Annotated in this window: 98 protein-coding genes, 2 tRNA genes, 3 pseudogenes and 2 riboswitches (2 of these 105 cut by a window edge); of the genes and pseudogenes, 64 read left to right on the forward strand and 39 right to left on the reverse strand. The window is 58.4% G+C overall.

Annotation, left to right across the window (positions count from 1 at the left end):
• On the forward strand, nucleotides 1-120 hold the 3' portion of the coding sequence (locus IEI95_RS26730) for a DUF1737 domain-containing protein (protein ID WP_156538256.1). The gene continues 87 nt to the left of window position 1, outside the view; only the last 120 of its 207 coding nucleotides appear in the window; its start codon lies beyond the left edge, outside the window; it ends in the stop codon at nucleotides 118-120.
• A 160-nt stretch (nucleotides 121-280) separates the two neighbouring features.
• Nucleotides 281-2,008 (forward strand): methyl-accepting chemotaxis protein, encoded by a 1,728-nt coding sequence (locus IEI95_RS26735; protein ID WP_015917570.1) that lies wholly within the window; start codon nucleotides 281-283, stop codon nucleotides 2,006-2,008.
• A 236-nt stretch (nucleotides 2,009-2,244) separates the two neighbouring features.
• Here the strand turns inward: IEI95_RS26735 and IEI95_RS26740 are convergent, their stop codons facing one another.
• From IEI95_RS26740 to IEI95_RS26755, 4 genes are all read right to left on the reverse strand, one after another.
• Nucleotides 2,245-2,814 carry a CarD family transcriptional regulator gene (locus tag IEI95_RS26740; protein WP_041697279.1) on the reverse strand — a complete coding sequence of 190 codons (570 nt, stop codon included), beginning with the start codon at nucleotides 2,812-2,814 and terminating at the stop codon, nucleotides 2,245-2,247.
• Between the two features lie 704 nt (nucleotides 2,815-3,518).
• Nucleotides 3,519-3,857 (reverse strand): ferredoxin FdxA, encoded by a 339-nt coding sequence (gene fdxA / locus IEI95_RS26745; RefSeq protein WP_041697276.1) that lies wholly within the window; start codon nucleotides 3,855-3,857, stop codon nucleotides 3,519-3,521.
• A gap of 352 nt (nucleotides 3,858-4,209) precedes the next feature.
• Nucleotides 4,210-4,611 (reverse strand): Hsp15 family ribosome-associated heat shock protein, encoded by a 402-nt coding sequence (gene hslR, locus IEI95_RS26750; protein WP_156531688.1) that lies wholly within the window; start codon nucleotides 4,609-4,611, stop codon nucleotides 4,210-4,212.
• Between the two features lie 3 nt (nucleotides 4,612-4,614).
• Nucleotides 4,615-7,758 (reverse strand): helicase-related protein, encoded by a 3,144-nt coding sequence (locus tag IEI95_RS26755; RefSeq protein ID WP_156531875.1) that lies wholly within the window; start codon nucleotides 7,756-7,758, stop codon nucleotides 4,615-4,617.
• A 463-nt stretch (nucleotides 7,759-8,221) separates the two neighbouring features.
• Here IEI95_RS26755 and IEI95_RS26760 point away from each other — a divergent pair, with 463 nt between their 5' ends.
• Nucleotides 8,222-8,377, forward strand: coding sequence for a DUF3309 family protein (locus tag IEI95_RS26760; RefSeq protein WP_015917565.1), 156 nt, complete (start codon nucleotides 8,222-8,224; stop codon nucleotides 8,375-8,377).
• A 34-nt stretch (nucleotides 8,378-8,411) separates the two neighbouring features.
• Nucleotides 8,412-8,669, forward strand: a complete 258-nt coding sequence (locus IEI95_RS26765) for a YMGG-like glycine zipper-containing protein (RefSeq protein ID WP_041697274.1) — start codon at nucleotides 8,412-8,414, stop codon at nucleotides 8,667-8,669.
• Between the two features lie 95 nt (nucleotides 8,670-8,764).
• Here IEI95_RS26765 and IEI95_RS26770 read toward each other — a convergent pair whose 3' ends face one another.
• Nucleotides 8,765-9,490, reverse strand: coding sequence for a beta-ketoacyl-ACP reductase (locus IEI95_RS26770; protein WP_156531689.1), 726 nt, complete (start codon nucleotides 9,488-9,490; stop codon nucleotides 8,765-8,767).
• A gap of 347 nt (nucleotides 9,491-9,837) precedes the next feature.
• Nucleotides 9,838-11,019, reverse strand: coding sequence for an acetyl-CoA C-acetyltransferase (locus IEI95_RS26775; protein ID WP_041697271.1), 1,182 nt, complete (start codon nucleotides 11,017-11,019; stop codon nucleotides 9,838-9,840).
• 239 nt (nucleotides 11,020-11,258) lie between these two features.
• On the opposite strand from IEI95_RS26775, the gene phaR reads away from it, so the two are divergent.
• Complete coding sequence (gene phaR / locus IEI95_RS26780) at nucleotides 11,259-11,834, forward strand: polyhydroxyalkanoate synthesis repressor PhaR (RefSeq protein WP_015917562.1); 576 nt, start codon at nucleotides 11,259-11,261, stop codon at nucleotides 11,832-11,834.
• 159 nt (nucleotides 11,835-11,993) lie between these two features.
• On the opposite strand, the gene rpmF is transcribed toward phaR, so the two are convergent.
• The 3 genes from rpmF to mtgA all read right to left on the reverse strand — a co-directional run bounded on the left by rpmF (nucleotide 11,994) and on the right by mtgA (nucleotide 13,778).
• A complete protein-coding gene (rpmF, locus tag IEI95_RS26785; protein ID WP_007604390.1) occupies nucleotides 11,994-12,179 on the reverse strand; it encodes a 50S ribosomal protein L32 in 186 nt (61 codons plus the stop codon).
• Between the two features lie 198 nt (nucleotides 12,180-12,377).
• Entirely contained in the window at nucleotides 12,378-13,037 is a 660-nt protein-coding gene (locus IEI95_RS26790) for a glutathione S-transferase family protein (RefSeq protein WP_156531690.1), read from the reverse strand.
• A gap of 72 nt (nucleotides 13,038-13,109) precedes the next feature.
• Nucleotides 13,110-13,778: a monofunctional biosynthetic peptidoglycan transglycosylase gene (mtgA, locus tag IEI95_RS26795; protein ID WP_156531876.1), complete on the reverse strand. Its 669-nt coding sequence runs from the start codon at nucleotides 13,776-13,778 to the stop codon at nucleotides 13,110-13,112.
• 286 nt (nucleotides 13,779-14,064) lie between these two features.
• On the opposite strand from mtgA, the gene IEI95_RS26800 reads away from it, so the two are divergent.
• On the forward strand, nucleotides 14,065-14,961 hold the full coding sequence (locus IEI95_RS26800; RefSeq protein ID WP_156538255.1) for a polyprenyl synthetase family protein: 897 nt from the start codon (nucleotides 14,065-14,067) through the stop codon (nucleotides 14,959-14,961).
• An 88-nt stretch (nucleotides 14,962-15,049) separates the two neighbouring features.
• Entirely contained in the window at nucleotides 15,050-15,688 is a 639-nt protein-coding gene (locus IEI95_RS26805; RefSeq protein WP_156531692.1) for a LysE family translocator, read from the forward strand.
• A 90-nt stretch (nucleotides 15,689-15,778) separates the two neighbouring features.
• On the opposite strand, the gene IEI95_RS26810 is transcribed toward IEI95_RS26805, so the two are convergent.
• From IEI95_RS26810 to IEI95_RS26820, 3 genes are all read right to left on the reverse strand, one after another.
• Nucleotides 15,779-16,444, reverse strand: coding sequence for a YiaD family glycine zipper/OmpA-like lipoprotein (locus IEI95_RS26810; protein ID WP_156531693.1), 666 nt, complete (start codon nucleotides 16,442-16,444; stop codon nucleotides 15,779-15,781).
• Nucleotides 16,445-16,550: 106 nt separating this feature from the next.
• Nucleotides 16,551-17,801 (reverse strand): flavodoxin-dependent (E)-4-hydroxy-3-methylbut-2-enyl-diphosphate synthase, encoded by a 1,251-nt coding sequence (gene ispG / locus IEI95_RS26815; RefSeq protein WP_156531694.1) that lies wholly within the window; start codon nucleotides 17,799-17,801, stop codon nucleotides 16,551-16,553.
• A gap of 87 nt (nucleotides 17,802-17,888) precedes the next feature.
• Nucleotides 17,889-19,043, reverse strand: a complete 1,155-nt coding sequence (locus IEI95_RS26820; protein ID WP_156531695.1) for an MFS transporter — start codon at nucleotides 19,041-19,043, stop codon at nucleotides 17,889-17,891.
• 528 nt (nucleotides 19,044-19,571) lie between these two features.
• Here IEI95_RS26820 and IEI95_RS26825 point away from each other — a divergent pair.
• The 3 genes from IEI95_RS26825 to IEI95_RS26835 all read left to right on the forward strand — a co-directional run bounded on the left by IEI95_RS26825 (nucleotide 19,572) and on the right by IEI95_RS26835 (nucleotide 29,449).
• Entirely contained in the window at nucleotides 19,572-27,167 is a 7,596-nt protein-coding gene (locus tag IEI95_RS26825; protein ID WP_194417217.1) for a type I polyketide synthase, read from the forward strand.
• A gap of 114 nt (nucleotides 27,168-27,281) precedes the next feature.
• On the forward strand, nucleotides 27,282-28,649 hold the full coding sequence (locus IEI95_RS26830) for an aminotransferase class I/II-fold pyridoxal phosphate-dependent enzyme (RefSeq protein ID WP_156531697.1): 1,368 nt from the start codon (nucleotides 27,282-27,284) through the stop codon (nucleotides 28,647-28,649).
• Between the two features lie 11 nt (nucleotides 28,650-28,660).
• On the forward strand, nucleotides 28,661-29,449 hold the full coding sequence (locus tag IEI95_RS26835; protein WP_194417218.1) for an SDR family NAD(P)-dependent oxidoreductase: 789 nt from the start codon (nucleotides 28,661-28,663) through the stop codon (nucleotides 29,447-29,449).
• Nucleotides 29,450-29,459: 10 nt separating this feature from the next.
• On the opposite strand, the gene IEI95_RS26840 is transcribed toward IEI95_RS26835, so the two are convergent.
• Nucleotides 29,460-30,059 (reverse strand): IMPACT family protein, encoded by a 600-nt coding sequence (locus IEI95_RS26840; protein WP_156531699.1) that lies wholly within the window; start codon nucleotides 30,057-30,059, stop codon nucleotides 29,460-29,462.
• Between the two features lie 298 nt (nucleotides 30,060-30,357).
• Here IEI95_RS26840 and IEI95_RS26845 point away from each other — a divergent pair, with 298 nt between their 5' ends.
• Entirely contained in the window at nucleotides 30,358-30,522 is a 165-nt protein-coding gene (locus IEI95_RS26845; RefSeq protein WP_156531700.1) for a hypothetical protein, read from the forward strand.
• A 27-nt stretch (nucleotides 30,523-30,549) separates the two neighbouring features.
• Here the strand turns inward: IEI95_RS26845 and IEI95_RS26850 are convergent, their stop codons facing one another.
• Complete coding sequence (locus IEI95_RS26850; protein ID WP_409065464.1) at nucleotides 30,550-31,011, reverse strand: Lrp/AsnC family transcriptional regulator; 462 nt, start codon at nucleotides 31,009-31,011, stop codon at nucleotides 30,550-30,552.
• A 142-nt stretch (nucleotides 31,012-31,153) separates the two neighbouring features.
• On the opposite strand from IEI95_RS26850, the gene putA reads away from it, so the two are divergent.
• The 14 genes and pseudogenes from putA to cheB all read left to right on the forward strand — a co-directional run bounded on the left by putA (nucleotide 31,154) and on the right by cheB (nucleotide 49,133).
• Entirely contained in the window at nucleotides 31,154-34,873 is a 3,720-nt protein-coding gene (putA, locus tag IEI95_RS26855; RefSeq protein ID WP_194417219.1) for a trifunctional transcriptional regulator/proline dehydrogenase/L-glutamate gamma-semialdehyde dehydrogenase, read from the forward strand.
• A 67-nt stretch (nucleotides 34,874-34,940) separates the two neighbouring features.
• A complete protein-coding gene (locus IEI95_RS26860) occupies nucleotides 34,941-36,161 on the forward strand; it encodes a TIGR03862 family flavoprotein (RefSeq protein ID WP_156538251.1) in 1,221 nt (406 codons plus the stop codon).
• A gap of 429 nt (nucleotides 36,162-36,590) precedes the next feature.
• Nucleotides 36,591-37,739, forward strand: coding sequence for an HD domain-containing phosphohydrolase (locus IEI95_RS26865; protein ID WP_156538250.1), 1,149 nt, complete (start codon nucleotides 36,591-36,593; stop codon nucleotides 37,737-37,739).
• A gap of 2 nt (nucleotides 37,740-37,741) precedes the next feature.
• Nucleotides 37,742-38,062 carry an STAS domain-containing protein gene (locus tag IEI95_RS26870; RefSeq protein WP_071205377.1) on the forward strand — a complete coding sequence of 107 codons (321 nt, stop codon included), beginning with the start codon at nucleotides 37,742-37,744 and terminating at the stop codon, nucleotides 38,060-38,062.
• A gap of 4 nt (nucleotides 38,063-38,066) precedes the next feature.
• Nucleotides 38,067-38,435, forward strand: coding sequence for a response regulator (locus IEI95_RS26875; protein ID WP_015917544.1), 369 nt, complete (start codon nucleotides 38,067-38,069; stop codon nucleotides 38,433-38,435).
• Nucleotides 38,432-40,489: a chemotaxis protein CheA gene (locus IEI95_RS26880; protein WP_156538249.1), complete on the forward strand. Its 2,058-nt coding sequence runs from the start codon at nucleotides 38,432-38,434 to the stop codon at nucleotides 40,487-40,489. The genes IEI95_RS26875 and IEI95_RS26880 overlap by 4 nt, the downstream gene beginning before the upstream one ends.
• Nucleotides 40,486-41,013, forward strand: coding sequence for a chemotaxis protein CheW (locus IEI95_RS26885; RefSeq protein WP_060718778.1), 528 nt, complete (start codon nucleotides 40,486-40,488; stop codon nucleotides 41,011-41,013). The genes IEI95_RS26880 and IEI95_RS26885 overlap by 4 nt, the downstream gene beginning before the upstream one ends.
• 8 nt (nucleotides 41,014-41,021) lie before the next feature.
• On the forward strand, nucleotides 41,022-42,716 hold the full coding sequence (locus IEI95_RS26890) for a methyl-accepting chemotaxis protein (protein WP_194417220.1): 1,695 nt from the start codon (nucleotides 41,022-41,024) through the stop codon (nucleotides 42,714-42,716).
• Nucleotides 42,717-42,813: 97 nt separating this feature from the next.
• Nucleotides 42,814-43,329, forward strand: a pseudogene (locus tag IEI95_RS29845) (MCP four helix bundle domain-containing protein); the annotation flags it as partial.
• Nucleotides 43,330-43,425: 96 nt separating this feature from the next.
• Nucleotides 43,426-44,751: pseudogene (locus IEI95_RS26895) on the forward strand (methyl-accepting chemotaxis protein); the annotation flags it as partial.
• 85 nt (nucleotides 44,752-44,836) lie between these two features.
• Nucleotides 44,837-46,657: a methyl-accepting chemotaxis protein gene (locus IEI95_RS26900; protein ID WP_194417221.1), complete on the forward strand. Its 1,821-nt coding sequence runs from the start codon at nucleotides 44,837-44,839 to the stop codon at nucleotides 46,655-46,657.
• Between the two features lies 1 nt (nucleotide 46,658).
• Nucleotides 46,659-47,153 carry a chemotaxis protein CheW gene (locus IEI95_RS26905; RefSeq protein ID WP_015917538.1) on the forward strand — a complete coding sequence of 165 codons (495 nt, stop codon included), beginning with the start codon at nucleotides 46,659-46,661 and terminating at the stop codon, nucleotides 47,151-47,153.
• A gap of 26 nt (nucleotides 47,154-47,179) precedes the next feature.
• Nucleotides 47,180-48,031, forward strand: a complete 852-nt coding sequence (locus IEI95_RS26910) for a CheR family methyltransferase (RefSeq protein WP_194417222.1) — start codon at nucleotides 47,180-47,182, stop codon at nucleotides 48,029-48,031.
• Nucleotides 48,032-48,038: 7 nt separating this feature from the next.
• On the forward strand, nucleotides 48,039-49,133 hold the full coding sequence (gene cheB / locus IEI95_RS26915) for a protein-glutamate methylesterase/protein-glutamine glutaminase (RefSeq protein WP_156531710.1): 1,095 nt from the start codon (nucleotides 48,039-48,041) through the stop codon (nucleotides 49,131-49,133).
• Nucleotides 49,134-49,507: 374 nt separating this feature from the next.
• Here cheB and IEI95_RS26920 read toward each other — a convergent pair whose 3' ends face one another.
• From IEI95_RS26920 to IEI95_RS26935, 4 genes are all read right to left on the reverse strand, one after another.
• Nucleotides 49,508-50,080 carry a hypothetical protein gene (locus IEI95_RS26920; RefSeq protein ID WP_156531711.1) on the reverse strand — a complete coding sequence of 191 codons (573 nt, stop codon included), beginning with the start codon at nucleotides 50,078-50,080 and terminating at the stop codon, nucleotides 49,508-49,510.
• 385 nt (nucleotides 50,081-50,465) lie between these two features.
• Nucleotides 50,466-51,173 carry a GIN domain-containing protein gene (locus IEI95_RS26925; RefSeq protein WP_156538245.1) on the reverse strand — a complete coding sequence of 236 codons (708 nt, stop codon included), beginning with the start codon at nucleotides 51,171-51,173 and terminating at the stop codon, nucleotides 50,466-50,468.
• A gap of 33 nt (nucleotides 51,174-51,206) precedes the next feature.
• Nucleotides 51,207-51,779, reverse strand: a complete 573-nt coding sequence (locus IEI95_RS26930; RefSeq protein ID WP_156531713.1) for a DUF1700 domain-containing protein — start codon at nucleotides 51,777-51,779, stop codon at nucleotides 51,207-51,209.
• Nucleotides 51,776-52,102, reverse strand: a complete 327-nt coding sequence (locus IEI95_RS26935; protein ID WP_060718769.1) for a PadR family transcriptional regulator — start codon at nucleotides 52,100-52,102, stop codon at nucleotides 51,776-51,778. The genes IEI95_RS26930 and IEI95_RS26935 overlap by 4 nt, the downstream gene beginning before the upstream one ends.
• Nucleotides 52,103-52,382: 280 nt before the next feature.
• Between IEI95_RS26935 and IEI95_RS26940 the strand changes: the two genes are divergently transcribed.
• On the forward strand, nucleotides 52,383-53,141 hold the full coding sequence (locus tag IEI95_RS26940; protein WP_156531714.1) for an AAA family ATPase: 759 nt from the start codon (nucleotides 52,383-52,385) through the stop codon (nucleotides 53,139-53,141).
• Between the two features lie 149 nt (nucleotides 53,142-53,290).
• Here IEI95_RS26940 and IEI95_RS26945 read toward each other — a convergent pair whose 3' ends face one another.
• The 6 genes from IEI95_RS26945 to IEI95_RS26970 all read right to left on the reverse strand — a co-directional run bounded on the left by IEI95_RS26945 (nucleotide 53,291) and on the right by IEI95_RS26970 (nucleotide 58,964).
• Nucleotides 53,291-53,818: an RNA pyrophosphohydrolase gene (locus tag IEI95_RS26945; RefSeq protein WP_156531715.1), complete on the reverse strand. Its 528-nt coding sequence runs from the start codon at nucleotides 53,816-53,818 to the stop codon at nucleotides 53,291-53,293.
• A gap of 36 nt (nucleotides 53,819-53,854) precedes the next feature.
• Nucleotides 53,855-55,045 (reverse strand): divergent polysaccharide deacetylase family protein, encoded by a 1,191-nt coding sequence (locus IEI95_RS26950; RefSeq protein ID WP_420481806.1) that lies wholly within the window; start codon nucleotides 55,043-55,045, stop codon nucleotides 53,855-53,857.
• 183 nt (nucleotides 55,046-55,228) lie between these two features.
• The gene (gene ctpA, locus IEI95_RS26955; RefSeq protein ID WP_070166261.1) at nucleotides 55,229-56,563 is read right to left on the reverse strand and encodes a carboxyl-terminal processing protease CtpA; all 1,335 of its coding nucleotides are present in this window, start codon (nucleotides 56,561-56,563) and stop codon (nucleotides 55,229-55,231) included.
• Complete coding sequence (locus IEI95_RS26960) at nucleotides 56,553-58,028, reverse strand: murein hydrolase activator EnvC family protein (RefSeq protein ID WP_156531716.1); 1,476 nt, start codon at nucleotides 58,026-58,028, stop codon at nucleotides 56,553-56,555. Before IEI95_RS26960 ends, ctpA begins: the two co-directional genes overlap by 11 nt.
• 283 nt (nucleotides 58,029-58,311) lie before the next feature.
• Nucleotides 58,312-58,539, reverse strand: a complete 228-nt coding sequence (locus IEI95_RS26965; protein WP_015917526.1) for a hypothetical protein — start codon at nucleotides 58,537-58,539, stop codon at nucleotides 58,312-58,314.
• A 194-nt stretch (nucleotides 58,540-58,733) separates the two neighbouring features.
• Nucleotides 58,734-58,964 carry a DUF1674 domain-containing protein gene (locus tag IEI95_RS26970; protein WP_156531717.1) on the reverse strand — a complete coding sequence of 77 codons (231 nt, stop codon included), beginning with the start codon at nucleotides 58,962-58,964 and terminating at the stop codon, nucleotides 58,734-58,736.
• A gap of 109 nt (nucleotides 58,965-59,073) precedes the next feature.
• On the opposite strand from IEI95_RS26970, the gene htpX reads away from it, so the two are divergent.
• The 4 genes from htpX (at nucleotide 59,074) to purH (ending at nucleotide 65,134) form a co-directional block, all read left to right on the forward strand.
• Nucleotides 59,074-60,102, forward strand: a complete 1,029-nt coding sequence (gene htpX / locus IEI95_RS26975; RefSeq protein ID WP_194417223.1) for a zinc metalloprotease HtpX — start codon at nucleotides 59,074-59,076, stop codon at nucleotides 60,100-60,102.
• On the forward strand, nucleotides 60,093-61,574 hold the full coding sequence (locus IEI95_RS26980) for an RsmB/NOP family class I SAM-dependent RNA methyltransferase (RefSeq protein ID WP_156531719.1): 1,482 nt from the start codon (nucleotides 60,093-60,095) through the stop codon (nucleotides 61,572-61,574). The genes htpX and IEI95_RS26980 overlap by 10 nt, the downstream gene beginning before the upstream one ends.
• Before the next feature lie 114 nt (nucleotides 61,575-61,688).
• Entirely contained in the window at nucleotides 61,689-63,365 is a 1,677-nt protein-coding gene (locus tag IEI95_RS26985) for a heparinase II/III family protein (RefSeq protein WP_234934272.1), read from the forward strand.
• A 152-nt stretch (nucleotides 63,366-63,517) separates the two neighbouring features.
• A complete protein-coding gene (purH, locus tag IEI95_RS26990; protein WP_156538240.1) occupies nucleotides 63,518-65,134 on the forward strand; it encodes a bifunctional phosphoribosylaminoimidazolecarboxamide formyltransferase/IMP cyclohydrolase in 1,617 nt (538 codons plus the stop codon).
• A gap of 180 nt (nucleotides 65,135-65,314) precedes the next feature.
• On the opposite strand, the gene IEI95_RS26995 is transcribed toward purH, so the two are convergent.
• Entirely contained in the window at nucleotides 65,315-66,667 is a 1,353-nt protein-coding gene (locus IEI95_RS26995; protein WP_156538239.1) for a capsular biosynthesis protein, read from the reverse strand.
• Between the two features lie 366 nt (nucleotides 66,668-67,033).
• Between IEI95_RS26995 and IEI95_RS27000 the strand changes: the two genes are divergently transcribed.
• Nucleotides 67,034-68,107 carry a capsular biosynthesis protein gene (locus IEI95_RS27000; protein ID WP_234934273.1) on the forward strand — a complete coding sequence of 358 codons (1,074 nt, stop codon included), beginning with the start codon at nucleotides 67,034-67,036 and terminating at the stop codon, nucleotides 68,105-68,107.
• A gap of 4 nt (nucleotides 68,108-68,111) precedes the next feature.
• Here the strand turns inward: IEI95_RS27000 and IEI95_RS27005 are convergent.
• Nucleotides 68,112-68,201, reverse strand: a tRNA-Ser gene (locus IEI95_RS27005).
• A gap of 429 nt (nucleotides 68,202-68,630) precedes the next feature.
• Between IEI95_RS27005 and rplU the strand changes: the two genes are divergently transcribed.
• The 4 genes from rplU (at nucleotide 68,631) to IEI95_RS27025 (ending at nucleotide 70,602) form a co-directional block, all read left to right on the forward strand.
• A complete protein-coding gene (rplU, locus tag IEI95_RS27010) occupies nucleotides 68,631-68,945 on the forward strand; it encodes a 50S ribosomal protein L21 (protein ID WP_015917518.1) in 315 nt (104 codons plus the stop codon).
• 38 nt (nucleotides 68,946-68,983) lie between these two features.
• Nucleotides 68,984-69,256: a 50S ribosomal protein L27 gene (rpmA, locus tag IEI95_RS27015; protein WP_015917517.1), complete on the forward strand. Its 273-nt coding sequence runs from the start codon at nucleotides 68,984-68,986 to the stop codon at nucleotides 69,254-69,256.
• Nucleotides 69,257-69,382: 126 nt separating this feature from the next.
• On the forward strand, nucleotides 69,383-70,015 hold the full coding sequence (locus IEI95_RS27020; protein ID WP_060718758.1) for a GNAT family N-acetyltransferase: 633 nt from the start codon (nucleotides 69,383-69,385) through the stop codon (nucleotides 70,013-70,015).
• Nucleotides 70,015-70,602 carry a GNAT family N-acetyltransferase gene (locus tag IEI95_RS27025; RefSeq protein WP_070166302.1) on the forward strand — a complete coding sequence of 196 codons (588 nt, stop codon included), beginning with the start codon at nucleotides 70,015-70,017 and terminating at the stop codon, nucleotides 70,600-70,602. The genes IEI95_RS27020 and IEI95_RS27025 overlap by 1 nt, the downstream gene beginning before the upstream one ends.
• A gap of 36 nt (nucleotides 70,603-70,638) precedes the next feature.
• On the opposite strand, the gene IEI95_RS27030 is transcribed toward IEI95_RS27025, so the two are convergent.
• Nucleotides 70,639-71,499 (reverse strand): endonuclease/exonuclease/phosphatase family protein, encoded by an 861-nt coding sequence (locus tag IEI95_RS27030; protein ID WP_194417225.1) that lies wholly within the window; start codon nucleotides 71,497-71,499, stop codon nucleotides 70,639-70,641.
• Nucleotides 71,500-71,586: 87 nt separating this feature from the next.
• On the opposite strand from IEI95_RS27030, the gene obgE reads away from it, so the two are divergent.
• From obgE to bfr, 8 genes are all read left to right on the forward strand, one after another.
• Nucleotides 71,587-72,687 (forward strand): GTPase ObgE, encoded by a 1,101-nt coding sequence (gene obgE, locus IEI95_RS27035; RefSeq protein WP_156531725.1) that lies wholly within the window; start codon nucleotides 71,587-71,589, stop codon nucleotides 72,685-72,687.
• Nucleotides 72,684-73,862: a glutamate 5-kinase gene (gene proB, locus IEI95_RS27040; protein ID WP_194417226.1), complete on the forward strand. Its 1,179-nt coding sequence runs from the start codon at nucleotides 72,684-72,686 to the stop codon at nucleotides 73,860-73,862. Before obgE ends, proB begins: the two co-directional genes overlap by 4 nt.
• Entirely contained in the window at nucleotides 73,855-75,138 is a 1,284-nt protein-coding gene (locus IEI95_RS27045) for a glutamate-5-semialdehyde dehydrogenase (protein ID WP_194417227.1), read from the forward strand. Before proB ends, IEI95_RS27045 begins: the two co-directional genes overlap by 8 nt.
• Entirely contained in the window at nucleotides 75,113-75,769 is a 657-nt protein-coding gene (locus IEI95_RS27050) for a nicotinate-nucleotide adenylyltransferase (RefSeq protein ID WP_156538233.1), read from the forward strand. Before IEI95_RS27045 ends, IEI95_RS27050 begins: the two co-directional genes overlap by 26 nt.
• A 35-nt stretch (nucleotides 75,770-75,804) precedes the next feature.
• Entirely contained in the window at nucleotides 75,805-76,269 is a 465-nt protein-coding gene (rsfS, locus tag IEI95_RS27055; RefSeq protein ID WP_041697243.1) for a ribosome silencing factor, read from the forward strand.
• A gap of 163 nt (nucleotides 76,270-76,432) precedes the next feature.
• On the forward strand, nucleotides 76,433-76,915 hold the full coding sequence (gene rlmH, locus IEI95_RS27060) for a 23S rRNA (pseudouridine(1915)-N(3))-methyltransferase RlmH (RefSeq protein WP_156538232.1): 483 nt from the start codon (nucleotides 76,433-76,435) through the stop codon (nucleotides 76,913-76,915).
• 121 nt (nucleotides 76,916-77,036) lie between these two features.
• Nucleotides 77,037-77,348, forward strand: coding sequence for a (2Fe-2S)-binding protein (locus IEI95_RS27065; protein ID WP_041698275.1), 312 nt, complete (start codon nucleotides 77,037-77,039; stop codon nucleotides 77,346-77,348).
• A gap of 445 nt (nucleotides 77,349-77,793) precedes the next feature.
• Entirely contained in the window at nucleotides 77,794-78,279 is a 486-nt protein-coding gene (gene bfr / locus IEI95_RS27070) for a bacterioferritin (RefSeq protein ID WP_015917506.1), read from the forward strand.
• A 68-nt stretch (nucleotides 78,280-78,347) separates the two neighbouring features.
• Here the strand turns inward: bfr and htpG are convergent, their stop codons facing one another.
• A complete protein-coding gene (gene htpG, locus IEI95_RS27075; RefSeq protein ID WP_156538231.1) occupies nucleotides 78,348-80,279 on the reverse strand; it encodes a molecular chaperone HtpG in 1,932 nt (643 codons plus the stop codon).
• 485 nt (nucleotides 80,280-80,764) lie between these two features.
• Between htpG and IEI95_RS27080 the strand changes: the two genes are divergently transcribed.
• Entirely contained in the window at nucleotides 80,765-81,622 is an 858-nt protein-coding gene (locus tag IEI95_RS27080; RefSeq protein ID WP_015917504.1) for an RNA polymerase factor sigma-32, read from the forward strand.
• A gap of 135 nt (nucleotides 81,623-81,757) precedes the next feature.
• Here IEI95_RS27080 and IEI95_RS27085 read toward each other — a convergent pair.
• From IEI95_RS27085 to thiB, 4 genes and pseudogenes are all read right to left on the reverse strand, one after another.
• Nucleotides 81,758-83,225: pseudogene (locus IEI95_RS27085) on the reverse strand (M48 family metalloprotease).
• A 435-nt stretch (nucleotides 83,226-83,660) separates the two neighbouring features.
• The gene (locus IEI95_RS27090; RefSeq protein WP_156538230.1) at nucleotides 83,661-84,410 is read right to left on the reverse strand and encodes a thiamine ABC transporter ATP-binding protein; all 750 of its coding nucleotides are present in this window, start codon (nucleotides 84,408-84,410) and stop codon (nucleotides 83,661-83,663) included.
• Nucleotides 84,407-86,035: a thiamine/thiamine pyrophosphate ABC transporter permease ThiP gene (gene thiP / locus IEI95_RS27095; RefSeq protein ID WP_156538229.1), complete on the reverse strand. Its 1,629-nt coding sequence runs from the start codon at nucleotides 86,033-86,035 to the stop codon at nucleotides 84,407-84,409. Before thiP ends, IEI95_RS27090 begins: the two co-directional genes overlap by 4 nt.
• 8 nt (nucleotides 86,036-86,043) lie before the next feature.
• Nucleotides 86,044-87,054 (reverse strand): thiamine ABC transporter substrate binding subunit, encoded by a 1,011-nt coding sequence (gene thiB / locus IEI95_RS27100; RefSeq protein ID WP_156538270.1) that lies wholly within the window; start codon nucleotides 87,052-87,054, stop codon nucleotides 86,044-86,046.
• Between the two features lie 69 nt (nucleotides 87,055-87,123).
• Nucleotides 87,124-87,232, reverse strand: a riboswitch (TPP riboswitch).
• A 345-nt stretch (nucleotides 87,233-87,577) separates the two neighbouring features.
• On the opposite strand from thiB, the gene IEI95_RS27105 reads away from it, so the two are divergent.
• The 3 genes from IEI95_RS27105 (at nucleotide 87,578) to IEI95_RS27115 (ending at nucleotide 90,822) form a co-directional block, all read left to right on the forward strand.
• Nucleotides 87,578-88,219, forward strand: a complete 642-nt coding sequence (locus IEI95_RS27105; RefSeq protein ID WP_194417228.1) for a hypothetical protein — start codon at nucleotides 87,578-87,580, stop codon at nucleotides 88,217-88,219.
• A 120-nt stretch (nucleotides 88,220-88,339) separates the two neighbouring features.
• On the forward strand, nucleotides 88,340-90,112 hold the full coding sequence (locus tag IEI95_RS27110; protein ID WP_194417229.1) for an ABC transporter ATP-binding protein/permease: 1,773 nt from the start codon (nucleotides 88,340-88,342) through the stop codon (nucleotides 90,110-90,112).
• Nucleotides 90,113-90,534: 422 nt separating this feature from the next.
• The gene (locus tag IEI95_RS27115) at nucleotides 90,535-90,822 is read left to right on the forward strand and encodes a hypothetical protein (RefSeq protein ID WP_194417230.1); all 288 of its coding nucleotides are present in this window, start codon (nucleotides 90,535-90,537) and stop codon (nucleotides 90,820-90,822) included.
• 558 nt (nucleotides 90,823-91,380) lie between these two features.
• Here the strand turns inward: IEI95_RS27115 and IEI95_RS27120 are convergent.
• The 4 genes from IEI95_RS27120 to IEI95_RS27135 form a co-directional block, all read right to left on the reverse strand.
• Nucleotides 91,381-93,210, reverse strand: coding sequence for an ABC-F family ATP-binding cassette domain-containing protein (locus tag IEI95_RS27120; protein ID WP_156538226.1), 1,830 nt, complete (start codon nucleotides 93,208-93,210; stop codon nucleotides 91,381-91,383).
• A 3-nt stretch (nucleotides 93,211-93,213) separates the two neighbouring features.
• Nucleotides 93,214-93,873, reverse strand: a complete 660-nt coding sequence (locus IEI95_RS27125) for a thiamine diphosphokinase (RefSeq protein WP_194417231.1) — start codon at nucleotides 93,871-93,873, stop codon at nucleotides 93,214-93,216.
• Between the two features lie 194 nt (nucleotides 93,874-94,067).
• Complete coding sequence (gene rpsU / locus IEI95_RS27130) at nucleotides 94,068-94,316, reverse strand: 30S ribosomal protein S21 (protein ID WP_015917494.1); 249 nt, start codon at nucleotides 94,314-94,316, stop codon at nucleotides 94,068-94,070.
• Between the two features lie 35 nt (nucleotides 94,317-94,351).
• Nucleotides 94,352-94,621 carry a hypothetical protein gene (locus IEI95_RS27135; RefSeq protein ID WP_060718741.1) on the reverse strand — a complete coding sequence of 90 codons (270 nt, stop codon included), beginning with the start codon at nucleotides 94,619-94,621 and terminating at the stop codon, nucleotides 94,352-94,354.
• Nucleotides 94,622-95,102: 481 nt separating this feature from the next.
• Here IEI95_RS27135 and IEI95_RS27140 point away from each other — a divergent pair, with 481 nt between their 5' ends.
• The 6 genes from IEI95_RS27140 (at nucleotide 95,103) to IEI95_RS27165 (ending at nucleotide 101,387) form a co-directional block, all read left to right on the forward strand.
• Nucleotides 95,103-95,969 carry an AAA family ATPase gene (locus IEI95_RS27140; RefSeq protein WP_194417232.1) on the forward strand — a complete coding sequence of 289 codons (867 nt, stop codon included), beginning with the start codon at nucleotides 95,103-95,105 and terminating at the stop codon, nucleotides 95,967-95,969.
• Between the two features lie 60 nt (nucleotides 95,970-96,029).
• Nucleotides 96,030-96,107: riboswitch (SAM riboswitch) on the forward strand.
• A 69-nt stretch (nucleotides 96,108-96,176) separates the two neighbouring features.
• Entirely contained in the window at nucleotides 96,177-97,106 is a 930-nt protein-coding gene (metA, locus tag IEI95_RS27145) for a homoserine O-acetyltransferase MetA (protein WP_156531739.1), read from the forward strand.
• Nucleotides 97,103-97,555: a GNAT family N-acetyltransferase gene (locus IEI95_RS27150; RefSeq protein WP_156531740.1), complete on the forward strand. Its 453-nt coding sequence runs from the start codon at nucleotides 97,103-97,105 to the stop codon at nucleotides 97,553-97,555. Before metA ends, IEI95_RS27150 begins: the two co-directional genes overlap by 4 nt.
• A gap of 6 nt (nucleotides 97,556-97,561) precedes the next feature.
• On the forward strand, nucleotides 97,562-98,749 hold the full coding sequence (locus IEI95_RS27155; protein ID WP_156538223.1) for a vWA domain-containing protein: 1,188 nt from the start codon (nucleotides 97,562-97,564) through the stop codon (nucleotides 98,747-98,749).
• Nucleotides 98,750-98,926: 177 nt separating this feature from the next.
• Entirely contained in the window at nucleotides 98,927-99,937 is a 1,011-nt protein-coding gene (locus IEI95_RS27160; RefSeq protein WP_194417374.1) for an aldose epimerase family protein, read from the forward strand.
• 169 nt (nucleotides 99,938-100,106) lie between these two features.
• Nucleotides 100,107-101,387 (forward strand): MFS transporter, encoded by a 1,281-nt coding sequence (locus IEI95_RS27165; protein WP_156531743.1) that lies wholly within the window; start codon nucleotides 100,107-100,109, stop codon nucleotides 101,385-101,387.
• 185 nt (nucleotides 101,388-101,572) lie between these two features.
• Here the strand turns inward: IEI95_RS27165 and IEI95_RS27170 are convergent.
• Nucleotides 101,573-101,647 (reverse strand) — tRNA-Gly (locus IEI95_RS27170).
• A gap of 305 nt (nucleotides 101,648-101,952) precedes the next feature.
• On the opposite strand from IEI95_RS27170, the gene IEI95_RS27175 reads away from it, so the two are divergent.
• The 4 genes from IEI95_RS27175 (at nucleotide 101,953) to IEI95_RS27190 (ending at nucleotide 104,720) form a co-directional block, all read left to right on the forward strand.
• On the forward strand, nucleotides 101,953-102,462 hold the full coding sequence (locus IEI95_RS27175; RefSeq protein ID WP_194417375.1) for a prolyl-tRNA synthetase associated domain-containing protein: 510 nt from the start codon (nucleotides 101,953-101,955) through the stop codon (nucleotides 102,460-102,462).
• 185 nt (nucleotides 102,463-102,647) lie between these two features.
• Nucleotides 102,648-103,646, forward strand: a complete 999-nt coding sequence (gene trxA, locus IEI95_RS27180) for a thioredoxin (RefSeq protein ID WP_156531744.1) — start codon at nucleotides 102,648-102,650, stop codon at nucleotides 103,644-103,646.
• Nucleotides 103,647-103,823: 177 nt separating this feature from the next.
• Nucleotides 103,824-104,498, forward strand: a complete 675-nt coding sequence (locus IEI95_RS27185; protein WP_015917484.1) for an LON peptidase substrate-binding domain-containing protein — start codon at nucleotides 103,824-103,826, stop codon at nucleotides 104,496-104,498.
• Nucleotides 104,499-104,531: 33 nt separating this feature from the next.
• Complete coding sequence (locus IEI95_RS27190; protein ID WP_015917483.1) at nucleotides 104,532-104,720, forward strand: Trm112 family protein; 189 nt, start codon at nucleotides 104,532-104,534, stop codon at nucleotides 104,718-104,720.
• Nucleotides 104,721-104,770: 50 nt separating this feature from the next.
• Here the strand turns inward: IEI95_RS27190 and IEI95_RS27195 are convergent, their stop codons facing one another.
• Nucleotides 104,771-105,985, reverse strand: a complete 1,215-nt coding sequence (locus IEI95_RS27195) for a ubiquinone biosynthesis hydroxylase (protein WP_156531745.1) — start codon at nucleotides 105,983-105,985, stop codon at nucleotides 104,771-104,773.
• An 86-nt stretch (nucleotides 105,986-106,071) separates the two neighbouring features.
• On the opposite strand from IEI95_RS27195, the gene tesB reads away from it, so the two are divergent.
• The 7 genes from tesB to IEI95_RS27230 all read left to right on the forward strand — a co-directional run bounded on the left by tesB (nucleotide 106,072) and on the right by IEI95_RS27230 (nucleotide 114,490).
• Nucleotides 106,072-106,956 (forward strand): acyl-CoA thioesterase II, encoded by an 885-nt coding sequence (tesB, locus tag IEI95_RS27200; RefSeq protein ID WP_156531746.1) that lies wholly within the window; start codon nucleotides 106,072-106,074, stop codon nucleotides 106,954-106,956.
• 219 nt (nucleotides 106,957-107,175) lie between these two features.
• On the forward strand, nucleotides 107,176-107,526 hold the full coding sequence (locus IEI95_RS27205) for a P-II family nitrogen regulator (protein ID WP_015917480.1): 351 nt from the start codon (nucleotides 107,176-107,178) through the stop codon (nucleotides 107,524-107,526).
• A 28-nt stretch (nucleotides 107,527-107,554) separates the two neighbouring features.
• On the forward strand, nucleotides 107,555-108,913 hold the full coding sequence (locus IEI95_RS27210; RefSeq protein WP_015917479.1) for an ammonium transporter: 1,359 nt from the start codon (nucleotides 107,555-107,557) through the stop codon (nucleotides 108,911-108,913).
• Nucleotides 108,914-109,204: 291 nt separating this feature from the next.
• Nucleotides 109,205-111,832: a DNA translocase FtsK 4TM domain-containing protein gene (locus tag IEI95_RS27215; protein ID WP_194417233.1), complete on the forward strand. Its 2,628-nt coding sequence runs from the start codon at nucleotides 109,205-109,207 to the stop codon at nucleotides 111,830-111,832.
• 120 nt (nucleotides 111,833-111,952) lie between these two features.
• Nucleotides 111,953-112,615: an outer membrane lipoprotein carrier protein LolA gene (locus IEI95_RS27220; RefSeq protein ID WP_194417234.1), complete on the forward strand. Its 663-nt coding sequence runs from the start codon at nucleotides 111,953-111,955 to the stop codon at nucleotides 112,613-112,615.
• Between the two features lie 134 nt (nucleotides 112,616-112,749).
• Nucleotides 112,750-113,553 carry an exodeoxyribonuclease III gene (locus tag IEI95_RS27225; RefSeq protein WP_194417235.1) on the forward strand — a complete coding sequence of 268 codons (804 nt, stop codon included), beginning with the start codon at nucleotides 112,750-112,752 and terminating at the stop codon, nucleotides 113,551-113,553.
• A 28-nt stretch (nucleotides 113,554-113,581) separates the two neighbouring features.
• Complete coding sequence (locus IEI95_RS27230) at nucleotides 113,582-114,490, forward strand: HEPN domain-containing protein (protein ID WP_194417236.1); 909 nt, start codon at nucleotides 113,582-113,584, stop codon at nucleotides 114,488-114,490.
• Nucleotides 114,491-114,889: 399 nt separating this feature from the next.
• Here IEI95_RS27230 and IEI95_RS27235 read toward each other — a convergent pair whose 3' ends face one another.
• Nucleotides 114,890-115,343 carry the 3' portion of a cyclic nucleotide-binding domain-containing protein gene (locus IEI95_RS27235; RefSeq protein WP_156617531.1) on the reverse strand. Its footprint extends 2 nt past the window's final position, so 454 of the gene's 456 nt are visible here — the last part of the coding sequence; its start codon straddles the right edge of the window (only 1 of its three bases is visible, at nucleotide 115,343); its stop codon occupies nucleotides 114,890-114,892.

Consider the following 115,343-nt stretch of genomic DNA (forward strand, 5'->3'; position numbering starts at 1 on the left):
CACGGCTCGCCCAGCCTGACATTCAACCCTGCCGTCAACCAGACCTATTGCGGCCAGGCGGTGGTGAAGACCGTCGAGGGCAAGACCTATGATCCGTCCCTGAAGCTGGGTGAACAATAAGCGTTTAAGTCGCTGGCCGGGTGCGAAAATGCATCCGGCTGGAGGGCGGGCTTGAAGGATTGTCATTATCTCGAATTCGATGTGAATGTTTTGCAGAATTTACCTGTCATTCTTGAATTGGAGCTAATGTGCCGAAATATCGCTCTTGTGAGGTGTATTCGTGCGACCAGTTTTCAAGGCCCATTCGACCGGCAATTCCCACTCCGATTTTGAGGTGAAGCTTGCCTCCGCCCATTCGCGGATCGAGAAGTCCTTTCTCGATGGCGGCGCCGTACTGGTATCGGTGATGGATAATCTCGGCAGTCTGGTGGATAGCCTCGACCAGTTGACCGGCGTTCTCGATGGCAAGACGACGACGGATACTGTCCAGGGTCTTCGCAAGACGGTTTCCGATCTCGCCTTGCTGCCCGCACGGGCATCGGCGCGCCAGGACTCCTTCAGCCAGATCTCCGATCAATGTGCCTCGACCTATTCCCATGTCGAGGAAATGCGTGAGACCATTCGCTACCTGCGCACATTCGCCATCACCGTGAAGATAACCGGGGCGGGGCTTGCCGAATTTTCGGGCTTTGCCGATGAGATCCGTGAGCGTATCCAATCCGGTGCCGAGGAAATCGACCGGTTTGCCGAGCAATTGGCGGGTATGCGCGGTCAGTTGGACACGGCACGGGCGTTTTCCGATGGCATCTTGTCGGATTTCAGCAACACCATTCCCACCATTGTCAGCTCGCTGACCCTAAGCTCCGACCAGTTGGCAACCCAGCACAAGACGATGGCTGGCATTGCCAATGATGTGAAAGGGCTCACCCGCGCCATTCAGGGCAAGATCGCCAACGTGCTCTCGGCTTTGCAAATTGGTGACATTACCCGTCAGCGCATTGAGCATATCCAGAGTAGCCTGGATTATCTGGAGGAATTTTTTGCGGCTGGCGGATTGCGTGACCCGGCTGAAAAAGAGGCGCTTCGTCAGGCTGTTCTGCATCTTGCCCACGCGCAATTGCAGGAATCCCTGGATGATTTCCGGCAGAAATGCACATCGATTGCCGCCAATATGTCGAGCTTTACCAGCGATGCTGCCCGCGTTCTGGCCCTGCGTGACGAATTGAACCAATCGGGCGGTGACAATGACCGCAGCCTGCTGCGCAAGATGGAAAGCGATATCAGCCATGCCTGCGCGCTTTCGGCGCGGGTACAGGACCGCAGCCATGAATCGGATGCTGTCGTCAGTTCCGTTACCCAGTCCGCTCAGGCGCTCCAGGAAGGCATTGAGACGATCCGGTCGATCAAGACCGATATTCACTACATGGCGCTGAATTCCAATCTTCGCTGCTCCCGTCTTGGCGATGCCGGCCGGTCCGTCAATGTCGTTAGTGGCGAATTGCGCACCTTTGCCGCCAAGCTGGAAACCCCAGCCGATGCTATTGTCGAGGACATGCGCTGCGTCGAAGAGGCGACGGCGTCGCTGACCCGCGACGACAATGACGACATCAACCATATTCATGAGCCGCTGAACCTGGCGCTGGATAAGATCCGCGTTGTTGCGACGGATATGGAAAAGGGTCTTGAGGCCTTTGGGGCTGAAGGTCAGCTGGTGTTCAGTCGGATCAGCGCGGCGGTGACCAAGCTTGATTTCGATGGCGAATTGGGTGGCCTGCTGCTGGATTGCCTGGCAATCGCCGACCGCGCCCGCGGGCATATGCCGTCGCTATCGGCTATTCCCGCTGCTGCGCTGCCGCTCAGCCAGAAAATCTTCGCCATCTACACGATGGCGCAGGAGCGCGATATTCATCAGCGTTTCTTGCCCTTGCAGGCTGGCTTTGACATGGTCGTAGATCAGGCCGAGGTTTTTGAAGACGACGAACAGTTGTTTGCCGGAGCATTGTTTTAGAGTCTTCCAGAGGAAAAGTGGAACCTGGTTTTCCCGAAAAGACAAATAAAAACAAGAGAGTTTAGCGTCTGTCTGGTTCAATACGAACCAGACAGACGCTAAAGTATCGCATCGGGATCTGGACATCGATTTTCGGAAAATCTGCTGTAAAAACCAAAGCCAAAGCATCCATGGATGTGCAGAAGACATAAAAAAACCCGGCAATGCCGGGCTTTTTTATGTTGGAGTAAACAAGCTTACGCTGCTTCTTCCTGAGTTTCGTCTTCTTCCACGGACTTGCCGCGCTTCGGGCCTTTGGCAAGATTGACTTCCACCAGCCGGACGGCTTCGGTTTCAGACATCTTGTTGACGGCGGCGATTTCACGCGCCATGCGATCCAGTGCAGCTTCATAGAGCTGTCGCTCGGAATAGGACTGTTCCGGCTGGTGTTCGGCACGGAAAAGGTCGCGCACCACTTCGGCAATGGAAATCAGGTCGCCGGAATTGATTTTCGCATCATATTCCTGTGCCCGGCGTGACCACATGGTCCGCTTGACACGCGCTTTGCCCTGAACGACTTTCAAAGCCCGATCAACAAAATCGGTTTCTGAAAGCTTGCGCATTCCAATGGTGACAGCCTTGGTGACCGGCACTTTCAAACGCATTTTATCTTTATCGAAATCGATTACAAAAAGCTCAAGCTTCATGCCCGCGACTTCCTGCTCTTCAATGGCGGTAATCGTACCGACGCCATGGGCCGGATAAACGATCGCCTCACCTGTCTTGAAGCCCTGACGCGTCGAGGATTTTTTCTGCTGGGTCGTCATTCGCTCTAAAAACTCCCTGTTACTGTATCGGCGACAGCCGACCCCAGGCCGAAAGACCCGGATGAGACGGGGGAACCGTCGGGTGACTCCATGCTGATCCAGTTACGATCAAACGAATAAAAGCACATCAGCGACAGAACCGGCGAGGTTTACATGTCACAAACATAACTTTCGTGGATTTTTCGGCTTTCGCGGTAGGTTTGGGCACACAAATGCCCTCACGTGTGGATCAGTTCTATAGGCTTAACATAAAAAAGTGAGGAAATCAATATTTTGCTGCCTTGCGACCGCTTGACGGCGGAAACTGTTCTTCTTTAAGGGTGCGGTTTGACCTGTCATTGGCTAGCCTCGCCAAGGTAAAATAAAATATCTTTTAACCTATTGATTTTTTTAGAAATTCAGAAAATCGTCAAGCTGCGGTAACGATTCTTTTTGCTCGTTGACGCCGCCCTGGTCTCGTCAATTCGTTCACAATGACACGCAATTGCATGGCTGCTGTCATAAAAAACAGAAGCTGCCATGCAGTTTTATCCCAAGTCTTAAACAGGTGAAGCGGAAGGCGTGTCAAATATCTCAAATGCGGCAAGGGCTTGAGACATTTGAAAAGGAATAGGACGAGGTGATCGTCAACAGGCAGCCCATCGTCCATTGCCGCCCAATTGGCGGCATCCGGAATTGGGTGAGACCGCGTCGCAACTCGCCAATCAGTCGCCCGTGCCAGGCTTTTCCGAGAAATAAAGCTCGAACTTGCCTTCGACGCCATCCATTTCCTTGGCTTCAGGCAAAGCATCGCGCTTGGTGGTGATGTTTGGCCAGACCTGGGCAAACTCCGCATTGATTTTCAGCCACTTATCGAGACCCGGCTCCGTGTCCGGCTTGATGGCTTCCGCCGGACATTCCGGCTCGCATACACCGCAATCGATGCATTCATCGGGATTGATGGCCAGAAAATTCTCACCTTCGTAAAAACAGTCGACCGGGCATACTTCCACGCAATCGGTATATTTGCAGCGTATGCAGTTGTCAGTCACGATATACGTCATGCGGTACTCCAGAGATCTCTCGATGGCGAGTGCGACGCCGCGTCTTGCAGGAACGGATTAGGCAAGGAAAAATCGACTGTCCCATATCATGCACAGCTTTTTCCACAAGGGCAGTGAGCTACTGCTTTCCAGACCTGTTAGCAAGGATAAATCATCCCTATCTCGATGCGATAGAGGTCGATTTTCCTAGTGTCCGTCAGGCGACTCTCAAACCAGACCGGCCAGCTCTGATACCAGGCTTGAAGATACGGCGTATCCTTGCCTTCCGCAGATTTCGAATATCTCCAATGCATCAAAGGCTTGAGATATTCGAAAATGGAAGACGGCCGGCTATTTTCGGTGGCCCTTCGTGTCAATCGTCGCCATCCATCAGGCGGTCCACTTGCCGGCGCTCGCGCTTGGTCGGACGACCGGAGCCGGGAAGTCTTTGTGCCTGTTCGAAAGCGGTCATGGCGTCACGGGGCGGGCGCGGCGGTGACTGGTCTTCATAGAGAAGTTTTGCCTGCTCGTAAGGGCCGCGATGCGTGCCGGGCTGGCGAACGACAAGTTTCATGTCGTGATTTGGAAGAGTGATATCCAGCACGTCGCCGGGCCGGACAATGGCGCTGGGCTGCTTGGCCGGTTTGCCGTTGACCCGAACCCGGCCCGAGACGATCTGTTGCTGGGCCAGCGTCCGGGATTTGAAAATCCGCGCAAAAAACAGCCACTTGTCGATCCGTTGAGAGGGTCCGGCGAGTGGCTGTTGTTCGCTCATGGCTTACTTCTTCATCTGCTCCTTCAAGGCAGCCAGTTTGGCGAAAGGAGAATCCGGATCGATCGGCTTTTCCTTGCGCGGCGGCTTTGCCTCGAAACGCTGCGGCTGGGCTGACTTCGTGTCCCGGTCGCGATCCTTACGCGGACCGCGATCATCGCGGTCGCCCCGGTTTGCGTGTTTGTCACGGTTGCCGTCGCGGTCGCGGGGCTTGCCGTGATGGCCACCCTCGCGGCGCTTGTCGTCGCGGTCACGTCCACCTTCTGTACGGGCACCTTCGGTACGAGCGTCCGGCTTCTGCTCGCCCTGCTGCGGGGCGCGCTTTGCACCCTGCGGACGGCGGTCGCCCTGTTGTGGACGTCCGGCCTGGCGCTGGTTGTCGTTGCGTCCACCAGGACGCCACAGCAGAACCGGCTTGGGTTCCGTTGGTCCTTCCGGATTGGCAAGAAGGTCAGCGGATGGAGCCTCGGTCGCTGCAACTTCGGCCTCTTTGGCCTCCGCTGGTGCTTCTGGTGTTGCTTCGGCGCTGATCTCAGCACTTGGAACGATCTCGAGCGCTGCCGGTTCAGCAGCGACAGTTTCCGTCGCTGAGGCTTCGCCATGCTGATCCGCATCGTCTTCGTCGGTTTTTTCGACGCTTTCGGTTGTCTGCGTTGGTGCATTGGCAGCTGCTGCGGCAGGCTTGTCGTCCTGGGTGCCGAGATAGGCCTGGGCCTCTTCTGCCTTGACGGCATCGGCACGGTAGCCGAGGCCTTTCAGGATTTCTTCCATGTCATCGGGTGTCGCACCGAGGATGGAGAGCATGGCCGTGGTGGTGGTGAAGCGGCGGCCATCGTAAGCACCGTCCGGGCGCGGCGTGGTGCCTGGCTTCCATTGCAGCAGTGGACGGATCAGATCCGCCAACCGCTCCAGAATATCGATGCGCACGGCCCGCTTGCCCAGGAAGCGGAAGCCCGCCAGCTTATAGAAATTGCGCTCAAAGCTCGGATCAGTCACCACTGAGGTGCGGCCTGCGGCCAGAACCGGAATGAGATCGCCATAGCCGGGCTTGTCCAGGCCATCGTTCTTCAAGGCCCAGAGCAGGGTGATCAGTTCGGCCGGTGCTGGCTTCAACAGGGCCGGCATGAAGATGTGATAGGCGCCGAAGCGCACGCCGTAGCGGCGCATGGAGGCGCGTGCATCCTGGTCCAGCGACTTGACCTCTTCGGTGACATCGCGGCGGAACAGAATTCCAAGCCCTTCCACCAGCTGGAAGGCCAATCCCTTGGAGAGGCCTTGCAGGTCCTCGGCCCGCGACAGATCGTCGAGTGGCTTCAGAATGGTCGAGATATGATGATTGACGAAGCGCTCGATGCGGGCGACGACGTGCTCGCGGGCATTGCCGCTCAGCGGTTCGTCCGCCAGCAGCAGAATGCGGGGGCGCATGATGTGATCCGAGCCGGTCAGCCGGGCGACGGGATCACCCAGCCACCGGACGAGACCGTCGGAACTGAGCGCCAGATCCCCATTGCCCGAAGCATGCAATCTTGCAGCCCGCGCTTCGAATTCCAGGCCAAGCGCCTTTTGGGCAGCAGTTTGCACCGCCTTGGCGTCCGGCCCCTCGGTTCCAGAGATCGGCGTAAACCGGAATCCGGAGAGTTGGCCCACGTGATGTCCCTCAACGAAGACATCACCGTTCACACTGATTTCAGCTTCCAGCATCCCATTCTCTCTCAAGCGCTTCATAAGCACAGATGTCCTGCGATCAACAAAGCGTTTCGTCAACCTTTCATGTAACGCGTCAGACAATCGATCTTCGATTTCCCGCGTCTTTTCTTGCCAGTGTGTCGGATCGGCAAGCCAACCTGGCCGGTTCGACACATACGTCCAAGTTCGGATCTGCGCAATGCGCGCAGAAAGAGTATCTATCTCGCCGTCTGTCCGGTCGGAGCGATGCACCTGCTCTGCCATGAAATCTTCGTTCACACTACCGTGCCGGGCAAGGTCGGAATAGAGGGTAAGAATCAGATCGGCATGTTGTGCCGGGGTAATTCGCCGATAATCCGGTAATGCGCAGGCATCCCACAGCAGCGAGACCCGATTTGGTGACGAAGCAAGGTCCTGGACTTCCGGATAGCGGGCCAAATAATCCAGCGCCTGCTGATCGATTGCCGGCAGCGCCCGCACCAGTCCCGCCACCTTGGGGGCGGCATCCAGGCTGCGGCGCAGGTTGGCAATCGAGGAAAAATCGAATTGGGCGGTGCGCCATTGCAGCACCTTGACCGGATCGAAATGATGGCTTTGCAACCGTTCCACCAGTTCCGGCTCAAAGGGATCGACCCGTCCCGTCACCCCAAAAGTACCATCTTTCAGATGGCGTCCGGCGCGCCCGGCAATCTGGCCCAGTTCTCCGGGGTTGAGATTGCGAAACTGATAGCCATCGAACTTGCGGTCCTGGGCAAAGGCAACATGATCGACATCGAGGTTGAGGCCCATGCCGATCGCATCGGTTGCGACAAGATATTCGACATCGCCGGATTGATAGAGGCCGACCTGGGCATTGCGGGTGCGCGGGCTGAGTGCGCCGAGCACCACAGCCGCTCCGCCGCGCTGGCGACGGATCAATTCGGCAATGGAATAGACCTCGTCGGCGGAGAAGGCGACAATCGCCGTGCGCTGCGGCAGCCGGGTGATCTTCTTTTCGCCAGCATAAAACAGCTGCGACAGGCGTGGACGCTCAACGACAGTAATACCCGGCAGAAGATGCTGAAGGATCGGCTTCATGGTCGCCGAGCCTAGCAACAGGGTTTCCTCGCGTCCGCGCAGATGCAAAAGCCGGTCGGTAAAAATATGGCCGCGCTCGAGATCGCCCGCCAACTGGATTTCATCAATGGCGACAAAGGCGACTTTGGTTTCGCGCGGCAGCGCTTCGACGGTGCAGACAGAAAACCGTGCATTGGGCGGGGTGATCTTTTCCTCGCCCGTGATAAGGGCGACATGCGCCGCGCCGACCCGCTCGACCACCCGCGTATAAACTTCGCGCGCCAGCAACCGCAAAGGCAGGCCGATCATACCCGACCCATGGGCAACCATGCGCTCGATGGCATAATGGGTCTTGCCCGTATTGGTCGGCCCCAGCACAGCAATCACGCTGCGGCCGCTCAGGATCATGGGTTGCGAAGTCAAATCGTCGCTCCGGACTGCACTGTCAAAAGAAGATGGCAACAGCCGATCTTCCTTCGGGACCACACATGGCGATGCCTTGGAGCAAAGGCAAGAAAAGAATTACCCAGGCGCTGCTTTTCCGGCTCCAGAGGCGAATAGAAGGGAAATAACCTCCGGTTGTGGTAAATTTTGGTCTTTTTGAGCGTCAGGCTTTGATTCGGAACAGCTAAAGAACGAATCGGCGACGAATCACTGACTCCTCCTCTTTCATGTTTTGTTCCAAACCTCATCTTGTGGGTCAATGGCATTAGAGCGACAAGATAATGGAAGCCCCTCACAACCGAAAACAGTGCCGGTCTTTGAAACAGTGTCTTGTAGAGGAAAGGGCAGACCGGGTGGAACAATACAGGACCACGATCATTATAGGGTCACATGAATTAAGACATGCTGAAAAGTAAAGGGAAACACCATGCTAGGCACAATTCTCGTCATCATCCTCATATTGTTGCTGCTTGGGGCACTTCCGACTTGGGGTCATAGCCGCAACTGGGGCTATGGTCCGTCCGGCGGCTTGGGTTTGGTTGTGGTCATCATCATTATTCTGCTGCTTATGGGCCGTATCTGACGGTTATCCAGGCCAGGAAGAAGAGGAAGTTTTCATGAAAAAGACAGTGATTGCAGTCGCCATGCTCTTGCCGATGATTGCGTCTTGTACGCCGACGGAGCGCGGTGCCTCGATTGGTGCAGCATCCGGCGCGGTCATCGGTGGCGTTGCTACCAATTCGGTTGGGGGCGCTGCGGTGGGTGCCGTCGGCGGTGGTGTGATTGGCGCTTTGATTGGCCAGTCAACAGAGCGTCGTGGCTACTGCGTTTACCGTGACCGTTACGGTCGCCAATACGAGCGCCGTTGCCGCTAAGCGGCATAGATCTGAATGCTAAAAGCCGCCGGATCACTCCGGCGGCTTTTGTTTGTTGGGATAAGACAATCGCGGGTGGAGCAAAGCCGCTGCTGTCAGACGAAGAATTGGCCACCATTGGCGGAAATCGTTGAGCCGGTGATGAAACCGGCGTCATCGGAAGCGAGAAACACCACGATACGGGCAATTTCCTCCGGTTCGCCGAGGCGTCCGACCGGAATTTGCGGAATGATCCGCTCGTTCAAGACTTTTTCCGGGATCGCCCGGACCATTTCCGTGCCGATATAGCCCGGGCAAATGGCGTTGACGGTAATATTCTTCGCCGCACCTTCCTGGGCAAGCGCCTTGGTAAAGCCGAGATCGCCAGCCTTGGCGGCAGAATAATTGGCTTGGCCCATCTGGCCCTTCTGGCCGTTGATGGAGGAAATGTTGATGACGCGGCCAAAGCTGCGGTCGCGCATGCCCGTCCAGACCGGGTGGGTGACATTGAACAGACCGCTCAGATTGGTGCCGATCACATCGTTCCACTGCTCAGGCGTCATTTTATGGAACATGGCGTCGCGGGTGATCCCGGCGTTGTTGACCAGGATTTCAACCGGCCCGAGGGCCGCCTCGACGGCAGCAATGCCCTGCTTGCAAGCCTCGTAGGAGGAGACGTCCCATTTAAAGACCGGAATGCCGGTTTCGGCTTCAAATGCCTTTGCGGCCTCGTCATTGCCAGCATAATTGGCGGCAACCGTATATCCAGCTGCCTTCAATGCCGTTGAAATTGCTGCGCCGATGCCACGTGTTCCGCCGGTTACCAAAGCTACCCTGCTCATTCCAGTCTCCTCTCAATAAGTGTTTTCTTGTGTTGCGTCTCTCCGTTACCCCAGGGGGCAAGGAGTGACATCCCCCAATTCAATGGGTGTTTCTGCGAAATACACAGAGAACGCCAGTCACTACGGTTTGACGCCGGAAACATTGAACTGGAATGATGCAGGTAAAATATGGCCGGATCGGTTCCCGGCTCGTTTATTGTCTTGGCGGTGCGCATGCGGTCCGCTGCTGAAACCAGTTCCGTTGATTCCATCCGGCAAAAGGAAAGGGTGGCGATCAGGCGATACCCTCTCACCGTTTACGATATCAAAGCCCGATGGTTCCCCATCGGGCTTCTGGCTCGATAGGCTCAGAGACCTTCGATGCACATGGCAACGCCCATGCCACCACCGATGCACAGGGTCGCCAGACCCTTCTTTGCGCCGCGCCGTTTCATTTCAAACAGCAGGGTGTTGAGAATACGGGCACCAGACGCCCCGACCGGGTGGCCGATGGCAATGGCGCCGCCATTGACATTGACGATTGACGTATCCCAGCCAAGATCCTTGTTGACGGCGCAGGCCTGGGCGGCAAAGGCTTCGTTGGCCTCAACGAGATCGAGATCGTTCACGCTCCAGCCAGCCTTTTCAAGCGCCTTGCGGGATGCGGGGATCGGACCTGTGCCCATGATCTTCGGATCGACGCCAGCTGTGGCCCAGGAGGCGATGCGCGCCAAAGGCTGGATACCGCGACGGACGGCTTCAGCTTCGGTCATCAGCAGGGCGGCGGCGGCTCCGTCATTGATGCCAGATGCATTCCCGGCGGTGACGGTGCCTTCCTTGTCGAAAGCGGGACGCAGCTTGGTCATGCTGTCCAGGGTCGCACCTGCGCGGATATATTCATCGGCATCAACGATCACATCGCCCTTGCGGCCGGGCACAGTGACCGGGACGATTTCGTCCTTGAACCGTCCTGCGGCCTGGGCGGCTTCGGCCTTGTTTTGCGAGGCAACCGCAAAGGCGTCCTGCTCGTCGCGGGTCAACTGCCACTGGCGGGCAACATTTTCGGCGGTGACACCCATGTGATAGCCGTAGAAGGCATCGGTCAGGCCGTCCTTGATCATGGTGTCGATCATTTTCATGTCGCCCATCTTGGTGCCGGCGCGCAAATGGGCGCAGTGGGGGGCAAGCGACATGGATTCCTGGCCGCCAGCAATGATGATCGAGGCGTCGCCGGTGGCGATCTGCTGCATGCCGAGTGCCACGGCGCGCAAGCCGGAGCCGCAAAGCTGGTTCAGGCCCCAGGCAGTTTTTTCCTGCGGAATGCCAGCCTTCATGGCGGCCTGGCGGGCGGGGTTCTGGCCCTGGCCGGCGGTCAGGATTTGGCCGAGGATCACTTCGTCGACTTCGGCTGCCTCGATGCCGGCGCGTTCCAGCACGGCCTTGATTGCGGTCGCACCCAGATCATGCGCGGCAACGTTGGCAAATGCCCCGTTGAAAGAGCCAACTGCCGTTCGAGCCGCGCTGGCAATGACGATGGAAGGCGTAGACATGGGTATCTCCTCGATAGTGTTCTTTGCTGCGGCTGAGACTGTCAAAGCTTCCCTGAGAAGTCAAACTCAAAGCATTGGGAAATTTCAGTCTTTGGTTGCATTTCAGCGGATGGCTATCGCTGCTTTCGATAGCGCAATCCCGCGACGCACAAAGAGATTGTCACGCCCGTCGATTTGCGATTACACTTCCCTCTCAGGGAAGAGCAATAATAACGACATAAGCCGGGTTAGGAGACACAATGGCCAAGACCGATGGCGAAATCATCATTAAGAAATATGCCAATCGCCGCCTCTACAACACGGGGACCAGTACCTATGTAACGCTGGAAGATCTGGCCAAGATGGTAAAAAAGGGCGAGGAGTTCACCGTGCAGGATGCAAAATCCGGCGAGGATATTACCCATTCCGTCCTGACCCAGATTATTTTCGAGCAGGAAGCCAAGACCACCAATACGTTGCTGCCGATTTCTTTCCTGCGCCAGTTGATCAGCTATTATGGCGATCAGATGCAGATGGTGGTGCCGAGCTTTCTCGAACATTCGATGAAAGCCTTTACCGAACAGCAATCCCAGATGCGCGACCAGATGACCCGCGCTTTCGGTGAGACACCACTTGCCAAGAATTTACAGGCACCGATCCAGCTGATGGAGGAGCAGGTCAAGCGCAATACCGAGATGTTCCATCAGGCCATGCAGATGTTTTCGCCCTTCATGACGCCGACGCCAGCACGCGAGACGAAGCGGCCGGAAACCAAGGATATCGACGATCTGAAGGAGCAGTTGCGCAATCTGCAAACCAAGCTCGATAAGCTCTGACAACTGGTGCCGCAACGGCGTTGTGCAGGGGTGTTTTCCTGCACCGCGCGGTTTGTAATATCTGTAAAGGACGCTGCAAGCAGGCGGTTTAATCAAAAAATGGCAAAGAAAAAGGCCGGAAAAACCGGCCTTTTTTATATAGTCAGATAGAAAAAGCGCTTATGCGCTTTCCTTCGGCGTCAGAACCTGACGGCCGCGATACATGCCGGTCTTCAGGTCGATATGGTGCGGACGGCGCAGTTCGCCGGAATTCTTGTCTTCGACATAGGTCGGAGCCTTCAGACCGTCGGCAGAACGGCGCATACCGCGCTTGGACGGGCTTGTTTTTCTTTTTGGTACAGCCATTTCAATTACTCCACGTGACGGTCGAAAACCGATGAAACGGCCCTTTTGGAGCCGCACAATCACTCATCCGATCTTCGAATTTGGCGGCCTTATACATGCCGCCCAGGGGTTTGACCAGTCCCCGGCGGGATTTTTTTGACATCGTGCGGTCGCAAAACGTCGCCTCTGCCCGGCCTTTGCAGGCATCGAGCAATCGGTTCAGGCTTCGTCCTCCGGCACGATCCAGGGTTCGGCCAGGGCAGCATCGCGCCACTTGATCCAGGCGGGATGGGCCTGCATGCGATCCATATAGGCAAGACTAACCGGATCAGAGGTCAGTTGATAGGCTGAAAAACGGTTGACCACAGGTGCATACATGGCATCCGCAGCGCTGAAGGCACCAAACAGGAAAGGACCGCCGGAACGGGCCAATTGCTCGCGCCAGATGGTTTCGATGCGGGAGACATCCGCCATCACGGCTGCCTGTGTCTCAGGGCTGAAGGCAAGCGCCTGTGGCGGGCGACGGAAATTCATCGGGCAGGCATTGCGCAAGGCCCGGAAGCCAGCCAGCATTTCGAGCGAAATTGCTCGAGCAACAGCCCGGTCCGACTGCGCCGATGGCCAGATACCGCCATTGGGGAAAAGCTCGGCGGCATATTCAATAATGGCCAGCGATTCCCAGACCTTCACATCCCCATGCACGAGGACTGGCACCTGGCCGGTCGGCGATATGGCCTTGATGCCGGGATTGCCGGCTGGAAAGTCGAAGCGGATCAGCACCTCTTTGAAGTCGATCCCGGCTGCGGTTAGAGCGATCCAGGGCCGGAATGACCATGAGGAATAATTCTTATTGGCAATATAAAGGGTTAGGTTCGTCATCGGTTTTGTCTCCTGAAATGTCCACAATCATAACAGGCGCATACGGCTCAAAGCCAATGCCAAGTTTTGACATCACTTATCAATGCAGCTGATATATGGATCGGCACCCCGGGCGCGGCGTTCCACCATGGCAGCAAGCCGCCGTAGACCGGGGCCAGGCTTGCCAGCATTGCGGTCGATGGGATTGGGCAGGGAGACGGCGAGCAGGGCGGCCTGACGGGCTGAAAGCCGGGCGGCCGGGATTTTGAAATGGTGGAGTGCTGCGGCCTCTGCACCGTAAATGCCTGGTCCCCATTCAGCGATATTGAGGTAAATTTCCATCGTCCGGCGTTTCGACCAGACCTTATCGGCGGTGAGAGCCAGGGGGATTTCCATGCCCTTGCGGATGAAGGACCGGCTGTTCCACAAAAACAGGTTTTTCACTGTCTGCATGGTGATGGTGCTGGCGCCACGGGTTTCCTCGCCGTCCAGCGCATCGTCGATCACCGAGCGCATCTGCACCCAGTCAACGCCGCTATGGCTACAGAATTGCCCGTCCTCCGACATCATCACCGCGCGGATCAGATTGGGCGATATGCGCTCCAGCGGCACCCATTGCCGGTCATAGCCACGAAACAGAACGAGATCGGCCAGCATCAAGGTGGAAGGGGGGTGAATGAAGGGCAGCAGATAGAGCGCCATCAGTGCGAAAGGCAAAAGGGCAACAGCAAGCAGTGCCTTGGCTATTCGATGCAGCACCAGCCGCCGGTCTCCTTTTTCGCCCTCCTGGTCGAGGTGCTCGTCTTGTCCGGGCACAGTCGCGTCCAGAGGGTCGATAGCATCAGGTGCGTTGTCCGTCGTCAATCCTGTCACCTGCCCCGACGCCTGCTTGATTTGCGCATTTGTTTTCTTAGCCGTGAATAAGGCTAAGCGCCAGACCAAGGTACTTTGGCGGGCCGATACCCCACAGATAGTCCCCCATACTCATTGTATCTTGCGCCTTCTGAAGGCGCATGGCAAAGAGCAGCCGGCAAACCTGAGGCATGCGATGTTTGACGATCATCTCCGCGATACAGCCGCGCGCGTCCAGGCGCTGCTGACCGAGCTTTTGCAGCCTGAGCCTCTATCGGATGAAATCGCCAGGCCCGGTCAATTGCTGGCGGCAATGCGCCATGCCGTCCTGAACGGCGGCAAGCGGCTACGGCCATTTCTGGTGGTGGAAAGCGCCCGGCTGTTTCGCGGCCAGGACGATGCCGCCCTGCGGGTTGGGGCCGCGCTGGAATGCCTGCATTGCTACTCTCTCGTGCATGACGACTTGCCCGCCATGGATGACGACGATCTGCGTCGTGGTCAGCCAACTGTGCATATCGCCTTTGACGAGGCGACGGCCATTCTGGCCGGTGACAGCCTGCTGACTTTTGCCTTTGAAATCATTGCCGCGCCACAAACCACGCTGCCGGACGCCGCCAAGATCGCGCTGGTTCTGGCGCTGGCGCAGGCTGCCGGGCTTGGCGGCATGGCGGGCGGGCAGGCGCTGGATCTGGCTGCCGAGAAACACGCTCCAGATGAGACCGGCATCGTCACATTGCAGGCGATGAAAACCGGCGCGCTGTTGCGCTTTGCCTGCGAGGCCGGGCCAGTGATTGCCGGGGCGTCGGATCAGGACCGGCAGCGGCTGCGCCAATTTGGCGAGCTGATCGGTCGGGCGTTCCAGCTTGCTGACGATCTTCTCGACTTGACGGCTGATGCTGCGACCATGGGCAAGGCGACAGGCAAGGATGCCGGGCGCGGCAAGGGGACACTCGTCGCCCTCAAGGGCCAGGTCTGGGCGGAAGCCGAGCTGGATCGGCTGGTCGATCAGGCGGTCGCGTTGCTGTCTCCCTATGGCGAACGCGCCGCAGTGCTGATGGCTGCCGCCCGTTTTGTCGCCAATCGCAAGAATTGAATTGCCACTGTGACAGGTTTTCAGGTGCGGACTCTGGTTTGATGTTCTAGGGCTCACTGACCGTTATTCTCTCCTGAAAGCGCCTGACATGATTGCCGATCATTTTGCGCCGTTTTTCTCCGCCTATCTCGTCTATCTGGTGGCGGTGATCAGCCCCGGCCCGGCCAATATGGCGATTATCTCGACGGCCATATCGCAAGGGCGCAAGGCTGGTCTGGTGATTGCGCTTGGCATATTTGCAGGTTCTTTTACCTGGGCCATGGCTGCATCCTTTGGCCTTGCCGCGTTGCTGCATCATTACGGCCAGGCCCTCATCCTGCTGAAAATCGCCGGCGGGCTTTATCTTTTCTATCTCGCCATCAAGGCCGGAGTGTCTGCCTTGCGAAAACAACAGCCTGCCGGGGAGCAGGTCGGGGCGGTCAAGCGGGGCCGTTATGGGTCAATCTTTTTGCGCGGCTATCTCATTCACTTGACCAATCCGAAAGCGATTTTCGGCTGGCTGGCGATTATTTCGCTAGGCGTGCCAGTGGATGCCTCACTGGGGTCCGTGGTGCTCGTGGTCGGTGGATGTCTGGTGACCGGGTTTTCAGTCTTCTGCGGCTATGCTCTGGTGTTTTCGACCGCCCAGGCCGTGCATGTCTACAGGGCCAGCAGGCGCTATGTGGATGGCGTTCTGGCGCTTCTGTTCGGGGCGGCGGGTGTGAAAATGCTGACAACCAGCTTGTGACAACGCGCTTGTGACAGGCCAGCTTGTAACAAGAAAGCCGCCTTTCGGCGGCTTTCTTTATCTTTGAATGAACTGCGGCCTTGGCTGCGATCAATTGTCCTTGAGCGGTGAAATCGCCACTTCGACGCGGCGGTTCTGGGCGCGGCCTTGTGGCGTGGCATTGGTGGCAATCGGCTGGCTGGGGCCAAAGCCCATGGCAGACATGCGGCGTGGATCGACGCCCTGTGAGCCGAGATAGTCCAGCACGGATTCGGCGCGGCGCTGCGACAGATCCTGATTGTGCTGCAAGCCGCCGGTCGAGTCGGTATGACCGTTGACATCGACCAGGGTGCGGTTGAACTTCTTCAGCACGATGGCGACAGAATTCAGCGTTGGGTAGAATGGCGGCAACACCTGGTCCTGATCGGTCGGGAAGGTGATGTTGGACGGCATGTTGAGGATGATCCGGTCGCCCTGGCGGGTGACGGACACGCCGGTGCCCTGAAGCTGGGCGCGCAGTTCGGCTTCCTGATTGTCCATGTAACTGCCAATGGCGCCGCCTGCCAGCGCACCGATGCCAGCGCCGATCAGGGCGGCATTGCGCTTGCCGTGGCCGCCGCCGCCGACCGCCAGGCCGCCGAGCGCGCCCAGGCCCGCGCCAATCATCGCGCCACCGGCGGTGTTCGACATTTTCTGTTCGCCCGTATAGGGGTCTGTGGTGGTGCAGGCACTCAGATAGGTAGCAGTCAGGGCAAGAAGGATGAATTTCTTCAGCATCGGGATAGGGCTCCGTAGGTTCATTTCATCCTGAACATAGCAATTGCGGCAATATGAAGAAAACATCCCACCTGCTACAGAACTGCTTGCTGACAGAACGGCTCTCTTACTCCGCTGCCGACCGCTGACCGTAGCGTTTTTCGATATAGTCGATCACCAGAGTTTCGAAATCCTCGGCGATTTTCGGGCCACGCAACGTCAACGCCTTCTCACCGTCGATAAACACCGGTGCCGCCGGGTTTTCGCCGGTGCCGGGCAGGGAAATGCCGATATCTGCATGTTTGCTTTCCCCCGGGCCATTGACGATGCAGCCCATGACCGCGACATTCAGGCCTTCCACACCAGGGTATTTTTCCCGCCAGACCGGCATGTTCTTGCGGATATCGCTCTGGATCTTCTGCGCCAACTCCTGGAACACCGTAGACGTGGTGCGCCCGCAGCCCGGACAGGCAGCAACGACCGGGATGAACTGGCGAAAGCCCATGACCTGCAATAGTTCCTGTGCCACCTGCACTTCGCGGGTCCGGTCGCCGTTCGGCTCCGGCGTCAGCGAAACGCGGATCGTGTCGCCGATGCCCTGTTGCAGCACATAGCCCATGGCCGCTGATGAGGCGACAATGCCTTTCGAGCCCATGCCCGCTTCCGTCAGGCCCAGATGCAGCGCATGGTCGGAGCGCGAGGCCAGCATGGAGTAGACGGCGATCAGATCCTGAACCTGGCTGACCTTGGCTGACAGGATGATGCGATTGCGCGAAAGGCCGATCTCTTCGGCCAGTTCGGCAGACAGCAGCGCCGATTGGCAGATCGCTTCACGGGTCACCTGCCGGGCCGAGAGCGGAAAGCCCTTGGCCTGGTTCTCGTCCATCAACTGGGTCAGCAGTTCCTGGTCGAGCGAGCCCCAATTGACGCCGATGCGCACCGGCTTGTCATAGCGGATCGCCATCTCAATGATATCGGCAAACTGTTTGTCTTTCTTGTCCTTGAAGCCGACATTGCCCGGATTGATCCGGTATTTGGCCAGCGCCTCGGCACAGGCTGGATGATCGGCCAGAAGCTTGTGGCCGATATAGTGAAAGTCGCCGATCAAAGGGACATCAAGGCCGAGCCGCTCCAGACGGTCGCGGATTTTCGGCACGGCAGCCGCACTCTCGTCGCGGTCCACGGTGATGCGGACGATTTCCGATCCGGCTTTATGCAGGGCTGCGACCTGCGCCACCGTGCCGTCGATATCGGCGGTATCGGTATTGGTCATCGACTGGACGACGACAGGCGCGCCGCCCCCAACAATGACGCCGCCGACATCGACGGCCACGGATGCGCGGCGTGGTTTCGGGTCAAAGTCTTCGGCTGGCGCCATGGTGGTCATCCCGATCTTGCGGATAATTCGCTTTCAGGTGGATCAATCATGTTCGCTTGTCAACATCGTGACAGCGGCTTGTGTCGATCAAACTTGGGGCCGGTCGGCATGCCGGGCAAGGCCGGAGAGCAGCAAGGCAACCAGGATCAGCACTGGGAGCACGCGAAACACCAGCGCCAGCGACGTATGCTCGGCGACAAAACCGATCAGCGATGGGGCCACCAGAATACCGGAATAGCCCATGGCGCTGACCACCGACAGGCCGACGCCTGGTGCCATGCCCGGCAGGTTGCCTGCGGCAGAAAAGGCGATGGGAACCAGGTTGGAAATGCCGATGCCCATGATGGCAAAGCCGATGACGGCGGTCCATGGATCGGTAGCAAAGCCGGAAATGGCCGTGCCGATTATGGCGATCAGGGCGCAAATCCGCATGGTTGTCACCGCCCCCAGCCGGTCGCGGACGATGTCGCCGGCAAAGCGCATGATTGCCATGGTCAAGGAAAAGCCAGCATAGGCATAGCTTGAGGTGGCAATGGAGCCGCCCAGTTCATTGCGCAGATAAAACGCCCCCCAGTCGAGCACCGCACCTTCCGGGATCATGCAAAACAGTGCGACGAGGCCGAGAAGCCAGGGCAGCGGCGTCATCGGCAGACGCGCCTTGCGATGCTCGGCATCGGGATGGGGCTGGTCGTGAAGGGTGATCGGCCAGGCAGCAAACAGCATCAGGGCGGCGAGGACCGTGGCGACAAGACTATGCACCGTCGATCCGGCCATGGCCAGCAGCGGTCCGCCTATGCTGGCGCCAATCAGGCCACCGAGGCTCCAGAAGGCATGGCAGGACGACATGATCGAGCGCCCCATCTGTCTTTCTGTCTCGACCGCATTGGCATTCATCGCCACATCCATGGCACCCATGAAGCCGCCAAACAGGAAAATCGCCAGGGCCGCCAAGGGAATATTGGGCGCAACCGTCAGCAGGAGCAGCGTCGGTAGAAATATCAGCGCGCAGGCGAGCGTGACCCGGCGTGAGCCGTAGCGGGCGATCTGGGCACCAGCCACCGGCATGCAGGCGAGCGAGCCGAGCCCCAGAACGAGGATCATCAGACCAAGCTGCGCTTCGCTCAGGTCGAGATTGCGGGCAAATTCAGGCACTTTGGGCGCCCATGAGCCGATAATGAAGCCGTTCATCAGGAACAGAAGTGAAACGGCTAGACGTTCCCTGTTGAAAAATCCTTGCTGCATGTCTGCACTCCTCCGAATGCGCGAAAACTCTCTTAAATCGATTAGAGTTGCAAGCGCAGACCGGGTTTGCGCTGTCACGAATCGTATCTTCCTGTTGGGAATGTTTGTTCAGGTGGGTGTTGATACCGACATTGCAATTTGGCGGCTTCCTTTCAAAGGTCTAAAACCGCCATCCTTTTTGTCAAGAAACGACGGAACCGTCCATGAGGACAAAGGCACGAACGGTATTGGATAACCTGCTCATTTTAAGAGGAAATTCGGAGCGGGCATGTTGGTTTTCGCTCTCATATCCGGCAGCATCGAAGTGGTTTGCGGGGCGGGTTTCTCTCTGGCTGCCACGTCTCATCAGGTTAAAAAAATCGTTCTACGCCATAAGTTTCCGGCGTTTTTCTTTCATGAGGCGGAGGCCTGCCTATGTGAATCCTGATTGACGCCCCTATGTCGCTTCTCTAAGTGAAGGATAATTATATCTGAGGACATCTGAAAGGCTATCAGACCTCGCTAAACTGTTGAGATCCGTACGAATAGATGACAGTAGAGATTATAGGGCGTGCCTGCGTGGCACCGGGGGCAAGATCTCCCGAAGAGTTGTTTGATCTTTTGCGTGCCGGCGCATGCACTGTCTCGACCTTGCCCGGGGATCGTTGGGATATTGCACGCTACTGGCATCCAGAAATCGGTACGCCTGGAAAATATTACACCTTCGCTGCCGGTGTGATGGATGGAATCTATCAGTTCGATCCCGCCCTGTTTGGCATGTCGCGGCGCGAGGCGGCTTTTATGGACCCGCAGCAGCGCATCCTGCTGGAGTTGACCTGGCGGGCGCTGGAAGATGCCAATATCCCCGCCAACAGTTTGGCTGGCCAGAACGTCGCGGTCTATGTCGGCGCCTCCAGTTTCGACCATGCCAATCTGGCGGCGGAAGATCCGGCTGGTCCCGGTCCGCATTTCATGACCGGCAATACGCTATCGGTGGTCTCCAACCGTATCTCTCATGTCTTCGGCCTGAATGGTCCGAGCATGACGGTCGATACGGCCTGTTCGTCATCGCTGGTCGCACTCGATCACGCGGTACGCGCGATTGCGTCTGGCGAGGTTGACACCGCCATTGTTGCCGGTGTCAACGTGCTGGTCCATCCCCTGCCTTTCGTCGGCTTCGCGCAGGCGCGGATGCTGTCGATCGACGGTTTGTGCAAGGCCTATGCCAATGACGGTATCGGGTATGTTCGCGCCGAAGGCGGTGCCGTGCTGGTGCTGCGCTCCAGCGAGAAAGCCCGGCGCGAAGGCGACCGCAGTCACGCGACTATTGTTGCCAGCGGCACCAATGCGGCCGGGCGCACCAACGGCATTTCGCTGCCATCACGCGAAGCGCAGGCCGTTCTGCTGCGCGCCGTCTATGACGGCAATGGTCTCGACCCGGATCGGCTGGCCTTTATCGAAGGGCATGGCACCGGCACCAAGGTCGGCGATCCCGCAGAAGTCTGGTCGCTTGGCACGGTCATCGGCCAGCGCCGCAAGGAGCCGGTGTGGATCGGCTCGATTAAGACCAATATCGGCCACGCCGAACCCGCATCCGGCCTGCTTGGCGTGATGAAAGCGATGATGGCCTTGCAGCACGACCTGCTGCCAGCCTCGCTGCATTTTAATGAGCCGAATGACACGATTGATTTCGATGGGTTGAACGTCCGGGTTGCCTCGCAGGCCGTTGCACTGGCACGTGATGGTGCGCCGCGCCTTGCCGGGATCAATTCCTTTGGCTTTGGCGGCGCCAATGCGCATGTGGTGATTGCCGATCCGCAGAGACCTGATTTGGCGCAAGACGCGGCTAATCCAGCCGGTGCCGGTCGCTTGTTCATGGCCAGCGCCCATTCTCAGGAAAGCCTGAAAGCGTTGCTGGACAGTTACGACAAGGCCTTTGCGGCAGCTGGAAGCGATGGTGATCTGGAAGACCTGATCTCGGCTGCCGCTTCAAACCGTGCGCCGCTCCGGCACCGCTTCGTTGCCAGTGGCAGCGCGGATGCCATCGTCAAGGCAGTGCGGGAACGGCTTGCCACAGCGAAGACCGGCGGCGAAATCGGTGAAGCCTCGTCGCGCAACGGTAAGCTCGCGTTTGTGTTTTCTGGCAATGGCGCTCAATGGGCGGGCATGGGCCTCGATGCCTACCGGGCAAATGCCCGATTCCGCGAGAGCTATGAGCGGATCGCCGCGCTGTTTACGGCGCATTCGGACCTTGACCTCGTTGCGGCACTGACCGATCCGGATCTGGAAGCCCGATTGAAAGATACCAGGCTTGCCCAGCCCATGCTGTTTGCCATCCAGGCCTCGCTGTCGGATGCGCTGCAACTTGCCGGTCTGGTGCCGGATGCTGTTTACGGTCATTCGGTCGGTGAAGTTGCTGCCGCCTATGTATCGGGTGCGCTGTCGCTGAAGGATGCCGTCTGTGTGATCGCCAAACGGTCGCAGCATCAGGCGGTGTTGGCCGGTGAAGGCACGATGGCGGCCCTTAAGCTTGGCGAGGCCGATGCGCGCGCCATGCTGGCCGAGCTTGGCTTTGATGACCTGACGATTGCCGCGATCAATGCACCCAATTCGGTGACTGTGTCGGGTCGTGAAGACGCAGTCCGGGCGCTGAGGGAACATGCCCGCAAGCAGCGGGTTCCAGCCCAGGTGCTGGACATTGATTATCCCTTCCATCATCCGCTGATCGATAAGGCGAAGGCTGCTTTTTCGGCCGATCCGCCGCTGATTACCCCGCGCCAGACCACCCTTCCATTCATCTCCACGGTGACGGGCGAGCAACTGGAGGGCACCGCGCTAACCTCGGATTACTGGTGGAAGAATGTCCGTCAGCCTGTGCAGTTCCAAGGGGCGACGGAGGCAGCTATCGCGCTTGGTTGTAGCGTGTTCGTTGAAATTTCTCCGCGTGCGATCCTTGGCGGCTATGTGTCGGAAACGGCGCAGCATGTGTCGTCGACGGTTGCCGTCAGTGCCAGCCTTAGCCGTGAGGCTCTGGATGAGACGGTCGACCCGGTGGCGCGGGCTTTGGCGCGCGCTGTCGCCAGTGGCGCCAAGGTGGATGAGGCCAAGGTCTTCGGTCCGCGTCGCGCCGATATCGTCCTGCCGGGCGTGCCTTTCGAACGGGCGGATCTGCGACCGGAGCCGACCAGCGACCGCGTCGATCTCTATGGCCGGTTCGGCCAGACGGCCTATCGGTTAAGCGGCTGGCGAGTCGATTTGAATGGCGGGCATTGGAAAAACCATCTCGACGCGCATCTATTTCCGGATCTGGCCGAACATGTGGTCGATGGCCGCGCTATATTGCCGGGCAGTGGTTTTGTGGAAATTGCCATTTCGGCGGCGCAGGCGCATTTCGGCTCCGACCAGCTTGAGATCAGCAATGTCGAGATCATGCGACCGCTGGAATTGAGCGACAGCCGGATCGTCGAACTTTCCACGCTGATTTCCGCCGCGACCGGCGATCTCCAGATCCGCTCACGTGAGCGGCTGAGCGATGACGACTGGACGGTCAATGCGGTTGCCCGAGTTCGTAAACTCACGGCCTCCGAACTGGACGATGCAGTGGATTTCGACCTGTCCAGCCCGACATCGGAGCTGGATAAATCTGCCGCCTATCGGACGGCGCGCAATTTCGGCCTGGATTACGGGCCGCGATTCCAGTTGCTGGAAAAAGCGATCTGCCATGGCGAGCGGCTTGTCGAGGTGTTCCTGAAACCGGCAGCCGCGCCGGGCCACCCGTTGCTGCGCTATAATCTCAACCCAATGTCGGTTGATGCGATGTTCCACGGGTTGGTGGCGCTGTTTGGCCGCTTCAGCGGCGAGCAGGGCGGAGCGCCTTATATTCCCGTGCGTTTCGGACGCGTCCGCACGCGGGTTCTCGGTGTTCCCGTCCATCGGGCGGTGATCGAGATCGAGCGGATCAGTGATAGTTCGATCAAAGCCAATTTCCATCTCTATGGTGAGACGGGCGAGCGGATCGCCAGCTTGAGCGATAGCCGGTTCCGACGCACCTATCTGAAACAGCATAAGACGCTTGACGGTCTTGCCTATCATTATGAAACCATCGCGCTACCTCTGGTGAAAGATCAGGGTGTGGCCCTGGTTGCACCGTTGGGCGATGTTTTCGCCTGTCAGGAACGTGAGCTGGACAATGCCACGGTGCTGATCCAGGCCTGCGTGCTCAGCGCCTTCTATGCGCTGGCCGAGCGCCTTGCCGGTCAAGATCGGCGCGTGTCGCTGGTCGATCTGCCGGGCGATGTGCGGTTGCGGCGGTTCTTGGCCAATGCCCTGCACAGTCTGACCGATAGCGGCTTTGCCCAGTATGCGGATGGCAGCTGGACGATTGAAGATGGCAGCGATCTTCCGCCCGCTTTCGAGCTGATCGGGGAACTCTATCGGGATTTCCCGGAACGCACCGTTGAACTGGTGATGATCAATGACGTGCTGACAGCCGTCAATGAATCGCTCAATCAGCCTGCAGGTGTTGTGGACGAGGTTCTGGATTGGGACGGGGTGATCAGCGAAGCGACGCTGGACCATTTCGCCGTTCATTCCACGCTCGCCACCGAGAGTCATAGGGTGTTGTTGAAGGCGGTGGTCGACTGTCTTTCGACGCTGGATGCCGATGCGCCGCCGCTGGTGGTCGAGCTTGGCGCCAGCTCGCTTCATCTCAGCCGCAAGCTCGCCGATCTGGTTCGTGCGGCTGGCGGCAATCTGGTGATTTACGAGCCTGAGGCAGGCCTGCGCCGCAATCTGGAATTGTCTTTCGAGGCTGATCCGCGCGTCACTGTCGTGGACGCAAAGGGATTGGACCAATTTTCGCTGCTGAAAGCGCCGGTCGATCTAATTGCCAGCGCCCATGCCGATCTTTGCCGCTTGCTGGATGGTGAAATGCTGGCACGGCTCAGCCATGGGGCCTTGGCCTCGGCGCGCCGCCTTGTCGCCGTGCAACCAGCGCCCGGCCTATTGCATGATTTCGCCTTCGGTCTGCTGGATGGCTGGTTCGACAGGACGGTTTCGGAGGAATTTCCGCTCGGCCGATTTGGCGGTAGCGAAGATTGGATGAAATCCCTGCAACAGGCCGGTTTTGCTGCGGCCCATGCCCGGCAATTGCAGGTGGATGGCGGTAGCCTTATCGTGGCGGAAGCCCAGGGCCGGGCTGACGTGGCTGAGCCATATGATGCGACGCGTCAGGACGGTGGGTCGGTGGACGAGGTTGTGGCCAGCGGGCCGGTGATCATCGTTCATGAAAAAACTGCGGATCTTGCCCGGCTTTCGGCGGCAGCAAGAGCGCTTGGTGGTTCCCAGGTGTCTTTGCTGTGTCTGTCAGGCAGCTTTGAAACGGACAGGTCGATGCTGGCCGACGCACTGGGCAAGGCTGGACCAGCCTTGGGCGGAATGGTCTGGCTGATGCCGGATACCGATGCGGCTGTGGATGGATCGCTGCTGTTGCAGGACCGGGTCGGCGCTCTTAGTGCGCTGGCCATGGCGCTTGGCGACGTTGCGGTATCGGCGGCTGTTGCTGCTAGGAAGCTCCCTGTTACCCTGGTGCTGCCCGGCGGCGCGCCCGTTACCGGCATTACCGGCAAGCCCATCACCGGCCTTGCCGGCAAGGATATGGCCCGCTCCAGTCACGCCGGGCCTGTCAATTCAGGCCTTTGGGCCTTTGCCCGTGTGTTGCGCAATGAGTTCGACCTGTTCGACATGCAGGTCGTCGATACCGGACCCTCCAGCAATACGCTGGAAATCATGCTGGACTGGGGCATGCGCCTGCTGGCCGCCAAGGGCGACAACCGCGAATGGCTGGTGGAGCCGGAAACCGGGCGGATGGCTGAGATTCGTGCCGTGCCTGGTCCTGCCTCGCTGACGGCGCAGCGTACCGATGCTTTTGAGGCGGCAGTCATTCGCCAGCAGGTGCCGTCGCAGGTCGCCAGCATTCGCTGGGAAAGCTGCCCGGTCCCAGTCATCGGCCCGACCGAAGTGCTGGTGAAGACCGCAGCGACAGGCTTGAATTTCCGCGACGTGATGTGGGCCATGGGCCTGCTGCCGGAAGAAGCGCTTGAGGACGGCTTTGCCGGGGCCTCCATCGGCATGGAATTTGCCGGTGAGGTGGTCGCTGTCGGCGCCAAGGTGAGCGATCTTGCCCTCGGGGACAAGGTGATGGCAATCGCCGCTGCGGCTTTCGGCACCCATGTCAAGGTTGAGCGGGCTGGCGTGGCCAAGCTGCCGGATGGCGTGGACCCGGTATCGGCGGCGACCATTCCGGTGGTCTTCCTAACGGCTTATTATGCCATTCACGAGCTTGGGCGGGTGCGCCCGGGCGAAACCATCCTCATTCACGGTGCCGCTGGTGGCGTTGGGCTTGCAGCCTTGCAGGTCGCCCGGCATTTCGGCGCCAAGATCATTGCCACGGCAGGCACCGTCGAAAAGCGGCGCTTCCTGGAAACGCTGGGGGCGGACCATGTGTTCGATAGCCGCTCGCTCGGTTTTGTCGGCGATGTGCTTGACGTGACCGGCAGCGAAGGTGTCGATCTGGTGTTGAACTCGCTGTTTGGCGAGGCGATGGAAAAATCCCTGTCGCTGGTTAAGCCGTTCGGGCGTTTCCTGGAGCTTGGCAAGCGCGATTATTACGCCGACAGTAAGATCGGCCTGCGGCCATTCCGTCGCAATGTCAGTTATTTCGGCATTGACGCCGACCAATTGCTGGTCCTGCATCCCGATCTGTCGCGCCGCATGCTGGCCGAGATCGGCGGCCTTTTCGAGCAGGGCGTGTTCACGCCATTGCCGTTCCGCGCCTTTGAGCATGACGAGATCGGCGATGCCTTCCGGCTGATGCAGAATGCTGGCCATATCGGCAAGATCGTCGTGCTGCCGCCTGTTGCGGGTCGTGACCGCGTGGCGGTGAAGTCTGCGCGCCGGATGGTGGTCGATGCGGATGGCATGCATCTGGTGGTCGGCGGTATCGGCGGTTTCGGCCTTGCCGCAGCCGATTGGCTGGTAGAGCAGGGCGCGCGCCATATCGTCTTATCGACGCGGCGCGGGCTGGTTGATGCCGAGACGCAAACCGTGGTCGACCGTTGGGCCAAGCAGGGCGTAACGGCTTATATTCGCGGCTGTGATGTTACCAGCGAAGCGGCCTTGTCGGCGCTTTTGACTGAGCTTCGTGCCATTGCGCCGTTGAAGACCGTTATCCATGCGGCGATGGTGCTGGATGATGCCTTCGTCTCCAACCTGACGCGGGCGCGAAACCAGCCGGTCATCGACGTCAAGGCCAAGGGTGCAGCCCTTCTGGACCGGTTGACCCGGCAGGATTGCATCGACAATTTTATCCTGTTTTCGTCGATCACCACCTATGTCGGCAATCCCGGCCAGGGCAATTATGTCGCTGCCAACGGCTTCCTGGAAGGTTTGGCGCGGGCGCGCCGCGCCGAGGGGCTGGCTGGTCTTGCCGTCGGCTTCGGGGCAATCGGCGATGCCGGTTATCTGGCCCGTAATGCGCAGGTTAATGAACGGCTTGGACGCCGGATTGGCAAGACGGCGCTGGATGCCCGCGATGCGCTGTCGGCGGTCGGGCGCTATATTGCTGCCGATACTGGCTCCGTCGATGCAGCTGTGGTGATGATTTCCGAATTCGACTGGGCTGCCGCGCATTCGCTTGCCGTGGTCAACGAACCCTTGTTTTCGCTGATCATGCGCCGCAGCAACCAGCATGTTGGCAGCGGTGAGGGTGGCGAGATTGATTTGGTGGCGCTGATCGACGGCAAGGCACCGGCTGCGGCCCAGGATGTGCTGTTTTCGGTGCTTGCCGGTGAAATTGCCGATACATTGCGGGTGCCCAAGGAAAGCATCGGGCTGAACAGTGTGCTGAAGGATATCGGGCTGGACAGTTTGATGGCTGTCGAGCTGGGGATGAATTTCGAGCAGAATACCGGCTTTGACATTCCCCTCAGCAGTCTTGCCGACAATGCCACTGTCGGCGATCTGACGCGCCGCCTCTATGAGAAGGTCAGCCTGCGCGGACGGACGGGCGACAAGGACGAGGCGATACCGCAAGACAGTAAGATCATGGACGATCTGCATCGTCGCCACAGTGGGCAAGACCAGTAAAACTGGCCCAGTTTTTGCCGTCCGTTACGCCGTTGTTCATGTTTGTGTTGATAAACATCGTTCTGTTCGGCATAGGTGATAGACGATTGACTAAAATTCTAGGGTTTTCTGCGGATGAATGAGAACAAGCGTCAGGATCTGCTGGCCCGTATGCGTGGCGTACAAAAGGATGTGGACCGGAGCCGGGCCAGCCGCAGCCAGCAGAGCGTGTCGCGCAGCCAGCCTGGTTTTGCCGAACTGCCTGAATATAAGCAGGTGGTGATGCAGAAGCTTGTCAGCGAGCAGCTGAACATGCCCAATCCGTTTTACCGGGCGCATGAGAGCGCTTCCGGGGCAACGGCTGATATCGACGGGCGCGCCTATGATAATTTTGCCTCCTATGACTATCTCGGTTTGAACAGCGATCCGCGCATTCGCGACGCTGCTATGGCCGCCATCGACCAGTTTGGTATTTCGGCGTCTGCCAGCCGGCTTGTTGCCGGTGAGCGCACCATTCATGCTGAGCTGGAAAAGGCCTTTGCCAAAAATTACCAGACCGAGGACGCTATCTGTTTCGTCAGCGGCTATCTGACCAATGTCACCACCATTGGCAGCCTGATGGGGCCGAAAGACCTGGTGATCCATGACGAGTTCATTCACAACAGCGCCCTGACCGGCATCAAGCTGTCGGGCGCCAATCGCCGCTTCTTCAAGCATAATGACATGGCGGATCTGGACCGTATTCTTGCGAGCCTCGCCCCCCTGCATGAACGGATCCTGGTGATCTCGGAGGGCATTTTCTCCATGGATGGGGATGTTGCCGATCTGCCGGGCCTTCTTGCCTTGAAAAAACAGTATAATTTCTGGCTGATGATGGACGAGGCCCATTCGCTGGGCGTACTTGGACAGCGTGGCCACGGCATTTTCGAACATTTCAATCTCGATCCCGCCGATGTCGATATCTGGATGGGGACGCTGTCGAAAACCACCTGTAGCTGCGGCGGCTATGTTGCCGGCAGCGAAGCGCTGATCACGCTGTTGAAGGCGCAGGCTGGTGGTTTCGTCTATAGTGTCGGCCTGGCGCCAGCGCTCGCGGCGGCAGCCATCGCCAGCCTGTCGGTGCTGGACGAGGAGCCGGACCGGGTAGAGGCTTTGCGTCGCAACAGCCAGCTTTTCCTGGAACAGGCCAAGCTGCGGGGTCTTGATACCGGTCTGAGCGAAGGTTTCTCGGTGGTGCCAGTGATCGTTGCGGATTCGGTGCGCGCTGTGCAGCTTTCCAATGAACTGTTCGAGGCGGGCATCAATGCTTTGCCGATCATCTATCCGGCGGTGCCGGAAGGCTTAGCGCGCCTGAGGTTCTTCATCACCAGCGCCCATACGCCCGACCAGATTACCCGCAGCGTGGACAAGGTGGCGGACATTCTGGATCGGCTGAAGGCCGAGAATTTCGGCATGGGCTCGATGGATGTCCAGAAGGTCATGCTGCAATTGGCGCAGCGCTGAAGGACAAGAGCGTGAACAGCCGCAACCCGCCGCGCCATGTGATCATTACCGGCGGATCGAGCGGGATCGGGCTGGCCTTGGCGAAAGCCTATCTGTTGGCGGGGTCAAAGGTCAGTCTTGTTGCCCGCTCGCTGGTGCGGCTTGAGACGGCTCGCAGCCAGCTGCCGGAAGCCTGTTTTTCACATATTGGACTTCATGCTGCGGATGTAACGGATTATCACGCCCTGTCGGTGGCCTTGCTGGCGGCTGAAGACAGTTTCGGACCCTGCGATCTGCTGATCACCTGTGCCGGCATCGTTCATCCGGCCAGCATGGAGGCCATGGACGTGGCCGATGCGCGCCAGCAACTCGACATCAATGTCATGGGAACGATCCATGCCGTTAAAGCCTTGTGGGCTGGGATGAGCGTACGGGGCGGCACCATGTTGTTGGTTTCCTCCGGGGCCGCATTCATTGGTCTGCACGGCTATGGTCCTTACTGCGCCTCCAAGGCGGCGCTGGTCGGGCTGGCCGATTCGTTGCGCATGGAAGCGGTTGGTACCAAGCTGAGGGTGGCGATCTGTTTTCCACCCGATACCGATACGCCGCAACTGGCCGCAGAATTGCCCTTGCGCTCGCCTCAGGCACAGCGTGTGATGGGGACGGTCAAGCCCTGGAATGCCGACGCTGTGGCGGCACGCATCGTTCGTCAACTCCAAAAAGGCCGCCGGGAGATTGTCTTCGGCATGACGCTCCTGTTGCTCGCCCGCTTCGGCTCGCTGGTGCGACCGGTTTTATATTGGTGGTACAGCCGCCGTTGAAGGCTTGCAGTCACTGCGCGCCAATCTCGTCCTTGAGAACCTGAATCCGTCCGGCGCTGACGTCAACGATCATGCCAAGGGTCGCTTCCAGCCGTTCCTCCGGGATGGCGAGGGTCAGTTCGGCGCCGGTATCGGTAAAACTCTCCTTGATGACAAGCAGATCTGCGACTGTGGTCAGCCGGGCCTTGACCAGTGCCAGATCGGAAAAGCCGACGCGGATGGTCTTTGTTGCCCGCAGGATGATTTCCACCTTTTCGGCTTGCCGCAGGCATTGCGCCGCCGTGACGCCATAGGCCCGGATCAGGCCGCCGCTGCCCAGAAGAATGCCACCGAACCAGCGGGTGACGATGACCAGCACGCCATCCAGCGTCTGGCCGTCGATGGCTTGCAGGATCGGTTTTCCGGCAGTGCCGGAAGGCTCGCCATCGTCGTTGAAGCGATAGGTCTGCCCCAGCCGCCATGCCCAGCAATTGTGGTTGGCGCTAGCATCGGATTCCCCCTCCAGAAGGGGGCGGATGTCATTTTCATGGGAGATCGGAAAAGCGATGGCGCGAAACCGGCTCTTCTTGATCTCCTGTTCATAGCTGTGTAGGCCGAGAAGGGTAAACATCACCCTTTGTGACGTGATTTGAGTCGCAAGAAAAGACCGATCGTTGCCGCGATAGCGGCTCATCAGAGAAAAGGAGACGATCCAGTTCCACGCAAGCGACGGCTTCTAGGGTTATCAGGGAGAGCTTGGAGATCTGGCTCGGGTTTTGGGCTTTGATCCGGCAGTTTGACTGCCTGCCTTGGCCGGCCTGATCGAACTCCTTGGAAAATGACAGTGTTGCGGCGTCTTTTCGCGTCATGAGGACGTTGGTCGCTGCCAGCAGAAAGCCGGGATGATCCCGGGGAAACAGGATAGGCCTATGTCTGACGATTTCGAACCAGAAGCGACCATCGAAACCTCCAATCTGGCAGCTCTGGTTCTGAGCCAGGAAATCGATTCGCTCACCGATGTCCTCGTCAAGGCCCTTTACGAAGTCTACCGCATTCTCGACGACAGCCATGAGCAGCCCGGCACTGTGCACTGACGGGTAAGGTCGGCAAGACAAAACCGTTTACCGCCCATATTCCTTGACGGCCTGCATGACGACGAAGGTCGATGTGCTCGCCACATGCGGCAGGCTGGAGATCTTCTCACCCAGAACCTGCCGATAGCGACGGATATCGCCGGTGCGCACCTTCAACAGATAGTCGAAGGCGCCGGCGATCATATGGCATTCCTCAACTTCCCGGATTTTACGCACCGCCGTGTTGAATTCCGTCAATGCCGTTTCACGTGTGTCGGACAGTTTCACCTCGGCGAAGGCGATGTGGTCGAGGCCGAATTTACGGGCATCCAGCACGGCGCGGAAGCCGAGAATATAGCCCTCATCCATCAGCCGTTTCAGGCGCACCTGGCAGGGTGTTTTCGATAGTCCGACCCGTTCGGATAGGTCTGTGATCGACATCCGGCCATCCTGCGAGAGGGCCTCGACAATTTTCATGTCAAATTGGTCGATCCCACTGTCCGATTCCATTTTGGCCATCATATCTCCTGAAAAACTGCAATTTTTTAGAGAATTTACCTAGATTGTCCATGAATTCAAGTTCGCTGATCGAGCTTGCCCCATGGTATGATCCGGCTACCGCCAAAAATTCCGTCGAGCCAGGATAACAGTGATGAACCAGACCATTTCCGTCGCATCGCAGGCCGTTTCATCCTCTCCAGATCCGATCTTTGCCGCTTTCGCACCGCCTTTGCGTCAGCCAAGCCCTTTGCGTCAGGCGATCACGGCGGCCTATCGCCGCCCGGAGCCGGAATGCCTCTCACCGCTACTGGAGGCAGCCCGCTTGCCGGATGCGATGCGGCGGTCCGTTGAAGACACCGCCCGCACATTGATCGAAGCCCTGCGCGCCAAGCACAGCGGCAGCGGCGTAGAAGGGCTGGTGCATGAATATTCGCTGTCCAGCCAGGAAGGCGTGGCGCTGATGTGCCTGGCCGAAGCGCTGCTGCGCATTCCCGACCACGCCACCCGCGATGCGCTGATCCGCGACAAGATTGCCGAGGGCGATTGGAAAGCCCATCTCGGCGGTGGCCGGTCGCTGTTCGTCAATGCCGCCACCTGGGGACTGGTGGTGACCGGCAAACTGACCTCGACCGTCAATGATCGCGGTCTGTCCGCAGCTTTGACCCGGCTGATTGCCCGTTGCGGCGAGCCGGTCATTCGCCGGGGTGTCGATATGGCCATGCGGATGATGGGGGAGCAATTCGTTACCGGCGAAACCATCGAGGAGGCGCTGAAACGCGCCCGTCCGCTGGAAGTCAGGGGCTTTCGCTATTCCTACGACATGCTGGGCGAGGCGGCGACCACGGCTGGCGATGCGGCGCGGTATTTCCGGGATTACCAGCAGGCCATCCATGCCATCGGCAAGGCCTCGGCGGGACGCGGCATTTATGACGGTCCCGGCATTTCCATCAAGCTGTCGGCCCTGCATCCGCGCTACAGCCGCACCAAGGCTGAGCGGGTGATGGGTGAATTGCTGCCGCAGGTCAAGGCGCTGGCGCTGCTGGCCAAGCAGTATGATATTGGCCTCAATATCGATGCCGAAGAGGCCGACCGGCTGGAACTGTCGTTGGATCTGCTGGAAGACCTCTGCCTCGATCCCGCCTTGTCGGGCTGGGATGGCATGGGCTTCGTGGTGCAGGCCTATGGCAAGCGCTGCCCCTTCGTGTTAGATTTCATCATTGATCTTGCCCGCCGCGCAGAGCGCCGGATCATGGTGAGGCTGGTCAAGGGGGCCTATTGGGATGCCGAGATCAAGCGGGCGCAGGTCGATGGGCTGGAGGATTTTCCGGTCTATACCCGCAAGGTCCACACCGACGTTTCCTATATCGCTTGCGCCAAAAAGCTGCTGGCGGCGCGGGATGTGATTTTTCCGCAATTTGCCACCCACAATGCCCAGACGCTGGCGGCAATCTATCATCTGGCCGGCCCTGATTTCAAAACCGGCTCCTACGAGTTTCAGTGCCTGCATGGCATGGGCGAACCGCTCTATGACGAAGTGGTTGGCAAGGCGAAGCTTGGCCGGCCCTGCCGGATCTACGCGCCTGTGGGTACGCATGAGACGCTGCTGGCCTATCTGGTGCGCCGCCTGTTGGAAAATGGTGCCAATTCCTCCTTCGTCAATCGGATCGCCGATCCGGCCATATCCGTGGATGCATTGATCGCGGATCCAACCGAAACCGTGCTCGCCATGCCGCAGCCGGGGGCAAAGCATGACAGGATTGCCTTGCCCGCCGATCTTTTCGAAGGTCGCAAAAATTCCGCAGGCCTTGATCTTAGCAATGAAGCTGTGTTGCAGGCGCTTGGCGAGACCCTGCGCCAAACCGCTCGCGGGTCTTGGGACGCGGTGCCCGCTTTGATTGCCGGGACAAGTGCCGGGCCTGTCCGTCCCGTCGTCAATCCTGGCGACCACCGTGATGTGGTTGGCAGTATCAGGGAAGCAACCGAGGAAGAGGCGCGTCAGGCCGTGGCCGATGCTGCGCTTCATGCGCTGACGTGGGCGAAGACGGCACCTTTGGAGCGGGCGCGGATGCTGGACGAGGCTGCTGACCTGATGCAGGCACGGTTGCCGGTGCTACTGGGGCTGATCATGCGCGAGGCGGGCAAATCGGCGGCCAATGCCATTGCCGAAGTGCGCGAGGCCATCGACTTTCTACGCTATTACGCCGAACAGGCGCGTCGCACCTTGGGGCCGGTGCATGCGCCATTGGGGCAGATCGTCTGCATCAGTCCCTGGAATTTTCCGTTGGCGATTTTCACCGGACAGGTGGCGGCAGCGCTGGTGGCAGGCAATCCGGTTCTGGCCAAGCCCCCCGAGGAAACACCGCTGATCGCCGCTGAGGCCGTGCGCCTCCTGCATCAGGCAGGTGTCCCCGGTGCTGCCCTCCAGCTTTTGCCCGGTGACGGGCGGATCGGGGCGGCATTGGTCGCCTCGCCGCAGGTGGCAGGCGTGATGTTTACCGGCTCGACCGAGGTTGCCAAGCTGATCCAGAGGGAACTTGCCGGGCGTCTGCTGGCCAATGGCAGGCCGATCCCGCTGATTGCCGAGACCGGTGGCCAAAATGCGATGATTGTCGATTCCTCGGCGCTTGCCGAACAGGTGGTGGCGGATGTGATTGCCTCGGCCTTCGACAGCGCCGGTCAGCGTTGTTCAGCGCTCCGGGTTTTGTGCCTTCAGGACGAGGTGGCGGATCGCATTCTTGCCATGCTGAAAGGCGCGCTGCATGAACTGACCTTGGGCCGCACCGACCGGCTGTCTACCGATATCGGCCCGGTGATTACCGCCGAGGCCAAGGGCGTGATCGAGGCACATATTGCTGCCATGCGCGCCAAGGGCAAGGCGGTGGAGCAGATCGGTGCGGGTGATGGCACTGAGCACGGCACCTTCGTTGCACCGACCATCATCGAGATCGGTGCATTGTCTGATCTTAAGCGGGAAGTATTTGGCCCGGTCCTGCATGTGCTGCGCTACCGGCGCAACGATCTCGATCGCCTGATCGACCAGATCAATGCCACCGGCTATGGCCTGACCTTCGGCCTGCATACACGGCTGGATGAGACCGTTGCCCATGTGACATCAAGGGTGAAGGCGGGTAATCTTTACATCAACCGCAATGTCATTGGCGCGGTGGTCGGCGTGCAGCCGTTCGGTGGCCGTGGCCTGTCCGGCACCGGGCCGAAGGCTGGCGGGCCGCTCTATCTGGGCCGTCTGGTTGAAAAGCCGCCTGTGCCGCCGCAGCATAGTTCGGTTCATGTCGATCCGGGCCTGCTGGATTTTGCCAAATGGCTTGACGAGCAGGGTGAAACAGCAGCGGCGGAAGCAGCACGCAGCCTCGGCAGCCTTTCGGCGGTCGGTTTGGTTCAGGATCTGCCTGGGCCAGTCGGCGAGCACAATCTGTATGCCCTGCATCCGCGTGGCACCATTCTGCTGCTGCCCCGCACCAGGCAGGGGCTTTACCGGCAAGTGGCCAGCGCGCTGGCGACGGGCAATAGCATGGTTATCGATGCAAGCGCCGTTCGCCACGAAGCGCTGGCGGGTCTGCCGGATGGTGTGCTTGCCCGTGTCCATTTCGTCCAAGCGTCAGGCTGGGCTGAAGCCGGTCCTTTCGCAGGCGCATTGCTGGAAGGCGAGGGGGAGCAGATTATCGAGCAGGCAAAAGCCATTGCCGCCCTGTCCGGTCCACTGGTCCTGACCCAGGTGGCTTCCAGTGATAAGCTGGCTAAGAAAATTGGTGTTGATGATGCCTACTGCCTGAACTGGCTGGTTGAGGAAGTTTCGGTGTCCACCAATACGGCTGCTGCCGGAGGCAATGCCAGCCTGATGGCCATCGGCTGAGGGTTCCGCTTGCTTTTAACCTGTCCTTTGCCCAAAAACGCCTGATAGTCGAACGCAAGGCACGGGCATGGCAGGCAAGACGGTTGCAATCATCGGCGGGGGGCCTGCGGGGCTAATGGTGGCGGATAGTCTGTCGCGGGCTGGTCTGACCGTGACGATCTATGAGGCTATGCCGACACTGGCCCGGAAATTTCTCCTGGCCGGGAAATCGGGCCTGAATATCACCCATTCCGAAGAGTATGCGCGGTTTTCGAGCCGCTTCGGGGAGGCCGGAAGCCATTTAAAGGTAGCTCTCGATGATTTTACGCCGGACGATGTGCGCGCCTGGGCGGCGGATCTTGGAACGGAGACCTTCATCGGCTCCTCAGGCCGGGTCTTTCCAAAGGCGATGAAGGCCTCGCCACTGCTTCGGGCCTGGATCAAGGCATTGCAGGATCGGGGCGTGATGATCCGCACCCGGCATCGCTGGACCGGCTTTTCCAAAAATGGCTATCGGTTTGCAACGCCGGATGGCGATGTCACTGTTATGGCAGATGCCGTGGTGTTGGCGCTGGGTGGGGCAAGTTGGCCACGGTTAGGTTCGGATGCTTCCTGGGTGCCGTGGCTACGGGACATCGGCGTTGCAGTCACGGATTTCAAGCCTGCCAATTGCGGCTTTGACATTGCCTGGAGCGATGTGTTCCGTGAAAGGTTTGCCGGCCAGCCGATCAAATCGGTTGTCGCCACGTCTAGGTCGGGTCAGATCCAGGGCGAATTTGTCATTTCCCGGCATGGGATCGAGGGCAGCCTGATCTATGCCCATGCGGCAGCCCTGCGCGATAATCTTTGCCATCATGGCAAGGCAGAGCTTCTGCTTGATCTGGCACCCGGCAAGCGGCTTGAAAAACTGGCGGACGATCTTGCCCGTCAACCCGCAAAGGCCAGTCTCTCGACAAGGCTTCGTAAGGCAGCCTCTCTGGATGGCGTCAAGGCAGCGCTGTTGCGGGAGGTCGTACCCGATATCGCCACCCGGGATGCCACATCGCTTGCGGGTCTCATCAAGGCTTTGCCGGTGCCGTTGCTGCGGCCAAGACCGCTGGCGGAAGCGATTTCCTCGGCAGGGGGCGTCAACTGGAGTGGGATCGACAGCAATTACATGCTGGTAGACCGGCCTGGCCTGTTCGTCGCCGGAGAAATGCTGGATTGGGAAGCGCCAACCGGCGGCTATCTGTTGACCGCTTGCTTTGCCACCGGCCGGGCGGCGGCGGTTGGCGTGATTCGCTGGCTCACCGATGATGCAGGTGGTTGAGGCAAAGTATGGTATGCCACAATTGGCGGGTCTGATCCTGTCTGTTTTCGGGGCATGTGATCCGTCGACGTCAGGAAGTTTTTTACGCCCATTGGTTGTTTTTTGTCAAAAAAATATGGGATGAATCAACGAAAACAACGCGTTAATAAACCCCAAAATCCTATGGCTTATTAGAGCTATCAATTAAATATAGTTGTGGCCTAACAGTGTTAGCTCTATCTTAACTTACTAACGTGAGAATTCGATTCAGAAATCTGGAAATATTTAGGGCTCTGCCACAATGTTCCGGAATTCGCTCCCCGCATGATGCGGAATGGTCCCAAAAAATTCACAGATATTAACAGTGCTTGAGATGGCTTGTCGCATCGCATGGGAACATGCGCATGTCACCGTGCCTGCCCAAGCCGTCATGGCGGAATGGAGCTTCCCTTGCATGCCGTTGTGATAGACGACAGCCGATCCACATTGCTGGCACTGCGTCTGGAACTCCTTGAAATTACGGGTCTGGAGGTGGAAACCTTCGCTGATCCCGAGGAAGCTATTCGTGTTTGTGAGACCCGGCAATTCGATCTGGTGCTGGTGGATTACAATATGCCGAAGCGCTCGGGTATCGAGGTGATTACCGCTTTGCGTGCCATGCCGACCTATGAGCTGGTGCCAATTTTGATGATCACTTCGGAAACTGAAACGGCAGTCTGCTTGAATGCGCTGGAAGCTGGGGCGACGGATTTTCTGCGGAAATCCGCCGATCCGGTCGAGTTGAAGGCCCGTGCGCGGAACCTTTTGAGCCTGCGGCGTGCCCAGGTGGAACTGTCGTTGCGGGCTGATGGCCTTGCTGCTGCCGTGACGGCGAAATCCGCGGCACTTGTTGCCAGCGAAGAGGAACTGATCTGGCGTCTGGCCCGAGCCATGGAATATCGCGACGGGGAAACTGGTGATCATGTCTCGCGTGTGGCGCAGATCTCCAGGCTGCTGGCGCAGGATCTTGGGCTCGATGAGGACCGGCAGCGCAAGATCTATCTGGCGGCTCCGCTGCACGATGTCGGCAAGATCGGTATTCCCGATGGCGTCCTGTCCAAGCCCGGCCGGTTGACCGACAGTGAGCGGGACATGATGCGCAGGCATGTCGATATCGGCGTAAGGATTCTGGAAAACGGGACCTCCGATCTGTTGCGGGTCGCCGAGCGGATTGCTGGCGGTCATCACGAGAAATGGGATGGAACCGGATATCCCAAGGGATTGTCTGGACGGGACATTCCGCTGGAAGCGCGCATTGTCGCGCTCGCGGATGTGTTCGACGCTTTGTGTTCGCCCCGTGCCTACAAGCCAGCGTGGTCGCTGCAAGACGCGCTGGATCACATCAGGTGCGAAAAGGGTCGTCATTTCGATCCGGACTGCGTCGAAGCGTTTGAGCGGCAATGGTCAAAAATTGCCTCAGTCATGGGAGCGCGTGAGACAGATATGAGGATCCATATGAAAGGGGCGCCGTCGCTAGATGCCGCCCATCCTGAAAACGCCCTTTGCCTCCAGAAGCAGACGAAATACCGATCAACACCCCAGCCAGCAGGACGGGAATGACAATGATAACGCAAACATTGCCGCATGAGACCATTGCCTTGCCACAGGCGCTGACCATTCGCACTGTGCAGACCACCCGGGATCAGCTCCTGACAGGCCTTTCGACTGGTCAGGCCGTCGTTATCGATATCCCTGCAGACGCGGAGGTTGACCTGAGTTTTATTCAATTGATTGAAGCGGCACGTATGTCTGCGCAAACGAATGGCCAGGACCTCACGCTGCAAAGCGCTGCGGCTGGTGGTGTTCTGTCCACGCTGGAGCGTAGCGGCTTCTTGACCGACATGGATCCGTCGGCTCGATTTTTCTGGTTACATGAAAGGTAATGCCATGAGTGCCCATATTCTCACCGTTGACGATTCCGCCAGCATCCGCATGACAACGAAGATCGCCTTGACCAATGCCGGCTACAAGGTGACCGAAGCCGTCGATGGATTGGATGGTCTGAACAAGGCCAAGTCATCGCAGTTCGATCTGATCGTTACCGACCTCAACATGCCTAACATGAACGGTTTGGCGATGATCGAGGCTCTGCGCCGGTCTCCGGCCCATACGGGTATTCCGATCATCTTCCTGACAACCGAATCCGACGCCGACATGAAGAACAGGGCCAAGGCCGCTGGTGCGACCGGCTGGATCACCAAGCCGTTCGATGCCGAACAGCTGGTGAAAATTGCTAGAAAGGTTCTCGGCAAATGACCAATCTGGATCCCATTCAGGTTTTCAGGACAGAAGCAGCAGAGCTGTTCGAGCAGATCGAAAATGGCCTGCTCGACCTCTTGCATGACCTGTCCAATCAAGATCAGATCGATTCGGTGTTCCGCGGTCTCCATACCCTGAAGGGATCCGGAGCCATGTTTGGCTTCGAGGCTCTGGCCGCTTTCACCCACCATTGCGAAACCGCTTTCGACCGCGTCCGCAAGGGTGAAGTACCGGCAACCGCCGAGCTTGTTGCAGCCGTTCTAGACGCCCAGGACCATATGAAGGCTTTGGTTGCCACACCCAATGGCGATCATGAAGCCGCAGGAGAGCGGCTGCTGGCCAAGTTGCAGGACGCGGTCGGCGACCATGGTGGCAATGCGCATGCGGTGCCGGCTGCAAAGCCCGGCAATGGCGGAGCCGCCAAGCCGCAGCCGGCAGCCCAGTCGGCAACGACGACATGGCGGATGAAATTCCGCCTGCCAGCCAATTCCATGGTCAATGGCACCAATCCACTCGGCCTTCTGAATGAGCTTCGCGACCTTGGAAAATGCACCGTTAAAGCGGATTTGAGCGCTATTCCGGGTCTTGAGGAGATTTCACCTGCCGATCTTTATATCGGCTGGAGCGTGGAGCTTGTTACCGAAAAGCCGAAGTCGGATATCGAGGATGTCTTCATCTTCGTCATGGATGACATGGATCTCGAACTGACTGAGGAAGCGACCGCTGTCTCTTCCGAGACCATTGCCGCCGATGATCCAGTCGAACAGGCTGTTGCCGCGCCGGTGGCATCTGACAACAAGCAGCCGCCAAGCCAGGCTCAGGCCGCTCAACCTGCCGCTGCTCAGACTGGTTCCAATGACGCCAAGCATGGCCGTGCCGCCGAAAATGTTCGCGTTCCGGCCGAGCGGCTGGACGAATTGATGGACAGGGTCGGTGAGCTGGTGATTGCCCAGTCCCGCCTGTCGCAGTTGGCCAATACCAGCGCTGACATCATGCTGCGATCCGTTTCTGAAGATGTCGAGCGGCTCTCCGGTGAGCTGCGCGACACGATGATGGTGCTGCGCATGGTGCCGGTTGGCAGCCTTTTCACCCGCTTCCGTCGCCTTGTCCACGATCTCGCTCGCGAGACCGGCAAGGTCATCGAGCTGGAGACGGAAGGCGAAACCACGGAAGTGGACAAGACCGTTATCGAGCGGCTGGCCGATCCACTGGTGCATCTGGTGCGCAATTCCATCGACCACGGGCTCGAACCGCCGGAAGAACGTCTGGCGGCGGGCAAGAACAAAGCCGGCAAGGTGGTGCTGTCAGCCCATCAGTCCGGCGGCGAAGTGATCATCACCATCAAGGACGATGGCCGTGGCATCAACCGTGACCGGGTCCGGGCCAAGGCGGAATCCTCGGGGTTGATCCAGCCTGGCCAGCAGCTGATGGACCAGGAATTGTTGCAGCTGATCTTTCAGCCTGGCTTTTCCACCGCCCAGACGATCACCAATCTTTCCGGACGTGGCGTCGGCATGGATGTGGTGAAGAAAACCGTCGAGGCCCTGCGCGGGGTGATCGACATCCGCAGTGAAAACGGCAAGGGCTCGGAAGTCTCCCTGCGCATTCCGCTGACGCTGGCGATCATTGACGGTCTTTTGGTGCGCGTCGGTACCGGGTGCTACGTCATTCCGCTGTCGGCGGTTGAGGAATGCCTGGAACTGTCGATCGAGGACGATCTGCGCTCCAGGGGCCGCAGTTTCATTTCGCTGCGTGACAGTCTGGTTCCTTTCCTCAGGCTCAGGGATCTGTTCCGCACGGGAACGCAGCCTGATCCGTTCCAGAAGGTCGTGGTGATCTCGACCGGCGATGAGCGCGTCGGCCTGGTGGTCGACCAGATCATTGGCGATCACCAGACCGTCATCAAATCCATGTCCAAGCTTCACCACGACGTCGTGACTTTCTCGGGTGCGACCATTCTGGGTGACGGCAGTGTCGCGCTGATCCTGGATGTGACGCATCTGGTCAACGCAGGCCAACAGCAGGAGGCGCAATTGCGTGTAGCAGGATGAGCATCGTACCCGGCAAACATGATTTCCAGCATTTCTGGGCGGACCGCGACGAAGTCGCCGTGCTGACTTTCAATCTGAATGGTGAGACGTTTGCGATTGAGGCCATCACCGTGCAGGAGATTATCGATCTCCTGCCGGAAACCAAGGTGCCCGGCGCAAAGCCTTTCGTCTCCAGCGTCATCAATTTCCGCGGCAAGGTCATTCCACTGGCCGATATCCGGCTGGCCTTCGGCATGGAAGCGACGGAGCCGACCATCGACAGCCGTATCATCGTCATCGAGCTTGATCTCGATGGCGAAACCACCCTGACCGGCATTCGCACGGACCGGGTGTTCGAAGTCACGACCTTGGCGCACTCCGCCAGCGAACCGCCCCCCAGCGTCGGAATGCGATGGCGTCCCGACTTCATTGAATGCCTGGTCAAGCGGGATGGAGAGTTCATCATTCTCCCCAATCTCCAGGCAATTTTCTCCAGTACAAGTGACCGGATCGCCGCTCCCACGGCTGGTCTGGCAACAAATTGAGGTCTGTTATGCGATTTACCATCAAACTAAAGCTGGGGTTGGCTTTCGGCATTGTCGTCGCCCTGCTGGTTGGAAGCTCCATTCTGGGCATTTCAAGCCTCAACTCCTTGAATACGGCCATGGGCGATGTTCTGGCAGGTCCCGTTGATCGCCTGAAACTGGCGCAGGAGCTTGAGGTTGAACAACTTCAGCAGATCCGCCAGCAGAAAAACCTGCTGCTCTCGCAATCGGCTGATGAGGGCCGTGCGATCATCGGAAGAATCAAGGAAGCCCGTAATAATTTCGACACGGCTTTTGCCGCTGTCACTGCCAAGGCGACGGAAGAAGGTAAGGTGACCTGGAACAAGCTGGCTGCCCTGGAAGCGGATTTCCGCAAGCAGGACGACGTCATCCAATCGTTGGCTTTGAGTGGTGACACTACGGGTGCCCTGAAGGTTTCGACCGGCGAAAACCGCGTGACGACCAACAATATCGACGAGATGATCTCCAGGATCATCACGCTTGAGCAAACGCGGCTGAAGGAGGCAGATGATGCTGGCGATGCCGAATATGCCAATGCACGCCTTATCCTGGTCAGTCTGGCAATTGGCGCGACCCTTGTCGCCATTCTTGCCGCATTGTGGATCGTTATCAGTATTACCCGCGGTCTCGGCCAGGCCGTGGCGTCGGTCCGCAAGGTTGCCGATGGCGATCTCACGCAATTTGCCGATATTCGCTCACGCGATGAAATTGGCGACCTGCTGCAATATGTCAACACGATGATCGAGCGTCTTCGCGGCGTGGTTGGCGATGCGCTGTCGGCGTCCGACAATGTGTCTTCGGGTAGCCAGCAGCTGTCGTCTGCCTCCGAGCAGGTCAGCCAGGGCGCGACGGAACAGGCATCGTCTGCCGAAGAAGCCTCCGCCTCGATGGAAGAGATGGCAGCCAATATCAAGCAGAATGCCGACAATGCCGCCCAGACCGAAAAGATTGCCCGCCAGTCCTCCAAGGATGCGGAAACCTCCGGCGAAGCGGTGAACCGGGCTGTCGGTGCGATGCGTACGATTGCCGAGAAGATCTCGATCGTCCAGGAAATCGCTCGTCAGACCGACCTTCTGGCCTTGAATGCAGCGGTTGAAGCCGCCCGTGCGGGTGAGCATGGCAAGGGCTTTGCAGTGGTTGCCTCCGAAGTGCGCAAGCTTGCCGAACGCAGCCAGGCGGCAGCGGCTGAAATCAGCACGCTGTCGGGCCAGACCGTACAGGTGGCAACGGAAGCCGGTGAAATGCTGACCCGGCTGGTCCCTGATATCCGCAAGACAGCGGAACTGATTTCCGAGATCTCGGCGGCTTGCCGTGAGCAGGATATCGGCGCCAGCCAGATCAATGAGGCGATCCAGCAGCTCGACAAGGTGACGCAGCAGAATGCGGGTGCCTCGGAAGAAATGTCTGCAACCTCTGAAGAACTGGCTGCTCAGGCTGAGGAACTGCAAACCTCCATCGCCTTCTTCAAGGTCGATGGTGCGCATCAGAAGAAGCCTGCACCACAGACCCGGACTGTTGCCGCTCGCGCAGCGCCAGCCCGGACGGCCGCACCGGCAAAACCCCGCACACCGACGTCGTCTCAGACGGTTGCTGCCCAGCAGGCGAGAGCCAAGGGCTTTGCCCTCGATCTCTCCATGGGCGGGCCGGATGAGGAGGATCTGGATTTTCGCCAGACGGCATAATCGACTTAAGGTGGATGACATGGGTTCGCCGTGACATCCACCCTTACTGAAGGCGTTCACACAGATCAGCCATCCGTCTGGATGAGTGGAGATATTTATGCGGTTCACAATAAAACTAAAACTGGTGCTCGCCTTCGGACTGATCATTATCATGTCAGGTGCAATGGCAGCGCTGTCTATCGATAAGCTTTCGTCTCTCAACGATGCAATTACTGTGATTGTGAAGGGACCGGCGGAAAATCTGCGAGATGCGGGCAGCCTGTCAAATGCGGTTCTTTCTGCTATGCGCCATGAGAAAAACGCGATTATCAACACCGATCCTGTCCGCATTCTCGGCTATATCGATAGCGTGAAGAAAGAGCAGGAAAAGATCGACAAGTCATTGGCGCTGTTGAGCGATACGACCGATCAAAAGTTGCTTCTGCCGTTGTCCGAGTTCCAGAAAAGCCTCGTGACGTGGCGGCAGGTGCAAGATAGCGTGTTGAAGCTGGCGGCTGACAATACGCCGGAAAGCAATCAGAAGGCCGGTGAAATCTCGATGGCAGAGGGCGCGAGGGCCGCTGACGCCATGCTCGCCCGCGTCGATGAAGTCAACGCGTCGATTGCCAAGCAACTTGCCGAAACCGATGAAAGCACCAACCAGGAATATGCCTTTTCACGAACAGTTCTGTTGGTGGGCATCGGGTTGCTTATGGTCTTATCGGTTGCTGTCGCTCTATGGATCGCTGTGGGTATTGCCCGTGGCCTCGGCAAGGTTACGTCCGTTGCCAATGCCGTTGCTATCGGTGATCTTGACCAGACCGTTGATGTGAAAACCAATGACGAGATCAAGGATCTTGTCACGACGATTAACGGGATGACCGAAAATCTGCGGGCAACTGCCGCTTTGGCAAACCGCATCTCCGAAGGCGATTTATCACAGGATATCACACCGCTCTCGAGCAAGGATTCATTGGGCATCGCTATGCGATCCATGACCCTCAATCTGCGGGAAACGACAGCGATTGCCGACAAGATTGCCAATGGTGATTTGACGGTGACGCCGACGCCGCGCTCCAATGTCGACACGCTGGGCCTTGCCTTGCAGAGCATGGTCGAGCGTCTTCGGGGTGTTGTCGCTGATGCCTTGTCTGCGTCTGACAACGTTTCCTCCGGCAGCCAGGAACTGTCCTCAAGCTCCGAACAGCTGTCGCAGGGCGCGACTGAACAGGCGTCGTCTGCTGAAGAAGCCTCCGCCTCGATGGAAGAGATGGCGGCTAATATCAAGCAGAATGCCGACAATGCCGCCCAGACCGAAAAGATCGCCCGCCAGTCGTCCAAGGATGCGGAAGCCTCTGGCGAAGCGGTAAACCGTGCAGTCGGTGCGATGCGCACGATTGCCGAGAAGATCTCGATCGTCCAGGAAATCGCCCGTCAGACCGACCTTCTGGCCTTGAATGCGGCAGTTGAAGCCGCCCGTGCCGGTGAGCATGGCAAGGGCTTTGCAGTGGTTGCCTCTGAAGTGCGCAAGCTTGCCGAACGCAGCCAGGCGGCAGCGGCTGAAATCAGCACGCTGTCGGGCCAGACGGTGCAGGTGGCGACGGAAGCCGGTGAAATGCTCGGCCGGTTGGTTCCCGATATCCGTAAGACGGCGGAACTGATTTCCGAGATCTCGGCGGCTTGCCGTGAGCAGGATATCGGCGCCAGCCAGATCAATGAGGCGATCCAGCAGCTCGACAAGGTGACGCAGCAGAATGCGGGCGCTTCGGAAGAAATGTCGGCGACCTCTGAAGAACTGGCCGCTCAGGCCGAGGAACTCCAGGCTTCCATTGCCTTCTTCAAGGTCGATGGACTGAAGGCGCAGAAGAAGGCGGCCCAAAACTATGTGCCGCAGCCTGCAAGACCGGCCAAAATCACGACAGCGGCGGCTGTTGTGCGCAGGCCGTCAGCAGCACAGACGGTTGCCGCTCAGCAGGCGAGAGCCAAGGGTTTTGCTCTCGACCTCTCCATGGGCGGACCGGATGACGAAGATCACGATTTCCGCCAGCTCGCGTGAAATCGGCCGACGACAAAGACCGGGACAGGCAAGAGATTGGCTGTCCCACCACGCTTAAATATGCGGAAATATCTGGGGGACTACCATGCGATTCACGATCAAACTCAAACTGGCCCTTGCCTTCGGCCTTATCATCCTGATGTCAGGCGCCATGGCGACGATGGCGATCATCAATCTTTCGTCACTCAATAGCGCGATCAGTGACATCATTGCTGGTCCCGCGGCAAATTTGCGTAACTCAAGCGATTTGTCGGATGCTGTCTTGTCTTCGATCCGCGATGAGAAAAACGCCATCATCAATGTGGACCCAAACAAGATTGATGAATATGTCGGCGGCGTGAAAGAGCGCCGTGCGCTTATCAATGATCTCCTGGTGAAACTGGATGCGGACACCAATCCGTTGATCAAGGAAAAAGTCGCGCAATTTCGGACCCACTTGCCCGGTTGGATCACCATGCAGGATTCCATCCTCAAGCTTGCCATCGAGAATACGGATGCCAGCAACAAGCAGGCGGGTGAAATTTCCATGGGCGATGGTGCCAAGCTGACAGCAAGCCTGTTGCAAAGTCTGGGTGCCCTAAACGGACAGATTTCCGCGGATCTCAAGCAGACCGATGAAGCTACCAACGAGCAATATGACTTCTCCCGCAATAGTCTGATTGCCGGCTTGGTTACTTTGCTAGTTCTGTCGATTGCTATTGCTGCGTGGATTGCCATGGGCATCAATTCCGGCCTGAAAAAGATCAAGGCCGTTGCAGATGCCGTTGCCATCGGCGATCTCGGTCAGGATATCGAGATCAGGACTAATGATGAAATCCGCGATGTCGTCGATAGCGTCAAGATCATGACCGGGAATCTCAGGGAAACCGCAGCTGTCGCCAATCAGATTGCCGATGGCAATTTGACGGTGGCGCCGAAATCCCTGTCCGACAAGGACACGCTTGGCCAGTCTCTTCAGTTGATGGTTGAGCGCCTTCGCGGCGTGGTCGCTGATGCCTTGTCGGCATCCGACAATGTGTCTTCGGGTAGCCAGCAGCTGTCGTCTGCCTCTGAGCAGGTCAGCCAGGGCGCGACGGAACAGGCATCGTCTGCTGAAGAAGCCTCCGCCTCGATGGAAGAGATGGCGGCCAATATCAAGCAGAATGCCGACAATGCCGCCCAGACTGAAAAGATTGCCCGCCAGTCCTCCAAGGATGCGGAAGCCTCTGGCGAAGCGGTAAACCGTGCGGTTGGTGCGATGCGCACCATTGCCGAGAAGATCTCGATCGTCCAGGAAATCGCCCGTCAGACCGATCTTCTGGCCTTGAATGCGGCGGTTGAAGCCGCCCGTGCGGGTGAGCATGGCAAGGGCTTTGCAGTAGTTGCCTCTGAAGTGCGCAAGCTTGCCGAACGCAGCCAGGCAGCAGCGGCTGAAATCAGCACGCTATCGGGCCAGACGGTACAGGTGGCAACGGAAGCCGGTGAAATGCTGACGCGGCTGGTCCCTGATATCCGCAAGACAGCAGACCTGATTTCCGAGATCTCGGCGGCTTGCCGTGAGCAGGATATCGGCGCCAGCCAGATCAATGAGGCGATCCAGCAGCTCGACAAGGTGACGCAGCAGAATGCGGGTGCTTCGGAAGAGATGTCTGCAACCTCTGAAGAACTGGCTGCTCAGGCTGAGGAACTGCAAACCTCCATCGCCTTCTTCAAGGTCGATGGTGCGCATCAGAAGAAGCCTGCACCACAGACCCGGACTGTTGCTGCTCGCGCAGCGCCAGCCCGGACGGCTGCACCGGCAAAACCCCGTACACCGACGTCGTCTCAGACGGTTGCCGCCCAGCAGGCGAGAGCCAAGGGCTTTGCCCTCGATCTCTCCATGGGCGGGCCGGATGAGGAGGATCGTCTCTTTCAGGAAAGCGCGTAACATGAGTGGACAGTCGTCAGAATCGCAGTTTGTCACCTTCAGCCTTGGTGAAGAGGTGTTTGCCGTGCCCGTTACCGTGGTCCGGGAAATTCTCGATCACGAGGACCCGTTCAAGATCCCGCATGGACCGGACTATCTTCTGGGCCTGCGGGATGTCCGGGGCCAGGGCGTGCCGGTCATCGATCTTCGTCTGCGGCTCGGGATGTCGCGCACGGTGAAGACGCCGCATACCCGAATTCTGGTGATGGATGTGCCGCTTTCCGACCGCAGTCTTGCGGTCGGGGTGGTGGCCGACAAGGTCTTCGAGGTCATTCCCTTCCGGCATGCCGATATCGAGCAGGCGCCCGATATCGGTATCCGCTGGCGCTCAGACTATATCCAGGGCGTGGTGCGCCGTGAGGCGGGCTTTGTGGTGATCATTGATCTGGCGCGGTTGTTTTCGGGCGATGAAACCGCCCTTGCCTCTTCTTCTGCACCGGCTTTTGCCGTCGCGTGAAAAACCATTACAGGGAGGCCGCCAGCGTGAATGCATTGGCAGAAGCAGTTGTTGGAGACCACAGAATCAGCCCGAAAAATTTCAGGCGTCTGTCGAACTACATTTTTGAATATAGCGGCATCAAGATGCCGGAAACCAAGACGACGATGCTGGAAGGCCGGTTGCGCAGGCGCTTGCGCGCCACCGGCTTTACGGACTTCGACAGCTATTGCCATTATATTTTCGAAGAGGGCGGCCTTGCGACCGAATCCGTCCATCTGATCGATGCGGTTACCACCAACAAGACGGACTTTTTCCGCGAGCCCAACCATTTCGACTATTTGACGCAAAAGGCCTTGCCGGATCTGGAGGCCAGGGGCGTGCGTCGGGTTCGCATCTGGAGTTCGGCCTGTTCGATCGGTGCGGAGCCCTATACGCTTGCCATGGTGATGGCGGAATATATGGAACGCCGCAGCGGGATGGACTATCATATCCTGGCAACCGATCTGTCGACCGACGTGCTGCAGAAGGCTCGCCGGGGTGTCTACCCTGCCGAAATGCTGGAGCCGGTGCCGCGCACCATGGCGGCCCGATACGTGATGCACGCGCGTGACAAGCAGCGGAACGAGGTACGGATCGCGGCGGCACTTCGCACCCATGTCGGTTTCGCCCGGCTCAACCTGATGGACGACAGCTATCAGGTGGGGGAGCCGATGGATATTATATTCTGCCGTAATGTATTGATTTATTTTGATAAAAAGACGCAGTTCAATGTACTGCGACGCCTATGCGATTGCCTTGGCCAAGGGGGCTATATGTTCATAGGCCATTCCGAATCAATTACTGGGTTGGATCTTCCGCTCAAGCAATTGGCCAATACGGTTTTCAGGAAGGTATGATTGTCAGATGCCGAAGAAAATTCGCGTCCTTATTGTCGATGATTCAGCCAGTGTCCGGCAAATCCTGACAAATGTCCTGCAATCGGATCCGGACATCGAGGTGATCGGAGCGGCTTCCGACCCCTTCGTCGCCGCCCGGCGCATTGCCGAGGAAATTCCGGATGTGATCACGCTGGATGTGGAAATGCCGCGAATGGATGGCATCACCTTCCTGCGCAAGCTGATGTCGCAGCGCCCCATTCCAGTGGTGATGTGCTCCTCCCTGACGGAGGCTGGCAGTGAAACTCTGATGCAGGCCATGGAGGCGGGTGCCGTCGACATCATTCTCAAACCGAAAATTGCCGCGGCGGATCACCTGGCTGAGCAGGCCGAACGGATCTGCCAAGTGGTGAAAAGTGCGGCCCAGGCGCGGCTCGGGACGCGAAAGTCGATTGTCACGGATCGTGCCTCCGCCGGCGGTGAGCCAGCAAAGAAACTGACTGCGGATGCCATGCTGCCACCACCGTCAGGCCGTGCCATGGCCAAAACCACGGAAATGGTGGTCTGTGTGGGGGCATCGACCGGCGGCACCGAGGCGCTTCGGGAATTCCTGGAAAAAATGCCTGCCAACGCGCCAGGCATCGTCATCGTGCAGCATATGCCGGAAAAATTCACCGCGGCTTTTGCCAAGCGCTTGAACGGCCTGTGCGAAATGGAAATCAAGGAAGCCGAAAATGCCGATCCGGTGCTGCGCGGCCATGTGCTGATTGCGCCTGGCGATCGCCATATGATGTTGGAGCGGCAAGGGGCGCGGTATCATGTCTCGGTCAAATCAGGCCCGCTGGTGTCGCGTCATCGTCCGTCCGTGGATGTGCTGTTTCGCTCCGCGGCCCGCTCGGCAGGTGCCAATGCCATGGGTGTTATCATGACCGGCATGGGGGATGACGGCGCGCGCGGCATGCTGGAAATGCACCAAGCCGGAGCCTTCACGCTTGCGCAGGATGAGGCAAGTTGCATTGTCTTTGGCATGCCCAAGGAAGCCATCGCCCATGGCGGCGTGGATCGTACCGTGCCGCTCCATCAGATTGCGCCGGAAATTCTGGCGGAGGACCGCAGGCGCTAGAGTTGGTTTTCGGACAATTGGCGACCGGTTTTCCCGATAAGACAAACGAAAACAGAAAGATATAGCATCGGACTTTTTCAGTTTTCATAGTATACGACGCAACTTGATCAATTGGCTTCGCCCCCCTCATCCCCCTGCCGGGGACTTCTCCCCGTTGGGGAGAAGAGGTCAACACGACAACACTGAGCCTCATCTTAAGGCTGCGGACAAAGGAGTTTATCGGCCTTTGCTGCGCATAGAAGGCACAAGAGGATGCCGCAGGTTTCTTCTCCCCATCGGGGAGAAGGTGGCGGCAGAGGCAAGAGGGGGCGGCAAAGCCGAGAACCGTTTGTGTCGTGTACTCTGGAGTCCGATTTTCTTCACGATACAATCGCTCACGGTGCCGGGGCGTTCCGCTCGGTATCATGATCCAGGAAGACCTGTCGCGCACTATGCAGCGCTTCTTCCGGGGGGCGGTTGTTGCGGTATTTTTCGACAATGATCTGGTGAATTTGGCTGCGGATCTCTTCATTGTCTCTGGCTGCGGGAGGCAACGAGGGTATGAGAGCGTGTCCGCTTTTCATTGAGCCGCCCAAATTCTCACCCTCTTTGTTTTCAGGCATTTCCGAACGCAAAATCGCTTCACACTTGTCCTGGAAATGCTTCAGATCCGGGTGCTGGAGTGCTTGCTTTGCCTCCTCCAGCCGGGCTTGCAAATCCATCAGTGAATTCAGCAGGAGCATGTCGACTGTTTCAGCGGCGATGCTGTCTCCAGTCGGCTGCTCCTTCATCCACTGATAATGGCCTGACAAGGGTGGCTCTGTTTGCAACCGCGCCCGGTGGCGCAGCAGAAGCCCCAACACGCCCAATCCGAATGCAGGCGGAGTGATAATCAGCAACGCCTTGATCCAATTGGATGAGGATTGCCATGTATCGAAAAGATCAGCCCAGAGATTGTAATCGGTCATTGTCCATCCTCCCGCACCTGGAAACCGATCGACCACCGGAGGCGTGAGCCTCTGGTGGCCGGGGAGCTAGAAAAATCGCTACAAAACGACCGCCTCGACCTTTAAGCCGAAGCTCTGGACATGCGTCGAGGCCTCCCCGACCATATAGAATGGTGGGAGCGGACCATATAAACATGGCCCACCGCCTCAGCCACAAACCTATGGCTGAGGGGTGTCATTTAACGGCCGACACCGGCCGTTTGTAGAGGAGTTTTCTAGGCTCCGGGACCGGCCCCGTTCCGACCAATCCTGATGCAACCATAGGGTATTGTCGGCGGGAGGGGAACAGGGAATTTTGGGGGGTGGGCGCGAAACAATTCAGTCGAGTTTGAAGTGCTCGACGAGGTTAAGGAGCCTGCACTATGCGACCGCTGCCGTTGATTTCTGAACGCCGCAATGTCGGGTGACCGGAGAGATCAACATTGCCGCTCCCGGAAATCGACACATCCGCATCTTTCAGCGCGGTCATGTCTGCGTTCCCGCTGCCAAGGATCACGATCCGTGCGGACTGAGCCGTCAGCCTCCTGAGCTGGGCGGTACCCGACCCTGAAATGTCTACATCAACCGTGTCGGCAGCTCCCGTCGCGGATACGCTGCCGCTCCCTTTGATATCCAGTCGCAATTGAGGTTGGTTGATCTGAGATAGCGATAGATCGCCGCTTCCAAGCAGTTTCCAGTCTGTTATCGCAGGTCCCGACACGCTGATATCGAGTTTTGATTGCGACCAGCCCAGATGACAATCCAGGCTCAGCCGATGGCCATCCATTCGAACATGCCCAACAAGGGTAGGGTCGCCACTGACGATGACTTCCGCCTTATCGCCAGGCTGATAGCGGACCGAAGCCGGCAAATCGATGGTGAGACTGTCGCTGGCGGTAAAGGGCAGCGTGACCTGCTGGCTGGTGGATTGGCCCGATCCGCAGGTGGAGGATGTTGTTGCCCACAATTGCCGGGCTCCACCCCAATTTTCTCCTGAAATCCCGATACCCAATGTTAGAAAAACGACTGCACCAATCAGTCCCGTCGTTGCAACGAATGCCAATTTCCTCGTCATTGTCCGTTCCTTCAATGAGGTGTCAGGGAAAGCTCAAGCGTGATCCGGGCTTAATTGAGCCAGGCGAAAATGCAGCCGCGCATAGTGGCCGAGTATGCGGATACCGGTGCCAAGCCCCATCAACAACAACGCGCCACCGCCCAGGAACCCGCTCACAAGGCCCGCGCCGATCAGCAGTTGCGACAGTGTTTCTGTTGTTGGTCCATCAAGCTGAAACAGCATCGCGGTAATGATGATCTTCACGCCTGCCGCTCCAATGGCCGTGACCGCGATCCCAAGGCCGAATACGGTAAAGAACGCCACGGTGAGCAGGGGCAGTAAAAACAGGATGTCAACGATGGCGAGCCCCGCCAGCGCCATCATCGCCGCCAGCATATTCGACAGGCTCCAATGGGATTCGAAACGGCGCAGCCCCATTTCGGCTCTGAGTTCTCTGGCAATTCTGGCCGGATTGCCCAAGGCCGCCGCAACCTCCTGTTCACTGCGACCGGAGGCGGCTGATTCGGCAAAATGAGCCTGATAATCGGCGACGATGTCGTCCACTTCTTGAGCAGGCAAACCGGCCAGCCCCAGTCTCAGCATGCGTAAGAAGGCATCCTTGGTCATGGCAAATCCTCAAGAAGTTTATCGACGGCGCTTGCAAAGGAGCGCCAGTCGCGGCGATGAGCTTCGAAAATTGTTCGGCCCTGTTCCGTTAGCCGATAATATTTGCGCGGTGGCCCATTGCTGGACTCAACGATGCGGGTGGCCACCAGTCCGTCATTCTGCATTCGACGCATCAGCGGATAGATCGTGCCTTCTCCCATGCCGACGGCGCTGACCAATGTACTGGCGATTTCGTAGCCATAGCTTTCGCCGTGAGAAAGCACAGCCAGGACGCAGAGGTCGAGGGCACCTTTCCGCAATTGAACCTGGATCGAGTCAGTCATGGGCACCTCAGCTTTGTATTTTGAATATAACAAGCTATCTGCTTATGCAAGGTAGTGGTTTACGTTTTTTGAAAGGAGACGGGTGATTGAGGGGTGTCGGGCTTATGGTTGTGAACGAACCTGGAAAGCCCAGGGGAATTGTCGCATTTTGTCGAATAAATAACGCCTGATTAACCATGTCGCGTCACAATGGATCTGCCCGATGCGAATGGGTTGCCCGATATGTTTGGGCTCTTGGAGAGCGATGCATGGCTCCGTTATGGCTGACCGAGGTTGCTTCATGCCCATCATTACCTTCGCCAATACCAAGGGCGGTGCCGGAAAGACCACGGCGGTTCTGTTGCTTGCGACGGAACTGGTGCGCCGGGGCTACACAGTTTCGGTGATCGACACCGATCCGCAGCGCTGGATCTCCCGCTGGTTCGAGGGCGCGGACGGTCATGCGGGCAACATGCGTGTCGCCACCTATATCTCCGTCAATGCCCTGGCACGCACCATTGAGGCTTATCGTGGCAGCTCCGATTATGTGATCGTCGATCTGCCGGGCGCGCAATCACCCTTGCTGGCGACGGCGCTTGGTCTTTCCGATCATGTACTGATCCCCATTCAGGGCAGTGCCATGGATGCCCAGGGTGGCGCGCAGGTGATCGAACTGCTGCAATATCTCTACAGCAAGGGCAATATCCGCATTCCCCATTCCGTGGTTCTGTCACGGGTTAATTCGCTGGTCACCACCCGCGCGCTTCGTGCTGTCAAACTGCTTCTGGCAGAACGCTCGGTGCGGGTTCTGGCGACGCCGATCATCGAGCGCGCCGCCTATCGTGATATGTTTGAATATCGCACCAGCCTGCACCGCCTGGACCCGGAGCGGGTCAGCAATCTGGATAAGGCTATCGCCAATGCCGAGCGCTATTGCGATGAGGTGGAAATGCTGGTGCCGACCATCCGCATGCCGGTTGCCGATAACCTGACGAATAGCCGGGCCGATAACGGCAATCGCGGCTTTATGGAAATGCCACTGCTGCGGGCCGCCTACTAATAACCGTCACAGTCTATCCAACAATCGCCGCTGACGGGCTGCAAAAGGCAATTTCTGCGCTTCCAGTGCTCACGTACGTTAAGTACGCTCCGCTCCGGTTCTCGAAATCACCATTTTCGCCACGTCAACAGCAATTCTTGAACAGACTGTCAGGTCTGGTCAGGAGTCAGATGCCGGAAGGCGGCGACCACCTGTTCGTAGACGCCGCGTTTGAACGGCACGATCAGGTCCGGCAGTTCTGTCATTGGCTTCCATTGCCATTCATCAAATTCGGCATGTTGGCTGGTTGGCGGCGGATTGATCTGGATTTCGCTTTCGTCGCCGTCGAAGCGAAAGGCAAACCAGCGTTGTGTCTGGCCGCGAAATTTGCCGCGCAGACCGATGCCGATAAGGGCTGGCGGCAGGTCGTAATTGATCCAGTTCGGCGCTTCAGCCAGCAGAGTGACGGTTTTCATGCCGGTTTCTTCGTAAAGCTCGCGATAGGCTGCCTCTTTCGGATCTTCACCCGGATCAATCCCGCCCTGCGGCATCTGCCAGAGCTGCGGCGAGCCATCATATTCGGAATTGAGCAGCGGAATGCGGCGGCCAGCCCAGACCAGTCCTTGCGCATTCAGCACCATGATGCCGACGCAGGGGCGATAGGGCAGATCCTCGGCTTTGACTGTGGTCTGGGTCATGGTGTCCTCATTGGGGGTATTGTGTGACTGTAAAAATCACTGTTGCGCTTCCATGGCAAGGGCGGAAACGCCGACGATTTCGATGCCACGTGCCTTGGCGCCTTCCGCCCATTTGGCAATGGCATTGACGCTTTCATCAAACGCCGAGGCAACACCGATGGCAGAGCCATTGCGCCGGGCAATCCGCTCCAGCTCGTCCAGCCGTTTCAGGATGGCCTGTTCCTGTATCTGGTCGTCCAATTGCAGATCGGCGACGGAAAACGGCATGTTCATCGCCTTGGCGAACGTCGCTGTCAGGGATCTCGCCGAGGAGCCGTCATCGAGAAACAGCAGGCCGCGCGCCGCAATATCACGCATGACAGGGTCCATCGCGCCGCTATCGGACAGGAAGCGCCCGCCCATGTAATTCATCAATCCGGTATAATTGGTCATGCTGGCCATGGCCTTATGCAGGTCACGCAGATTGTCGGTGGCAGCGCGCCCAACCTGCAATGTGCCTCGGCCCGGATCATTTGCCGGATAACCAACCGGCTCCAACGGCACCTGCAACAGGATCTCATGGCCGCCGCGCCGCGCCTCCTGCATCCAGCGCGACAGGCTGTTTCCGCTGGCGGCAAAACCCAGTGTCACTTGTTCCGGCAGGTGCTTGATCGCCCGTTGCGTGCCGGTTTGGCTGAGGCCGAGGCCGCTGACGACGATGGCCACCCGTGTTCCATGTGCGCCGGACCAGGGCCGTGCATATTGCTCGACGGGTCGCAGTCCGTCGCGTCCCGTCATCGGGATTTGCCCTTCTGGGCTGTCTTCCAGAAGGTCCGGATTGGGCATTGCTGCAACGCGGGCGTCCTGGCCCACATGCGGAGTGGTGACCAGGGCCGGGCCGGAGCCGTCCCGGCTGGCGGGTGAATATTTGGTGACAACCGAACCGTCCGGCAGGGTCGAGCGCTCGACAGTGGCGCCAGAGGTCGGGGCGCGGGCTTCCATGCTGCGGGATGGGCCGGGCGCTTTCGCGGCTGGCTCCTCGGCAGGGACGGCAGCCGCCACCGGTGGGGTGGTGGCGAGCGGTAGCGGATTGCGCAGCGGAAGCGGCGTGAGTGTTGTGTAAACGGACAGGCCGAGAAGAGCGACCGAGCTTGACGCTGTCAGTGCCTTGAAGGGAGAAATTTTCGGACCGCCCGTGCGGTGCTTCTTGCGATTCTGGCCCAAAGCTGCGTGCAGATCAGCGCTCAATGTCATGTCCTTCGGCGCATTGGATTGGACTGTCCGTTCCATGCCGCGAATCACTTCGCCATTTCGATGACCATGCCTTTCCCTTCCATACGGTTCAAGCTTTGCCTGCGTGCAAGGGGAAGGGCGCTGTAAACGAAAAATGCCGGCCCCGAGGCCGGCATTTCGAGGACCGTCAACCGATCCTTACTTCTTCTTGGCGCTTTCCAGCACGGCCTTGCTTGGGTCCGGCGGGAAGGACGGGTCTGTCTTGGCACCGCGCAGCAGGTCGAGTGCGTAGTTGAGCTGCACGTCATCCTTCGGGTCCGGCGGCACATAGGCAACCGAGCCGGAGCCTTCTTCCGTTTCGCTCTGGCCCTGGATATGGCCCGGCAGCGAGGATTCGCCCTCGGTGCGCAGCTTGCCCTGCAGATCGGCGGGCAGCGGCTCTTCCACCTTGATATCAGGATGGATGCCAGTCCCCTGGATCGACTTGCCTGATGGCGTGTAATAGAGCGCCGTCGTCAAGCGCAGCGCGCCCTTGTCGCCCATCGGGATGATGGTCTGCACGGAACCCTTGCCGAAGCTGCGGGTGCCGACCACTGTTGCCCGCTTCAGATCCTGAAGCGCGCCAGCGACGATTTCAGATGCCGAGGCCGAACCACCATTGACCAGCACGATCAACGGCTTGCCATCGGTCAGATCGCCAGCGGTGGCATTGAAGCGGCGGGTGTCTTCCGGATCGCGCGAGCGGGTGGAGACGATTTCGCCCTTCTGCAGGAAGGCGTCGGAGACGTAAATCGCCTGATCGAGCAGACCGCCCGGATTGAGGCGCAGGTCGAGAACGAAGCCCTTCAGCTTGTCGGCTGGCACTTCCTTCTTGATCTTGTTGATCGCGGCTTCTAGGTCGTCATAGGTCTTTTCGGTGAAGGAGATCACCCTGACATAACCGACATCGCCATCGACGCGAGACTTGACAGCGCGGATCGGGATGATTTCGCGCATGACGCTGAGCTCGATCGGCTTGTCGGCTCCCTTGCGCAAAATGGTCAGCTTGATCGGGGTATTGACCGCGCCACGCATCTTTTCAACGGCGTCATTGAGCTGCATGCCGCGCACGGGGGTGCCATTGATCTCGGAGATCATGTCGCCCGCCAGAATGCCGGCCTTGGCGCCGGGTGTGTCGTCGATGGGTGTAATGACCTTGACCAGGTCGTTTTCCATCGTCACTTCGATGCCGATGCCACCGAATTCACCCTTGGTCTGGGTCTGCATGTCCGCCGCTTCCTGGGCGTTCATGTAGCTGGAATGGGGATCGAGAGAGCTCAACATGCCATTGATGGCGGCTTCGACCAGCTTTTTCTCGTCGGGAGGCGTGACATACTGAGCGCGGACACGCTCGAACACGTCTCCAAAAATCGCCAGTTCCTTGTAAGTGGAATTGCCTGCCGCCTCGGCAGGAACGCCAGCCGAATAAACAACGCTCATCGCCGTCGCGCCCATCAGCGCGCCAACCAGCATTATAGAAGCCCTACGTATCATTGCGAACCTTTCCGGCGTCCTTCGCCCACCATGGTCGGGAATCAACCGAGTTACCGTCTTTTCTGAATTCTATGTAAAGGGTTGGGCGATCTGTTTCCAGCGCGAAAGCAGCTGCGCTGACGACTCTCTTTTCACCCATAGCACCAATCGGCTCGCCGGACAGCACGAATTGACCTGCATGCACGTTGACACGGTCCATGCCGGACAAAACTATGTGATATCCGTTGCCTGTGTTGAGGATGGCCATTTTCCCGTAACTGCGGAACTGTCCCGCATACACCACCGTGCCGTCGGCGGGGGCAATCACCACGGCTGCGGGCGCTGTGGCAAGAACAATCCCTTTGGCCTCGTGACCGGTGCCGTCGGGATCGCCGAATTGCCGCAATACATCGCCCACAGCCGGAAGTTCCAGCTTCGCCTTCAACTCTTCAAAGGAAAATGCCGGGGCAATGCGGTTTTTATCGGGCGGCGTGCTCTGGGCCTCAAGGCGCGCGTGCTCCCGTTGGACATCGGTCATCTGACGGCGCTTTTCCTCTTCCAGCTTTGCCTGGTCGGTGGCTTGGCGCACAGAGGCGATCTCGTTTTCCAGGCTGCCGATCAGGCCCTGGAGCGATGAGGATTTCTGTGCAAGCTCCTGCGAGCGTGCCAGTTCTTCCTGTAGTTGGGCGTTGTTTTGCTGGCTCAGGCGGGCGTTTTCCCCCAGAAGCATGTCCATGCGGGATTCTTCTTCCTGGCGGCTTTTCAGGCTGGCAACCGTTTTTTCGCGCTCATCGATGCTGGCCTTGCGCAGGTTGGTCAGTTCCTGCAAGTCATCGGCAAGCTTTTCGGTTTCCTTGCGCATCCCAGGCACCACAGCGCCAAGCAGAATGGCGGTGCGCACCGCCCCCAAGGCATCTTCCGGCGTGACCAGCAGAGCTGGCGGCGGATTGCGGCCCATGCGCTCCAGAGCGCCCAGCACCTCGGCCAGCACGGCGCGGCGCGCCCGGAAGGATTTGTGGATGACGTCTTGCCGGACACCGTAGTCCGCCAGCTTCTTTTCGCCATCGGCGATCTTTTGCTCCAGATCCTTGCGGCGTGCGGCAGAATCGATCAGCGCCTGGCGCAGGCTGGTGCTGCTTTTGTCCAGCGCATCAATGCTCTTGCGTAGCTCCTCGGACTTTTCCGAGGAAAGCTGCATGGATTGGGACAGATCCTGCAACTGACGGGAAACGTCCTCACGCTTGGCCCGCAAAGCGCCGGCGGGATCGTCGGGGCTCGTCTGGCTCGAAGCTTCGGGACCTGCCTGGGGCCCAATATCGTTGGGGCTTGTTGGATTGATGGACGGCTGCGTCGAGACTGCATTGTCCGGGGCTGGCAATTGCTGGGCCATGGCGGAGGAAAGAGTTGTCGCACAAATAAACGCGATTGCCCCGCACGACAGTGTTCGAGTGGCTAGACGCCTGCGTGCGAAGGAGTGGGATATCATCGCTGTCTTGATCGTGCCTCTGTCTCTTTGCCTGGCTCTTTGCGGTCTATCCGGGCTTTATCTCCGGACGAGGAAATCTGTTTCAGCTTTTCCCGATAGACGTCGCTAAACCCAGACGATTACGACAAGCTAACCGATTTGCACCGAAGCGAAAAGTACAGCAGAGAAAAGTGTAGACTTCTCAATAAAGAAGTGGCCCACACGTGATGTCCACGTGCGGGCCTCAGCTTGAACAATCACTGTTGATTGCGGCAATTATAGAGCATTGGTGTGCGTCATACCATTAACGGCAGACGCGAACTCTCTTGACGATTTTTTCGCCATGGTGCCAGCGCACGACTTTGCGAACCTTGCAATGCGGCGGCGGTGGCGGCGGGCGCTGCATATGGTGAGGCGGACCACGACGATCATCGTCCGGTGGGGGCATTCTCGGCGATTGCGCCTGAGCAGGGACGATATTGGCGATAATCGTCGTCAATGCAAACGCCGTAGCAAGAACAATTTTCTTCATAGTCTACCTCTGACACTTCCTAAGTTCCGCTCGATAAACGCAGACTATGGCAAAATGTTTCATGAAATAATTGTTTCACAAAGATGTGAGTGGTGGCAGGATCGCACGCCTGGAGCAAACGCACTCGTGGAATGAATTTGACATTTGATTCCCCCTTGCTGCACCCTCGAGGATCAAATGTCGGAATCGGACCACTAGAAATCGATGGCGCGGCCGTTGATTTCCCAATCACCAAACCGGGCCGGGTCCGCGCCGCCGCGTCCACCGACTTCCGGCGCCGGTTTTTGGGCCTGCTCGGCCTTACGACGCTCCTCGGCTTCGGCCAGCGCACGGACTGCGGCAGGCGACAGCGTTTTCGGTGCGGCTTCGGTGCCGTCACTGTTTGCGGTGCCGGAATCTTGTCGGTCGTTCTGGTGCTCGTCCATTCGGCATCCATCCTGTAGCAATTGAAAATGATCGATGGTCTTTACATATGTAGGACATTGCAGCGAGCTGGAAAACCCTCTCCGCCGCCGGACCCTTTTGGAGGACCCGATGAATATCATGCGCACCGCCATGCTTCTGGCTTTCATGACCGCCCTGTTCATGGGCGTCGGCTTCCTGATCGGCGGCAAGGGCGGGATGATGATCGCGCTGGTGGTGGCCGGTGCGATGAACCTGTTTTCCTACTGGAATTCCGACCGCATGGTGCTGTCGGCCTATCACGCCCAGGAAGTCGATCCGCGCAATGCGCCGGAATTTTATGAGATCGTCCGTGGTCTCACCCAAAATGCGGGTCTGCCGATGCCCAAGGTCTATATTTTCGACAATCCGCAGCCCAATGCCTTTGCCACGGGCCGCAATCCGCAAAACGCTGCCGTTGCCGCCTCGACCGGCCTGTTGCAGGCCTTGACGCCGGAAGAAGTGGCGGGCGTGATGGCCCATGAGCTTGCCCATGTCGAGCACCGCGACACCTTGACCATGACGATCACCGCGACCCTTGCCGGGGCGATTTCGATGCTGGGCAATTTTGCCTTCTTCTTCGGCGGTCGCCGCGACGAAAACGGCAATGGCGGTGGCATTATTGGTCCGCTCGTAGCGATGATTGTCGCGCCCTTTGCCGCCATGCTGGTGCAGATGGCCATCAGCCGAACCCGCGAATATGCCGCTGACCGGCGTGGCGCGGAAATCTGCGGCAATCCGCTATGGTTGGCTTCGGCACTGGCAAAAATCGCTGGCGCTCACCAGCCCAATTATCAGGCCGAGCGCAATCCGGCCACAGCTCATATGTTCATCATCAATCCCTTGTCGGGCCAGAAGATGGACAGCCTGTTTTCCACCCATCCCGATACCGGCAACCGGATCGCGGCGCTGCAAGCTTTGGCGCAGGAGATGGGTGCGCGTCAGGCAAACGTCTATCGCCCGCAGCACAGCAAGCCTGCGGCTTCAGGCCCTTGGGGCAGCAGTGCGGAAAGATCGACGGATGATCCCTGGGGTGTTAAGGGAGGCGCAAGCACGCGCTCCGTTCCCAAAATCGGACGACGCGGCAAGGACAATGACGCCCCGAAGGGACCATGGAATTGAACGAAAGACGCGGCAAATCTCCAACCGATAAATCATCCTCCGGCCATCGGGAGTCCAGCCTTGGGACCCCTGGCAAACAGGATGGCCAATCCAGGCACAAGTCCGATAAACCGCGCAGACCAGCGCATGACGACAAGCCCGGTCTGGAAGCGCGCATGGCCGCGAGCCGTCTTCTGGCGGCGGTGATCGACCGCAAGACCTCGCTGGATGGCATGATGGATGGCGACCATGGCAATCCGGCCTATGCCGCCCTGTCGGAGGCTGATCGTGGTCTGGTGCGCGCCATTCTCAACACCTCCTTACGCTTTCTGCCCCGCATAGAGGCTATGCTGGCCCGGTTGCTGGATGCGCCTTTGCCGGAGGGGGCGCGTGCGCTTTATCATTCGCTGATCGTTGCCGCCGCGCAAATGGTCTACCTTGATGTCCCCGATCATTCCGCCGTCGATCTTGCCGTCGAGCAGGCCAATCGCGATCCGCGCAGCCGCCGGTTCGCCAAGCTGGTCAATGCCGTTTTGCGCAGGCTGGGCCGTGAAAAACAGGCACTCTTGGCGGATGTCGAAGATGTCATCTGCATGCCCGACTGGTTCTTCGAACGGTTGATCGCAGTCTATGGGGAGGAGGAAGCGCGGCGGATCGCGCAGGCCCAATTGACCCCGGCTGCCATCGACCTGACCGTCAAGGCCGACCCTGCACTTTGGGCCGAAAAGCTCAATGGCGTAGTTTTGCCGACCGGTAGCATCCGGCTGGCAAGCTTTGCCGGTGCGGTTTCAGCGCTTCCCGGTTTTGAGGAGGGCGCCTGGTGGGTTCAGGACGCGGCGGCTGCCCTTCCCGTGCGGATGTTCGGGTCCCTTGAAGGCAAGCGGGCCGTGGACCTCTGTGCCGCGCCCGGAGGCAAGACGGCGCAATTGGCAGCAGCAGGCGCGGTGGTGACGGCGGTCGAGCAATCGGCCAACCGGTTGAAGCGGCTGGATGGCAACCTGCAACGGCTGGGGTTTTCAGCAGAACTGGTTCACCGTGACCTGATGGAGTTCAATCTGGGCGACGACCGTCCGGGCTTTGATGCTGTGTTGCTGGACGCCCCCTGTTCTTCCACCGGCACGACGCGCCGGCACCCCGATGTGTTTTATACCAAGGGGCCGCAGGATATCGTCAAGCTGGCGGGTGTGCAGGAACGGTTGCTGCGCCACGCCGTGACGCTGCTGGCACCCGGCGGCTCCATCGTGTTTTCCAATTGCTCGCTTGATCCGCAGGAAGGTGAGGATGTCGTGGCCCGGGTTCTGGCCGATCATCAGGATCTGGAGCGGGTTCCTATGCAGGTCGCCGACTGGCCGGGGCTGGAAGACGCGATCACGCCGCTTGGCGAATTTCGCACCACACCTGCTATGTTACCGGGGCTGGCAATGTTACCGGGCGGCGATAGCCATGCGGGCGGGTTGGATGGCTTTTATGCCTGCCGTTTACGCCGGGTTTAAATAAATCTTTACACAATTGGCGGCTGATAAACTGACATCCTTCGATTTCGGTTTATCAGCCCCCTATTTTTATCGCGCAAGGCCAAAGCGGGATTGCGCGCAACGGAATGTCGAATGCCACAGAGACAGGGCCAGAGTTTGCCGGTGCTCTACGTCCGCGAAAGCTGGCGGCGATGGAAGCGGCGCGGCTGGTTGCCTGTGCGCGCTGCTTTTTCGCGGCTGCATCGTCGGCAGGTGCGCCTGCTGGTAGCGCCGACCGATCTGCGGGTGGTGGATTCCCATGTGGCGACAGAGATTTTCGAAGGACGCTTTCCGCTCGCAGGACGCTTGCTGGAATGCGGACGCGCCTCGCCCTTCACCCTGGAACTGCCGTCGCAGGTGTTTGCCGCCAAGCTGCATTCCTTTTCCTGGCTTCGGCATATCCGCGCCAACAAGACGCCGGAAGCATCGGCCCATGCCCGCGCCATTGTCGATAGCTGGATCAAGCTGAACGGCAAGCGGGTCGGGATCGGCTGGGAGGCTGGGATACTGGGTCAGAGGATCATTGCCTGGCTGTCCCATTCGCCGGTTGTGCTTCAGGATTGCGAGAGCGGGTTTTACCGGCGTTTCCTGAAAAGCCTCAGCCGTCAAGTTGCCTATGCCGGACTGATCGCTGACCTTGCCCCTGACGGAGTGGACCGGCTGAGACTGCGTATCGCTCTGGCCATGGCCTCGATTGCCATGTCGGCCTCGGCGCGCCAGATCCGCAAGGCGGCCCATTTCCTCGACCTGGAACTGGAGCGGCAGGTGCTGGCCGATGGCGGGCATATCTCCCGCAATCCGCAGGCAGCGCTCGATATTCTGTTTGATTTGCTGCCGCTGCGGCAAACCTATGTCAATCTCGGTCATGACGTGCCGATCAAGCTGATCTCCACCATCGACCGGATGTTTCCCGCCATAAGGTTTTTCCGTCACAGCAATGGCGATCTGGCGCTGTTTAATGGCGCCACGGCGACACTTGCCAATGATCTGATGTCGGTGCTGCGCTATGACGAGAGCGGTGGCCAGCCTTTCCGGGCCTTGCCGCACAGCCATTACCAACGGCTGGCGGCGGGCGGTGCCGTCGTTCTGGTCGATACCGGCGTGCCTGCGCAAGGCGATATCAGCCGTAGCGCCCATGCGGGTTGCCTGTCTTTCGAGCTGTCCTGTGGGCGCCATCGGTTGGTGGTCAATTCCGGCACGCCGCGGTTTGCCGGGGAGCGATACCGGCAGATGGCGCGGGCAACGGCGGCCCATTCGACCCTTGTCATCGCCGATCAATCCTCCTGCCGGATTTCGACCTCGCGGTTTCTGGGACCGGTCATTGTCGGCGGCGTCTCTTCCGTGGAGGTGATGCGCAGGGCCGGTGACGATGGCAGTGATCATCTGACAGCCCGCCATGACGGCTATCTCCAGGGTTTCGGCGTTCTTCACGAGCGGGATCTGCGCCTTAATGCGGCCGGCACAAAGCTGGTGGGCCATGACCGGTTGCTCTCGGACAAGGGCCAGCCGCTGGCCGATATGCCGAATGGCGGGGTCATCATCCGTTTTCACATTCACCCCTCGGTGCGCCTCACCCAGGAGGATGACCATAACATCCGGCTGACCGCCAATGGCGGTAGTGAGACCTGGGTGTTTTCCTCTCCCACCGGCTATCCTGTGATTGCCGAGGACGTGTTTTTCGCGGGCCTTTCCGGCATTCAGGCTTCCGAGCAGATCGAGCTTGTCCTGGAAACGCCGGAAATCTGGTGGTTTTTTTCAAAGCAGGGATAAGGCTGTTTCCTCTGGCAATATGCTGTGCTAGGCGGGCAGGCATCATGCTTGCCGCCGGTCTGCGGGCTGGATCGGCTATTTTTGTTCACGCAATTCCACCTCTGGGATGCTTTTGAAGTCCATCCAGGAATTGCTCTTTCGGAGTGAAGGCCATGGCTGTTGTCTCGAAGAAAATCCCTGTTCCGGACAGAGTGCAGGTTCGCACCGCCCTGCTGTCGGTGTTCGACAAGAGCGGCATTGTCGATCTTGCCCGGGCCTTGAATGATATGGGTGTGCGGCTGCTATCAACCGGCGGCACCTACAAGGCGCTGATCGAGGCAGGTCTGCCCGCCACTGACGTCTCCGAAGTGACAGGCTTTCCGGAAATCATGGATGGCCGGGTCAAGACCCTGCACCCTTCCGTGCATGGCGGCCTTCTTGCCATCCGTGATGATGAAGACCATGTGAAGGCCATGCAGGCGCACAAAATCGAGGCCATCGATCTCGCCGTGATCAATCTTTACCCGTTCGAGGCCGTTCTGGCGGCGGGCGGCGACTATCCGACCACGGTTGAAAATATCGATATCGGTGGCCCGGCGATGATCCGCGCCTCTGCCAAGAACCACGCCTATGTCACCGTGGTGACTGACCCCGCTGATTACGCCCAGCTTCTGGAAGCCCTGAAAGCTGATGATTGTCACACGCCTTATGCGCTGCGCCAGCAATTTGCCGCCCGCGCCTATGCCCGCACCGCCGCTTATGACGCAACGATTTCCAACTGGTTTGCTCAGGCGCTTGCCATCAAGACGCCGCACAACCGGGTGATCGGCGGCAGCCTGCGCGAGGAAATGCGCTATGGCGAAAACCCGCACCAGACGGCAGGCTTCTACGTCAATGGCGATCAGCGTCCCGGCGTCGCAACAGCCACGCTTTTGCAGGGCAAGCAGCTTTCCTACAACAATATCAACGATACCGATGCCGCCTTCGAACTGGTGTCGGAATTCCTGCCCGAAAACGGCCCGGCCTGCGCCATCATCAAACACGCCAATCCATGCGGTGTCGCGGTCGGCAAGACGCTGGCCGATGCCTATCGCCGGGCGCTGGCCTGCGACAGCGTTTCGGCTTTCGGCGGTATTATCGCGCTGAACCAGACCCTGGATGCGGAAACCGCTGAAGAAATCGTCAAGCTGTTTACCGAGGTGATCATCGCCCCTGACGTCACGGAAGAGGCAAAGGCTATCATTGCCCGCAAGGCCAATCTGCGACTGTTGACCACCGGCGGTCTGGCCGATCCACGCGCGCCTGGCCTGACCGCCAAAACGGTATCGGGTGGCCTGCTGGTGCAAAGCCGCGACAATCTGGTGGTGGAAGATCTGGACCTGAAGGTCGTCACCAAGCGCGCGCCGACCGCAGCCGAGCTGGAAGACATGAAGCTGGCCTTCAAGATCGCCAAGCATGTGAAATCCAACGCTGTCATCTATGCCAAGGACGGCCAGGCTGTCGGCATTGGCGCAGGCCAGATGAGCCGGGTGGATTCCGCCCGGATCGCCGCGATGAAAGCCGAAGATGCTGCCAAGGCCATGGGATTGGCCGAGCCGCTGACCCGTGGCTCTGCCGTCGCCTCCGAAGCCTTCTATCCCTTTGCCGATGGATTGCTGGCCGCAATCGCCGCCGGTGCGACGGCGGTGATTCAGCCGGGCGGTTCCATGCGTGATGCCGAGGTGATTGCCGCTGCCGACGAGCACAACGTCGCCATGGTCTTTACCGGCGTGCGCCATTTTCGGCATTGATTGGCTGTTAAAGCGTGTTGCGGCTTATCAGCCTCAAGCAACACGCTTTAAGTTTTTGTTTTTACGCATGTCGTTACCGCAAAACCGCTGGACACTTTTGCGCGACATGCTCCAGCCGTCAAAAAAGGGCGCGGAGTTTTTCACTCCGCGCCCTTTTTTATGAAGTCCTGACTGGCGAATTCAGCGGATTGGGCCGGACCGCGCATAGGTCATATCAGGCACCGCCGCGTCTTCTTCCCAATCGAGTTCGACGGGTCTTCCCAGAACCGTCAGGATACCCTTGGGCGAGGTAAGCCGCGGTGGCGGATCGATGAAGGCGTCGGGCATGTTGACCGTTCCCTCGATAACCCGCTGCACCATGGCGCCAATGGCCGCCTGACGGCCTGCCTTGTTGAAGAAGTCGCCCTTGATCTGAATGGTCGCGGCCATGGCCTTGACGAGATCGCGCATCAACTCAGGATCGACCGGCTCAGGCCGCTTCCAGAAATCATCCAGCCGGCCCTGATGGGTCAGCCCCGGCACGTCAAACACCGCGCAGCCTAGCACGATGGTTGGCTTTTGGGCGCGCAGGCTATGAAGGCCAACGGTGGAATTGACGATGACAACGCCCGCCGTCTTTTCCAGAATATCATGCAGGTCGCCTTCCTCGATAAAAACGACGCGGTCCTCGATCTTGAACTCGCGGGCGATATGACGAAGCACCTTGTGCCAACGCTCCAGACCGTTGTCGAGCGGATGCTGCTTAAACAGCAGCTTGCTACCCGCTGGCGCATTCTTGACGAAGGAGGCGATTACCTGCCGCATCATGTCGCGCAGATGCCGGTAGGGGGAATTGGCACGGATCTGGTAATCGCTCTGCAATTGCAGGGCGACGAGATAGAAGGGCGACTGGCCGTCCTCCAGAAATCCCTCCGGCAGGCGAGCAGGCTTGACGCCCGCTTTCAGCAGCCAAGGAAGATAGTCCACCAGAGCGGAATAATATTTGTCGGCGTTATAGAGTGGATAGAAGGGCCTGCCGAAGAAATTCAGCAGGTTATAGATCACCTCGTTGAAGGCTTCCTGGCCGAACGTATGCGGATATTTGACCGCGATATCCGGTTCTTCCACCTTGGCGGCAATGGCGCGAATAGCCTTCGGATCATTGGGAAAATGCGAGAAGCGGCCCATGCCATCACGCTCGAAGGTCAGCCAGTCCGGCCGCAGATAGCCCCATTCAACCGCATGACAGCGCACCCCGATTTCAGCGCCGATTTCAGCCGCTTTGGCGTGATAGGGCAGGCGGTCCGCATAATAGACGATATCGGTAATGCCCTTTTCGGCAATCAGCCGCCGCAGATAGGTTGGCCATTTGGAAAAGGAACCGCGGTAATTTTTGGCGCCACGTTTGCGCCAGAACAGAAAATCGCCCAGCGTAAAATTCACATGGTGTGTTTTTACACCCGCTCGTTCAAAAGCTCTTGCAAATTCCGTCCAGAGAATGGAGGGAGGCCCCTGAAGGAACAATACAGCCTTTGTCGGCTCAACTGATGTCATTGCGGACGCGACCCCTCGTCTCAATTTCCACGCAAGTTTTTCAATTCAACGGCCCTTATAGGCCATGTTATAAATTTGTCGTATGACTTAAACACCACAGAAGGCAGGGATTCGTTAGAGAATCGTTTATATCGAGTGACAAAGCGACGCACATTTCTGTTTCTCCAAGGCCCGGCCTCGCCGTTTCTCCCAGCGCTCGCAAGAGCATTGGAAACGCGCGGCGTAGCCGTGCGTAAGGTCAATTTTTGTTCAGGTGATGTCCTTTTTTGGCAAAAATGGCCTTTTGATTTTTTTCGTGGCCGGGATGATGCCTGGCCCAGCTTTCTTGAACGGCTCATTCTGCGCCACGGCATTACCGATGTGCTGATGCTGGGCGATGGCCGGCCCAAACACGCTGCCGCCGTTGCGCTATGCACCAGGCTTGGCCTGCGCGCCCATATTTTCGAACATGGCTACCTGCGGCCCGACTGGCTGACGGTGGAGCCGTTCGGCATGTCCAGCCAGTCGCGGTTTCCAGTCGATCCGCAGGCAATCGTGGCGTTGGCGCAGGGCGTCGAGGCTCCTCAGCCGCGCAGCCCCTATCCGTCCAGCTTTCTCACTTATGCGCTTTATGACCTGATCTATCATATCCCGAATGTCGCGCTCGGCTGGCTGCTGCATCCGCATTACAAGGCGCATGGTCCTGTCCATCCCGTCGTGGAATATAGTGGCTGGATCATTAAGGGCCTGACCGCACGCAGGCGAAAGGCGCAAGCAATGCGCCTGCAACAGCGCTATCTGGCGACGGACAGAGCGTTCGACTTCTATCTTTTTCCGCTGCAATTGCCGGGGGACTATCAGATCCGCCGCCATGCGCCGATGGGCGACCTGTTTCGCATCCTGCAAGCCGTGATCCGTTCCTTTGCCCGTCATGCGCCATCCGGCAGCAGATTGCTGTTCAAGACCCATCCAATCGACAATGGCCTGCGCGACTGGTCATCAGACATCGCCCACATGGCGGAGCGCTGCGGTATCACCCATCAGGTGGATGTGATCGATGGCGGTGACCTGACGGCCCTGATAGGGGCCAGCCGCGGCTTGGTGACGGTAAACTCCACGGTCGGCCTGACGGCGCTGCAACAAGCCATCCCGGTCATGGCGCTTGCTCCGGCAATCTACGACGTCCCCGGCCTCACGCACCAACAAAGCCTCGCCAGCTTCTGGCAGGCACCCGAATTGCCTGACGCCACCCTGCTCAATCACCTGATCCACGCCATGACCGCCACCATCCAACTCCCCGGCGGCTTCATCGGCAAGCAGGCTATCACCGACGGCGCCACGGCAATGGCCGACAGACTGCTGGCCGAAACAAAACCACTTGCCCACGAGCCTTCACCCGAACGCAGCCGTTTTCGGTATGAAAGTGAGCTTTTGGAATTGGAGGCAGTGGGATTGAGGTAATAAATGGCGGAGAGGGTGGGATTCGAACCCACGATACGGTTGCCCGTATGCCGCATTTCGAGTGCGGTGCTTTCGACCACTCAGCCACCTCTCCGCGGGTCTGGTCGGCGCTTGTATAGCGCGGGCTGTCTCATAGCGGCGATTAAGGAGGCTGGCAAGAGCGAAAAAGGCATAATTCCCCGCTATGTGCTGGATCGTCTTGATGGAGCGCAGCGCAGGTCTGCCGCCTGCCTGTTGCAGGAAAGACAATGGGTGACGTGATTTCATGCGCGGGTGGTTTATCGTCTGGAATTCTCCTTGTGTTTAGGGGGTTTCGCCTTGACAGCTTGGGGCTTCTCACGTATGCGACGTGCGACTTTAGATATGGGTGATCCCTATTTGTGGATTCTCAAGTCTATAATCGCTTCTCGCTTTGCCGAGAGGTTTCCACCGGCAGATCTCAAGATCTGCTCTCCGACTGACAAAAAGACGGTCGTCCGGCATTTGCCGGTCAGAACCGGTAACGAACATGGAAGGATAAAATATGTTCGCAGTCATCAAGACCGGCGGTAAGCAGTACCGCGTAGCCGCCAACGACGTGCTGACCATCGAAAAGCTGGAAGCCGAAGCTGGTGCTATCGTTGAATTCACCGAAATTCTCGTTGTTGGCGTTGGTGCCGATGCGACGATCGGTGCGCCTTTTGTTGCTGGTGCAACCGTTAAGGCTGAAGTTGTCGAGCATAACCGTGGCAAGAAGGTCATCGCGTTCAAGAAGCGCCGTCGCCAGAATTCCAAGCGGTCGCGCGGCCATCGCCAGCACCACACAGTCGTTCGCATCACCGACATCGTCGCTGCGTAATCGGTCAACGGGAAACCAGGTTTTAAAGGAGAACTCCAATGGCACATAAAAAAGCTGGCGGTTCGTCGCGCAACGGTCGCGATTCCGAGTCCAAGCGCCTTGGCGTGAAGAAGTTCGGCGGCGAAGTCGTCATTCCAGGCAATATTATCGTTCGTCAGCGCGGCACGCAGTGGCATCCGGGCGCAAACGTCGGCATGGGCAAGGACCATACGATCTTTGCACTCACCACCGGCAATGTCACCTACCGTACGAAGTCCAACGGCCGCGTATTCGTGTCCGTCATGCCGAAAACGGCGGAAGCCGCAGAATAAAGCCGGTCGCTTACCAACAGCCGGCGTCTCATCGACCCGGCTGAGCGTACAGGTTCAGTCAGACAAAAGGGAAGATGAGGCGCCACCTCTCTTCCCTTTTTTCTTACCTCCAAAGGAGACTGAGCCATGGAACGCTTATTACTGAGGGATGACCAATTCCGGTCACCCGACGATCGGCTGAGGCCGGATCGGTTAAGGCAAAGTTGCCCCGTCCTCTTATCGCAGCGGCTGGTTATGCGCGCTCCGCATGTAGAAGACATTGACGCCCTTACCCATCTCGCCAATAACGCCGCCGTTGCGACCATGGTGTCGCGTATGCCACATCCTTACACGGCAGCCGATGCCGCCGATTTTGTGCGACGTTCCAATCTCGGCGAGATCGGTAAATGCGTCTATGCGATTACGAAGGGCGAAAATGGCGAATTTCTCGGGTGCTGCGCGCTTGAGCCGCATACCGACCTGGAGACACTGGAAATCGGCTATTGGCTGGGTGAGCCCTATTGGAACAACGGCTACGCCACCGAAGCCGCCCATGCCTTGATCGACATGGCCTTCCGCACTCGCGATATCGCCTTCATCGATGCCCGTTGCCGGGTTACCAATGTGGCGGCACGGCGGGTCATCCAGAAATGCGGCTTCCAGTTCCAGGGCTCCGGCATGGTTGGCCATCTGGCTGCCCGTGGCATGGTGCCGGTGGAATGGTACCGGCTGGATCGCAAGACCTGGATGTCACTGAAGAGCTGGGGGGAGATGCGGTGATGGCTGCGCTTGAAAAGCCCCGGCTGCAAACGCGGCTTCCCTCGCTTGGGCCTTGCCCGGTGATCGAAACGCAACGATTGGTGCTGCGTCCGCATCGGCTTTCCGATGCGGATGCCATTGCCGCCTCGCTGAACGACTGGCAGGTCACCCGGATGTTGAGCCGGGTGCCGATGCCTTATGACCGGCAGGATGCTTGCGACTGGCTGAACCGCACCAGCGCCGGTGTCATGCCGGATTGGCACCTGGCTATTACGTCGGGCGATGACGTTCATATCGGCATGGTCGGCCTGGAACTGCGCCATGGGCTTTGGCATCTCGGTTATTGGCTCAATCGTTTCTACTGGGGGCGGGGGCTGATGAGCGAGGCAGCCCGGGCTGCGGTGGAACGGTTCTTCCGGCGCATGCCGGAGGCGGTGCTGCATTCCGGTGCCTTTGCCGATAATGCCGCATCCCTGAAGATCCAGGACAAGCTGGGCTTCACCCTGACGCGCTGCGCCGATCTCTACAGCCTGTCGCGCAATGCCATGGCACCGCATATTGAAACCCGCCTGACGCAGGACGGGTTTCAGAGAGCGAAAGCGTTTTAAAGACAGGTGCGGCGGCCGGACAGGGCCGCCCCACCCTCAATCCAATTCCACCCAGACCGGAAAATGGTCTGAGCCGACCGCATCGGTATCGACGCTTGCCGCTTTCAGGCGATGGGCCAGCGAACCGCTCAGGAAGCAGTAATCGAGATGCATGCGCATATCCGGCTTGCCGACCTCTTCCCAGCTGTAACTTTCGGCATTGAGTTTGCCGAGCCGGGCCAATGCGTCCAGAGGCGCGTCGGCGCGGGCGGTGCGACCGTAATAAGCGTCGATGGTTCCGACCATCTCGCGGTATTCCGGCGATTCCGGCTGCATGTTGAAATCGCCCATCAGCAGGAAATCCTCCGGCAACGGCGGTTGCGGCAGGGCAAATTCCTGTCCGCCGGTCATTGCGCCGCCTTCCTGGATGAAGTTGATGGCGCGGTCCTTCAGAAACCGGATCTGGGCGATGCGTTCGTCCGGTGCGACATGGTCGAGATGGACGGAATAGACCCGGAGCGCCCCGCCGGGCGCATCGATCACCGCTTCGGTCGCGGCGCGCTGATTGTTGAGCTTTTCGAACGTGCGGGTGCGCGGCAACAGCAGCATCCGGTTGGCCAGGATCGGCCAGCGCGACAGCACCATATTGCCGAACTGGAAGCGCTTGTCGACCCGGCGGCCTTTGATCAGCGCCGAAGAGGCGTGCAGGTCGCAGGCGGGTCCATAAACCCAATGGTATTCGGGAAAATGGTTGGCGAAAATTTCCGGCAGGTCGGCACCGCCATTGGCGGGATAACCGCGGGTGACTTCCTGGAGGGTGATGACATCGGCACCCTCGAGGTTTTTGGCGATCCTGATGGGGTCGAATTTGCCGTCCAGGCCGATCCCGTATTGAATATTGTAACTGACGAAACGCACGATACTCTTTGACCTCCGCGTCAAGCGGCGATAACGATGGCCGCATATATGATATGAGTATCCTGACACAGGAAGTATGGCAGCGACATGAAATTTCTCGACGAGGCAAAGGTCTATATTCGATCAGGTGACGGCGGCGCAGGTGCCGTCTCGTTCCGCCGCGAGAAGTTCATCGAGTTCGGCGGGCCGGATGGCGGCGATGGCGGGCGCGGTGGCGATGTTTGGGTGGAGGCCGTCAATGGTCTGAACACCCTGATCGATTTTCGGTTCCAGCAGCATTTCAAGGCGACTGTCGGCACCCATGGCATGGGGCGCAACCGCACCGGGGCCAATGGCGAGCATGTAACGCTGAAAGTGCCTGTCGGCACCCAGATCTTCGAAGAAGATGCCGAAACCCTGATCGTTGATATGGTCACCGAGGGCCAGCGCTTCCGGCTGGCAGCGGGCGGCAATGGCGGCTTTGGCAATGCGCATTTCAAATCCGCTACCAACCAGGCTCCCGATTGGGCCAATCCTGGTCTGGAAGGCGAGGAGAAAACCATCTGGCTGCGGCTGAAGCTGATTGCTGATGCCGGTCTGGTCGGCCTGCCCAATGCCGGAAAATCCACCTTCCTGGCGGCGGTGACGCGGGCTCGCCCGAAAATCGCCAATTATCCCTTCACCACGCTGCATCCCAATCTGGGCGTGGCGACCGTGGATGAGCGCGAGTTCATTCTGGCCGACATTCCCGGCCTGATCGAAGGTGCCCATGAAGGGGTTGGCATTGGCGACCGCTTCCTCGGCCATGTCGAGCGCACGCGGGTGCTGCTGCATCTGGTGTCCGCCCAGGAAGAGGATGTCGCCAAGGCCTACACTACGGTTGCCCATGAGCTGGAAGCCTATGATGGCGGGCTGGAAGACAAGCCTGAGATCGTCGCCCTGTCGCAGATCGACGTGCTGGATGAAGATGAGCTGAAAAAGAAGCTCAAGGCCCTGCAAAAGGCCTGCGGCAAGAAGCCAATGATGATTTCGGCGATTACCGGCAAGGGAATGCTCGAAGTCCTGCGGGCGCTGCGCGACGTGATTGTTGAAAATCGCAGCTATGACGACGAGACGATTTCGCAGCGGCCGAAGAAGCATCGCCACAAGCTGGAAGATCGGCCCCAACACGAAAATGGACCAGAGGAGAGTGAGGAGGGCGAGGAATGAGCGCACCGCTTGCCTCTCTCTCGCAGTATAAGCGCATCGTCATCAAGATCGGCTCGGCCCTGCTGGTGGACCGGGGGGCCGGCCTGAAACATGCCTGGCTTGATGCCGTCTGTGACGATATCGCCGCCCTGCGCGCCAAAGGTGTCGAGGTGCTGGTCGTGTCGTCTGGTGCCATTGCGCTTGGCCGCACGGTGCTGAACCTGCCAGCCGGGGCCTTGAAGCTGGAGGAAAGCCAGGCGGCAGCAGCCGTCGGGCAAATTGCTCTGGCGCGGCATTGGTCGGAAAGCCTGTCGCGGTCATCCATTGTTGCTGGCCAGATCTTGCTGACGCTGGGTGATACGGAGGAGCGTCGCCGCTATCTCAATGCGCGCGCCACGATCAGCCAGTTGCTGAAGCTGGGGGCGGTGCCGATCATCAACGAAAACGACACGGTGGCGACCACCGAAATCCGCTATGGCGATAATGATCGGCTGGCCGCCCGGGTGGCGACGATGACCGGTTCCGATTTGCTGATTCTGCTCTCCGATATCGATGGTCTTTATACTGCGCCTCCGCATCTCGATCCTGAGGCGAAACTTCTGCCTGTCATTGCCGAAATCACCCCTGAAATTGAGGCGATGGCGGGCGGTGCGGCCTCGGAATTGTCGCGCGGCGGCATGCGCACCAAGATCGACGCGGGCAAGATTGCCACAAGTGCGGGCTGCGCGATGATTATTACGTCGGGCAAGCTGCTCAATCCGCTGTGCGGCATTGATGAGGGGGCGGCGCATTCCTGGTTCGCGCCGTCTGCCATGCCAGTGACAGCCCGCAAGACCTGGATTGCCGGACAATTGCAACCCGCCGGTATTCTGAGCGTCGATGCGGGTGCCGAAACAGCCCTTCGGGCTGGCAAAAGCCTGTTGCCCGCAGGGGTGCGCGAGGTATCCGGGCACTTTCATCGTGGTGACACGATTTCGGTTGTTGGGCTTGAGGGGCGGGAAATTGCCCGTGGCCTGGCGGGTTACGATGCCGATGAGGCGCGCCGCATTGCCGGGCATAAATCGGCGGAGATCGAGGCGCTGCTCGGCTATGCCGGACGCTCGGCGATGATCCATCGCGACGATCTGGTGATGACGGAACAGACCGGCAGGAAAACCGGCAAGAGTGCAAAGAAGAAGGATGAGGCTCATGCTTGACATAGTCGCCAAGGCGGATGGTATTGACGCGCTGATGCTGGACATCGGCGCCAAGGCCAAGGCCGCTGCGCGACCGTTGGCCATTGCCTCGGCTGACCAGAAGAATGCCGCGCTGATGGCCATGAGCGAGGCGATCCTGACCGGAAAAAGCCAGATCATCGCCGCCAATGCCATCGATCTCAAGGCTGCGCAAGCGGCAGGGCAGCCGGCATCCTTCATCGACCGGCTCACGCTGAATGAAGAGCGGATCACCGCGATGGCCAAGGGGCTGCGCGAGGTGGCCGAGCTGAAAGACCCGGTCAGTGAAGTCATCGCGGCCTGGGAGCGCCCGAACGGTTTGAAGATCGAACGGGTGCGCACGCCGCTCGGTGTGATCGGGGTAATTTATGAAAGCCGTCCGAATGTGACGGCGGATGCGGGGGCGCTTTGCCTGAAATCCGGCAATGCCGTGATCCTGCGCGGCGGTTCGGACTCGGTCAATTCTTCCCGCGCTATTCACGCCTGCTTGGTGGCGGGGCTTGTGGCCGCCGGTCTGCCGGACCATGCCATCCAGCTGGTGCCCCTTACGGATCGCGCTGCGGTTGGCGCGATGCTGACCGGGCTGAACGGCACGATTGACGTGATCGTGCCGCGTGGCGGCAAGAGCCTGGTGGCGCGAGTGCAGGAGGATGCGCGGGTACCGGTCTTTGCCCATCTGGAAGGTCTCTGCCACGTCTATGTCGATGGCTCTGCCGATCTCGACATGGCGAAAAACATCGTCGTTAATGCCAAGATGCGCCGGACCGGCATTTGTGGTTCGGCGGAAACTCTGTTGGTCGATAGCGCTGCCATCGGCAGCCATTTGATGCCGCTTCTCGAAGCCCTGACCGAGGCGGGTTGCGAGATCCGTGCTTCGGCGACGGTGCTGAAAGTCTTTCCCGGCCTGAAGGCTGCTGTGGACGAGGATTGGCGTACCGAATATCTCGATGCGATCATCTCGGTTGCCGTTGTCGATGGCATCGGTGGGGCCATCGACCATATCGCCCGCTATTCTTCCAACCATACCGAAGCGGTGATTGCTGAAGATCCTGCTGTGGTCGAGCGGTTCTTCAATGAAGTGGATTCGGCTATCCTGTTGCACAATGCCTCAACCCAATTTGCCGATGGCGGCGAATTCGGCATGGGCGGGGAAATCGGCATTGCCACCGGCAAGATGCATGCGCGCGGGCCGGTTGGCGTCGAGCAATTGACCTCATTCAAATACCGGGTGCATGGCACCGGGCAGATCCGGCCCTGACGTGAGCCATCCCGGGGTCGCGGCACACTATCTGCGCATGCCGCATACCGAGCGCAGCATGGTGGTTGGCCTGTTCGGCGGATCGTTCAATCCGCCGCATCAGGGCCATGTGCTGGTGGCGGAGATTGCCCTTCGCCGGCTGGGCCTGGATCAGCTGTGGTGGATGGTGACGCCCGGAAACCCGCTGAAAAACAACAGCCAGTTAGCACCTCTGGCTGACCGGCTGTCGCTTTGCGAGGGCTTGGCGCAGGACCCACGCCTGAAGATCACTGCCTTTGAGGCGGAACTGGGCACGAGCTACACCGCCCGTACATTGGATCATGTGAAGCGGTTGAACCCGCATGTGCACTTCATCTGGATCATGGGTGCGGATAATCTTCGCTCGTTTCACCATTGGCAGGATTGGCAGAAGATCGCCATGACCTTTCCAATTGCGGTGATCGACCGGCCAGGTGCGACCCTGTCTTATCTGTCATCGAAAATGGCGCAGCGCTTCGATTTTGCCCGGGTCGATGAAAGCGATGCTGGTGTGCTGTGGCGCAGGCAGGCACCCGCCTGGACCTTCATTCACGGACCGCGTTCTATGCTGAGTTCGACAGCGCTTCGCACAGGGCCTGTCTTGAAAGATTAACTATTCAGTGCCACCTTATTCTTGGCTCACTGGCAATGGGTGCCTCTGAGTCGTTTTCGTGCTGTTACCGACGGAAAGGACAAACTCTGACAACAGTACACACCAAGGGCCGCGCCACTGTCGCGATCCCGCAAAGCCCGGAACGTGGCGTCGATGCCGCAGCCCGCGCGCTTGAGCTGGTCCTCACAAGCCTTGAGGACTCGAAAGCAGAAGATATCGTCTCTATCGACATTGCCGGAAAATCGGCGCTGGGCGACTACATGGTGGTCGTGTCCGGTCGCTCGTCCCGTCACGTCGTGGCGATCTGCGAACATCTCGTTTCCGATCTGAAGGACGAGGGCTTTGGCGCTCCGCGCGTCGAAGGCCTTGAGACCGGCGATTGGGTGCTGATCGACGCCGGAGACATTATCATACATGTCTTCCGCCCCGAAATCCGCGAGTTCTATAACATCGAAAAGATGTGGGCCGCACCGGATATCGAGGAAAGCCGACTGCACTAACCCTCACAGGCGGTATATTTGCCGGTCTGGAGATGGTATCGAGCCCGATAAAGGCAATGATCGTCGCGTGTTTTCGACGGGATGATCCTTGTCTGCCAAGAAAGCGAGCGGGTTTCCGTTCAGCTGGTGTTGGTTTTGCGGATCGAACCCTCAAGAGGATGGGATGCGGATAGGCATTGTTGCCGTTGGCCGGTTGAAAGCCGGGCCAGAGAAAGATCTTGTGTCACGCTATCTGGACCGCTTTGCCAAAACCGGTCCGGCAAGCGGTCTGGAATTTTCGCGTGTCAACGAGCTGCCGGAAAGCAGAGCCTCGAATTCCGCCACCCGCAAGCGGGAAGAGGCGGTGCAGATCGAAAAATCCCTGCCGGACAATCCTCTTGTCGTGGCGCTGGATGAGCGCGGCAAAAGCTGGGATAGCCAGGAATTCGCAGCCTATGTCGGCGACAACAAGGATCGCGGTCGTCGTGACATGGTGATCGTTATCGGTGGGGCCGATGGGCTTGACCCGGATTTCCGCGACCGGGCCGATCTGGTGCTGAATCTTGGAAAAATGACCTGGCCGCATCAGCTGGTGCGCATCATGCTGGCCGAACAGCTCTACCGTGCCGTCACTATCCTCTCCGGCCATCCCTATCATCGGTCCTGACGCATTTCATGCGCATAAAACAACTTCCCTGTGATCGGTATGTTTTTTCTTGACAGACAGCCTCTTGTTTAGCCATAAAACGAGAGAGTAGATGTCATGTTTGTTTGACGGGCTGAAGCCGATGCTGGTGTGCAGTTGCAATTTCATCACCGAGAAAGAAATCCGCGACACGATCACGGAATTTCTTGAGCAGGACTGTTGGCAGTTGATTGTGCCTGCAAAGGTCTATCACGCCATGGAAAAGCGTGGTCGCTGTTGTGGGTGTTTCCCGAATGTCGTGGATATCATCGTCTCGACGACCCAGGCCTTTCACGCTCAGCGCAATAGCGATGGCGAAAACCTGGTGAATTTCATGGAGCGCTTGAAGCGTTTCCAGGAAGAGCAGAAGAACGAACTCATCGAACGCCGCAATCGCATCAGTCGGACAGCCTAACGGGCGTCTGATCTGGGGGCGGACCTATTGCATAATGTCCTACTGAAATCGGAATTCATTTAAGACATTATCGAGCAGATATGAAGAGCGACATTGAGCCTTTATGCGCCATATATGGCGCAAGGGGCTGTCGCTATTGCCCCAATTAACCTCGTTGCAGCGTGAACCTTGCCTTTTCAACCCCGCTTCGCGCGGGGTTTTGCGTTTCTACGGAACGCATAACCGGTTCGGTGGAATCCGGGCTTTCTTCAATCTTTTTGGAATCATTCTAAGATAGCGCTCGACTTGACGGTACAATCCTGCTTTTATCACGACATTACCGGTGCAAATCGCGAGAGCGAGGTGCAGTGGATTGTAATCTATCAGGCTGCATGGATAATTCTGGTGATCATTCAAGATCTCGGCAATTCTCTGTGCCGGTCACTGTCAAAATAGGGGTCCGCCGATGAAGGGCGATGCAAAAGTTATTGAACGTTTGAACCAGGCTTTGTTTCTGGAGCTGGGTGCCGTCAACCAGTATTGGCTGCACTACCGTCTTCTTGAAGATTGGGGCTATACCAAGCTTGCAAAGAAGGAGCGCGCTGAATCCATCGAGGAAATGCAGCACGCCGACAAGCTGGTCGAGCGCATCATTTTCCTGGAAGGCCACCCCAATCTTCAGACGCTGGCGCCCTTGCGCATTGGCCAGACGGTCAAGGAAGTTCTGGAGGCCGACCTGGCTGGCGAATACGAAGCCCGCACGGCTTACAAGGAATCCCGCGACATCTGTTATCAGGCTGGTGACTATGTCACCATGAAGCTGTTCGAACAGCTGCTGATGGATGAGGAAGGCCATATCGACTTCCTCGAAACCCAGCTCGAGCTGTTCTCCAAGCTTGGCGCCGAAAAATACGGCCAGCTCAACGCTGATTCCGCCGACGCTTCGGAATAAAATTCCCTCCATGAAAAAGGCCCGGTTTGCAGGTGCGAACCGGGCCTTTTTTCGTTATTCTTCACTTATCAGGCGCGAAGCGCCTTTTCGAACAGCCGTCCCATGCGCTCCGCAAAGGCCCGGGCGTCGGCTGGCTTTTCACCGTCGAGAATGCGGGCCTGATCATACAGCAGGTGGATCGCGTCATTTTGCAGGGCAGGCGTATGCTGGGCACCCGCCATGGCCTTCACCAGCGCGTGATCGGCATTCAGCTCCAGCACCGGCTTGGAGGTCGAGGCAAGCTGGCCTGCTCCGGCCAATATTTTCTCCAGTTGACGGTCATAACCGCTTTCCGGCGCAACGAGGCAGACGGGGCTTTCCGTCAGCCGGTCTGAGGCGCGGACATCGGCAACCAGATCTTTCAACTGCTCCTTGGCGAGCGCCAGAAAGCCGGCAATATCGGCTTTTGCCTGGTCGTTGCTATCCTGGTCGCTATCAGCACCGGCGTCGGCCTTGGCGAATTTGGTAAGGTCGGCTGCCCCCTGGCTAACGGATTTGAAGGTCTTGCCCTCAAACTCCGGGGCATTCATCACCCAGAAACTGTCGATCTGGTCTGAGAGCAGTAGAACCTCGATGCCACGAGCGCGAAAACCTTCCAGCTGCGGCGAGGCTCTCAGCTGTTCGATGTTGCTCCCGGCCAGGTAATAAATGCTGTCCTGTTCCGGCTTGAGGTCCTTGAGATAGTCGGCAAGGCTACGCTGGTCGTCGCCTGATGTCGTGGTGCGAAAACGGGTAAGTCCCAGCAATTGGCTGCGCCGTTCGAAATCCTCATAGAGCCCTTCTTTCAGCACTGCGCCGAAATTTTCCCAGAGCGTCTTGTAGGTTTCCGGCTCGTTCTGGGCCAGTTTTTCCACGGAGGTCAGGATGCGATTGGTTACTCCCTTGCGGATCGCCGACAGGATCGGGCTTTCCTGGATCATTTCACGCGATACGTTCAGCGGCAGGTCGGCGGTATCGACCAGCCCGCGCACGAAGCGCAGGTAGCGTGGCAGAAGTTCGGCATCGTCGGTGATGAAGACCCGCTTCACATAGAGCTTGATGCGGCCTTTGCGGTCGGGATCAAACAGGTCGAAAGGGGGTGTGCCGGGCACGAAGGCAAGGGCGGTATATTCATGCCGGCCTTCGGCGCGGAAATGCACCGTCAAGGCCGGTTCGTCATATTGACCGGCAATGCCGCGATAGAAATCGGCGTATTCCTCTGTGCTGATCTCCGTTTTCGGGCGGGTCCAGAGTGCAGTGCCTTCGGTGATCCGGGTTGGTTCGTCGCCGGGCTTTTCAACCAGGGTGATCGCAACCGGGACATGGCCTGACTGCTGCTTGACGATTCGCTCGACGCGGGCGCGGGTGGCATAGTCCTTCGCATCCTCCATCAGATGCAGAGTGATGCGGGTGCCACGGGCTGGTGCGCTCTCGGCATCGATCTCGCTGATGGAGTAGCTGCCCTTGCCATCGGAGGTCCAGGCCCAGGCCTGCGTCTCCCCGGCACGGCGCGTTACCACATCCACCTTATCCGCCACCATGAAGCAGGAATAGAAGCCGACACCAAACTGGCCGATCAGCTGGGCATCCTCGCCGGTCTTGCCTGCTTCAGCCTTGCTGGCCTCGATCCGCTCCATGAAGGCACGGGTTCCTGAGCGGGCAATGGTCCCCAGCGCCTCGATCAACTCGGCCCGGCTCATGCCGATACCATTGTCTTCGAGGATCAATTGCCTGTTATCCGCATCGAGCCGCAGCTGGATGCGGGGATCGGGATCGCTGGTGAGAAGGCCCGGCGTGGTAATCGCCTCATAACGCAGTTTCTCGCAGGCATCAGCGGCATTGGAAACCAGTTCCCGCAGGAACACATCCTTATCCGAATAGACCGAATGCACCATCATATGCAGAAGGCGCGCCACATCGGCTTCGAACACATGTGATTCTGGCGTAGTTTCGCCCGGCTTTTCGGCTGTTTCTGTCGACATTGTAACTCCCGTATCACGTCAGGCAGCATGCCTGGACGGGCACTGCGACCTGTCCCTCAGCATGCGGCAAAAAGAGTATTTTGCTGGCGTCGCAAAGGGTGTCCCACCTGCGGCCCGCAACCGCCTTCAGGTGGCGAAAGATCAGGTGAAATTCAAGAGCCGAGATGTTGGCGGGATGATCGACATTCGATTTTTTGCGCTGCGCAGACCCATTGATGCGCGCGGATGCGGGTATCTTGGGCGCGCAACAGAATTTGTCCAGCCCTATAGCTGGAACATTCCGCAGCTTTAAGCGTTACAGCGACGTTGGTACGGGCAAAACACCATCTCATGACTTAGAACATTAGTTAAATCTACAAAAGATATGTCGCGCAGTGATCCGTTTGGCAAGTCCCATCGTAAAAGAATGAAACATTCATTGCCGTGGTTTGAACCTTTAAATTGCTCTCGACGCGGCGCGTGGTGCCGTGCGAATGGAGGTCGTAATGAATTCCCTGCAGGCCGATAAGAAGCTCATCAGGATTGCAATGGCCGCACCGTATCTGGAGCGCCAGGAGGAGCATGATCTGGCGGTACGCTGGAAACATGGCAACGATCAGGTGGCCCGAAACCAGATTGCCCATGCCCATATGCGGCTGGTGATTGCCATGGCTTCCAAGTTTCGTGGCTTCGGCCTGCCGCTCGGCGATCTCATTCAAGAAGGCTATATAGGGCTGCTGGAAGCCGCGGCAAGGTTTGAACCGACCCGCGATGTGCGTTTTTCGACCTATGCCGGTTGGTGGATTCGCGCCTCCATGCAGGATTATATCCTGCGTAACTGGTCCATCGTGCGCGGCGGCACCAGTTCCTCCCAGAAGGCACTATTTTTCAATCTGCGCCGGTTGCGGGCAAAGCTTGCCCAGGGCGATCAACGCTTGACCGATCAGGCCATCCACCAGGAAATCGCCACCGCGCTTGGTGTCAGCCTTGCCGATGTCCAGTCGATGGACGCCCGGCTCTCTTCCAATGATACCTCCCTGCAAGCACCGATTTCCAACAATGGTGAAGAGGGTGCCGAACGGCTGGATATGCTGGCCAGCGATGAGCCGACACCGGACGAGCAGGTGACGGATATGATCGATACCGAGCGTCGCCTGGATTGGCTGCGCGGCGCCATGGCCCATCTGAATGAGCGTGAAATGCGCATCATTCGCGCCCGGCGACTTTCGGAGGATGGCGCGACACTTGAGGAACTGGGCTGTGAGCTTGGTATTTCCAAGGAACGGGTGCGCCAGATTGAGACCCGGGCGATGGAAAAGCTGAAGGTCGCGCTGGTTCAGGCCAATCCGCAGATGGTGGCCTGAACAGACCCAATAGATCGAACCAAATCTCTACAGCCTCCTTTGTGCGTTTTATAAAACGCACAAAGGAGGCTGTAAGACTTTAAATCTGCTGCATAATTCCTTAAATCGCTTCCGATTTAAGGAATTATGCATAGGTTATTCCGAGACGATCTTGACCCGGCTGCCGAGCGCGGGGCTTTGACCGGCGGGAATGGCATTCAACACCTTGAACAATTCCAGCTTTCGATCCGTTCCCATCATCCTGGCCGACAGGCTGGCCAGCGTGTCGCCTTGTCCAACGGTGACGACCCGGACGCGCAGTGGTTTCAGCGTCTTGGCTTCCTCGGGTGTGATGCGCCGAAAGGTTTGGCGCAGAAGATCGGATGTCGGCGCCAGCTGGTCGCTGCCTTTTGGAACGGCGGTCAGGAAGCGGAAAATCTGATTGCCCAGCCGCACCACGGTGACGTCGAAATCCCAGCGATCAGCCGAGGCCCTGGCGGTCGCGGCCTCCATGCCATTGATCTTGGTTTCGTGAATGCTGTCCGGCAACAGGCCGGTGACCCAGCCGCTGGAAATATAGTTGGTCAGGCTGCGGTTCTGAGTATCGGCCACGCCGTCGAAGCGGATGGCGACATCGCCCGGCCCGGTGGCCATGACCGCCTCCACCTTGTTGTCGATCTGAAAACCGTCTGGCACGTCGAAGCGAATGCCGAGGCCGCCATGCAGGAACGTGTGGCCACGGACATAGCCCTCCTGCGGGCTGTCGCCATACAGCATGCCATCGATGCCATCGAAAAAGTAATCGCGGCCCTTGTCGCCGGTCGATCCGTCAGGCCCAAAGGCGCGGGCATGGTCGCGCGCCAGTTCCACCCGCTGCGGTGTGCTGGGGTGACTGGACAGGAAGTCCATGCTCTGGTCGGCATTCGGGTCGGATGAGCTGTAATGCTGGTAGGCGGCCATGGAATCCAGGAAGCGCGCCGCCGCATAGGGATCGTAACCTGCTTCGCCCAGCGTGCGCACCCCGATCGTATCGGCCTGCAATTCCTGCTGGCGTGAGAAGGCGGCCAGCCGCAGCTTGCCACGGGCCAAGGCCTGCTTGCCAGCCAGATCGCTGGACAGGACTTCGGCCACCACCCGGCTGGCAATAACCTCGGCTTCTTCGCGCCGCTGGCGCTCGATGCCATGATTGGCGGTGACATGGGCCATTTCATGCGACAGCACGGCGGCGACTTCCGAAGCGTCATTGGCCAGCGCCAGCAGGCCACGGGTGACATAGAGATAGCCGCCCGGCAGGGCAAAGGCATTGATAGCCGGAGAATTCAGAATGGTGATGCGATAGGACTGCTGCGGGTTTTCAGAAACCACCGTCAGGGCACCGGCAATTTTTGCCACCAGCCGTTCGGTTTTTTTCGTCGTGATATTCGCCGCCATAGCTTGCCACGATACGGGGATGCTCACGCGCACCCATCTGGGCACGGGGATCGTCCTTCTGCACTTCCTGAACGATCTGCGGCGAAGACGAGGGCGAGATGTTCGGCTGATAGGACTGCTCTACCATCGACTGGCAGCCGGCAAGCGACAGGGCAGCTATAAGGCCGAGGCTCGCTTTTAATCCAGGGCGCATTTTTCCCGCCACCATTCGCGTGGTTTGCCAGGTGCCTTGCTGTGCAGGGGCCATCAGGATCATATTGCAGCGCATCCTAGAAACGTCTTCGTCCCCTTACCTGTTCAGTCACACCCGCCATTTCGCTGATATTGCGATGCGGGACGTGTCACGATTTTCATCCAAATCCTTAACAGCATATTATTGATTTGGATAAAACTGCGCATCGCACAAGATCAGCCAATTGGATAAGAAAATGTTAATGATCGCATTCATTTGTGCTTTGTATGCATCACGCCATGCCAGCTGGTCGCGTCGAAATCATGGCCTTATACCAAGGGTCATCGAAAATGGCCCCTGGTCCTGCTTTTGCAGATATCTCAAACCTCTGATGCATTTGAGATATTTGGCCTTTTTTGAGGGCGTGGATGTGGTCCCCGTCTTCGAGACTTCCTGTTAAAACCGGTCGCGATCATGAAAGGGACCGAGAAAGGTCTTGAGGGCGGCTGGGCCTTCGCCGGAAAGGAAGGTTTTTGCGTCGCAATGCATTGAAATGCGGCCTTGATCCAGAAACAGCACATCATCAGCCAGGCGCCGCACATCCTGGGGATCGTGGCTGACGATCAACACGCTCTGGCCGGTTTCGCGGTGCAGATCCAGCAGCAGATCGGCCATGCTGGCGCGCAGGCCAGGATCGAGGGCGGCAAAAGGTTCGTCCAGCAACAACACCGGCTTGCGCCGGACCAGCGCACGGGCAAAGGCGGCGCGCTGCTTTTCTCCGCCGGAAAGCGTGGCGGGCTTGCGCTTGTCATAACCGCCAAGTCCCACTCTTTTCAGTGCCTCGCTCACCGCCAGCCGATCCGCCGCGCCAAGCCGCAGAGACGGATCGATGCCAAGGCCGATATTGGCGGCGAGATCGAGATGGGCAAACAGGTTATGGTCCTGGAACACCAGGGAGACCGGACGTTTGGCGGGGGGCAGATCGGTGATGTCTTCCGAGCCAATCCGGATGCGGCCCTGATCGGGCGTCTCGAACCCGGCAATCAGGTTCAGCAAGGTGGATTTGCCTGAGCCGGACATGCCGGTGATCGCCGTGATCTTTCCAGACGCGATCTGATCGTTGAACTCAAAACGCTGGTTTCCCAGACGCAGTTGCACCGTGTCGAGGACAATTGCGGCATCGGGGATAGTGGCCGTCTCGCTCAAGGTCGCTCCTCCGGTTTGTCAGCACTTGAGCCGCCCGCCGTTCCAATCATGGTCAGCACAAGGCAGACAAGGCCGAGCAGCAGGGCCAGACCATCGGCATCGGCGGTGCGGTAGCTGCCCATCCGGCTATAGATCAGCCACGGCAAAGTCGCCAGATTGTTAGCGCCGAACAGGGCCACCGCCCCAAGGTCTCCAAGCGATAGCGCCATGGCAAAGGACAGGGCCGTCAGGATCGGACGACGCAGGCCCGGCCAGTCGATATGGCGGATCTTGGCCAGTCCGCCAAGGCCGAGGCTTGCAGACAGGCGCGCTGTGCGCTGGTGATGGGTGGCGATGGCCGGTGCCAAGACCCGCATGGTAAAGGGCAGCGCCATGATCGCGTTGATCGCCACCACCACCGGCCCGGCAAACCCTGCCGCATTGCCCATCTGGCGCAGCAGCAGGAACCAGCCGGTGGCCAGCACGATGACCGGCACCAGCAGCACCAGCGAGGATGTTGCGCCAATCAGCCGGGAAAGAGTGGTTGCGACCAGGGTTTTTTGCCGCAGGCCGGATAGTGCTGTCCTGGCATTGATGAAGAGGAGGCTGAGACCCAGCGCCAGCAGGGCGGCGGGAAAGGCGATCGCAAGGCTAAGCCCGCCAGCCCGCCAGACCGAGGGATCATCAAGCAGTTTTAGGAGATCGGCTTTAACGCCAGCAAAAGCGATAGTGGCAAGGGGCGTGACCAGGAAAAACAGGGCAAGCAGCAGCACACCCCCATCCCAGGCCCGCGTTGCCAGTCCCTTGCCATCGAGCCGCAGCACAGGTCTTTCATCGGGCAATGCCTGGTCGTCCGGTGCCGGAAACATCGCCAAAAGGCCAAGCAACAGAGCCGTGACGGCCAGTTGCAGGGTGGCCAGGGATACGGCCAAGGGCGGATCGAAATCAAACCGCAACGCCTGATAGATCGCCACTTCCAGCGTGGTTGCGCCCGGCCCGCCGCCCAGCGTCAGCACCAGCGTGAAACTCGTGGCGCAGAGCATGAAGATCAGCCCGGCGATGCCGGGAAGTAAGGGGCTGAGGGCTGGCCATTCGATCATCCGGAAAATCGCAACCGGACCCATGCCAAGACTGGCCGCCATGCGCCAATAATCCGGTGGCACCCGCTCCAGCCCGGCAAGCAGCAGGCGGCATGCCAAGGGCATGTTGAAAAACACATGGGCAATGAGGATGCCGGTCAGGCCGTAAATGCTGACCGGTGTCTGACGGCCGAGCAGCGCCAGCAGATCATTGGCAAACCCGTTGCGGCCCCAGATACCGATCAGGCCCAGCGCACCAATCAGCACCGGCAGGCCCATGGGCAGCGCCATCAGCCGGATCAGCCAGCGACGGCCCCAGAAATGCCGTTGCCGTGCTATCGCCAGCGCTACCGGCAGGGCAAAGACAAGAGACAGCAAAGTCGATAGCCCGGCCTGCACCAGGGTGAAGCGCAGGATGGACAGGGTGTAACTGTCCAGCGCCAACGGCACGTTGTCGCCAGTTGCCACCAGCAAGGCGGTGATTGCCAACCCGATAAACGCAAAAAGCCCGGCAAGGCCAATGACCCCACCGGCAATCGGCAGCAGGTTTTGACGTGCTAGAGCCATGGTTGGCCTTACTTAGCCGCCATTGCCGCCTGCCATTCCGCAATCCAGGCCTTGCGGTTGGCGGCAACCTCCTGCGGGCTCATCAGGAAGGTCTTGGCTGGCTTGACCAGACGGTCGAAAGCCTCTGGCAGCGGGGTCGAGGTCTTGGTGACTGGCATCATCCAGTTGTTGGTGGGGATCTCATCCTGGAAGCCTGTCGTCAGCATGAATTTCAGGAAATCCTCGGCCAGTTGTTTGTGCTTGGCGCCTTTCAACAGTCCTGCCACTTCGATCTGAATATAATGCCCTTCCGAAAAGTCTGCGGCCTGATAACGGTCGGTGTTTTCGGAGACCATGTGATAGGCGGGCGAGGTCGTATAGGAAAATACCATCGGCACTTCGCCCTTGGTAAACAGGCCATAGGCCTCCGACCAACCGGGGGTGACGGTCAGCACCCGGTCTTTCAGTTTTGCCCAGGCGGCGGGTGCGTCCTTTCCATAGACCGACTTGACCCAGAGCAGCAGGCCGAGCCCCGGTGTCGAGGTGCGCGGGTCTTCGATGACGATCTTCTGGGCAGGGTCCCCTTCCACCAGTTCCTTCAGGCTTTTGGGCGGATTTTTTATGGTCTGGGTGTCGTAGACGACGGCGAAATGTCCGTAATCATAGGGCACGAACATATCGTCCTTGAAGCCGCCAGGCACCTGGGCCGCCGACGCATCGATGCCGTGGGGGGCGAAAAGCCCGGTCTGTTTGGCTTCCTCGGTGAGATTGGTGTCCAGCCCCAGCGCCAGATCCGCCTCGCTGGAAGCGCCTTCCAGCTTCAGCCGGTTCAGCAGCGCCACGCCATCTTCCAGTCCGACGAACTTGACGGTGCAGCCGCAGGTCTTTTCAAACGTGGCTTTCACCTTCGGCCCCGGTCCCCACTCGGAAACGAAGCTTTCATAGGTGTAGATGGTCAGTACCTTGTCTTCGGCCTGGGCGGCGTGCGTGCCAATGGCGAGAAGCGTCAGTAAAGCGGTTGCTGGGATGGACAAGAACATGCGTGGGGACTGGTCAGCCATGGCTTTTCCTCTTTAATGTCAATAGCGCGAGACGGGAAAAGGCGGTATGGCAGCCGCGCATCTAATCCCTCCGCCGGTGTTAGCCGGATCAGGTTCCGCGGGTTGGCGGCGTCGCCTCTCAGCAATGGCAGACACCATTGCACCCCGTTAGATCTCCAGGAGGTTTAGCGGTGGGGAATGAAACTGACAAGGGGTGATTGGGTGGGACGGTGAGTGCCCCTTCATTGATCTTGGAGGGTCAGTGGATTTCAATCGTCACGGATCAGTATCGTCATTCATATTGCGCCGAATTTGACGCAAATGAGATATTTTATTGACGCCATGTCCTGCCATCTGGCTTACTGCGGCTCTTAAGCTTTGAAAAGTATACGCTTGCTTGCCTTGGTTGATGGAGGAACATCGCATGCCATTGGAAAAAAGTGATATTGATTTTGTCTGCAACAGTGTGCGGTTTACCGGCAAATACACAGACCATGGTCAGACATGGTCTGACCTGCAGATCATGACGCTTGCCAAGGCAAGAACCATGGATAAAGGCGGTCGGGCAGAACAGTTCCTCAATCACTATCTGGCGGGCTCGGGTGAGCCGATCCATTTCTCGCTTCGGACATTGATGGAAGAGGACCCCGGTGTACGGGCGCGAATATTTGGCGCAGTCAATGCGGCGCGGGCGCCGTTGAAAAATTCAAAAGGGGAAAATTCAAGGACTGCGCCAATCCTGTCCCCGTCATCTCACCCTGCCTCTTCCGGCATCGTGGATATTCCGCAAACCAATTTTCGAAATCACGATTGGCAGTTTGCGACGGGCTCATTGAATGTGAACTGGCAGTTTATTGAAGAAATCAATCGCAATGGCGTTATTATGATGAAAGTCGAGGTCTGGACGACCAACATCTATCGTTGGCATCCAGAGGATGATCGACGGACACAATGCGTGCATGAGGCGGCCGCCAATCTTCAACATCCCAAGCAGGAAAGCTATTTTCCGATTGATGATCGTATCCACGGATCTGGAATGCTTCCTGGCATGGTGACGCCGAATTATTCCAAGAAGAAGACCACGAACTATAAGCCAGCCAAGGATTTTCTGATGGTGGCCAAACCCGAAGCCGTGCTTATTCCCAAGGTGGCGCCTCCGCGTTGATCTTGTGCGGTTCAGCGGACGGGGATTTCTCTAAGGCTTTTTATGGTTGGGGAGTAGCACAACAGCGCTATCGCGGGCATGATGGGAAGCAGAACTTCTTTTCATGGCCGATCACCACTGATGACCGCATCCAAGACCACACTTCCGGACAACGAACCCGCCGCGCCGGACCTGACATTTGCCGAACAGATGCGCATGGCTGGCCAATCCTTCTGGTCCAGCCATGTCAGAGGGCGCATTCTGCTACTGGCGCTTTCGTTGCTCGCGGTCATTCTGCTTTTGACCTACGGCCAGATATTGCTCAACCGCTGGAACCAGCCGTTCTACAACGCCTTGGAAAATCGCGATCTATCCGCGTTTTGGCAGGAGTTGCGCAATTTCTTCTTTATTGCGGCCTTTCTGCTGGTCATCAATGTGGCGCAGACCTTTTTCAGCCAGATGACCGCGCTGTACATGCGCGAGGGATTGGCCCGCGATATGGTCGATCAATGGTTGAAAGGCAGGCGTGCCTATCGGCTGTCGGTGTCCAGCCCGCTTGGCGTCAATCCAGACCAGCGCCTGCATGAAGATGCGCGCAAGCTGGCGGAATCGACGACGTCGCTCACCGTTGGGCTGGTGCAATCCACCATTCTGCTCGTCAGTTTCATCAGCGTGCTCTGGAAATTGTCCGGGGATTTTTCGCTGACCCTGTTTGGCCACCAGATCGCTATTCCCGGCTATATGGTCTGGGCGGCGCTGATCTATGCGGGTGGGGCGGCGGTGGCCAGCAATCTGGTCGGCGCGACGCTGACCCGTCTCAATGCCACCCGCTATGCCCGAGAGGCCGAGCTTCGCGCCGCCCTGATGCGCAGCAACGAGCATCTGGAGCCGATTGCGCTGGCACGTGGCGAGGATGTCGAGCGCGCCCAGATCCATGCCACCATTGACCGGGTGCTGGCGATCATTTCCAAGCTGGCGCTGGCGCTGACCAATCTGACCTGGGTGTCGGCGGCCTTCGGCTGGCTGGCGCTGATCGTGCCGGTGCTGATTGCTTCGCCAGCCTATTTTGGCGGCACGATGACCTTCGGCGGCCTGATGATGGCGGCCTCGGCTTTCACGCAGGTCTATACGGCGCTGCGCTGGTATGTCGATAATTTCGGGGCGATTGCGGATTGGAAGGCGACGTTGCTACGGGTGATGGTGCTGCGCGCCGCCCTGATCGAACCGGCGCTGACCGAGACGGTGGAAGGCCAGATCCGGGTGGAGGCCGGAAAGCCGGGCGAACTGGCTTTCGAGGATGTCTATATCCGCACCCCCGTCGAGGCTGAGGCCCATTGGGGCGGTTATCATCTGAAAGAGGACAATCCCGTCATCCTTGCCGGTGAACATGTGATGGTTAACGGCGATCCCGGCATCAACCGGCGGCAATTCTTCAATGCCATCGCCGGACTCTGGCCCTATGGCGAAGGCTTGATCCGTCTGCCGCAGGAAGATCATATCCTGTTCGTGCCTCAGTCCCCCTATCTGCCGGAGGGACGATTGCGCGACATTCTGGCCTATCCTGAGGATGCCTCCACCTATGGTGAGGAGGCTATGGCGCTGGCGCTGAAGACGGTGAAACTCAGCCGCCTTGCTAGCGCGCTGGACGAGCGGCAGCGTTGGGACCGGGTGCTGGACAAGGATGAGCAGATGGCGCTGGCTTTTGCCCATATCCTGTTGCGCAAGCCTCATTGGGTGGTGTTCAACGATGTGCTTGATGGGTTGGAGCCGGAAACGGCGACGATCCTGACCGGCGTGATGACGCAGTTACAGGGGGCGACGCTGATCTATATCGGTCGCGCCCAAGGCTTTATCGATGCGGTATCGCCGCGCATCCTGCATCTGGAGCGGATGGACGTGCCGGTGCCGGAATAGGCCTGCTCGACGGCTTAAGGCCTGAAAGCGGGCATCATCTCGTCCGATTTAAGGAATTATCCAGTAGACTCTCTGCCCGCAGAAGCTTACTGCATAATCTTTAAACCAGATATGGATTAAAAAAGCGAAATTGCGCGCCAAGCAGACTGTGACATCGCCCTTGGGGCGCTCTGCACAGGCGCTCGCAATATCAGAATTCATTGGGCCGTTTTCCGCGTGCCGCCGCATCATGCCAATAGCCGTTAACAATGGCAGTCGGTATTCCGTTGCGACTATCTCAAGCCTTCAAGGCACTTGGGATGGTCGTTTTTTTTTCAAGGCAGGGATGCATGTGCGTCTTCGGGCCTTGCTATAACACAAAAGAGACAGAGCATTTCCTGGAGCGTCCTTGGCGCTGGAAATGGTCCCACTAGAGGCTGGATATGATCGAATTGACACCCACGCAGATCCGCGGATTGAAGCTTGCCAAGGAAGGCGATCTGTATCCCCAGCCGCTGAAGAAATGGACGCATTTGAACGCCGAGGTTACCTATTCCCGGACCGACCGTTTCAAGGAACGGCCGCAGAAGATCAAGTTCCTCACCACCACGACCGTGACGGAATTGACGGACCTGGGCCTGCTGGAACGGTGCAATACCGCAGAAGAAGTTGATCAGGATTCGCGCCGGATTACCATGGCCGGCAAGATGTGGCTGCTCAAAACCAAATAATGGTTACTGCATCATTCTTTAAACCGGAATCGGTTTAAAGAGAAAATTATGCAAAAATATAAAGAGCGACGGTGAACCTTTGTGCGCCATATAGAGCATGTCGCGCAAAAGTGTGCAGCGGTTTTGCGGTAACGACATGCGTAAAAACAAAAACTTAAAGCGTGTTGCTTGAGGCTGATAAGCCGCAACACGCTTTAGAGTTTGTCAGGGAAAAGTGGAATCCGGTTTTCCCGAAAAGACAAACGAAAACAAGAGAATCTAGAGTCTGTCTGGTTCAATCTGAACCTGACAGACTCTAGGGCGCACAGCGCTGTAGTGATGCCAATGCCTGGAGATGTCTTTGTGCCTCCAGGCATTGGGAATGCACGGCTTCATGCTACACATGTAATACCAAGTCTCTGACATGCTGACGCATCCTCGACTTGAAGGCATTACAAATATCTCAAATGCATCAATCGCTTGAGATATTTGCAAAAGGAATACGAAGAGTCATCTTCAATGACTCTTCGTATAAAGCGCTACAGCGACCTTTGCGCAGGCTGCTATAGAGCGCTTGGGTTACCCCTCCAGTTCTTCGCGCAGCATTTCCAGTTCCAGCCATTCCTCTTCCATGCGGGCGATGGACTGACGTAGCGCTTCCATTTCGGCGGCGAGCTTGTTGAATGTGGCGGGGTCCTTCACGAACAGATTGGGATCGGCCATTTTTGTCTCGCGCAGCGCGATCTCTTTCTCGGCCTTTTCCATTTCCTTCGGCAGGTTTTCCAGCGTGAATTTCTGCTTGAAGGACAGTTTTCCCTTGGTCTTGGCTGTCGTATCGGCGCTTTTCCCGCCGCCCTCCTGCGTCTTGGCTTTTTCTGCTTTTTCCACGCGCTTGCGCTCGTCTTCCACACCCCGGCGCTGCGCCAGCATGTCGGAATAGCCACCGGCATATTCGATCCAACGGCCATCCGGGGCCTCCGGATTGGCGGGGGCGATGGTCGAGGTCACGGTGCGGTCGAGGAAATCACGGTCATGGCTGACGAGGATGACGGTGCCGGAATAGCTGGTGACGATTTCCTGAAGCAGGTCCAGCGTCTCGATGTCGAGGTCGTTGGTCGGCTCGTCGAGGATCAGCAGGTTGGAGGGCTTGGCCATGATCCGTGCCAGCATCAGCCTGGCCCGCTCGCCGCCGGATAGGTTGCGGATCGGGGTGCGAGCCTGTTCCGGTTGAAACAGGAATTCCTTCATATAGCCGGTCACATGTTTCTGCTCGCCATTGACCAGCAGGTTTTCGCCGCGTCCGTCGGTCAGGTAATTGGCCAGCGTGTCATCAGGGTTCAGATCCTCGCGCTTCTGATCGAGCGTGGCAATTTCCAGATTGGTGCCGAGCTTGATCGTGCCTTCGTCAGGCGAGAGCTGGCCGGTCAGCATTTTCAACAGCGTGGTTTTGCCAGCGCCATTCGGGCCGACCAGGCCGATACAGTCGCCGCGATGCACGCGGATTGAAAACGGCGCGATAATCGTCCGCTCGCCATAGGCCTTGGTGATCTTGTCGGCCTCTATCACCAGCTTGCCGCTTTCCTTGCCCTCGGTGGCGCTGGCAAGGATCGTTCCCTGCGGACCTTTATGGCCGCGATAGTCGGCGCGCAGGGTCTGGAGGTTGCCAAGCCGGCGCATATTGCGCTTGCGCCGTGCCGTTACGCCGTAGCGCAGCCAATGTTCTTCGCGCTCGATGGCTTTGCCCAGCTTGTGCTGTTCGATCTCTTCTTCTTCCAGCACCTTGTCGCGCCATTCCTCGAAATGGCCAAAGCCACGCGCCAGACGGCGCGACAGGCCGCGATCCAGCCAGACGGTTGCGGTCGAGCATTTCTCCAGAAAGCGACGGTCATGGGAGATGAGGACAAGGGCGCTGCGGGTCTTGCGCAACTCTTCTTCCAGCCATTCGATGGTCGGCAGGTCGAGATGGTTGGTCGGCTCGTCCAGCATCAGAATGTCGGGTTCCGGCGCCAGCACCCGGGCGAGGGCCGCACGGCGCGCTTCACCACCCGATAGGCTTTTCGGATCTTCCTGACCGCTCAGGCCCAGATGTTCCAGCAGATAAGTGACCCGGTACGGGTCGTCGCCCGGACCAAGCCCGGCCTCGGCATAGGCCTGCACGGTGGCGTGACTGCCGAAATCCGGGGCCTGTTCGAGATAACGGATGGTGGCCGAGGGATGGCGGAACACTTCACCCGATTGGGCCTCGACCAGACCGGCGGCGATCTTCATCAGGGTGGACTTGCCCGACCCGTTGCGGCCAACAAGGCAGATGCGATCGCCCGGTTCCACTTGCAGGCCAGCGCCGTTGAGCAGCGGTGCGCCGCCGAAGGACAGGAAGATATTGTCAAGTTTCAGGATTGGCGGTGCCAAGGGTCACGCTCCGGTCATGTCATAAGGGCGGGCAAGGATCACGGCATCTCCGCTGCCAAGCGACAGCGTTACCGGACCTTCGGCCACATTGGAAATGGTGCGGGACGATCCGAACGGCAGATCGAAACCCTGCAATGGATAGCGCGCGCCGTCGATGGTGAGGCCTGCCAGCGCGGAAAAGCCGAGAATGGAAAACAACGAACCCTGCGGCAGGTCCAGTGTCATGGTTTTACCCGGCAGAAGCGGCCATGCCTCCTCCTCACCGGATGTGAGGTGCAGATCAAGTCCCTGGGCCGCCAGCGCCACCGCCAGCAGCAGATGCATCATCGCATGGTCGGATCGTTCTCCTCCGAGCGCGCCCGCCAGCAGGAGAGAGGTCGCGCCGCGCTTGCGGGCTTCGTCAATGGCGATTTCACCATCTGTGAGGTTCTTGCGAGCGGGATAGGGAAGGCGCGGAATATCCGGAAACCGGTCTGCGGGAAGATCGTCGGAACTGTCGAAATCGCCCACCCAAAGCTCAGGTGTCAGTCCCAGCGGTTCGGCATGGCGCATGCCGCCATCTGCAGCGATAGCGCGGGTTCCTGCAACGGTGCCGAGCAGCCGGGGCGTGATGGCGAGGGGACCGCCGAGCAGAATGGTGAAGGTGCTTTCCGTCATGGCCATGCCATAACGCATCTGAGGCCAAAAGCAAAAGGCGTTCCGTGATCAACGGAACGCCTGCGGCATTTTCCAGTCCGATTGCCCGAGGCACGGTTGGCTTCAGCCCACTGACCTGGAACAAAGGATTCGAGACCTGCACGGATTTGCCCGGTCTCGATTTTATGGCCAAGGGGGATATACCCCTTGCCCTTCGGCCCTTACCCTTGGGCGCGGGGAGCAAAAACTTTTTTCTTCGGCGCAGGCAGAAGGCCCTCGCGCTGAAGCTTCTTGCGGGCCAGCTTGCGGGTGCGGCGCACGGCCTCGGCCTTTTCGCGGGTCTTCTTTTCCGACGGCTTTTCATAGGCCGAACGGGCCTTCATTTCACGAAACAGGCCTTCGCGCTGCATTTTCTTCTTCAGCACGCGCAATGCCTGCTCAACATTGTTATCCCTGACGAGTACCTGCACTGTCTCTCCTTTGATGGTTGAGGATGATAATCTGGTTATTTCGAATTGACGGGCGCCAGCCAGGCGGCACCCGGCTTTTGTGTTTTTGAGGCCGTGCCGGACCGTGGTGAACGGCTGACATCGATCTCGTCCTCGGCAATCGACCGGTCGAACGTTTCGCTTTCGAAGCGCACCCGATACCGTCGCGCACCCTGGGATTCCGGCAGGGTGGCAAGCACCTTGCACACGCCGACCGACCGGGAGAGCCTGACGGGACCGTCTTTCAGGACGACCATGTCGCCTGTCTTGTATAAATGCGCCGTCATGCCGGTCTCCTTGCAGGATTACTGCTCACGGATCAAATGCCGAAACGAAAATGCGCCGGGAAACCGCTTTGGTTTCGCCGGGGCGAAAAGATGCGGACAACAGTGCGAACGGCGCGGTGCGGATTTTTGCAGAGCTGTGCGCCGATATCGGCGCTCACGTGTCGCTGCAAAAAAGGATAGTCCCTGCTCAATCCTGCCATCGAACCGCACCCAGTTCAGTGGCACAGACAAAAACCGGAACGTCCGGCCTTGCAGTTCAGTCAGGCAGAGGAAAGTTTAACTCATGCCCATTCGGGGCCAAAGCGCTTTCCTGCCGGAAAAGGTGACCCCATCCTGAATGGTCGAGCAGGATGTGGGGGCCAAACTGGCAGATTTCAAACAAAATACAAGCTTTATTTGTGAAGAGATTGGCCTGCACTGGCTTGTCGCGGGCTGTGCCGCTGATTACTTTCACCGAAATTCACGATGAATTGGAGAGATCATGCCATTTGCCGGGCAATTCACCGGAAGCGCGGATTATATCGCCGACAAGGACCTGACGGTGGCCGTCAATGCGGCCATCGCGCTGGAACGGCCGCTGCTGGTCAAGGGTGAGCCAGGCACCGGCAAGACCGAGCTGGCCCGCCAGGTTGCCGCGGCTCTTGGTCTCGACATGATCGAATGGACGATCAAATCCACCACCAAGGCCCAGCAGGGTCTTTACGAATATGATGCCGTGTCGCGCCTGCGCGATAGCCAGCTGGGCGATCCGCGTGTCAGCGATATCGGCAATTATATAAGGCGCGGCAAGCTCTGGGAGGCTTTTGCGGCGGGGAGAAAGACCGTGCTGCTGATCGATGAGATCGACAAGGCCGATATCGAGTTTCCCAACGATCTGTTGCAGGAACTGGATCGAATGGAGTTTCACGTTTATGAGACCGGCGAGCGGGTGAAGGCGCAGGTGCGCCCGATCGTCATCATCTCCTCCAATAATGAGAAGGAACTGCCCGACGCCTTCCTGCGTCGGTGTTTCTTCCATTATATCCGCTTTCCAGATGCCGAGACGCTGGCGCGGATCGTCGAGGTTCATTATCCCGGCATCAAGCAGCGCCTGCTCCAGGCGGCCTTGACCCGGTTTTACGAAATCCGTGAAACGCCGGGCTTGAAAAAGCGTCCATCGACCTCGGAAGCCCTGGACTGGATACGCCTGCTGGTGGCCGATGAGGTCGATCCCGCCGATCTGCGCAACGACGCCACCAATGCCCTGCCGAAACTGCATGGGGCGCTTTTGAAGAATGAGCAGGACGTGCATCTGTTCGAGCGGCTTGCCTTCATGGCCCGCCGGGATGGAGCGCGGGACGGACGCTGACCCTTGCTGCGGTGCAGCTTATGTTTTCATTGATTCGTAACGGGTGAAGGCGTAAATAAGCGCCTGTCTCGTGGTGATTTGGCCGGCCGGCTTGCAGCCACGTAAAATAAATTGCTAAAGGGCCGAGGCAAGTTATCCAAGACTTTCCGAGGCCGATGGCGATAGCAAAGCTGCCGCACCGTGCCGTGACAGGAAAGTTTAAAGCCGATGCCGATCAAGATTCCCGATACGCTCCCCGCCTTCGACGCCCTCGTTCATGAGGGTGTGCGGGTCATGACGGAAACCGCAGCGATCCGTCAGGATATTCGCCCGTTGCAGATCGCCCTGCTCAATCTCATGCCCAACAAGATCAAGACCGAGGTGCAGTTTGCCCGGCTGATCGGCGCATCGCCATTGCAGGTGGAACTGACCCTGGTGCGGATTGGCGGGCATAAGGCCAAGAACACGCCCGAAGAGCATCTCCTTTCCTTCTATCAGACCTGGGAAGAGGTGAAGCACCGCAAGTTCGACGGACTGATCATTACCGGTGCGCCGGTGGAAACACTGCCCTTCGAAGACGTCACCTATTGGAGCGAGATGCAGCAGATTTTCGACTGGACGCAAACCAATGTCCACACGACAATGAATGTCTGCTGGGGGGCGATGGCGGCGATCTATCACTTCCACAAGGTGCCGAAACATGGGCTGAAGGAAAAAGCCTTCGGCGTGTTCCGCCACCGCAATCTGGCGCCGTCCTCCATTTATCTCAACGGCTTCTCGGATGATTTTCAGGTGCCGGTGTCTCGTTGGACCGAGGTGCGTCGCGGCGATATCGAAAAAGTACCGAACCTGAACATCCTGATGGAATCCGATGAAATGGGTGTCTGCCTGGTGCAGGAGGACAAGGGCAATCGGCTCTATATGTTCAATCACGTCGAATATGATTCCACCTCGCTGGCGGATGAATATTTCCGCGACGTCAGCGCCGGCATCCCGATCCGCCTGCCATATGATTACTTTCCCCATAACGATGATACACTGACGCCGCTCAACCGCTGGCGCAGCCATGCGCATCTGCTGTTTGGAAACTGGATCAACGAAATGTATCAGACCACCAGCTATGATTTGAACGATATCGGCAAGGGGCGCGGCATATGACTGGGGATCTTCTGGTCCGTCCCCTGACTGTTGACGACGAGGCAGACTGGCGTCGCCTGTGGCGCGCCTATCTCGCCTTTTACGAAACGGAACTGCCCGAAGAGATCTATGCGACCACCTTTGCCCGGCTGACGGGGCAGGGAACTGGCGAATTTCGCGGGTTTCTGGCTGTGGCCGGAGGGAAGGCTGTGGGCCTTAGCCATTATGTCTTTCATCGGTCCTGCTGGTATATTGCCGATGTCTGCTATCTTCAGGATCTCTATGTCGATCCTGAGGTGCGTGGGCTTGGCATCGGCCGGGCGCTGATTGCAGCGGTCAATGCTGCGGCGGCGGAAGCAGGCGCGGGTAAGGTCTATTGGATGACCCAGGAGTTTAACAGCACGGCCCGGCGCCTCTATGATCAGGTGGCGGACAAGACCCCCTTCATCATCTACCAGCAACCGCTCTGAGCGCCGATGTTCCTGCCTTTCTTCCTCAAGCTCAAACAAGAAAAAGTCCCGGTCTCCCTCGGGGAATATCTGGCCTTGCTGGAAGGGGTGCAGCGCGGCCTTGTCGATTTCGACATTGAGGCTTTCTACTATCTGGCGCGCACGACGCTGATCAAGGATGAGCGGCATATCGACCGTTTCGATCTGGCCTTTGCCGAATGTTTCAAGGGGTTGGAAGCGACTGGTGGGCCGCAGCCGGGTGTGTCTGAGATCGCTCTGCCGGAAGAATGGCTGCGCAGGCTGACCGAAAAACACCTGTCCGAGGAAGACAAGAAACTGATCGAAGCCATCGGTGGTTTCGACAGGCTGATGGAAACGCTGAAACAGCGGCTGGCCGAGCAAAAGGAGCGCCATCAGGGCGGCTCGAAATGGATCGGCACGGCGGGGACCTCGCCCTTCGGGGCCTATGGCTACAATCCGGAAGGGGTGAGGATCGGCCAGGACGGATCACGCCATCGCCGCGCCGTCAAGGTGTGGGACCAGCGGGAATTTCGCAATCTCGACGATTCCGTCGCGCTTGGCACCCGCAATATCAAAGTTGCCCTGCGCCGGTTGCGGCGGTTCGTGCGGCAAGGTGCGCCGGACGAGTTTGATTTGAGCGGTACGATCCGCGCAACGGCAGAGCATGGCTATCTTGACATCAAGACCCAGGCGGAACGGCGCAATGCCGTCAAGCTGCTGATGTTCTTCGATATCGGTGGCTCCATGGACGATCACGTCAAAGGCGTGGAGGAATTATTTTCGGCAGCCCGGTCGGAATTTCGGCATATGGAGCATTTCTACTTCCACAATTGCCTTTATGAGCGCGTATGGAAAGACAATCGCCGTCGCCGGACGGATGTCATCCCGACGGAAGAGATTATCCGCACCTATGGGCCGGATTACCGGGTGCTCTTCGTCGGAGATGCGGCGATGAGCCCCTATGAGATCACCATGATCGGCGGATCGGTGGAGCATTGGAATGGCGAGCCTGGCGCGCTCTGGCTTTCGCGCATCACGGCGCATTTTCGCAAGTGTCTGTGGCTTAACCCGATGCAGCAGGAGCATTGGGCCTATACCAATTCGATCGGTTTGATTTCCCGTCTCATGGGCGGGCGCATGCATCCTCTGACGCTTGGCGGGTTGGAGGATGCGGCACGCGAGCTGTCGCGTTAATCCGGCCCGCATCGTCTATGGTGCGTTGATGTTTGCTGTAACGCCTTATGGTTGCTGGATATTTTATCTCTGATCGATTTCGGTTTGAGGAATTATGCAATAAACCTATGTGACACGGCAGAAACGATGACGCGCCCGCCTCAGGCAGGCACCGTCGATGCAAGGGTGAGGAAGCATATGCAGCGTCTGGAATTTGGCACGACCACCAAGGGTGAAACAGTAGAGCAGGTCACGCTGCATGGCGGTGGCCTGAAGGCCAAGGTGCTGACCTGGGGAGCGGTGATCCAGGATCTCAGGATGGAAGGCCATGTGGCACCGCTGGTGCTGGGTTTCGAGCGGTTCGAGGATTATGCGATCCATTCACCCTATTTCGGAGCGACGCCCGGGCGCTTGGCCAATCGCATCGCCAACGGACGTTTTACCCTTGATGGTGAAGACTATCAGCTGGAATGCAATGAGCGCGGCCTTACCCATCTGCATGGCGGCAGCGACGGCATTGGTAGGCGCAATTGGACGATTGCCGATCTTGACCGTGACCGGGTGGTGCTCGAGATCACCGATCCGGCGGGCCGCGCCGGTTATCCCGGCAATGCCTACATCCGGGCGACTTATCACCTCCAGGATGACGGTGTGCTGTCGGTGGTCTATGAAACCACCACGGACGCGCCGACCCTCGCCAATCTCTGCCAGCATTCCTATTTCAACCTGGATGATTCGCCTGATATGCTGGATCATGAGTTGATGATTGCTGCCGATCACTATCTACCTGTCGATGACCGCCTGATTCCGACTGGAGAGCAGCGTCCGGTGATCGGTACGCCGTTTGATTTCCGGCAGATGGGCGTCATGCGTCGCACAGAGGACGGCGTTCAGGTGCCCTTCGATAACAATTTCTGTCTGTCGCAGACACGGGTGGCCAAGCGCAGCGTCGCCATGGCCCGCAGCCTGAAATCCGGTGTTTCCATGGAAGTGCGTACCACCGAACCCGGCGTTCAATTCTACGCGGGCGTCTACCTGAATATTCCGGTTTCCGGTCTTGAGGGCCGTCGCTACGGCGCTTATGCCGGTTTCTGTCTGGAAACCCAGATTTGGCCGGATGCCATCAACCAGGCCGGTTTTTCAAGTACTGTTCTGCGTCCCGGTGAAACGCTGCGGCAGGAAACGGATTATGTGTTTTCTGTGAGCTGATGGTTTTTTGCACGGCTTTGTCCAAGGGTGTGCGGGGAACAATTAAGCGTGTAATCCTGTTTACATTACCCGTCCCCGCGGCACCCGCAGGAGGTTGCATGATTGGTTGAATCGGACCCGGTTCAAGCAGGGAATTATGCAGGAGGGGAGGGTTGTGGGAGGACATGACTTGGTTTCCGAAAAAGCACTGATTTCAAAAATCACCTGGCGGCTGATGCCGTTTCTGGGGCTTCTCTACCTGATTGCCTATATCGATCGGCAGAATGTCAGTTACGCCAAATTGCAAATGGTCGATGCGCTGGGCCTGAGCGAATATGCCTATGGTTTGGGGGCTTCGCTGTTCTTTATCGGCTATTTTCTATTTGAAGTGCCGAGTAACCTGTTTCTTGAGCGGTTCGGCGCCAGCCGCTGGTTTGCCCGCATTCTGGTGTCCTGGGGAGCGGTGACCATTGCGCTTGCCTATACCCAGAACGCGACGATGTTCTACATCCTGCGCTTTCTGCTGGGCGTCTGCGAGGCGGGGTTCTTTCCGGGCGTGCTCTATCTGCTGACGCTGTGGTTCCCAAGGGATTATCGCGGCCGGATGGTTGGCCTGTTCATGATTTTCAGCGCCCTTGCCAATGCTATTGGTGCGCCCTTGGGCGGCGTGTTGCTCGATCTCGATGGGTTCCTGGGCTATCAGGGTTGGGAGTGGGTGTTTCTGGCGACCGGTATTCCCGCGGTTCTGGCCGGTATCGTCACCTTGTTCTATCTTGCCGATACGCCGGCCAAGGCGCATTTTCTGACGGATGCTGAAAAAGCCTGGCTTCAGGCAAGGCTTGATGCCGAAAATACCGGAATGGACGCCAATGCCGACAATGGCTTCAAGGCATTGATCAATCCGCGCGTGTTGCTGATGTCGCTCTGCTATGTCGGCTTTCCGCTGGCCGCCTACGGTTTGAGCTATTGGCTGCCGACCATCGTCAAAGGGTTTGGCGTGTCCAATACGGTGAATGGCCTGATCAACATCATCCCCTGGGTTGCTGTTGCCATTGCGCTCTATATTGTGCCATCGGCGGCTGACCGGACGGAGAACAAGACGCCCTATATCGTCATCCCGGCCTTTGTCGGGGCTTTCAGTCTGGTGATGTCGGCAGTGCTGACAGACCAGGTGTTGCAATTTGCGTTTCTGTGCCTTGCCGCCGCCGGGATCTTCGCAGGCCAGCCGGTGTTCTGGAGCCTGCCGTCGCGCTTCCTGAAAGGCGCTGGCGCTGCGGCCGGTCTGGCCGCCATAAATTCGGTCGGCAATCTCGGCGGTTTCGTTGCCCAGAATGTCGTGCCATTGATCCGTGACCAAACGGGCAGCACGATTGCTCCGATGTTCTTTCTGGCAGCCTGCCTCGCCATTGCTGGCGTGCTGGTCATTATCATTGGTAGGGTGATGGGACATAAGCCGATACGGGCGACCTGACGCAGCATTCCGGTGTCGCCATTCGGAGCGCGTTTGGCGACGCCAATTTGCTATAGGCACATTTTAAGAGCTTATAGGGAAGGGTTTAACGCAGTCGGTTTTGCAGCCCAAACCACGCAGCCGGACACGGAAAACAGCGATCTCCCTTTCGGGAAATCATATTCTTGAATTCATCTTTGGAAAATTGGAGCGGGCGAAGGGATTCGAACCCTCGACCCCAACCTTGGCAAGGTTGTGCTCTACCCCTGAGCTACGCCCGCTCATTATCCACCGGTCCGGGGTAGTACGCTGAACCGTGGGTCGCTGTGTTGCGGCGACGGGCGGTATATGGCCCAACTGCTTTTCGATTGCAACAGGGAAATGACGGCGGCTCCAAGATTTTTTCCAATCTCGGCCTAAGCTATTCTGCGGCAATGAAAATTTTGAACGTTTGATGAGAGGGCGCGATAAAGGTTTGTCGAGGGACATTTGGATATCCGAATGGCGCATAAAACAGTTGAAGGATATTGCCCGATATCGTTTAACACGCAGCGTCGCCGAGACTTTATTCTGAAGCAGGACCATGATGATAGAGATTGTGCCGAAATCGCCCGCAGACCTGTTTGCATGTCTCGATAGCCTGGGTATCGAGCACCGGACAGTGTCACATCCGCCAGTCTTTACCGTGGCAGAATCGGTCTCCCTACGCGATGAGATCCCTGGCGGTCATACCAAGAACCTGTTCGTCAAGGACAAGAAGGATCAGTTCTTCCTGCTGGTGGTCGAGGAAAACGCCATTGTCGATTTGAAGACCGTCCATACGCTGATCGGTGCAGCCAGCAAGGTTTCCTTTGGCAAACCGGAAAAGCTGATGGAGTATCTGGGGGTTGTCCCGGGATCGGTGACGGCGTTCGGCGCAATAAACGACACGGGCAACAAGGTGACATTCGTTCTTGATGCAGACCTGATGCAGCATGAGATCATCAATTGCCATCCGCTGTCGAATGACGCTACAACCTCGATCGGTCTTGATGATCTGTTGCGCTTTCTGATGGCGACAGGACATGAAGCACTCGTCTTGAAAGTCACGGCTTGAGGCACGATTTAAACGCTTGCAGGGTTTATTGAAATCCAAGGAACCCTGTAAAGATCATGTGGCCGGGACAAGGGCTGCGATATCTGTTGCGGTATGAAACGGAACTTGCGGACGGTGGAAATAAGGCGGCACCTGGAATGCGTTTGCAAAACGCCCGGGCTGTCATGAACAGGCGGGAGATGGTGATGAGCAATTCTGGTAATCCATATGGCGGCTCCTATGGCGGGCAGATGACGGCGAATGCGCAATTTGGCGCAGCACCTGCTGCGGCAGCGCCAGCGTCTGCAGGAGCAGCGCCCGCTGGTGGTCTGATCAAGGATACGACGACCCAGGGCTTTGCCAAGGATGTGCTGGAAGAATCCCGCCGCCAGCCGGTCCTGGTGGATTTCTGGGCACCCTGGTGTGGCCCCTGCCGCCAGTTGACGCCGATCATCGAAAAGGCGGTCAATGAGGCCAAGGGCAAGGTCAAGCTGGTCAAGATGAATATCGACGACCATCCGGCCATCGCCGGTCAGCTTGGTATCCAGTCCATTCCTGCCGTCGTCGCTTTTGTCGATGGCCGTCCTGCCGATGGCTTCATGGGCGCGCTGCCGGAAAGTCAGGTCAAGCAGTTCATCGACAAGCTCGGTGGCCCGGACGGCGGTGCCGATCAGGCAGCGGAAATCGAGGCTGTGCTGGCAGAAGCCAAGGGTCTTTACGACGACGGCGATTTCGACGGCGCTGCCCAGCTCTATGCGGCGGTCATGCAGGCCGATCCGGAAAATGCCAGGGCGGTTGCCGGTATTGCCGAATGCATGCTGGCCCTCAACCAGCATGAACGGGTGCGCCAGATTGTCGATGGCTTGCCTGAAGAGTTGGCCAAGGCCGCCGAAATCCAGGCCGTGGCCAAAAAGCTGGAGCAAATCGAAGAGGCCCGCAAGCTGGGTGATCCGGTGGCGCTGGAGCAGCAACTGTCGCTTAACCCTGACGATCACGAGGCGCGGCTGAAGCTCGCCAAAATCCGCAATGTAGAGGGCAAGCGTGAAGACGCAGCCGATCATTTGCTGTTGATCATGAAAAAAGACCGGACCTACGACGATGATGGTGCGCGTCGCCAACTGGTTGAATTTTTCGAGGTCTGGGGTCCGAAGGACCCCGCCACCATTCAGGCTCGGCGCAAGCTGTCTTCGATCCTGTTTTCGTAACGGGCTTGCAGGCAGAGAATGGGACGAGCCCTGTTCAAGGACTGAACCCTATACGTTCGGACGGGCGGAAGTTGTGTTCTGTGGCAGGCGCATCTTGAGATTTGCCGGGCGCATGCCACATTATAAGGAATCAAAGAGCGACAGGGCATTGGCTCGGTGCTCTTTCAGGAGGTTGTAATGCAGGTCGGCAATGCGCGATATCTGACGGCGGCTGATTTTCCGGAGACATTGCCGGTTTTTCCGCTGGCAGGAGCTCTTCTGCTGCCCGGTGGGCAATTGCCACTGAATATATTCGAGCCGCGCTATCTGGAAATGTTCGATGCCGCGCTGCGCAGCAATCGGCTGATCGGCATGATTCAACCGGCATTGACCGAGCCCTATGAGATTGCTACCGGCATTCCGGCCCTCTGCAGCATGGGATGTATCGGTCGGATCACCTCTTTCGCCGAGACAGGCGATGGCCGCTATATTCTGTCGCTGGGTGGAATCTGCCGTTTCCGGCTGAGCGAAGAGCTGAAAACCACCCATCCATTCCGCACGGTGCGAATTTCGCCGTTCATGGCCGATCTGGCGGCTGAAGGCCAGGAAAACAGCGTGGATCGGGAACGGTTGCTCGCGGTGTTCCGAGCCTATCTCGATGCCAACAAGCTGGAAGCGGATTGGGAGAGCGTCCAGCGCGCCAGCAATCTGACCCTGGTCAATTCTTTGTCGATGATGTCGCCTTTTACGCCTGCTGAAAAACAGGCCTTACTGGAGGCCACCGATCTGCATAGCCGCACAGAAACGCTGATTGCCATTACCGAAATTTATCTGGCACGCGGTTTCGGCGATGTGGAGCCGGTTTTACAGTAACGGTGAATGGGCAGAAGATGAAGGAGCGCAGCCATGGACCAGCGGATGAACGGTGTCGATCCGAAAATGCTGGAATTGCTTGTCTGCCCGCTGACCAATGGCCGCTTGACCCTTAACCGGGAAAACAACGAGTTGGTCTCGGAAAAGGCACGGCTTGCTTACCCCATCCGCGATGGCATTCCGATCATGCTGGTCTCGGAAGCCCGCAAGATTGAAGACTGAAGGCGCTGTCGGGAGACCATTGACCCCGCCAGCGCCTGCCAGATCGTTTGTCAGATCGCCTGACCGGTCAGAAGTTTGGGGCCGCCCTTCACCGCTGTTCCTGCCGCCTCGGAAATGAAATAGCTTTTCAGTTTTGGCAGCCGTTCCACCAGGCCCAATCCGAAATCCCGAACGATTCTTACCGGCGTAATATCGTTGGAAAACAGCCGGTTCAGCACGTCGGTGGTAACGCCCATGCGGAATGTGTCGAAGCGGCGCCAGGTCTGGTAGCGTTCCAGAACGGTGATATCGCCGATATCGAGGCCGAGGCGATCGGCATCGACGATTGTTTCCGCCAGCGCCGCCACATCCTTGAAGCCAAGATTGAGACCCTGGCCGGAAATCGGATGAATACCATGGGCGGCATCCCCTGCCAGCGCCAGCCGTGGTCCGATGAAAGAGCGGGCCAGCGTCAGTCCCAGCGGAAAGGCCCGGCGGTCGCCGGTAGCGCGGATAGAGCCGAGTTTGTGGCCGAAACGGCGCTCCAGTTCGGTTTCGAACATCAGATCGTCCTCGGCCACCAGCCGGTCCGCATCCTCGCTGCGCTCGGTCCAGACCAGCGATGAGCGATTGCCGGTCAAGGGCAGGATGGCAAAGGGTCCGGCGGGCAGGAAATGTTCCTCTGCCACCCCTTCATGCGGACGCTCATGTTCGACCGTGGTGACAATCCCGGACTGGCCATAGGCCCAGGTGACGGTCTTGATCCCCGCCATGTCCCTGACGCGCGAGCGCACGCCGTCACAGGCAACAACCAGACGGCAGTCAAGGGTTGTGCCATCGGAAAGCGCGACTTCGGCCTTATGGCCTTTCACGGAGAAGCCTGCGGCTTTCACGCCATGGCGGATGGAAATTCCCGCCACACCGGCAGCATCGAGAAGCGCGCCGACCATGGCGACATTGGGCACCATATAGGCGAAGGGCTTGCCCTCCTCGACTTCGCCGTCAAAGGTCAGGTAGACGGGCCGGACCGGATCGCTGGTGCGCGAATCGGTAACGATCATCCGGTTGATTGGCTGGGACTGCGGCTCAATCGTGCTCCAGACGCCGAAAACCTCCAGCATTTTGGTGGCTGCCGCAATCACCGCCGAGGCCCGTGGGTCCTTGCGCCACTGGCCTTCGGGGGCTGCTTCGATTACCGTCACCTCCAGATGCGGCGCGGCGCGCTTGACGGCGAGCGCCGCCGAGAGACCGACATATCCGCCTCCGACTACAACCAGATCCGCCATCATCTACTCCCTTACAGCTTGTATCGTGCTTCGGGTCTTATATAGATCAGTTGGACCCGACTTCCTACCGCCGGAGCTTTTCCAAAATGCCGCAGACAGAAAATTCCGCCACACCGATGGAAAAACTGATCGAAACGCTGAACCTGGAGGCATTGGAAGTCAATTTGTTCCGAGGCACCAGCCCGCAGGTCGGATGGCAAAGGGTGTTCGGTGGCCAGGTCATCGCTCAGGCCTTGATGGCAGCCCAGCGCTGTGTCGATGATGAGCGGTATGTTCACTCCTTGCATGCCTATTTCTTGCGTCCCGGCGATCCGACGGTGCCAATCCTCTATCAGGTCGAGCGGACCCGTGACGGCGCCAGCTTTTCGACCCGTCGGGTCGTTGCCATCCAGCATGGCCAGATGATATTTTCGATGTCGGCCTCTTTCCAGCAAGAAGAAGAAGGCTTTTCCCACCAGCTCGTCATGCCGAATGTGACCCCACCGGAAGGGTTGATGGGCGAGCGGGAATTTCGCGAAATGTTTCTGTCGCAAGCGCCCGCCCATATCCGGGCCTATTGGGCAAGAGAGCGGCCGGTGGAATTTCGCCCCACCTCCTTCCTGCATTATCTGACAAAGGACAAGCTGGAACCAAAGGCCGATATCTGGGTGCGTATGACCGGTGTTGTGCCGGATGATCGCCGCTTGCAAGCCGCCGTGCTGGCCTATCTCTCGGACATGACGCTGCTGGATGTCGCGCTCTATGCCCACGGAGTGTCCGTCTTCGACCAGCGGATCCAGGCCGCCAGCCTTGACCATGCGATGTGGTTTCACCAGCCCACCAAGCTGGATGACTGGCTGCTCTATTCCCAAGACAGCCCCAGCGCGTCGGGTGGCCGGGGAATGACCAGAGGCTCAATTTATACGCGGACAGGCCAGCTGGTTGTTTCCGTTGCCCAGGAGGGCTTGATTCGGAAAAAGGCAAATGATTAAATTTTGTGCGATTTTTTGAATTTGCACAAAAAAAACCATGTTTTCGCCCATTCCTGTGCCTTTTTTTTTGGTGTTCTCCATTATAGTCTTTTTATTTCAATAGCTTACCGGTCTCCTGAAACTTGGCACACGGTTTGAATGTAGGATGACAGTCGCTGCCCCCTGTCGTAGGTCGGCGTCGAGGAGAGACGGCGTTATTCGCCGAGGATAAACCAGAGGATGGGAAACCAGATGAAGATTGTGATGGCCATTATCAAGCCGTTCAAGCTGGACGAAGTGCGCGAAGCACTGACGGCTGTCGGTATCCAAGGCCTGACCGTCACGGAGGTCAAGGGATATGGGCGGCAGAAGGGGCACACGGAAATTTATCGCGGCACGGAATATGCCGTGAGCTTCCTGCCCAAGCTGAAGATCGAGGTCGCAGTGGCGACGGATGTTGCCGACAAGGCGGTGGAAGCGATCGCCTCGGCTGCCAAGACCGGTCAGATCGGCGATGGAAAGATTTTCGTCTACGGAATCGATCAGGCGGTGCGTATCCGTACCGGTGAAACCAATACCGAAGCCTTGTAAGACCGGCCGTCAAGGGGAGTTCATATACATGTCGTTTTCCACATTCAAATCTCAAGCCTTGCGCCTCGGGGCTGCATCGGCGGCCTTGATGGCGCCAGCGATCGCCTTTGCGCAGGATGCAGCGCCAGCCGTTGCGGCGGCAGCTGCTCCGGTTCCCGACAAGGGCGATACCGCCTTCATGTTCCTGTCCACCATCCTCGTTCTGTTCATGGCCGTTCCCGGCCTTGGCCTGTTCTACGGCGGCCTGGTGCGCGCCAAGAACATGCTGTCCGTGCTGATGCAGTGCACCGTCATTGCCGCCATGGTGATGATCGTCTGGGTCATTTATGGTTATTCCTTCGCCTTCGGCGGCGGAGAAAGCCCGTTCTTCGGCGGCTTTGCCAAGATGTTCCTGGCTGGCGTCGACACCACGACAACGGCTGCTACCTTTAGCAAGGGCGTCGTCATTCCTGAATATATCTTCATGCTGTTCCAGATGACCTTTGCGGCCATTACGCCTGCCCTGATCATCGGCGCCTTCGCGGAACGCATCAAGTTCTCGGCTGCGATCCTGTTCTGCCTGCTTTGGGTCACCTTCGTCTATTTCCCGGTCGCCCATATGGTCTGGGATGCCAAGGGCTATCTCTTCGGCCTCGGCGCCCTTGATTTTGCCGGCGGCACAGTCGTTCACATCAATGCCGGTGTTGCCGGTCTGGTCGGTGCGATCCTGGTCGGCAAGCGTACAGGCTATGGCAAGGACATGATGGCCCCGCATTCCATGACGCTCACCTATGTGGGTGCCGCCATGCTCTGGGTCGGCTGGTTCGGCTTCAATGCTGGCTCCAACCTCGAAGCCTCCGGTGGTGCGATGCTGGCCACCGTCAACACCTTTATTGCCACGGCTGCGGCTATCCTGTCCTGGTGCGTGGTTGAATCCTTCACCCGCGGCAAGGCCTCGATGCTGGGCGCTGCCTCCGGTATGATTGCTGGCCTCGTTGCCATCACGCCTGCCGCCGGTATCGTCGGCCCGATGGGCGCAATCGTCATGGGTGTGATCGTTTCGCCGCTCTGCTACTTCTTCGTCTCTGTCGTGAAGAACAAGTTCGGCTATGACGATACGGCTGACGTGTTCGGCGTCCACGGCATTGGCGGCATGTTCGGCGCTATTTCCACCGGCATTTTCGCCAGCGCTTCGCTGGGTGGCGTCGGCTATGTCGGCGAACAGACGATGGGCGGCCAGGTCATGGTACAGCTTCAGGCCGTGGTCATCACGGTCCTGTGGACCGGTATCGGCTCTGCGATCCTCTACAAGATCGTTGATGTGATCGTTGGTCTGCGTGTGCCGGTTGAAGCCGAGCGCGAAGGTCTCGACCTCGCCTCTCACGGTGAAGCTGCTTATCACTCCTGATCTCTGTCGCTCCCCATATGGGAGCCGATCAAGGTGTTTCGTTACCAGAAAACCGACCCGGGCCTCGTGCCCGGGTTTTTTGATTCTGGAAAATCGCGCTCTATATACGATTATAGCGAAAGACTGGTTGCGCCACGTTGTGAGGCTGGCTTTCGCCCGGATGGGTTATCCATGGTTAAAGGAGCGTTAACCCGTGTTCTGGTAATCTCACTTTTCGCAAGCCGGTTCGGGTCCTGCCCGGCGTATCCGGTTTCCAAGTTTTGTTGAAATTGCACTGGCAGGCGAACACCTATGAGCAGAAGCACGCTAGCGATATTGGAAGAGCGGTCGCCTCGGATGATCGTGATGGGTTTCATCATGCGGCAATGCCTGGCTCTGCTAGGCTTTGCCTTGTTCCTTGGGTTGGTGGCGGCCATTGCCGCGCTGGCCACCTGGAATGTTGCCGATCCCAGTTTTTCCTATGCGACAAGCCGCGCGCCCACCAATATTCTCGGTTATCCCGGTGCCGTCTTTGCCGATCTTGCCATGCAGTTTTTCGGACTGGCTTCGGTTGCAGCGCTTTTACCAATTCTAGCCTGGTGTCTTTCGCTGATTTCGGGCCGCAAGATCACCCGCCTGCCGCGCCGTCTGGCCGCCTGGGGCACTGGGGCGGTTGCGGGTGCTGCCGTGTTCGGCTGTTTTCCGCCGCCCGGCACCTGGCCTATTCCCAACGGGATCGGTGGGGTGATCGGCGACATGATCCTGCGCTTTCCCGCACTGTTTGTCGGAGCCTATCCGACCGGAACCTTTGCCATGGTGCTGGGCGTGATCTTCATCGCCCCGATGCTGTGGCTGATGCTGTTTGCTGCCGGTATCATCGGCAATGAAGAGGATGATTTCGAAGCGGAAATTCTGGCGGCCCGTGCAAGCTCGCAGGCGGGGTCGCGCAAGAGCAAGGCCGTGCCTATCGTTGATGAGGATGAAGACGATGATGACCGTACCGGGCCATTCGCGCTGGCTGCTGGTGCGCTTGCCCATGTCTGGTATACCGGTCATGCCCGGATGCGGCGTCTCGCCGGTTTGAAGCCGCAAAGGCGCGAGCGGTCTAATTTCGACCAGCCCTATGATTTCAACGATGATGTGGTTGTGCCGGTTCAAGCTGGACGACCCGACCACCGCGCCGATCCGTCCTTTGAGCCGGGTGAGCGGAGTGCGGGCCGTCGCCGTATCGCGCCGCCGCCGGTGTCGCCGGACGACGCGCATGACGAGCCACCCTTTGACCTGCGCACCCGTGGGCGGTCCGCTGATGACATCTTATTCGACGATGAAGACGAAGACCGGGCTGCAAAGCCTTCTTCCCGCCGCGCGGCGGCTCCTGCTGAGCGTCCTCGCCCTGCTCCGGTTGCTGGTCCAAGAGGTGCGCGCGGTTTTCAACTGCCCTCGGTTCAGCTTCTGGCCGAACCACGCGCCGTTGCCAAGGATGCCAGCCTGTCTGCTGACCAGCTTGAGCACAATGCCCGGACGCTGGAAGGCGTGCTGGAGGATTTCGGCGTCAAGGGTGACATTATCGAAGTGCGTCCCGGTCCGGTCGTTACACTTTATGAGCTTGAGCCGGCGCCAGGGATCAAATCATCCCGCGTTATCGGTCTTGCCGATGATATTGCCCGCTCGATGAGCGCCATTGCCGCCCGTGTTGCCGTTGTGCCTGGCCGCAACGCCATTGGCATTGAATTGCCGAACAGAACCCGCGAAACCGTCTATCTGCGGGAAATGATCGGTAGCCGCGACTTCAACGGTTCGACAGCCAAGCTACCGATGGCGCTGGGCAAGACCATTGGCGGTGAACCTGTGATCGCCGACCTCGCCAAGATGCCGCATCTGCTGGTGGCCGGTACGACCGGGTCGGGCAAGTCGGTGGCGATCAACACCATGATCCTGTCGCTGGTCTACCGGTTGCCGCCGGAAAAATGCCGGTTGATTATGATCGATCCGAAAATGCTGGAACTGTCGATCTATGACGGCATTCCGCATCTGCTCTCGCCTGTCGTTACCGATCCGAAAAAGGCTGTCGTCGCCTTAAAATGGACGGTGCGCGAGATGGAAGAGCGCTACAAGAAGATGTCGAAGATCGGCGTGCGCAATATCGACGGCTTCAACAGCCGCGTCGAGCAGACCATCGAAAAAGGCGAGGTTCTGACCCGTACCGTGCAGACCGGCTTTGACCGGCAGACCGGCGAGGCCATGTACGAGACCGAGACCTTCGATTTGCAGCCCATGCCCTATATCGTTGTTATCATCGACGAGATGGCCGACCTGATGATGGTGGCGGGCAAGGATATCGAAGGCGCGGTGCAGCGACTGGCGCAGATGGCGCGCGCGGCGGGCATCCACGTGATCATGGCGACGCAGCGGCCTTCTGTCGATGTGATCACCGGTACCATCAAGGCAAACTTCCCGACCCGGATTTCCTTCCAGGTTACGTCCAAGATCGACAGCCGTACTATTCTGGGCGAGCAGGGCGCTGAACAGCTGTTGGGCATGGGCGACATGCTCTATATGGCTGGCGGCGGGCGCATCCAGCGCGTTCACGGACCTTTCGTCTCGGATAATGAGGTGGAAGACATCGTTGCCTATCTGAAAACTCAGGGCGCGCCGGATTATCTTGATGCCGTGACTATTGACGAGGACGACGACGAAGGTGGCGGACCGGCAGGGACCGGCAATCTGGCCGAATCGGACGATCCTTACGACCAGGCCGTCGCCGTCGTGCTTCGGGATGGAAAAGCCTCGACCTCCTATGTTCAACGTCGGCTGGGCATCGGCTATAACCGCGCCGCATCGCTGATCGAACGTATGGAGCAGGAAGGCATTATCGGCCCGGCCAACCACGCGGGCAAACGCGAAATCCTCGTTCCGACGGAAGCTGACATCGAGCGGTGACGGCGACATGCTGGTGTGGAACGTCCAGGCGCTGAAAGGCGTTTCGGCGTTCACGATCCGGTGTTTGTCACCATGGCGCCCGGTTTGCGCTGTAGGAATCAGGGGCAAAAGGAGAAAAGAATGCAGAAGAAGACGTTTGCCCCGGCAGGCATGACAGGGATGATTGGCCGCCGGGGATTTATCGGCTTGGCGGCTGCGGGCATCGCTGTTGTGGCCACAGGCGCCACAGTGTCACCCGCATACGCTCAGGCCCAGGCCAGCGCCGCCCAGAGGATTGCCGATCATTTTGCCTCGGTGAAAACCATGATGGGTGAGTTCGTGCAGTTTGGCCCGCGCGGTGAACAGACAGCTGGAAAATTCTATATCGAACGACCCGGCAAGCTGCGTTTCAACTATGAGCAGCCCTCACCGATGCGGGTGATTTCCGATGGCCGCAACGTCGCGATCGGCAACCTGAAAATGAAGACCTGGGATGTCTATCCGCTGTCGAAAACGCCACTAAGCCTGCTTCTGTCCGACCGCATCGATCTCGGCCACCAGATGGTACGGCAGGTCAAGGAAGAGCAGGACCTGACCACGATCGTGCTGGGGGATAAGTCGATTTTCGGCGACCAGACGATCACGCTGATGTTCGACCCGAAGACGTTCGAGCTGCGGCAGTGGACGGTGACCGATGCGCAGGGCAAGGACACGTCGGTGATGATCTTTAACGTCCAGCAGGGCGTCAATTTCGATGAAAAAGTCTTCGAAGTTCCCTATGACGATATCCGCAATCGCGGCTGAGCGGCGGTTGATCGACCTTTACCGGCGCGAGGCTCGAAATCTGGAGATTTCGGGCCTTTTCACTGTCAAAATTCTACGAGTTTGCATAAAGGGATGAGCAATGCCGGATCTGTTCGGCGCTGAAGGATCTCGTCATGACTTTTTCCCTGACCACCTGGAATATCAATTCGGTGCGGCTGCGCATGCCGATCGTCGAGCATTTTCTCAAACTGCGCCAGCCGGATATTCTCTGCCTTCAGGAAATCAAATGCCAGAACCATGAGTTTCCGTTAGAGGCGTTTCAGGCGCTGGGCTATCCCTATGCCATTCTGCATGGCCAGAAGGGCTATCATGGCGTTGCCACCGTCTCGAAATTTCCTTTGACCGAAGATCACCGGCAGGATTACTGCGGCGTCGGTGACAGCCGCCATATTTCGGCGATTTTCGAGTGGAACGGGCGGCGTATTCGCCTGCATAATTTCTATGTGCCAGCGGGCGGTGATGAGCCCAACCGGGAGATCAATCCAAAATTCGGCCATAAGCTGGATTTTGTCGAGGAAATGAAGGCGCTGTCGGCCAGTGCCGAGCCGGAGACGTCCGCTATCCTGGTTGGCGACCTGAATATTGCACCGCTGGAGCATGATGTCTGGTCCCATAAAGCACTGCTGAAGATCGTCTCCCATACCCCGGTGGAAACCGCAGGCCTGCTTGACGTGATCGACCGGGGTGGCTGGGTGGACCTGATGCGCCAGCTGGTCGATCCATCGCAAAAACTCTATACGTGGTGGAGCTACCGCGCCAAGGACTGGGACAGCGCCGACAAGGGCCGCCGCCTCGACCATATCTGGTCATCACCAGATTTGTTGCCGTCGCTGAAAACCATCGAGATCTTGCGCGAAGCGCGCGGCTGGGAAAAGCCGTCCGACCACGTGCCGGTGACGGTGCAGTTCGCGCTTTGATGTCAATTTGAGTGCAACGGAGGGGTGGATGGATCAGGACCGGCTCAATCATCTGCCCGCCCGCAAGCAGCGCGAGCTGCAGCGGGTGGTCCGCATTCTCTTCGATGAATTTGAGGCCGCGCAAAAGGGCAGGCTTTCCGATAAAAACAAGGGCGGCCGTATCCTCAAGCTGATCCTGTTCGGCTCCTATGCGCGTGGCGATTGGGTCGAGGATCATGCCAGCGGCTATTATTCCGATTATGACCTGCTGGTGGTGGTCAATACCGAGGTTTTTGCCGACGAGGATGAGTTCTGGCGAGGTGCGGAAGAGCATCTGACACGGGAGGAAGTGGCGACCAAGCGCTTGAAAACTCCTGTTAGTTTCATCGTTCATTCCCTTGAGGATGTGAATGATCGTCTGTCGCGTGGCCAGCCCTTCTTCATCGATATCGTTCGTGACGGCATTCCGCTCTATGAAGCGCCGGGTTTTCCACTTACGACACCAAAACCTCTGGACCTTGAGGCGAGACGGGTTCAGGCGCAGGCTTATTTTGACGATTTTTTTCTGGATGCATCCCGCCAGTTTGAGCTGGCATCAGAAGCGATGCTCAGAGGTTATCACAAGCAGGCAGCTTTCCAGCTTCATCAGACAGTTGAGCGGCTTTATCACTGCTTGTCTTTGGTGTTAACGCTATACACTCCCAAGCTGCATGATCTTAAAGAATTACGATCAAGAGCTGAAGGCCTTGATGCACGATTGATTGAGGCTTGGCCGCGCAATAGCCGTTTTGCTCGCCGATGTTTCGAAAGGTTGCGTCGCGCTTATGTCGAAGCCCGTTACTCGTTAAAATATGAGATTGCGGATGAGGAATTGGCTTGGCTGGTAGAGCATATCACACAGTTGCAGTGTGCGGTCGAACTGGCCTGCAAGGAGCGGTTGGAGAACCACGATATATAGAAGTATCAGTAATTGCTGTGATTGATTGGCGACGGTACATGATATTGTCGCTTCGATATGCCGTTTACCCCCCTCTGCCTTGCCAGGCATCTCCCCCTCAAGGAGGGAGATCGACCCGGAGTTGGCCGCTCGCTTCAAGCCATCTGAACAAACCGTCGGAAATCGCCAATGTTTCCGAAGAATGAGCGGCTACGTCTATCCGATCTCCCTCCTTGAGGTGGGGTGAGGAAGGGTCGGCGTAGCCGAACAATCGATCCAGTGGATCGATTGTACTGACGAACGCCCGGAGCCATGCGAAGGGCCAAGCCTGGCAAGGCAGAGGGGGGTGAACCTCACGGTAAAACGATGATGCAGTCCTGCTGCCCCACCAGACAATGCGACATGGTGAGCCGTCGCGTGTTACCGAAAACGCTCTTCCATCCCCTTTGCACCGGTCGCCAGTGCCACGAGATTTTGCCGGATGCGCTCCTGCATGACCAGGCCGAGCTTTGGATATTCCTCCAGCAACCTGTGGAACAGCGGGCGGGGAATGCGCAGCACTTCGGAATCTTCCAGGGCGATGGCGGTATATTTGCGCTCCACCATGGTGGCCAGCGCCAGTTCCGACAGCATGGTGCCAGGACCGGCAACGGCGGCGACTTGCGGCTTGCCATCGCGGCCCGTGTTGGAAAGCTCGAACCGGCCGCGCACCACCACATAGGCGCATTCAGCTGGGGAGTGTTCCCGAAACAGCGGCTGGCCCTGGCCGATGGGCCTGTGTTCGGCACCAAAGGCAATCAGCCGCAGCTGGTCCGGCTCCAGGCCCTGAAACAGCGCCAGGGATGAAAGCAGTTGCATGTCATCGCTCAGCGCC

This window comes from Agrobacterium vitis (assembly GCF_014926405.1).
GTDB lineage: Bacteria > Pseudomonadota > Alphaproteobacteria > Rhizobiales > Rhizobiaceae > Allorhizobium > Allorhizobium vitis_H.

Coding starts and splice junctions, on each gene's coding strand:
- IEI95_RS26740 (WP_041697279.1), bottom strand. CDS start 2,814: ATGACGACCCAGCAGAAAAAATCCTCGACGCGTCAGGGCTTCAAGACA.
- fdxA (WP_041697276.1), bottom strand. CDS start 3,857: ATGACGTATATCGTGACTGACAACTGCATACGCTGCAAATATACCGAT.
- hslR (WP_156531688.1), bottom strand. CDS start 4,611: ATGAGCGAACAACAGCCACTCGCCGGACCCTCTCAACGGATCGACAAG.
- IEI95_RS26755 (WP_156531875.1), bottom strand. CDS start 7,758: ATGATCCTGAGCGGCCGCAGCGTGATTGCTGTGCTGGGGCCGACCAAT.
- IEI95_RS26760 (WP_015917565.1), top strand. CDS start 8,222: ATGCTAGGCACAATTCTCGTCATCATCCTCATATTGTTGCTGCTTGGG.
- IEI95_RS26765 (WP_041697274.1), top strand. CDS start 8,412: ATGAAAAAGACAGTGATTGCAGTCGCCATGCTCTTGCCGATGATTGCG.
- IEI95_RS26770 (WP_156531689.1), bottom strand. CDS start 9,490: ATGAGCAGGGTAGCTTTGGTAACCGGCGGAACACGTGGCATCGGCGCA.
- IEI95_RS26775 (WP_041697271.1), bottom strand. CDS start 11,019: ATGTCTACGCCTTCCATCGTCATTGCCAGCGCGGCTCGAACGGCAGTT.
- phaR (WP_015917562.1), top strand. CDS start 11,259: ATGGCCAAGACCGATGGCGAAATCATCATTAAGAAATATGCCAATCGC.
- rpmF (WP_007604390.1), bottom strand. CDS start 12,179: ATGGCTGTACCAAAAAGAAAAACAAGCCCGTCCAAGCGCGGTATGCGC.
- IEI95_RS26790 (WP_156531690.1), bottom strand. CDS start 13,037: ATGACGAACCTAACCCTTTATATTGCCAATAAGAATTATTCCTCATGG.
- IEI95_RS26800 (WP_156538255.1), top strand. CDS start 14,065: ATGTTTGACGATCATCTCCGCGATACAGCCGCGCGCGTCCAGGCGCTG.
- IEI95_RS26805 (WP_156531692.1), top strand. CDS start 15,050: ATGATTGCCGATCATTTTGCGCCGTTTTTCTCCGCCTATCTCGTCTAT.
- IEI95_RS26810 (WP_156531693.1), bottom strand. CDS start 16,444: ATGCTGAAGAAATTCATCCTTCTTGCCCTGACTGCTACCTATCTGAGT.
- ispG (WP_156531694.1), bottom strand. CDS start 17,801: ATGGCGCCAGCCGAAGACTTTGACCCGAAACCACGCCGCGCATCCGTG.
- IEI95_RS26820 (WP_156531695.1), bottom strand. CDS start 19,043: ATGCAGCAAGGATTTTTCAACAGGGAACGTCTAGCCGTTTCACTTCTG.
- IEI95_RS26825 (WP_194417217.1), top strand. CDS start 19,572: ATGACAGTAGAGATTATAGGGCGTGCCTGCGTGGCACCGGGGGCAAGA.
- IEI95_RS26830 (WP_156531697.1), top strand. CDS start 27,282: ATGAATGAGAACAAGCGTCAGGATCTGCTGGCCCGTATGCGTGGCGTA.
- IEI95_RS26840 (WP_156531699.1), bottom strand. CDS start 30,059: ATGTTTACCCTTCTCGGCCTACACAGCTATGAACAGGAGATCAAGAAG.
- IEI95_RS26845 (WP_156531700.1), top strand. CDS start 30,358: ATGTCTGACGATTTCGAACCAGAAGCGACCATCGAAACCTCCAATCTG.
- IEI95_RS26850 (WP_409065464.1), bottom strand. CDS start 31,011: ATGGAATCGGACAGTGGGATCGACCAATTTGACATGAAAATTGTCGAG.
- putA (WP_194417219.1), top strand. CDS start 31,154: ATGAACCAGACCATTTCCGTCGCATCGCAGGCCGTTTCATCCTCTCCA.
- IEI95_RS26860 (WP_156538251.1), top strand. CDS start 34,941: ATGGCAGGCAAGACGGTTGCAATCATCGGCGGGGGGCCTGCGGGGCTA.
- IEI95_RS26870 (WP_071205377.1), top strand. CDS start 37,742: ATGATAACGCAAACATTGCCGCATGAGACCATTGCCTTGCCACAGGCG.
- IEI95_RS26875 (WP_015917544.1), top strand. CDS start 38,067: ATGAGTGCCCATATTCTCACCGTTGACGATTCCGCCAGCATCCGCATG.
- IEI95_RS26880 (WP_156538249.1), top strand. CDS start 38,432: ATGACCAATCTGGATCCCATTCAGGTTTTCAGGACAGAAGCAGCAGAG.
- IEI95_RS26885 (WP_060718778.1), top strand. CDS start 40,486: ATGAGCATCGTACCCGGCAAACATGATTTCCAGCATTTCTGGGCGGAC.
- IEI95_RS26890 (WP_194417220.1), top strand. CDS start 41,022: ATGCGATTTACCATCAAACTAAAGCTGGGGTTGGCTTTCGGCATTGTC.
- IEI95_RS26900 (WP_194417221.1), top strand. CDS start 44,837: ATGCGATTCACGATCAAACTCAAACTGGCCCTTGCCTTCGGCCTTATC.
- IEI95_RS26905 (WP_015917538.1), top strand. CDS start 46,659: ATGAGTGGACAGTCGTCAGAATCGCAGTTTGTCACCTTCAGCCTTGGT.
- cheB (WP_156531710.1), top strand. CDS start 48,039: ATGCCGAAGAAAATTCGCGTCCTTATTGTCGATGATTCAGCCAGTGTC.
- IEI95_RS26920 (WP_156531711.1), bottom strand. CDS start 50,080: ATGACCGATTACAATCTCTGGGCTGATCTTTTCGATACATGGCAATCC.
- IEI95_RS26925 (WP_156538245.1), bottom strand. CDS start 51,173: ATGACGAGGAAATTGGCATTCGTTGCAACGACGGGACTGATTGGTGCA.
- IEI95_RS26930 (WP_156531713.1), bottom strand. CDS start 51,779: ATGACCAAGGATGCCTTCTTACGCATGCTGAGACTGGGGCTGGCCGGT.
- IEI95_RS26935 (WP_060718769.1), bottom strand. CDS start 52,102: ATGACTGACTCGATCCAGGTTCAATTGCGGAAAGGTGCCCTCGACCTC.
- IEI95_RS26940 (WP_156531714.1), top strand. CDS start 52,383: ATGCCCATCATTACCTTCGCCAATACCAAGGGCGGTGCCGGAAAGACC.
- IEI95_RS26945 (WP_156531715.1), bottom strand. CDS start 53,818: ATGACCCAGACCACAGTCAAAGCCGAGGATCTGCCCTATCGCCCCTGC.
- ctpA (WP_070166261.1), bottom strand. CDS start 56,563: ATGATACGTAGGGCTTCTATAATGCTGGTTGGCGCGCTGATGGGCGCG.
- IEI95_RS26960 (WP_156531716.1), bottom strand. CDS start 58,028: ATGATATCCCACTCCTTCGCACGCAGGCGTCTAGCCACTCGAACACTG.
- IEI95_RS26965 (WP_015917526.1), bottom strand. CDS start 58,539: ATGAAGAAAATTGTTCTTGCTACGGCGTTTGCATTGACGACGATTATC.
- IEI95_RS26970 (WP_156531717.1), bottom strand. CDS start 58,964: ATGGACGAGCACCAGAACGACCGACAAGATTCCGGCACCGCAAACAGT.
- htpX (WP_194417223.1), top strand. CDS start 59,074: ATGAATATCATGCGCACCGCCATGCTTCTGGCTTTCATGACCGCCCTG.
- IEI95_RS26980 (WP_156531719.1), top strand. CDS start 60,093: ATGGAATTGAACGAAAGACGCGGCAAATCTCCAACCGATAAATCATCC.
- IEI95_RS26985 (WP_234934272.1), top strand. CDS start 61,689: ATGCCACAGAGACAGGGCCAGAGTTTGCCGGTGCTCTACGTCCGCGAA.
- purH (WP_156538240.1), top strand. CDS start 63,518: ATGGCTGTTGTCTCGAAGAAAATCCCTGTTCCGGACAGAGTGCAGGTT.
- IEI95_RS26995 (WP_156538239.1), bottom strand. CDS start 66,667: ATGACATCAGTTGAGCCGACAAAGGCTGTATTGTTCCTTCAGGGGCCT.
- IEI95_RS27000 (WP_234934273.1), top strand. CDS start 67,034: ATGCTGGGCGATGGCCGGCCCAAACACGCTGCCGCCGTTGCGCTATGC.
- rplU (WP_015917518.1), top strand. CDS start 68,631: ATGTTCGCAGTCATCAAGACCGGCGGTAAGCAGTACCGCGTAGCCGCC.
- rpmA (WP_015917517.1), top strand. CDS start 68,984: ATGGCACATAAAAAAGCTGGCGGTTCGTCGCGCAACGGTCGCGATTCC.
- IEI95_RS27020 (WP_060718758.1), top strand. CDS start 69,383: ATGGAACGCTTATTACTGAGGGATGACCAATTCCGGTCACCCGACGAT.
- IEI95_RS27025 (WP_070166302.1), top strand. CDS start 70,015: ATGGCTGCGCTTGAAAAGCCCCGGCTGCAAACGCGGCTTCCCTCGCTT.
- obgE (WP_156531725.1), top strand. CDS start 71,587: ATGAAATTTCTCGACGAGGCAAAGGTCTATATTCGATCAGGTGACGGC.
- proB (WP_194417226.1), top strand. CDS start 72,684: ATGAGCGCACCGCTTGCCTCTCTCTCGCAGTATAAGCGCATCGTCATC.
- IEI95_RS27045 (WP_194417227.1), top strand. CDS start 73,855: ATGCTTGACATAGTCGCCAAGGCGGATGGTATTGACGCGCTGATGCTG.
- IEI95_RS27050 (WP_156538233.1), top strand. CDS start 75,113: ATGGCACCGGGCAGATCCGGCCCTGACGTGAGCCATCCCGGGGTCGCG.
- rsfS (WP_041697243.1), top strand. CDS start 75,805: ATGGGTGCCTCTGAGTCGTTTTCGTGCTGTTACCGACGGAAAGGACAA.
- rlmH (WP_156538232.1), top strand. CDS start 76,433: ATGCGGATAGGCATTGTTGCCGTTGGCCGGTTGAAAGCCGGGCCAGAG.
- IEI95_RS27065 (WP_041698275.1), top strand. CDS start 77,037: ATGCTGGTGTGCAGTTGCAATTTCATCACCGAGAAAGAAATCCGCGAC.
- bfr (WP_015917506.1), top strand. CDS start 77,794: ATGAAGGGCGATGCAAAAGTTATTGAACGTTTGAACCAGGCTTTGTTT.
- htpG (WP_156538231.1), bottom strand. CDS start 80,279: ATGTCGACAGAAACAGCCGAAAAGCCGGGCGAAACTACGCCAGAATCA.
- IEI95_RS27080 (WP_015917504.1), top strand. CDS start 80,765: ATGAATTCCCTGCAGGCCGATAAGAAGCTCATCAGGATTGCAATGGCC.
- thiP (WP_156538229.1), bottom strand. CDS start 86,035: ATGGCTCTAGCACGTCAAAACCTGCTGCCGATTGCCGGTGGGGTCATT.
- thiB (WP_156538270.1), bottom strand. CDS start 87,054: ATGTTCTTGTCCATCCCAGCAACCGCTTTACTGACGCTTCTCGCCATT.
- IEI95_RS27105 (WP_194417228.1), top strand. CDS start 87,578: ATGACGCTTGCCAAGGCAAGAACCATGGATAAAGGCGGTCGGGCAGAA.
- IEI95_RS27110 (WP_194417229.1), top strand. CDS start 88,340: ATGACCGCATCCAAGACCACACTTCCGGACAACGAACCCGCCGCGCCG.
- IEI95_RS27115 (WP_194417230.1), top strand. CDS start 90,535: ATGATCGAATTGACACCCACGCAGATCCGCGGATTGAAGCTTGCCAAG.
- IEI95_RS27125 (WP_194417231.1), bottom strand. CDS start 93,873: ATGGCCATGACGGAAAGCACCTTCACCATTCTGCTCGGCGGTCCCCTC.
- IEI95_RS27135 (WP_060718741.1), bottom strand. CDS start 94,621: ATGACGGCGCATTTATACAAGACAGGCGACATGGTCGTCCTGAAAGAC.
- IEI95_RS27140 (WP_194417232.1), top strand. CDS start 95,103: ATGCCATTTGCCGGGCAATTCACCGGAAGCGCGGATTATATCGCCGAC.
- metA (WP_156531739.1), top strand. CDS start 96,177: ATGCCGATCAAGATTCCCGATACGCTCCCCGCCTTCGACGCCCTCGTT.
- IEI95_RS27150 (WP_156531740.1), top strand. CDS start 97,103: ATGACTGGGGATCTTCTGGTCCGTCCCCTGACTGTTGACGACGAGGCA.
- IEI95_RS27155 (WP_156538223.1), top strand. CDS start 97,562: ATGTTCCTGCCTTTCTTCCTCAAGCTCAAACAAGAAAAAGTCCCGGTC.
- IEI95_RS27160 (WP_194417374.1), top strand. CDS start 98,927: ATGCAGCGTCTGGAATTTGGCACGACCACCAAGGGTGAAACAGTAGAG.
- IEI95_RS27175 (WP_194417375.1), top strand. CDS start 101,953: ATGATAGAGATTGTGCCGAAATCGCCCGCAGACCTGTTTGCATGTCTC.
- trxA (WP_156531744.1), top strand. CDS start 102,648: ATGAGCAATTCTGGTAATCCATATGGCGGCTCCTATGGCGGGCAGATG.
- IEI95_RS27185 (WP_015917484.1), top strand. CDS start 103,824: ATGCAGGTCGGCAATGCGCGATATCTGACGGCGGCTGATTTTCCGGAG.
- IEI95_RS27190 (WP_015917483.1), top strand. CDS start 104,532: ATGGACCAGCGGATGAACGGTGTCGATCCGAAAATGCTGGAATTGCTT.
- IEI95_RS27195 (WP_156531745.1), bottom strand. CDS start 105,985: ATGGCGGATCTGGTTGTAGTCGGAGGCGGATATGTCGGTCTCTCGGCG.
- tesB (WP_156531746.1), top strand. CDS start 106,072: ATGCCGCAGACAGAAAATTCCGCCACACCGATGGAAAAACTGATCGAA.
- IEI95_RS27205 (WP_015917480.1), top strand. CDS start 107,176: ATGGGAAACCAGATGAAGATTGTGATGGCCATTATCAAGCCGTTCAAG.
- IEI95_RS27210 (WP_015917479.1), top strand. CDS start 107,555: ATGTCGTTTTCCACATTCAAATCTCAAGCCTTGCGCCTCGGGGCTGCA.
- IEI95_RS27215 (WP_194417233.1), top strand. CDS start 109,205: ATGAGCAGAAGCACGCTAGCGATATTGGAAGAGCGGTCGCCTCGGATG.
- IEI95_RS27220 (WP_194417234.1), top strand. CDS start 111,953: ATGCAGAAGAAGACGTTTGCCCCGGCAGGCATGACAGGGATGATTGGC.
- IEI95_RS27225 (WP_194417235.1), top strand. CDS start 112,750: ATGACTTTTTCCCTGACCACCTGGAATATCAATTCGGTGCGGCTGCGC.
- IEI95_RS27230 (WP_194417236.1), top strand. CDS start 113,582: ATGGATCAGGACCGGCTCAATCATCTGCCCGCCCGCAAGCAGCGCGAG.